The sequence below is a fragment of the Chryseobacterium luteum genome, from assembly GCF_000737785.1.
Lineage (GTDB): Bacteria > Bacteroidota > Bacteroidia > Flavobacteriales > Weeksellaceae > Chryseobacterium > Chryseobacterium luteum.
The window spans coordinates 1-89,663 of sequence record NZ_JPRO01000024.1 but is presented as its reverse complement, the minus strand read 5'-3'; the positions used below and the strand labels follow the sequence as shown (position 1 = coordinate 89,663).

Below are 89,663 nucleotides of genomic sequence, written 5' to 3'. Positions count from 1 at the left end.
TTTAAGGAGTTCGGCATCATTTAACATTCAACAAAATTATCACTTTTTATTTTTCTCCCCAACTTTTGAGATTGATCCTCAAGGGAACAATGTAAGTAAAATAACAGATTTGTAAATACTATTGTGAAAGATTGAAACTTCCTGTTCAAACGATAAAATTGAATGAATATAATAATAGAAAATTAAAATAACCAGGGATATTGATTATCCTGCGAAAAAACCGCAGCCTGTTTTAAAAATACAGCGTATATATTGTAAAGCGGGCATTTTATCAATGGGCTACTCCGCTTTCCTAGTTGTACCCTGGATACTTTTATCAAACTTACTTTATAGAAGTCGTTAATTGATTTTCACAGACTGCATTTAAAATAACTTCCTATGAATGATTTCGGCCTTTAAAGTCTTTTGCACTGCATACTTTTCACTCTTTTGTATGTATTTATGTTGGTCCCTTTGGATTTCATCACATAGCCTTTGTGGTGTAGTACTTGTCAATAGCTTCGGAATATCAATATAGATGTTGCCTGTCCAATTTTGAATGCATCTATAGAATTAAATTATGAAAGGAATCCTGGACAGTTTTTGACACTATAGTGAACAACAGCCTTATTGCCCTCCCGGAGATCCGAGATGTAATGATCGACCGTACTAAAAGATAAACCCCACCGCAATTGTGATGGGATCTATTTATTATTGATACAAAATTAATTTTTGCTCAACTGGATTCATTCTTTTTAAAAATCTTTCTATATAATGAATAAGTTTTGACTAATATATTTTGAAATTTTAGGTTTTTTATATAAGATGTGTTGTAAAAGCAAGTATTAATTCTTTTCCTTTTTGATAATTATTTTAATTCAGGAAAGGCGTTTGTACTTGATTCGACTGTTTTTATCCAACATTTACTTTTATCAAAATCTATGTGGTAGCTATAGGGTTCGAAGATATATTTCCCATTATGGGTATATGCTAAAATATAATCTGCATCATTTAAATCATAATGTGTTTTTAATATATTTACCGCACAATGTTCACTTTCAGGCTCATGTACTACGGCTTGATAAACTCTTCCTAAATATTCCATAACCGAATACTCATCATACCAATTTTTTCCTGCCCACCATTTTGTATTTAATGTTTCTATAAAATTTTTATATACGGATGAGTTTGTACCATCATATTGTCCTTCCTGCTCTACAACATTCCGATAGGTGTCTCCGAAAAATTTTTTTCCAATTTTCTTTCTATTATCTATTGAAGCCGAGATAATATATAACTCATAAATTGACGCTACAATAATTTTATCTTTCTGCTTTGCTTCTTTCTCTTTTTTATTCTCTATAATTTCTGCTTTTTCAGTTTTAAAATTACTTTCTGCTATAACCATTCTGAATTTATATCCAATATCTGAATCCAAATCAATACTATCTTCCCATATATTTTTATATTTAAATTTAATAAAATTATATTTTTCATCGGCAATTACTAAATAATTCCCTAAATAAATCTGGTTTTTAAATTTATCTTTATCTACTTTACCATCAAAGTAATTATATTTACCCATATCGTCTTTATACCAACCATCTTTAATACCTTTTTCTCCCTTAGAATTATTTTCTTTTTTCTCCTCTTTCTCAAATTCCAATTTAAAACTATTCGTTTCTGCCTGTATCTCATCACAATATAAAACTACTTTTGCTTTTTTTACTGTTGAAAATAAATCAAGTTTTGGAAACTTTAATTGTGTGCTAAAGCCAGTGTCATTAAATTGCAAAGGTATTGTTGCAATAGTATTTTGGGTAACCGTATCCATTAAATTCACAAACCCATTTCTACTTTTAAGGTATTTATGGTAAACAGAAACTGTTATTAGATAAAGTGCATCTTCTATTTTTGAAGAATTATATTTTATTGCCAATTCTTTTTTAGCTTCTACCACCGCCGCATTATCATAAAAATCATCAAACACAAAGTCTTGTTCCCGCCATTGTGCGAGTTGTTCTTTTGTAAACATTTATTTTTTTGTTTATTTAGTCCATATTAATCCTCTCTTGCTATCTGATAAAGCAAGAGAGAAATTAATTTGGATTGATTATTATTTTGTGGGTAATATAACTCCCATTTTATTATCATTAGCCTTCAGTGTATTGCTTGTATGTTCAACACAATCATTGCTGCATGGTAAACCTTCTCCAGCTACGGCAACCCCTTTTTCTTGAATTGCAATAAGACTTGTAGGCAATACAGTTTCCCATGTTTCTTCTACTACATATTCCTGTTCTTTCAGCTCTTCAACTATAGAAATGTATAACGGGTTTCCTAATACAGGCATTTGCCCGCCATTCCATATTTGTTTAAAAGCCATATAATGCATCACCGCATCTTCAAAGCCCGGTTTTACCGTAACCACTACTCTCGCCATTCCTGCCTGCATAAAGCTTCGGTAAATAGGATCATTGCTGTCATACTGATACAGATCTTTCCACTCCTCACGATTACCCCAATAAAATGGATAAAAATTATAGCTCATCAGGTTCCATTCAAAAGCCTGCTCCATAAATTTGGCAAAACTGGTATAATCATCCATATCCTGGCTCATTTTTACCTGATGATCTTTAAACGTAGCATCTTTGTTATACATCAATTGTCCAAATCTTGCTGAAAAATCCGGGTTTGCATCATCAATAAGATATGAAATACAGTTCTTTTTCAGTATCAGTTGTTCCGTCTGACGATAAAAGCCCGGGTTGCTTTCTAACATTGTGCCTGCTTTTTCTTTTATTGTTACTACACTTTCGTTATATAACCTTAACTGTTCTTCATAGCCTCTGATAATGGCATCATAAGCATTCTTTTTCCAGTTATTAATTGTCTCATCTGTTGGTACTGCTTTAACTGAAAAGGCAATATTAAAAGTAAGATAGTTGACCGATGAATAGCTGATTTCCATTTTTTCAGTATATCCATCCAGTGAATAAGCTGCAGGTGTTCCTGAAGGTTGAATATTAAAATTAGCTTCAGTGAAATCACCATTCCCCGTTCCCGGTTTCATCATTAGATTATAAGAACCAAAAGTAACTCCTATTGAATGCCCTCCACTATCACCATCAGATTTTGCATTGCATTTCAATGTTGCACTGTAAGTTTTATATCCTTTTGGAATAGCAATTTCTTTTGATCCTGCCTGCATTTCCGTGGTTGCATTCTCTATCGCACAAGAAAATGTTTTGTTTATGTAAATAGATTCCTCCGGGTAAACTTCTACCGTTGCTCCATATTGAGCTGCAAGATCATGATAAGTATGCTTCTCAATACTCAAAAAGTCATGATAATTGGTTGTCCTTGGATCTACCGGTTTTTGGATAGCGCTCATATTTTCAGTTCTTTCACCCACTTCCATTAGCCCTAATCGATGGAGTTTACTTGGCTGTGGCACCATAAACTCGTACATCAATCGTTTGCCGTAATTATATATCTGGTTTTTATAAGTAGCATTGATAAAGCGGTATACTCCTGAAATATGTTCGGCACTTCCTCTGTTGTCAAATATATGCGAATTAGTTTCAGTAAAGCTTTCGGTTGTTTTTTGTACAGTTTCCTGTCTTATTTTAGAAACAATTCGTTCCATTGCACGCTGTGTTAATTCCTTAGCCTGTGTTACGGCCTGTCTGTTGCTTTCTTCTTTAGATACATTTGTTGCATACGCAGCACCTGCATCCAATGTTGTATTTCCCCATGAAGAATGGACATCCACATGTGCATTGAATTCTTTCTGCTCCTTCAGCAGTTTTGCAATTTCAGTCTGCATCTCAAAACGTTCTGTTGTGGAAGTATCTGTCAGATTTTCGGTTTCCTGTTGGGTTTCCTGGGTAACCGTGTTTTCTTCAACCCTCTTCCTTTCAGTAGTTTTATTTCTAAACTCAGATGCCATTACATTTTCAATATGCGCCACTTCTCCTGCATCATAACAACAGATTTCTGATACTACTTTTTTATAATCAGCAATTCCTAACTGGCGGTAGCCAAAACCTTTTGTAATAGCATCATTAGTACCGTTTCCTGTGTTTTTTTCTACTAATGCCCCCGTTGAGCACGATGTGCTTTTAGAAAGTGTAAAGCCATCTACATCCAATATATAATAAACATTATTAGATGTTTTTATTTCTGCAGAAAAATCCACAACCGGATTCGCTGGATTTTGGGTATATCCGTTGTCATCAAAAAGCTTTATTGTCACAATACCATTGATTATTGACGATGTAAAAGCTGTATTGGTAACAAAAGTTCCGTCCTGTAATTTTAATTTATATAAAATTCCGGCAACATTCAGAGAAGGGTCTAAAATGTATAATCTAATTGCATATCTGTTTCCTGTAATTCCGTCTGAGCAAATTCTAAAGATATAATTATCTTCTGCGGAAGCATCTTTATTTACCGGGAAAACCATATCGCCAAAAGAAGCATACTGTTCTGAAAATTTTGTACTGCTTACAATGGTCTTATTGGCTGTTTTTATATTATCATTAATAGCTTCATAAATTTCTTCAAAAGTTTGTGCCTCTCTCAGATCAATTATTTCATCCAATACCGTTCTGCTATTTTCAGAAAGCTTTCCTTTTATAACATCCTGTTCTATTTCAATTGGATTGTCATATTGAAATTCTGGCAATTTCGGATACGGAACATCTATTAATTTCAAATTAGCCGGTGTATCCTTTTCAGCTGCAATTAATGCCCTTTTCGCATTATTATAGTCTCTCTGATAATCATCTAAAAGTGGTTTTATTTCAATCTGATAATTTCTTTGCGCAGTTTCATAATGATTTTGATTAACAGTACGTTGCTTTTTTTCTATTTTCAGTAATTCAGCTTTTGCATTTTCTAATCTTTCAAGATCAAATTTTGATTTTACAATATTCTGCACATCCTGTAATATTTTCGGATCCGAAAAATCATCTGATGCCACTCTTTGCATTGCTCCGGCTCCTGCCGTGGCCTGCTGAGATTCTTCAAAAACAGCTGCAGGCAATACTACTTTGGCATTAGCAAGTGTACAGATAACAGCTAATATATTTTGTTCTCCTGTTATCTTTTTGATTTGCTTTAAAAGATTTTGAAAGATTAGCATTTGTATTAGCCCATCTTTTACATAAAAGTTGTCGTTAGTTATAATTTTATAGAAAAGATTATCCCATAAATTTAATTCAACAGGGGGCGTTAATTCAATATATTCTTTCGCTTTTGTATAAATTTCACTGGCACTTGCCGTTGTTCTGTTTCTTGCAAGCCAGTCTGAAGCTGTAAAAAATGAAAGGTTACTTTTTTCTAAATCATTTTCAGTAGCAAATCCTGTAAATGATACGGCTTTTAACGCCTGCCATTTTGTTTGTGCTGCAGTTTTATTTTTTACGGCATCAAAAAATTTCCCGCTGTTTGTTTCTGCTATTTTTTTATTATCCTCGGGATGGAAAACAAACGAATGTTCTTGTTTCTCTTTTTTTGAACGTTCAGGGTTTCGTAAACTTACAAATCTGTAAAGTGTATTTTGATTTTTAATATCAGTCATTTTTTTAAGGTATTTAGTGATTTTGGTTATCTATTCATGGTATGAATGTTGTTCCAATTCATTTTGAGTATAGGGTCACCGGTTAAGATTTAAAGTCTCTTTTTATTAGATTTACTTCAGGTGGTAGTCATATTTTTTTAGGTGGTTTCCGGCAATTGATATCCACCTCGAGTTTTAATATCGAGTTTCATTTTCTGTGTTTTTCTGTAATGCAAATATCAATGCCGAAAGCGACAGAACTTGACGTGTTAAATTGAATTTTTATTTAATTACAAAATCTTTATATTATGAGTAAAGCAAGATTGAGCATACAAGTTTTTTTGACAAAATTTATTTATTCTATACTATTTTAAATTGATTTAAAATTAATCATGATATTCCCTTATTGTTAAATTTTCTAAAATTGAAATTGAAGATTCGAAGAAATCAATGGAAGATTAATTGGTTGTAATCCTGTAAAAGATGATCAAGCCACATTTATAATAGCAAAACTGATGTGTTGAGCTTTCATTATTTCATTTAGTGACTACCCCAAAACAATCCGTTTATAGAAAAACAAAAGCTGAAGTTTGTACTTCAGCTCTACTTTTACCTTAAATACGTTGTTAATTGCAGGGATAAATTCTGCTTTTGTATTTCCGCTTTGCATTAGAAAATTTGTTATCGCGGAAATATTGACTGCATTCATGCCGGAATAATCTCTTCCTTTGTTTTTGAGTTGCCAAAATATGTCCGGATCGCAATGCAACCTTATACATTAATTAAATATTTTGCATGAAAAGTCTAAAAATTAGTAATCTCATTCCTTTTGTTTTTTGTATTTAAGCATCGGAAAAGTGGAAATACTTAAAGTCCCTTTATCCCAAACAGGCCATTCTTTATAGTTTCTGATCTCTTAATAGTTTTCTTCATCATAAAATAAAACGCTCCAAAGTGGCAATGAGATTTCCTGTAATATGCATCGCGATTGGCGTATAGATTGATTTTGTATAATATTTCGCATAGCCAAATAATGATGCGTCCACAACGCTTTGCACAATGCATATGTTTGAAGACTGTGTATTTTGATAGGCAAAATTGTGAAGCAAAACAAAAAAGCAGGCCTGGAGTAAAATTGCAAGATGCAGATTAATGTTTTTCTTTAGCAATTTATTCAAAAGTAATCCTATAAATATAAATTCTTCGGCAATGGGCAGTAACCGTTGTGATGCCAAATTCTTTCCCCCGTTACCCGAACATTGCAAAACACGATTGACGTTTTGCTAGATAAAACGACACTTGACCACAATTTTATAAACGGCAAAATGGTTGTGTTAAAAAAAAGAAACACCCCAACAAATAGCACTAATAAATATAAGCGGTACAGTGCTAGATGAAAATAATGCACCCTTACCTGGCATTACCGTAACCATTAAAGATACAGACAGGGGCACGGCTACCAATAGCAGCGGAAAGTTCTATTTTAACGATGTTTCACATAATACCACCATTATGTTTCAGGGAGTTGGTTTCCCCAGCCAGGAAATGCAAGCGCAAAAGATTATGAATGTTAAGCTGGTGCAGCAAATATCTAACTTAGATGAAGTACAGGTAATAGCCTACGGAATATCCGTAAAAGCTCTAAGCGGTTTTAACACCGAAACAGGAAAATATAATTGGAGGTCAATATACTCCAGAATATCCAGTCATCATAAAATAGATTAATATTCTTCCAATGTTTTATTTAATTTTTTAATATAATCAGATGGTGTCATTTTAATCCTATCCCTAAATGCTTTAATGAATGTTGTAGAGCTTTTATATCCAATTTCTTCAGATATTGTCTGAATAGTAAATTTACGAAATATTCGATTTTTTTCTAGCTCCTTTAATAAGTAATTTATCCTAAGATCATTTACATACTCAGAAAAAGATATTCCTTTATGTTCATTTATTATTTTAGATAAGTAAGAAGTATTAGTATTAAGTTGTTTGGCAATACTGATAAGTTTAAAGTTATTAGAAAGGAATTCTTCTCTTGCTTCCAACAGTTCAAGACTTTTGAGGATACGATTAACCAATTCATTCTCTATTATGGCTAAATTTTTATTTTTTTCAAGAGTTAGGTGATTAATAGGTAAATTTTTTTTTTCCTCAATTTTCTTCTGAAATTCTAAAAAAATCTTCTTTTTTCTATTATTATAATAGTATTTGATATAAAAAATTGCACCGCCAAAGGTCAACGCTATAACAATTATTAATAGAAGGGTATTCCGTCTGTTCTTTCTTAACATTTCTTCAGAAATAGCTTTTATTTCTAGCTGTTCATGCACACCAAGAAAGCTATTTCCTGAAGTATCTTGAATATGTTTTTTACCTATTTCAGAGAGGCTTAATTTGGCAAATTTATATGCATTACTATTATCATTTATGCTTTCATAATTCATGCTCAACAAATGATATATTTTTAATTTGTTTTCGTATGTGCATTTTGAAGAAGTTTTTTCATTGTAAAGCTTATTAATATAATAGAACGCAGAATCATTTTTTTTAATGTAAGTATATATTTCTGCTTTTCCCAACCAAACAGTTTCTCGTGAGAAATTTTTATTCATAAATACTGAATCTCTTTCACATTTATTATAAAGCGATAATGAGCTTTTATATTGTTTCTTTAATAACTTGATATCTGCTTGTCTGCCTATAAATAAAGCCTTAGAGTATGATGAGAAGTTTGAAAGCACTTTCATTATTTTATAAGCATTTTCATAACTATGTTGTGCTGAATCTAATAATTGTTTATCCCCAATATCTTTGTACCATTTTATAAATGTATCTCCTTTCGTATTAAAAGTTGCCGCAATTTCTTCTTTTTTAACAAAGCTTCTGTATAAAGTATTTTTTGTATCAAATCGAATATCCTTTAAATGGGTATTTAAGAGTTCAATCCCTTTTCTGTAATTTCCTAGCTCGGTATAAGCAACAGCAAAAAATATTATTTGCTTTTTTTTATAACTTAGGTTCATTCCTTGCGAAAAAAGATTTAAATATTGTAACCCTTGTGAAATGTTACCTAATCTTTTTTCAATATAAAATAACCTTGTTATAGCAATATGCTTTAGTCCTTGATAATGCTCAGGGAGTTCATTTTTGTTACTTTGTATTTGACTTAGTGTAGATAAAACAGCCTTTTTTGCATCAATATATTTCCCTTCTTTGTATAGTACAGAGGCAGAATCCAATTTAATCAAAAAATGATAATGTAATTTATACTTGGAAATTCTTTTGAATTTTAAATTTTCATTATTCAGTTTGAAATGCACCAAATCCCATTGATCTTTTTTAATTAAGCTATCTATTTCTATTGACTCTTTTTTATTAAATGAATTTTGAGAAAATATTTTTATAGATATAAAAAAATAGATAATTAGTATCTTTTTTACTGGGATCATTTGCGTTTGTTAAGATTTCACAAATTTAATTTAAAATTAAAGAGATAAAGAGAAAAAATACTGATAAAAAAATAGATGTTCAAATTCAATGGATATAGTATTTTTCAATATAAATTGATCTTCAGATTTATAAATCTGAAGAGTCTTTTCTATTATGAAACTTTATATTTAAGTGATTCTTCATCAATAGTTTAAACAAAATAGACAGAAATGTCTCTTTTGCTTTTACTCTCCTTAAATTGATTTCAACAATTGTGTTCTATAAATAAATTTAATCCTCAAACCGGACACTTAACAGTAACATACGAGTAGTGGTAGACAAATCCAAAGGTGTCTTGAAAAATATAAAACCAATACAGTCTATCTGCCGCCTGATGTTATCAATTCTTATATAGGAAAGAACTTTTCTACTTAATTAACATGTAACAATCTGCTTAATAAATTTTTAATGAATCAACATTTATAAATTTATACCAACAGATTTATAAATCTGTAATACCTTTTCTTTTTTTATGATTTAGACTTGTTCATATTTGCTACAACAAAAACACAGATGTTTATTTCATTTAAAGAATCTAGTGTCCCATATGTTAGGCAAATTCTAGTATTAAATTTATTTGTAATTGATTTAAATATCTATACAAACAACATACAATGAAAACAATATTATTACTAATCATTATTTTACTTAAATCCTTTTTCTGTTTATCTCAGAATAAAAGATTTTTATAAATATTTATATGGCAAAATGACTCTAAAAATCTAATGAACAAAGAAACACATTTAATGATTCTTGATATTGAAAAACCAGTTGAGCTTCCCAAAAAAAAGACAATGGATTTCGTCTCAATATTATGACATCAATGATAATCTAATTTTTGACGATGAGTATATTAAAGATAGAAAAAAAAGGAGAAAGCCGAAAATCCTTAAAAGAGTAGGTAAAATTAAATAAATTTCAACTAATGAAAACAATGAATTTAAAATCAATTCAAGAGTGTCTATCTCGAAATGAACTGAAAAGTATTAAGGGAGGAATTGAAGGAGGCAAATGCAAGAAAATTGGAAGCTCGTGTGATTCTGGTGGACAGTGTTGCTCTGGCTCATGCGGAGGAGGAGAAAACCCTGTTTGTTGTCAGAAGACTCCAGCATAGGCTGGTTAACTTAAAATTTATGTAAACAAGATTACCATTGTAATTTTGTTTACATTTTTAGCAATACTGATTGTTGAGGGAGAGATGAAATTTGTAAAAAAGACAATATTTAAATAAAAATAATGAAGCATTATAAAATATTAATTCTAATTCTGTTGTTGATGCCATTTTTATTGATTTCACAAACAAAAAAAAACATATATGAAATATATGGGCATATAAATTTAGATAGCGGACAAATTTATTTAATTCATTATAATAATTCTGAAAAACGTATTGTAGATAGTTCAAAAATTACAAATAATACATTTCATTTCAAGGGAAATGTAAGCGGTTACAGTAAGCGTTTTTATATAAAACTAAATCCTAAAGAAAAGCAAAATGGTGATAGTCTAAATGCGGTTCAAATTGAGACAGACCCTTCTAAAATTCAACTTTATTTGACATTAGGTAGTTTTTCCAATTATAAAATTACAAATTGTAAATCATGCGATGAACTTAAAATCTTTAATAAGAAAATAAAACTGGCTGAGTATAATCTTCTGTTTAACAGCCAGCAAAAAACATCAGATACATTACAAAAAATAAAACTTGAAAAAGAATTACAAAAATATAAAGCTTCTTTTGTTAAAGAAAAAATAAAGTATATAAAATCATATCCCAATTCTAATATTAGTTCGTATTTATTATTTAGCATTGAAGATGAATTTTCAATAAATGAATTAAGTAAATACCGTGATTTATACAAGCGTCTATCTGAAATACAAAAAAATAGTTATTATGGAAAACTAGTCAAGCAAATAGTTGATGATAATGACAACACTAATAATACGATTGGGACTAAAGGATATGATTTTGTATCAATAGATAAATCGGGTAATAAAATGTCATTAAAAGATTTGACATCAAATTCATACATCTTGCTAGACATGTGGGCAAGTTGGTGTATCCCTTGTAGAGAGGAAATACCATTTTTAAACACCTTGTTAAATACATATCATTCCAAAGGTTTCAACATTGTGGGTATTTCTGACGATCATAATATTAACGCTTGGGAAAAAGCAATTAAAAAAGATAAAACCCAAGATTGGATACATATTGACTTTGACTCAAAATTAATTGATGGTAATACTTACGATCGCAAAATAATTACATCTGAATATAGTGTAAGTAGTTTCCCAACATCCATACTTATTGATAAATCAGGAATTATAATTGGAAGGTACGATGCAGGTATGGAAGAAGAATTAGAAAACAAATTAAAATCAATTTTTAAATAAAAATGAGAAAATTAAAATGTATTTCACAAGAATATCAAGTATGGGGGATAAATAAATTTTGGACTAAAGATATATGTGATTTTGTTGTAAAAGAATTTGAAACACAATATAATACTACAAATTTATCTAATGAAGAAAAAATAGATTATGATGATGCTCTTTTAAAAAACCTTGCTGAAAGAAATAGTAAAAGATTAAATCTTGAAAGTACAGAACTATCAGATTTAATTTGGAGTAATTTAGATTTTTCAGTGTTAAAACTTGAAGGACATTTACCAATAGGGATAAATAAATCATTTAGACTTTATAAATATTTTATAAATGATGAGTTTATAGAACATATTGATATGAGTACCATCATATCTGATGATGTTAGGACTTTTTACTCAATACTAATCTATCTAAATGATGATTTTACAGGTGGTAATACAAAATTTAATGATTTTGAAATAAAGCCAACATTAGGTAGTATAGTTACATTCCCTCATAATCAACTTCATTCTGGTGAAAAAATTACATCAGGTATAAAGTATGTTCTTAGAGGCGATGTGATATTTAAAAAGAACCCCTAAAAATTCAATTCTATGATCGAAAAAAATAATTTAAATGCTGTTTTTCAGTATCTTAAAAACATAACTATTGCTGTTGACAAAGCAGAATTTGAGTATCAGTTTTCATCACATCCTGATTATCCCAGTTTATTGGCGGTAAGCGATACTTTGCGCTTTTTTAAAGTCAATAATATGGCCTTTAAAATTAGCAATGAACAAATACAAGAGTTGCCTACTAATTTTATTGCTTTAGTGAAAAATGAAAAAAATGGAGAGCAATTTTCTTTCGTACAAAAAACAAAAGCATCTTTAGAAGTTGATAATAAGAATGAAACTTTGGAGAATTTCACAAAGAATTTTCAAAACATTGTATTATTAGCAGAAAAAGAAGAAGATTTTAAAGAGACTAGTTCAAAAAATTATTTGTTAAAATATGCGTTATTAGCAATTTCTGCCACATTATTATTTATTACAGTCTGTAGCTACTCCCTCTCTTTTGGAAAGAGCTGGGGTGAGGTTTCATTGCTTTTAATTACAACTTTGATAGGACTTTATTTTTCCATCGAAACTTTTCGACAAATACTGGGTTTAAAAGAAGGACTTGCATCCAAATTTTGTAATGTAAGCCATGGAACAAGTTGTGAAAATGTACTTACTTCTAAAAAATGGAAACTTTTTGAGAAAGTAAATTTAAGTGATATAAGCATTGTATTTTTTGCCTCGCAAACTGCATTACTTATCGTTTTTGCATTGCTCAACCAATTTTCTAATTTCCTGTTTTTTGCTTCTTTTTTCTTGCTTCCTATCATTCCTATCAGCTTTTTATCTATTTACTATCAATGGAAAGTAGAAAAAAATTGGTGTCCGTTGTGTTTAGCTATAATTGCAGTTTTATATTTAGAAATGTTTGTAGTTTACGGTAATTTGCTTTACAACTATAAATTAATTGACGCAGGGGCATTTAACTCTTTAAAAGTATTGGTATCCGATGGTCGTGGTGGTTTATATCTATTATTAATCTCTGTTATTCTACTTTTTACATCTTTTTGGGTGTTAATAAAGTCCATATTCCTTAAAAACAAAGAATTAAAAAAGCAGAATGTGGAAAATTTACGTTTTAAAAGAAATTACAAACTTTTTAAATCTCAATTATTAGAAAGTAAAAAAATAGATTTTCCTATCACTAACTACTCAATTATCTTAGGAAATAAAGAAGCAGACACTACTATTCAAATCATCACAAGTCCATTTTGCGGACATTGTAAAGAAGCACATAAAATTTTACAATCTATATACTCACAACATCATAAAAACAGTAAAATCCAAATAATTTTCGCTGTAAACAAAAATGATATAAATCTAAATCTGTATAGAAACCTGCACACTATTTACCTTGAAAAAGGAGATTATGAATTTGAAAAAGAAATGAATCTCTTGTTTGAAGATAAAACCTATGCTCAAAATTTTATAAAAAATTATAGATCTACCAAACAGGAAACAGCAATTGATGAAACCTTACAAACTCAAAATGAATTTTGTGATATATACGATTTTAATTTTACCCCTAATATTTTTATAAACGGTTATCAATATCCTGAATTATATGAACGTCAGGAATTAGAATTTTTTATTTCTGAAGTAATAGAAGAAGCATAATTTAATCAAAGAATTCCTCGAGTGCTCTGCCTCGGGGTTAAAAGAGGAAAAGTTTGAAAAACGCATGGTTTTTCAAAATAATAAAAACTGTAGCTTTGGTTTTATGGACGATCATATTCTGAAAAGACATAATAAAACCTTACTGCTTTACCATATTGTTTTTTCTGTGAAATACATTAATTTGGGTATTACTGAGGAAGTTGAGGCTGGATTAAAAGAAATATGTACTAAATTATCTCATCGCTATTAAATTCATTTTTTAGAAATTGATTATGAAGAGAACCATGTTCATTTTTTGATACAAAGTGTACCGGTAAACTCCCTGTTTTTCAGACAAATTAAAATTATTAAATTTAGTTTGTTAAACATTATACAAAATGTTTTAATACTAATAATTCCCATGTAGTTTATAAAGAGGCTGCCCGTATAATTCATGAAAAGCTATTAGATTTAATACTATGAAAAGGATATGATGAAGCGACAGGAACGCATTTCAATAGGATCTTTGATAATGGATCTTAATTTATTACTGTTTTTTTTAAGTTTGGCATTGAAATCCCTTATCAGGTGTACCATTTCTCTTGTAAACATTGAACCTATTTAAGGGTTTGTTAGATTAAGCTAGTTTGTCTAAAAAAGTTAAAATAGATATGAGGTGTTCGACTGTGATACCTTCAAACCCGCTGGTAGGGTCTTCACTAAGAAGACTCTCTTTTTTTTCGTATATCAACAAATCCCTTCTCTTGGATCAATCTCAAAACTTGCGAGCATTGTGTTTTCTAAATCAATGGCTTCCCAACGATTTTGTATCCTGATTTCCTGCAATGCTTCTATGGCGAGTTTTTGAATGTGAAATCTATCCACAACCTGTGTCGCATTGGGGAAACATCTTTTGGCAATCAACTTCATAGAACCTACCATGTCGAGTGTCATTTCTTTTTACTTTCAGTCTGGATTTTCTAGCGATTTTTAAAAGGTTTTCTATCACCGTATCGCTCTTGGTTCCTTTAATGATAGCAACCATACTTCCTTTTGCATTTTTGGAAGTGAGCACGGTGTACAATTCGTCATCAGAAAGGGCAACTTCATCCAAAAAAAGCTGGGTTGAGAGGTTTTCAGGATAGAGAATCCAATCTTCAGCATGCGGTTTTTGCCTCCAATCTCTAAAATTGCTAATGTTTTGTTTGTACTGTTTTTGGAGTTTTTGGCACTAAAGTTCAATGAAATTTCTAATACGGAACTTTGTACAAATATTTCATAAAAGTACTTAAGCTTTTTAAGCTCATACTGCGGAAGCATTTACACCAAACTCTTTCTTGAAAACCTTGATAGCAAATATATTGCGTGTTATTTAACCAAGAATTACTAATCTTATTCTTGTGTTCCACAAACGAATGTGAAAATGGATTTATTATTGATGGAAAAATCCATATTTGAAATAACTTTAGCTTCTATCTTCTCGTATCGGTAAATAATTTCATCCGAGTGATAATCAAATTTCAATCTGTTTTCAGCCCCAGGTTCATATCTTTTGCTTCCTTTTAATTGTAACACTCCTTCTTCTTTAGTGCCGATTTCTTTGTAATTACTGATGTTAATTCCAGTTTCTTCGAATATGTTATACGCAGGATTGCAATAATAATATTTTCCCTCTGGGTAAGCTCTTTCATACATAGACATTACCATATCTTTTGTCTGCAATATTTTTTTTGTAAGTGGTTTCTTTGCGATTTTTTCACCATTGGCAGCGAATGAAATCGAGTTAAAATCATCAGCTACTTTTGCTACAATTGGTTCGTATAAAATTGGATTATCTTCAAAATCAAATCGGAATGCCACGAAATCTCTAACACCTTTTGGAAGTTCAAATTTGTATAATTGAGGGTCATTTTTATCTGCGAAATAAATTTCTTTACAATCCTCTCCGTTATCATAAAAACTGGGCCAATCCACACAATTTGCGTCTGCATTAAATACTCTGCGCATCACTTTTGGCGGATTATTGTTTTCTGATAAATTTACCAGACCATTGTCTTCAAATCCTTGAAACATAATAGTATTACCGTACAATCTCGTACCCACTTGTCTGCCATATAAAGCAAATTTTTGTTTTGGATGATGTTTAATCAGCGTAATAATATTCCCATTTACTTCAACAGTGCCGAATACAACAGCGTTTACTCCTCCTGCCATAAAAGTATTGTCGTCAAAAATGTAAAGACCATTATCGTATTCTCCAGCAATATTTTTTGTATTCTGTCCATTACTACAGTTTGAAAAGAGAGTACATTGCACAACACATAAAATGTAAAATATAAATCTAATTTTTCTAGTCATTTTTTTATTTAATATTTTTTTTTCAAAATATGTCTACTAACGTTTTGGTGGTTAGGTTAAAGCACAAAGTTGACAGTACTACTATTGTTTAATTGAAAAATTTCCGTTGAGTTTCGCACTTCAGCCCGTCTGATGTAATACCTTTTTGTATGCTATTCTTTTTCAGATCATTAGTAATCCGCCATCAACAACATACTGACTCCCTGTTACATAACTTGCTTCGTCAGATAATAAAAATACTGCTACTGCCGCGGCTTCTTCCGGATTTCCAACACGTTTTAATAATACAACTTCAGCAAGTTCTTCTTCAAATTGTTGGCGTAAATCATTAGGAAGTGCTGAACGAAGATTACTCGAAATTGGTCCTGGTACCAAGGAATTTACTCTGATTTTTCGTGGTGCGAGTTCCGTAGCCCAACAACGGGCAGCTGCTAAAATCGCCGCTTTACTTGCTGAATATAATGACACAGAAGATTGCCCTTCGTAAACGGCACTTGATGAAGTTACCAAAACAGAACCTCCGTCTTTAATATGTTTGGATAAAACACCCATTTGTAACATTGGCGAAACGACATTTACACGAAACATTTTCTCTATTGTTTCTTTGTTCATTTCATCTAAATTTCCTCCAATTGCATAAGCTGCATTTAACCAAAGTCCGTCAAGTTTTCCAATTTTTTCCACGGCAGAAGTAAGTCGGTTTGGCGATTCTTCATCTTCGGCATTATCGTCTATGATTATTGCATTTTTGCCTAATTTTTCGGCAGCAATTTTTAGGTGTTTTTCCGTCCGTCCTGTTATTAAAACTTTTGCACCTTCTTTTATCAGTCTTTCTGCTCCTGCCAATCCAATTCCACTTGTTCCTCCTGTAATTAGGATTGTTTTATTTTCAAATCTATTCATTTTATTTTTATTATGAAGGTGTTCTAAATAAGCACATAACGTTTTGGGGCTCAGTCTGGCCCCACTATTGCCAAACCCTTGTTATGTATTCGTTTTTTTAATTCGGGTCAAAATCGTAGAGCCATTTATTCAAATCACTTTTTATGTCGACTTCACTTTTTTGAGAAAGAATAAAATACCAATCCGTTATTGCTTCTCTGTCTTCTGTATCAAGTTCTGCTTTTTTTAGTTTTTTCAAACTTGATAGTAGTTGTGCTTTTATTTGTGTTTTGTCTGTGTTTTTTTCACAAAACTCAACATCTTGAATAATTGTTTTAGTATAATTCTCAAAATTTTGTTGCGTAATCATATCCTCTGTTAGCAACATTTTGAACCTACTTGAAACCTGTTGTTTAATTTCAGAATAACTTAGTTCTTTCGGTTTTGTGCATTTCTTTTGATAAATGTCGGAAAGTTGTTTGTCTATTCCGAGTTTTTTAATTCTGTCAATTCCGCCATAAATATTAAGGATTGCAAGATTACTTTCATTGCTTTTGTTGCAATATTTCAACATTCCTTCTGTCAATATTTTCTTTAGTTCGTCGTCGGAAATTGCCGTATCATTTTTAATACTATTAACTGTCGAAATAATATCGTCATATTCAGATGAAGAAATATCTGAATAAATTTTAGTTTGTTTTTGTTTGTTGATTTGCGAAATTAGGTCTGCTATTTTTTCGCTATCATTTTGATAGTTATCAAACCAATTATTCATTACATTATTTAGTTGCGTTTGTATCGCATAGTCTTCTTGTTTCATAGGGAACTGGCGCATTGCAATTTGGCTTGTAATATTACCATAAGTAGACATAATCATTAAAAATATAGATTGATTAACCTTGATATTCTCGAAACTCTTGGTGGTTTCAAAGAACATTTTTTCCAATCCTGCAAAATCAATATCCTGATGTTTTAAATAATAATCTAAATCCGAATTGAGCCTTTCGTGGATTTGTTTAGATTCACTTTGAGTGATTGTTTTTTCGTTTTCTAACTTTTTCAAATCTTCATTAAGCTTTGTTCTGTTTAGATTAATGATTTCTTCTGTTTGATTTTTCATATATGTACAAGAATTAAAAAAGGTAAGTAGAAAAAAGAAAATGGGTTTTAGTATAGATTTTACTGGAAATATTTTCATTTAAATTTGTCAGGATTTTGTTTCTTGAGTGCTGTTTTTGTAAAATGATGCACAACTTTTGGATTAGCGTAACTTTTTCGTTTGTAGTTACTTGTAAATATTTATATCTTTTTGTGCTTTTTAAGAGCTTAGAAATAATTTGGAATAAGTAAGTGTTCTCAAGACTTTGTGTTTTTAGTTAGTATTTGTTGTTGGCGTTGTTTTAGTAAAAGTTAAGTTATTTATTAACTACACACTTATATATCTATAGCATCAATAAATATAGCAATCTTTCCAAATAAAAAAAGTAATTTCGTGAAAATCATATCTTCTCAAGTAAAATCACCAGCGACACACATGCATACCAGTTCTTTCCTCAAATGTTTCAGTGCTTTGGTAATATTTCCTCCACTCTTTTTATCGATATCCCCATTTCGTAAGCAATATCTTAACTGCTCTGTTGAATTGCCCGCTCAATATAAATACTGACCATGCTAATTTTAATTTAGCCAAATTCATTGATATATGTGAGATATTCAAAGCACCTCTGAAATACACACAACAATGAACGAATTTAGCTTCCCACAATCTTCTTACGGTGTACAATTCCCCAATCTGTAAGGTTGCTGATAATGGTTTGTAGCGTATCGCCATGTTCTGTAAGTTCATACTGAACGCTGATGGGCTGTGTATCCAAAACCGTTCGTTTAATTAACTGGTTTATCTCCAATTCCTTTAATTCTTTGCTCAGCATTCTGTTGGAAATCCCTTCTATGTCATTCAGTATATCAGAAAACCGTCTTTTTCCATAACAGCAAATGGAGGTAATAATAGCAATCTTCCATTTCCCGTTCAGCACGTCCATTGAATCCTGGACGGCTCTCATTCTCTTCTTTTGTTCCTGTTTAAACTCTTCAATTTTACATCCCATTGTTACTTAGTTATCTCTATGTTACTGTTATTTTTCAGCATAAAGTTACTAAAAGTAACTTACACCATCTAACTTTGTCGCTCAATCTTAAAAAAAAGAAATAATGAGTAAATTGAAAAACAAGGTTGCCGTGATTACAGGTGGTAATAGCGGTATCGGATTTGGTATTGCCCAGGAATTTAAAAGTGAAGGTGCTAAAGGAGCTATTGTCGGCAGAAATCCGGAAACTCTAGCCAATGCTGTGGCTCAACTTGGAGATGATTTTATAGCCATAAATGCAGATGTAACCAACCCCGCCGATCTTGAAAGAGTGTTTAAGGAAACAGCCGAAAAATTTGGCAAAATAGACGTGATTGTAGCCAATGCGGGTGGTGGAACCGTAGGAACTGTGGCAACTATTGGTGAAGCAGAATATGACAAGACAATGGATTTAAACCTTAAAAGTGTTTACTTCACGGTTCATAAAGCACTGCCCCATATGAATGATGGCGGCTCTATTATTCTTATCGGCTCAAATGCAGCACATCGGGCATATTCGTCATTTACGTTGTATGGTGCTGCAAAAGCAGCGGTTATCTTTTTTGCAAAAGCATTTTCAAGCGATCTTTTAGATCGAAAAATCAGAGCAAATGTAATAACACCAGGTACAACAGATACACCAGCTTTTGACAAGTTTGTACCTGCAGAACAAATTGAAGCTGTAAAAACACACTATGCAGGAGTAATGCCGACAGGCAGAATTGGGCAGCCTTCTGATATTGGTAAAACAGCGGTTTTCTTAGCTTCTGATGATTCTTCGTTTATGCTTGGTGCTGAACTTCTTGTTGATGGTGGTATGACTTATTTAGCTAAATAAGTGTAGTTAAAGAGATAACGCAAAACGGTATAAATTTCTAATATATCCCTATTTCTTTTTGGAAACAGGGATTTTAATATCAAGGAAAGAATGTGAGCAAATAACAGATTTGCAAATACTATTCTGACATTGAAACTTCCTGTTCAAACGATAATTGAATGAACATATCCCGCGAAAAAAATACAGTGGTAGTTATTTAATATTTCTTGGATTTGTCACATTCTTACTCTTCTGTGAAGTTAAACTGAAAACTTGTTTTTCTACCAAGAAAATCAAGCTGTTAGTTTGTGAACTTTGCAGTTTCGCCCAACTAACGCAAAACCCGTGTTAGTAGCTGTTTACCTTTTTAAATTCTCGTCAAAAAAATGGTACAATCTCAAATATTTTTTTGCTTTAAAAATGTCTTTGTTTGTTACAAAAAGTCTTAAAACACGTCATCTTTAGTTTTGTAATGTGGTATATCATTTTGAATTGTTCTAACACCACATTTTTCTAATTCATTCTTATATGAATTTAATATTTCAAAGGAGCGTGTAAACGCAACTATATGCCAATGTTCAATTTTCATTACATGGTCATAATAAAATTTGATGGCATCGTCTTTGTCAACATTAGACAACATTTGTTGGCTTTTTTGTCAACGTTCAATGTAGTAAACTTCCCATTTCCCGCTATTTGTTCCTAAACACTCAACATCGTCTGATTGTGGTCCACCCATTCCATCTATATAAAATCTATTGCAACCTTCCGCAATAAATATGTCGTATAATTCTCTTAGCTCCATGTTCTCTTAATTGCTGCTACTGGTTTACGGCTTGGCAATGTGGAGAATTTTTAGCACTGAAGTTCAATAGAATTCCCAATGTTGAACCTTGCACGAATGTTTCATAGAAGCACTTCAGCCCCACTATCGGAAAACCCTTGTTAGCGGTTCTTTGTTTTTGTCACTCAACTTGTTTTAATATTTTTTCAGCAATTTGTTCGCAATGAATTTTATTGCCATTCATTCCCATATTTACTGTTTCAATTTCATAAAGATACTTTGCGATTTTTATTTTGTCCGCACCTTGAATTGTCAAACTGAAAATATGTGATGTGTAACCTTGATATTCATCTCTAACTTCTTCAATGTCATTTAGTCCAATTGGGTCCCAATCTTTCCATAGAATTTCATCAATTGCTCTATACAATATCTTTTCCTTTTCTGTCATTTTTTGTTGTTACAATTCCAAATTTTTCAATTGATTTTTTTGTCCTCCCAAATTTGTCGCATTAGTGGTGAGATTTTCCAGCAGTCTTCAATATTGTCGTTGTCAAAGCAGGCCCAATAATGAATAGTGTATTCTTGAAGCTTAAAGTCAGCATGTAAAATTGGTTTGATGTTCTCACAATATTTTAAAAACAGTTCTTCGGTGTTTTGGTATTCTGTCGCCTGAATGATAAATTCCATTAAAATAAATCTCTTATCATCATCTTTTGTCAAGCTGTAATGTGAAATATACTTTTCAATATCGTCAGGATTTCCTTCCGTATAAGACCAGTCCTGCATAGAAGAATCGTGAGGAATATTTAGTTCTTCCGATAACTCATCAATTGCTTTTCTTGTTCCACATCTAAAGTTTGGTTCCATTCCTACTTTTTTCTCTGTTAATGTTTAATTGAAAAACCGCTGTTGAATTTTGCACTTCAGCCCGCCTGACACAAAATCCTTGTTAGTTACAGTATTTTTAATTCTTTTGCTATTTCTATTCTCCAATTTTCTATGTTTTCTGCTTTTGAATTATAATCATCTATAGACAAATTTCGTAACTGAAACAACTCTTTTGATTTTTCAAATCCAATTCTTTCTCCAATAGAAATATATTTCCCCAAAACAATCTCATCGTCAATATGGTCGTCAAAATAATTAATCATTATGTCCATTAACATTAAATCTATATTTCTCCCATAATCTTTGTAGACTTGATCATTCTCAAGCTCAAAATAAATTATTTTTTCAGTTTCGTTGTCCAAAATAAGAACCATAAAACTTTCCCCACAACTGAATATAGGTACAATCCGTTTCCCATTTAATATTTCATAATCCAATATGGTTGGCAAATAAAAATATGCATTGTCTACATCTTCAACTCTGTATTTTAATTCTTCCAGGTTTCCAATATTTTCTATAAATATTTTTGGCAGTCCAAAATTCAGTAATTCTTTTATACGGTTTTCCTTAGGTATAATGTAAGTCATGATATTGTAGTTAACAGGTTCGGGGCTTTCCGATGGTGGAGTAATCGAAACATAAATCTTCAATTTTGCACAAAAGTTCAATCGAAGAAATACCATTGAACTTTGCAGTTTCGCCCCACTATTGCCAAACCCTTGTTGGCTGCTGCCAATCTTACTTAATTCTTTTTTTTAATCCGATTTCCAGGCATCAAACCTCCAAAAATCGTTTAAGTAAAAACTCACTATCATTTGATTTGTTTTTTTGTCTAAGTTAAATTCTACTCTCACGTTTTCGTTTGGAACAAAGAAAGTATTCTCCGCCTGAGGCTGTGCTAATACAGTCGAAATGCCATCTGAGTAAGTAATTTTAATTCCATTTTGGTCTGGTTCGATTTTTACTTTTCCTGTAAAATCATTATTATAAGTACCGAAGTATTTATCCTTTATATTTTCCGTCAATTCTATTCGTGTCGGTTTAGCTGATTGATGCAATGGCCGGTCTTCAATAAGTGATTTTAAGTCATTAAAAGTATAAGATTTACGTCCTTTAGATAGAAGACCAGCGATGTTAGTCTTAACTGTTCCTTGAGGGTCATGCTTTGATAGAAACCAGATGTCTCCAGTAGTGAGGTTTTGAATATTTGAGTATAGCGTACTTTCACCTTGTTTTGTTTCCCGACAGATAGACATCATAGTCTTTAGGTTCGGCTCATTTTCATTTAACAGAGCTATTGCTTTTGGATATCTCCAGCAATATGAGCCATCCTCTTTTCCGCAAATATCAAAATTAGTTGAAACAAGAAATTTCCCTTTCTCAGCTAACTGAATGCCAGATGCACTAATAATAGCAAACCTGCCCTGTCTGTCGGCTACATGCATTTGAGCACTAGTAAAACCTTTTTGAAACCAGTATATTTTGAAGAATTCAATAACTTCCTGAACAGATTTCATTGTACCAAGAATATGAGGCAGAATTTGCTGATCACCCTGAGGAAACGCCTTTTTGCTTTTAGGGTCAAACCCCGTCACTTGATGAATGGTATTAAAATCAAACGTTAATCCAACCTCATTCATACCGCCTTGTATACTACTACCCTCACCAAAGGTCGGTGAGAAATATGAAAGTGTAAAATATCCGTACTTCATTTCCCCAGACTTTGGGAAGACATTAATGAAATTAGCTACGCCAATTTCACCATCCTCATTATTACAAGTCCAAACTTGTCCATTTGAGGCCACAGCACTTACCGTCGTGCATGCATGGATTTTAGTCCAAGATAAAATTGAAAAAGAAAGAGATAAGATAATATAGACAGGGAAGTTAAATTTTCTAGTTGTCGTTCTTCTCATAGAGTTATATTTATTTATGATTTTAGTATGATTTTTTCGAGACGGTTGCAGCCAACGTTTTGGGGCTTGGCGAAGGTGGCGGATTAGAAACACAAATCTTCAATTTTATACAAAAGTTGAATCGAAGTACTGCTATTGAATTTAGCACTAAACCCTCCATTTTGCCAAACTGCTGTTATGTGCCGTATTTTGTCTTTCTGTTTAAGTTTTTTTCTTGATAAAATGTTATTTCATATTCGTCAAATGCTGTCAGCTTTTCGTTGCCGTTAAAATCAAAAATGAATTTCTTTTCAGGGAATTCGTGTTGAAGTTTTGTTGAATAAATCTCACAAAGCTTGTTTCCTAAAAACAAAATTTGTTCATAAGTCACTTCGTCTTTTTTTTCGTCAGACCCAAATAAATCCAAAATATGAATATGATTTAAAACTGATTCAATTTATGCATAACTTTTAATGTACTCTAAATTTTTCCAATTTTCAAAGTTGGTCTTATCAAAATGATTTTTAAATATAATGCAGTCATCATATTCTAAGAATTCAGGCCAAAAAATAAAAGTATAGGCAATGGCAAAATTTACATTTCCTTCACCTACAATCCAATCTTCAACTGAAAAGTCTTTACCATTATATTTTCTCCAATTTGATAAATCAGAGATTAATTTTTCGTCATCCATTTTTTTGCTTCATAAAGTTTAAACGGTCTGGAATATGTTGCTGTGTATGACTGTAAAAAGTCAATTCAAAAAAACCAAAGTCCATCCGCCAAACTGTTATTTTCAATTCTCCATTTGATTTCCAATAAGTCTGCAATGATGTCAGAAAGGTCATCAATTGCGTCACGGATTGCATTGTCTGTTAAGATGTCAATGTCGGAAGTTATGATTTGTCAGAATCTGGAAAGTTCGTTTCGTCAAATTTATATTCTATGTCAAAATACAGATCGTAAATTTTCACGAGGTGTCGTTCCAACAATTTTTCTTTGTCAATTACTGTCAAGTTTGGTTGAAGGCTATACTTGACAATTTCGTTTATTGTCGGAATTAACTCTTTCATTGTAGTGTCATTCTAATATGGCACATAACGTCTTGGGCTTTGCGTTCGGGCGGATTTCGGAGCACAAAAGCTGATATTATTACTAAAGTTCATAAGAAGTACTAAGCTCCAAGTTTGCACTTCAGCCCGCCTGACGCAAAACCCTTGTTAGTGGCAGCCTTTTTATAAGTCGCTTTTTATTTCTTGTTCATTTTGTTTGTCTATTTTCCAATTATTTTGTCTTTTTGATAAATCGAATGATTTTAGAATTGTTTTATTTAAGTTTCTAAAATTAATCACTACGGTTAAATTTAAACTATCCAATGTTTTAGGTGAGTCATCAAAACTTAGAAATGCCTTTTCTGCAATTAGACGCTTTTCAAGATTTTTATTTTTATGTAAAATACTGTCTTCAAGTTGAAAAAGTTCCCCTTCATTTCCTCTTTCTATCCATAAAATTTTCACATTATTGTTTTTTGCAAATACATTTAAAAAGTCTGAATTGTCTAAAATAGTCCCATATTTTTCATAGAACTTAATTAATCCGTTCTTATTCAATTCATCTTCATACATGACATATGCTGTGCCACAACCGAATATTTTTGTACGGTTTTGTACAAGAATAGTGTCGGTTAATTTATTTATTTTAAGTTGATTAAAGAATATTTCATAAGGTGAATTTTTAACAAATTTCTCTTTAGGTGTACTATTTTCACAAGAGCAAACAAAAATAAAAAAAAGCAATTTTAGAATTATAAGTTTATAATCTTTTAATATTTTATATCTTAAATTCATTGGATTAAATTATTTCAAATTTTGTTTTATTATGGGTGTTCTGTTAAGGTTGCCACTAACGTTCCGCCGCTTGGCGAAGTGGCGGATTTAGAAGCACTTATTTTCAATTTAGCACTAAAGTTCATTTGAAAACCTAATGTTTAATATAGCACTGAACCCGCCATTTTGCCAAACTGCTGTTAGCTGATGTGTTTTTTGATGTTTTATTTTAAAAATCGTAGACAATTTTTGTTAACTTTTCTATATGGTACAATAGTAGATTCTGATGCATTACCTTTTACTGTTGCATTTTCATACCCTGAACCATTGTATTCTTTATATAGCACATCTGAGCGATACCAAACTTCATCTCCTTTTTTACAGACAATGAAAGCAATATATTCTTTTCTTAAAATTACACCATATTCGTTTTTAATAATTTTCATTCCATTTTGCTCTAATATTATTTTAAAAGAATATGGGTCGCCATCTTTATAAAAATCCTTAACAGCTTTTAAAGTTTCAGCTTCAAGTTTTGAGTTTAATATATTAGTTTTGGGGAAGCAATCACTTTCTATAACTTTAATATCTTTTGGGACAATTAGGTCGATTTCTCCAACCGCAATAGCTTTATATTTAATATTTTCAAAGTCCATACCCTTTTTTACAGGAACCATTTCAATTTTTAACTTATGTGTACCTGGCGTTAATAAGTTTTGTTCTTTCAAAAGGTCATTGTACATAGTTTCGCCATAAAATTCTTCATTTGTACCATCATTAATATCTGCTCTATAAGTTGGTAATGTAGCCAATTCTTCATTACCAAAACCAGCAGTACTTGTTTCGGTAATTTCTTTCCCATCTAAATACATTTTAAAATATACGGTTGATTGGTAAGAGAAGGATTCTCTAAGATTTTTAATTTCTTTCGGTTTTATTCCATTTTGTTCTGCCTGCAACAACATACTGTTTGCTGGCGAATGTGCTGTAAAAGCTATTATAAAGAGTTTATCACCAAGAGTATATGATTTTATATATTTTGATTCAGGGAGATTTCGTTCAAAATCTTCATTTGAAAATAATACCTCTCCAATGTGGTTTTTGTATTGAATTAAATCAAGTTTTTCTTCTTCAAATAATTTTACGTTTGTTTGTGCTTGGCTACTTAATGAAAGGATAGTAAAAACTCCTATAATAATTTTCTTCATTTTCTGTTATTTATTTATTGTTTTTCTGTTTTATATTCTCGGTAATTTTAACATATCAGCTAACATTTAGATTAGCGAAATTTTTCCGTTTGTAATTACTTGTAAATATTTATATCTCTTTGTGCTTTAAGAGCTTAAAAAATAGTGTGAAATAAGTGAGTGTTCTCATGGTGTGGCTTTAGTTAGTATTTGTTTTTGGTGCTATTAGTTACTTGTTAACTATATATCTAAATAGCATCAATAAATGTAGTAAACTTTCAAAATAAAAAAAAGCGATTTTATAAAAATCACATCTTATCAAGCAAAATCATCAGCAACATCCCTGCATACTTCAGTTCTTTACTTAAATGTTTCAGTGCTTTGGTAATAGGTGCCTCCACCCCTTTTATTGAAAGGCCCATTTCGTAAGCAATATCTTTATTGCTCATATTCAATTGGCGGCTTAGTATTAATACCAGGCGTTGCTGGTTATAGAACTCCATAATTTTAAACTTCAATACTTTCTTCAAGTAAAATGTAGGATTGTTATCTATCTTTTCTTTTTTGGTGTAAAAAGTAATATTTAGCAAAATATACTCCATTTAGTTATCTACATTTATTATTGCGCCTGCTTCAGCCTAAAGTAAATCTTTTTTTGGTTCTCCTCATTATGATGCTCATTATGTAGGCGAAAAAATCAGGTTGCTCGCAATCAAATTTTTCAAACTAGCTTTTAATTTCCTTGCGTATTATTATCGGTGCTTATAAACATTTCATTCGACTCTTCAGCAATTATTTTCAGAAAACGGTCATAGTGCTTAAGTACATCACTGATTAATTCATTTTTGGTAAAATACTGCACATCGTACCCTTCGCGTGAATCACCAAAATAGGTCTTAGGAAAATAAGTCACCTTGCTATCCAGATCAGGTAAATTGTCATCATCCACCATATATTCAGAGACAATCCTTTTGTGCGCTATAACTCCATAGACAAAATTGTTGACAATGTCATGATGGATTTCTAAATTAACCTTTAAAGTGTCCGGTATATAATTGATCTCAACAGTAATTCCGTTTAGTGCAAATTCGTCCTTTAATTCAGTGAAAGCAGGCAGTACCTGGTCTTCCATGAAGGTTTTTACGGACTGTTCCGTCTTAAAAGAAATAATTTTTTTCAGCCGTTCTTTCCAGAATTCGCCTGACCAGGGTATTGTTGAAACAGATAATCCTTTTTCGTAGTAACGGTAGTCGATGACAAGAGCCTTCATCAATGACACCACAAATAAGACCATAATGACAGCAAACGGCAGAGCAGTGATAAGAGTCATTGTTTGCAGCGCTTCCAGCCCACCTGCATTCAGTAACATTAATGACAGTACGGCTAAAAGTATGCCCCAGAATACAATCTGAAGTTTAGGAGATTTACTGGAATTTTTGGAAGATATACTGTCCATCACCAGCATTCCCGAATCCGCAGAGGTCACAAAAAATATCATAATAATTGAAATGACAATAAAACTTAAAATATTGGAAAGTGGCAGATATTCCAGAAATCTAAACATCAGAGCATCAGGATCAGAAACCAAGGCACTTAGTGCACCGTTTGCGAAATTAAAGTCAATCCAGATTGCACTGTTGCCAAAAACCGACATCCAGATAAAATTGAATAATGTTGGGATAATCAAAACTGCTGCAATAAACTCACGGATACTGCGTCCTTTTGAGATTTTTGCAATAAAAAGCCCCACAAAAGGTGACCAGGAAATCCACCATGCCCAATAAAGGATAGTCCAGTTATAAAACCAAGGAAGCGTTTTATCCTCGTACACATGGGTATTAAAAGTAAGATCAAAAAAATTGTTGATATAATTGCCCAGTCCATTGGTAAAACTTCCGATAAGATAAACTGTCGGTCCTAAAATTAAAACAAATAACAGGAGGATAATAACGGCAACGACATTGATATTACTTAAGATCTTAATTCCTTTATTAACACCTGAAACAGCTGATAAAACGGCAAAAGATACCAAAACAATAACGATTAATATCTGATAGATGAACCCTGTTTGCGGCAAAATTTTCAGCGTTTCCAGTCCTGAATTTATTTGAACAACTCCAAACCCCAGCGTTGTTGTAATACCGAAAAATGTACTGCATAAAGCAAATATATCAATAACATTTCCCCATTTGCCTTTGATCCGGTCTTTCAATAAGGGATATAAACAGCTGCGAAGCGATAATGGAAGCCGGTACCGGTACGTAAAGTAGGCTAAACAGAGCCCCACAAGACCGTAAATTGCCCAGGCATGAATTCCCCAGTGGAAAAATGTGTAAAGCTGTGCATTTTTTGCCCTGCTTATCACATGACTTTCAGAAAAAGCATCCGTAGAATAATGCTGCATAGGTTCTGCCACACTAAAATACATCAAACCTATTCCCATACCGGCAGCAAAAAGCATAGAAATCCATGAAAAAAAAGAATGTTCGGGTCTGCTGTCATTTGTGCCCAGTCTAATTTTTCCATACTTACTAAACATCAGAAATACAAGAAAAATCACGAACACGGTAACACACCATACGTATACCCAGTTGAGATTAACAAAAATAAAATTCTTAATTTCATCCAAGACAGCCTTGATCTCAACAGGAAACAGCACCGAGAAAAGACATATTCCTATTATAAATATCAGGCTGGGTATGGTGACACCTTTATCGAACGTAAATTTGAGCTTTGTTTGTTTGGGTGAATTCATAAAAAAGAGAATTGTTAGAATACTTTCAAATATACAGTTTTTACAACAGGCAGTATTATAATTTACGATTCGAAGAGTAAAAAAACGCCTGAATAACATGTTCTTTTAACGATCTGGAATTTCCTATCAATACTTATCCATTTTACATCGTTATCACTGATAACTGTATAAAAAATATTGGCTGATTCTATGATTTTTGTAATATCAAACCATTAATAGTTTCATTATTTATAGACTATCCTATCATTCCCCTCAATACTGTTTCGTAGTTATTTAATCCTGCTTGAAAAGCATTTTTGTACTTTAGTGTTTACTAATCTTTCAAGCATCGTACGGAAAAGCCGTGATATTTTCCACCGTGGTTTCTACCTAAAGCTTCGCTGTCGAATCGCAAATACCAAGCCCAGGCATCTATATCGTCAAAGGCTGTGCTGCTCCAAAATAATAGCGTGCCATTGCTTGAAGGAATAAATCCGCTTTTACCACGAAAACTGCTGTATAAAGCGACGAATCCACTTGAATTTGTTGCACCGGTGTTTGGGACTGACCAAAATTCCGTGCCAGTTGCTTTCATTTTTCCACCCGCTACCATTTCGCCACCAAGAAATTCTGCCAATATCGACCATTCTTTATCTGTTGGTATGTGCCAACCTTTAGGGGATAGTTTACCGGTATTTAATGCGTGCCAATTATACAAAGCGCCTGTAGTTTCCTTATTAAACTTATCATCATTATACCAGCAATATCCTGGTGAATTTAGCTCATACCAAGCCTCAGCCGTATCAACTATCAATGGAATTTCAGTACCATCGTTGTATTTGGTGGTTTTTAAATTTTCCACCATCCATACTTGTGTTCCAATAGATATTGTGTGATAAATATTGCCATCAATATCAGTAACTATGTCTGTGTTCATGTCTATTATTTTTTTGATTGCTGTATGCAAATATATCTCTAAAACTGGTGTACTTTTGATACCAATATCCTAAAGGATACCAAAACGGTTTGTTATGAAAGGAATGACAGAAGAACAGGCATTGAAATATTTACAAGACACCCTGTTTGTCGTAGGCGGAAAGTGGAAGCTCCCAATACTCAGAGCAATACACAGTGGCAATTATCGCTTTCGTGATATACAGCGAAGTATGCCTTTAATTACAACCAGGGTTTTGTCAAAAGAATTAAAACACCTTGAAGAGAATAAGTTAGTAATCAGGACGGTTTATCAATCACCGCTTGCAGTTGAATACAAAGTGTCCCACTACATGCATTCCCTATTGCCTGTTATTAAAGAAATGATTTTATGGGGTAAAAACCACAGAAAGAAAATTAGTGAGGAATGATCCCCGGTTGCATCAATTAAATGATCCCCTAAATTTCAATGGTGAAAGCCTGGTCTTTGTCTTAAACAACTTGCTGAACGACTGCGAATGTTCAAAGCCCAATTCGTAGGCAATTTCATTAACGGACAAATCCGTAGTCGATAATTTTTCCTTGGCCTTTTCAATCAACTTGTCATGTATGTGTTGCTGTGTGCTTTGTCCCGTCAATACTTTAAGTAAACCGCTTAGATATTTTGTCGATATATTTAGGCTACCGGCAATGAATTCAACGGTCGGTAAGCCTTTGCAAACAAGGTCATCACTATTAAAGTAGTCCGTCAATACGTTTTCCAAACGTACTAAGATCTGATGATTGGACTTTTCTCTGGTGATAAACTGACGGTGGTAAAAACGTTCCGAATAACTCAGCAAACACTCAACCTGAGATACAATGATCTGCCTGCTGAACTTATCGATATTTGAAAGGCATTCTTGGCGGATATTATGAATTATGTTGTTGATTGATGCTTTCACTTCCTAAATTGTGCAAACTTGGGCTCGTAAGCGAAAGCACCTGCACGTCTATACCTGTTTCGTCCATCAGTTGAAGGCGTGAACCTTCAATATCTTCCAAACGATTTTCAATTTCACCAAAGTGAAGCTTATGGGTCAGGTCATCTTTACCGGCATTTTTTTGCCATTCATCTTTGACTTCTTTTGTCAGAAAATGTTCTTCTATCGCGATCAGTTTCATTATAGCTGTTGATTTATTAATGCAAAGTTCAGCACAATTAAAAAAACGGCTGTAGTCTAATGTCAGATAATTGTAGTCAAAAGGGATTGATAATTCTATTTCGTGTTAAGGCCCTGCGAAGTTTAGAAAATAAGGTTTAATCATCCCATATCATTACTTTCAATCCTTAAGACTCAGAGATCCATCCCGTTTTGATTCTCCATGACAGGTAGTCTGCATCTTTTCCGTCGATTTCCGGAATATTTTCTACACCGGAAATTCTGCTGATCTCTTCCCGGGAAAGAAGTGGCAAATGTACTTTCAGGCGTTCTTCATTGAGATGGTTTTTATCTTCTACAGGGAATATAGTTCCTTCCCCGGTCAGCTGTGTACCATACCGTTGAGGCTGGCTCTGAAAAACCTGGATCCTGTCGTAGAGATAAGCTATATTTAAAGGATTGATATCATTTTTATTTTCAATCATCATTGTATAACATTCTTTCATAAATTCAGGTTCACCAATAGAATGCTGAATAACCAGCCATGCAGCGTCACCGGCTTTCTCCCCTACTTTTGAAACCGTCGGAAATCCTATACTTTTGATGATTTCCCGAAGCCTTGCTGCGTTTTGCCTGTGAATCAGCTCCATTTCAGGATGATATCCGCCGGAAAGCTTACCCTCAGAAGCCAGTCTTTCTCTGACGGACAGATCTTTTTCAGCCAGCTGAATTAATTCCTTTGAAAATTCTGCATTCATATTTTAAGGTTCACGGATTTCATGATTATTCAATAACGGGTACAGCTTTTCCTTTTCCGGTACGGCTATAATTAAGAGTAAAAATAATAATTAAACCTGAGTAAAAAATATTTTGGAGTATTGTCTTTCAGGAGATTTGAAATTTATCTTTTTGCCACGAATGCACGAATCACAATTAAATTTTAGCTTATTTAAATACAGACTTTTATGGGTGAAATAAAATCACTTCTGTTTCACTTTTCTTTTCAACTCCTTTACCCGTAAAGTCAGCTGTTTTCGCAGATCGCTGTGATATTGTCTGTAATTTTTTATGCTTCTTTCCAATTGTCTCTTTTGAGCCAGATAATCTTCGTACAGTCCACTTAATTCTGAAATCTTAGAAATCATATCAGAAGGCTGGATATCAGGATCACCGGCTGCCTTTTTCAGCAGACCTCGGTAATATTCCATACGGTCTGTTAGGCTGCTGTGAAATTTAGGTTCTATTCCCTGCATGGCTGTTGGTTTATGTATTAAAAAATGGTCACTTTCCGATGGCTGCAGAAGGCGTATCACTTTGAAATAAAATTTTAACACTTTGGTCCAAAGCATTTTTGCCTGCCGATTTTGAATAAATATTGTTCAAGGCGGACGAAATTAAGGTTTCTTCTGAATCTCCCAACGGAAGCAGTGGCAGAGAAGCATATTCACCGGCTGCAATCTGTGGGGAAATTCCGTTGCTGTAAGCTCCTTCTCCATTCGCATTGAAAACTTTATAAATAACGGGATGAAGCTGCCATGAGATTTTTTTTGGTTTTCTTTTGTCTTCTACCATAAATCCGGCCATATCTTTACCCAACGTCACATCTCCTACCTGGATGACCTGCATATAAGGTTTAAGATTATTGATCACGATCTCCGAGGCTGAAGCTGTACTGTTGGATGTAAGAACATATACTTTATTCAGATTCAAAGCATTAGAACGAATACTATTGAAATCAAGGGCATTAGGATCGTAGGCTATCTGCTCGGCAAATGTTCTTTTTACTTCGCCCCCGTTTTTGTTTCCTTTATAGATAATGAATGGAGATGATGGTGAAATTGCCTGAGGAATCAGTGAACAAAGGGCAGCAGCAGAGGATACCGAGCCTCCGTAATTGTACCGCAGATCCAGAATCAGTTCCTGTACTCCCGCTGTTTTGAACGCAGCAAATTTTTGGTTCAGAGCCGGAGTCATTCCATCCGGGAAGTCATAAATATAAAGGTAGCCTGTTTTTTTACCGTTTTTTTCAAATATTTTAGACTCCAGGGGCTGCTCAAAAGAATAGCCGTAATACACCGTAATGTTCTTTTCACCGGCAACAGCGTTATTTTTCCACTGGCCTACTCTCAATTCTATAACGGTCTGGTCTTTAATGGCTGAGGTTAATTCTTCTGCATTAGCTGCGGTGATAGCTTTACCGTTGATCTTTGTGATCATCATCCCTCTTTCCAAACCTGAATTGAATGCCGGAGAATTTTTCATGACAAGTTTTACCGTCGTCGCTACATTTCCATTGGGCAGCTGTACAACGGCATAATCAAAACCATACATATTCCTTACAGAACGCGGATAGGAAGAAGGATCCTGGGTATCTACAGCAAAAGAAAAACGGTCCTGAGAAGACAACAGGCTTTTAAAAAAATCTTTCACCGGAAGATGATAATCGGGTTTAGCCGGCATTTGGTCTGCCCAGTAATAATACCTTTTCATGCTGTCCTGCACCCAAAGATTCACAGATTCTGTACTTCCTTCCGGAAAATCAGGACCGTCATCGTTATTATTGCATGATAATATAAAGACGGAAGCCAGAACGAGCAGTATTAACTGAAATTTAAAATATTTTTTCATAGAACGGCTGTCATTACAGATAATCAGCTACATCAATATCTCCTTTAACGGTCAGTACCCCGTTTTCTATTTTTTCCTGAAGAACGATCAGGTTGGCTCCCATATCCTGTTTTATTTTTACTTTAATGGTCTCAGATCCGGTATAGGGAACGGAAGTCCCGGGCTGATACAGTTCCAGGTAAACCGGAGCCGTATTGCTGAAAAAGCCATATATTTTTACTGCCGTGAAACTATCTTTTCCAATAGTCTCAAATTCTGCAAGCACTGCCCCATTCTCTCTTTTCAGAATTCCTTTTACATTGGTGAGCGTAGTGCCGGAATATTCACCCAGGTTGGGGAAAATGAGTTCAAAACCGACTTTCCCAAGATTAACCTGTGGTTTTACGGCTGAAGCCTGGAGAAAGATGCCCGGAAGATTGAAGAAATTCAAAGTCTTGTAGTCATTGATATTGTCATAAGTAATATTATAATGGGCAACCTCGAGGCCTGTTTCATTGTTGTAGATTCCCAGCCTGTCTGTTTCGCCTTCATCCAGGACAAAATCAAGTCGGGTTTCTATTTTATTGGTGTAGGAAGTGCTTCCGTTGATGGATACCGGAGTTCCGTTAAGCCTCAGCTGAATCACATCCGGCTTTGAGTATCCTTTGATATTGACCTCAGCTGGTTTCTGCGATTTGTCAAACGGCTGCATAACGTTATTGTCCGAGCAGGAAGCGCATAGTATAAAAAACAGCAGTGCAATGAATTTATTCATTTATATTATTTTAAATTATAAAATCTACCTTAGAAATATTGTCCCGCCCGGTGAATGTGCGGGACAATAGGATAATTATAAAAAAACTAAGAGGATATATTGATGATCAAAAATTCTCTGCGGGGAAGCTTCAAATCTGTTTTGATCAATTAAAGTTTTCATGGTTATTTCCTGCAGGATCTTCTACAGGCTGGTGGATAATGATTATTTTTTGATAAACTTCAGTCTTTCCGTGGTTTTTCCGTCAGAAACTTCTGCTATATACATTCCTGTATTCAATGATGCTACATTGAGAGATCTGCTATATGGAACTGAAAGTACCTTTTGTCCGGCTACATTGTAAATGGTAACTGAAGTAGTGTTTTCTTTAAAGTCAGGATTAAGTTTAAGCTGAAGTAATTCCTTTACAGGGTTTTCTTCTATTTTCGTTAAATTGTCTTTTTTCTTTACGTCTTTTGTGCTCAGGAATGATGAAGCATAAATGGCCATTTCATCGATATTAATATTCTGCAGGTTATTACCGCTCGGCTTTCTGTTGGACCATAATCCTATATAGATTTTTTTGCCTGCAAATGCTGAAATATCAACAAGGTCTTCTGTAAACTGGGTAAGATCACTGGAGAAAGGATTATCTGTAGTTCCTGCTATGATCCGGTACGGACTTGGAATATCGTTTCCTCCTGAATCCACCGTCATTGCCTGAAAATCTGCCAGATCAGGAACCGGCTTTTGTGGTGTGCTTACAAAAATAAAAAGATCACGGCCCAGGTTAAGATGTGACGTTCTCTGTCTTCCGATATAAGCTGCCAGGCTGATTGTTCCTGATGCTCCTTCCAGATTGATCTGCGGAGAAATGATCCAGTCGTTTTCGGCACCGAAACCGGCAGCATTTCCTGTTGGAACCAGACTTACAGAATAACGGAGAACACCGGATGTGCCATAAGTCAAAGCAGTACCGTTATGATAGATATTCTGTCCCTGAACCCATCCGTTTCCGTTGTTGTTAAGGTCATGGGCAGTCCATCCCTGAAGGTCAGCCGGATTGTCAAAAGAATTGCTCCATACCTGAAACTGCGCAGCCGCAGCCTGTGATACCAATACAATAGATAATAAAAATAGTTTTTTCATAATACTGATTTATTAGAGTTTTTTTGAATAATAAAAAAAGCAGGGGAAGACATGGGAAGCTTCCCCTGCATTTAAAGTTTTATTCCTGAATAGAGAAGTTATATTTCGTCCATGCACCCTGGAAGTTTCCACAGTTTCTAGGAGATACGTTCCATGGTCCGTCGTTGAAGAACGGCTGGCTCATACCCCATGCTGAAGCTGTAGTTCCTGTCAATAGGTTTGCAGCAGGGATTGATGCTGTTCCTGTACCTGTAACAGAAGTTGTAAATCCGTGTACCTTGATCGTGCTGAAAGTGGAAGCTGAAGAAAGTTCAGAACCTGTACCTTCTACTTTGATTCCTACAGGATATCCTGTTACAAAAGCGTTGTTTAACGTCAGTTTACCACTTCTTCTGATGTGGATCCCGTTTTCGTAAGCTGAACCTTGTCCTGCTATTCCGTTTTTAGCCCCAATGATTGTAAGATTGTTGATCACTGGATTTGTAATAAGCGGTGTAGAAGTACCTTCTGCGTTGTTATCAAGCTCGATACCGTTAGAGTCCGGGCTGGATCCGCTAAGACTGTGTGTAGAATTGTAATCTGCCAAAGCAAGAGCACAAGTAATGGTTCCAGTATATCCGTTGTCGAAATCAAAGTTATCATCATCCGCAGCAAAAGAAACCAGGCTAGAAGCATTAACAGTTCCTCCGAAGAATTCGAAAGAATCATCTTTACCGTAAGATACCTGGATGTGGTCCAATGTAGTTCCGTTTCCTACTCCTCCTAAAGTAAGACCGTTGATCTCGTTTCCTGAGTTTGGAGCGAAAAGATCGAATCCTGCAAATTCAATACGGACATATTTCAAAGTTCCTGCATTATGAGATGCATTGGTACCTCCGTAAAAGAAATCCGAACCGCTTAATCCTTCAATAGTTTTAGTAGAAGGTGTATTGGTAGGAGCATCCCCTAAAATAATAACACCACCAAAGTCACCGGGAGCAGCCGTTGTATCTTCGTTTCCATCTAACAGTTTATGACTTGTAAAAATAATAGGCTGAGATTCTGTACCGGTAGCATTGATCTTACCTGTTTTAGAGATTACCAAAACTCCTGTAGCTGTATTGGTTGAGTTGGGTTTTGCTTTAATGAAAGTTCCAGGCTGGATCGTCAATGTAGCACCGCCTTTAACAGTTACGATACCGTCAAGCTCTACAACACCGCTCCAAGTTGTATTGGAAGTGATAGCACCGCTTACTGGGGTTACAGGAAGTGCAGATGCCGTAATATATTCAGCAGACGCAGACTTCATTTCGAAAGGAGTGGAAGAATCTGCCAAATGGTCATTCTGACAAGCTGTAAGAGATAATGCTGCAAAAGCAATTAAAGTTAATCTTTTCATTGTTATAATTTTTAATAAATCCGGGTTATGGTTTTTCAGTCCGGAAATTTTTAATATTTAGGAACATCCGCCTCTATATTCCTGCGATTTGGTTTTATGTTTACCAGGCATTCCAGGAGGGGCTGTCCTGCCGGGTTTCCCTGCTTATCCGCTGCTATCCGGGAACAATAACAGCGATCGGTTTTTATCTGATCCGGTACTGCTGTGCGCATCATCAGTATCGTTCCGGGTCGTCCTCAGGTTTCCGAAACCTGTACATTGCCATTATTAAGAGCTCTTTTTATCTTATTATTTTTAAGCAGGTAGCATAGTTGCTTGGTTGGTCTGCTTTTAAAGTTTTTATTCTAAAATTGAAAAGTCATATTTGGTCCAAATTCCCTGGAAGTTTCCACAGTTTCCAGGCGATACGTTCCATGATCCGTTGTTGAAGAACGGCTGGCTCATCCCCCAGGCTGAAGCTGTAGTTGCTGTCAACAGGTTTGCAGCGGGAATTGATGCTGTTCCTGTACCTGTAGCAGAAGTTGTAAATCCGTGTACCTTAATCGTGCTGAAAGCTGAAGCAGAAGAAAGTTGAGAACCTGTCCCTTCTACTTTGATTCCTATAGGATATCCTGTCACTACAGCATTACTTAATGTTAATTTACCGTTTCTTCTGATGTGGATACCATTTTCATAGGCTCCCCCCTGCGATGAAACTCCGCTTTTGGCTCCTATAATTACAATATTGCTGATCACAGGATTTGTAATGAGGGTTGTAGCAGTACCGGTATAGTTGTTATCAAGTTCAATCCCGTTAGAATCAGAAACAGGACCGCTCATATTCCAGGAATGTGAAGAATGGTAATCCGCCAGTGAAAGTGCACAGCTAATAGTTCCTGTGTATCCGTTATCAAAATCGAAATTATCATCTTGTGCAGCAAAAGAAATTAAATTTGAAGCATTTACTGTACCTCCATAGAATTCGAAAGAATCGTCCTTACTGTATGATACCTGGATGTGATCTAATGTAGTTCCGCTTCCTACTCCTGCTATTGATAAAGCATTAATTTCATTACCGGAGTTCGGTCCTAAAAGATCATAACCAGCAAACTCAATACGTATATATTTCATTATTCCTGCGTTATGACCTGGATTTGCTCCTCCGAAATAATAATCGCTAAAACCAAAACTCAAACCTTCAACAGATGTTGTAGAAGGAACATTGGTAGGAGCATCACCCAACAGGATCACCCCACCAAAATCTCCCGGAGCAGCAGTGGTATCTTCATCTCCATCCAACAGCCTGTAGCTTGTAAAAATAATAGGCTGCGATTCTGTACCTACAGCATTGATCTTCCCATTTTTTGAGATCACAAGAACTCCTGTAGGACCATTATCATTATTTGGTTTTGCTTTTATATAGGTTCCTGGAAGGATTGTTAATGTAGCCCCATTTTTAACCGTTACAATTCCATCGATCTCAATAATCCCACTCCACGTTGTGTTGGATGTGATATCACTACTGACCGAAGTTACAGGTAAGGATGAAGCTGTAATATATTCTGCTGAAGTCCGCTCCATTGCGAAGGAAGAAGAAGAATCTTCTAAATGCTCATTCTGACAGGCTATAGATAGTGTTGCTGCTGCAATCAAGATTAGTTTTTTCATTGTTGTAAGTTTTTTTAATGAATCCTTTATATGGTTATCCGTTTAAGCAGGTTTAAAAAGTATAATTCACACTTAGGCCGAATGTTCTTCCGCTGTACGCACGAAACATGATCTTATCAATATTTTTGTCATATTTATTGGTGGCACCGGGTAACAGTTCCCAGGCTTCCCTTTCTGTTGATATAGTACTTCCTGCGGGTCCTTTCGGTACAGAATAGGAATTGAAATTATTATAGAATTCTTTCACCCTGTTAAAAAGATTTTTCACATTCAATTTCAGCTCAAGATTTCGGTTTCTCAGGAATTTATAGGAAAGCTGGGCATCGGCTACAGCATAAGAACGCTGTATCTCTTCGCCGTTGTAAGCATACCCTACCGTGATGTACTGGTCTCCTTTGGCATTGTATAAAAAACTGGCTCCCAAACGGTTTCCGTCGTAGGTCATTCCTAAATTGTAGGCATAAGGAGTCTGTCCGTACAAGGGTCTCTCCACTTCATAGGTTGCATCGTCATCGCCTGTTTCATACTGATCTTTGAAAGCAATTACTTTGGTACTGTTATAGGTGAAATTTCCATTTATAAAAAGTTTTTCCAGCAGTGCTCCTCCAATAAAACCAAGACTTTTTCTTACCTCTACTTCAACTCCTTTCAGCTTTGCATTTTTAGAATTTCCATTATAAAGGTAAAGGTTGCCCTCACTGGACAAATGCCCTTCACGCTCAATGGGTTTATCAATATCCTTGTAATACAGTCCCATAGAGAATATTTCGCCAAGTCCCGGAAACCATTCAAATTTGAAATCATAATTATTGACTACCGATGAGGTCATTTCTGTGTTATAGATCAGACCGTTGGCTATCGGATCAAAATAAGGCAGTCCGGTTCTTTCATTGAACTGGGGACGGATCACTGTTTTATTATAGGCAAGCCTTACGTTTATTTTGTTCGTTGGGCTGTAGGTAAAATTGGCCGAAGGCATCCATTGCCATGGTTTGTCTTCTACAGCAGCTTTATTTATATTCTGGTTATCCGAAATATCTATCTGCTGAGAAATAAGATCGTATTTAAAGTATTCTGCACGAAGTCCCCAAACCAGCCTTAATTTATTACTCCATCTATTGTCAAACATCACATAAAATGCATTCTGGGTTACTTTCCCTTCATATTTATCATTTTTGTACATGGGCCTGGTCTGCCATCCAATGCCTCCCGGAATATATTGAGAGCCGTCAAACCAGCCTGCAAGAGACCCATACATTCTCAGATGGTTCTTTTCACTGTTCGGAACATCCCTGTTTTCATCTACTCTTAAAAAAAACTTCTGTTGCTGATTGGTATTATTTTTTATAACCCCTGCATAGCCTGCCTTAATATCAGTTTTAAAATTTCCTGTATCTATATTCCATTTCAGGGAAGCACCATAGTTGTAATCCGTTTCTTTGTTGGCAATGTAACCTCTGTAAAAATTGGATCCGGTGTTATAGATCTCGTGATAGTTAAGGATATCCATACCAATAAAGTCATAGTGGCTTAGGTATTGTGTGTAATCTTTTGTATCAGATTTCACGCCTGTTCTGGCTGCAAACCAGTTGATATCCACATTTTTTATTTTGTGATTTCCTTCCAGCTTATTCTGCAGAAGGGTCTGGTAGATAGGATAATTGGTATTGTCGGTATAGGGTTTATCCAGACTTTTGATCTGTGCAGGATCATTATTGGGAATGACTCCGTTATAAAAATAGTTATAGGATGCTTCTGCGTTCACTGCCATTCCACTGCCACTGGTATACTGGTTCCAGCCTGTCACTCTTGTCAGCGTATTATCATAAATATGGGTATATGAATTACGGAATGAAATTCTGTTTTTTCCCAGCTGCAGTCCAAGATTAAACATTCCGGCTACTGTAGAGTTGTAATTGTAGGAAGCCCCTTTATTTTTAAAATTGTAAAATGTAATGGGATCAATTCCTTTCTCCTGCCATTTTGGGTCGTATGGTGACGTAGTATCCAGCCAGTTTCCTCTTCCGGTATGATCTATGTCCAGCTTATTCTGCTCATTTCTTACCGTGAAAGCACCTGCAAAACCCCATTTATTATTATTTTTAAGGTCAAATGTTCTTCCTAAAGCCACCTGCAGATTAGATCCCATGTCTCCTGTGGTACTGAAGGTAGAAAAATTATCATTCGTGAATCTCCTGGACTGTTCAAAAAACAGCGGGTTATTCCAGTCTGTTGCTTCAAGGCCTTTCGGAAAATCTCTGGTTCCGTCATCATAGCCGAAATAATCATATTTTCCGCGTTTATGGGTCAGAAATTCTTTAAATGCCGACTGATCGTTATAGGAAGTTCCCATGCTGACGGTCGTAAAGTTTTCATTGGGAATATCTTTGGTTCTTACTTCTACATAACCTCCGGCAAAGCTTGCATTCATATCCGGAGTTGCCGTTTTGCTCACCACTATGCTTTCTACCATAGCGGTAGGAATAATATCAAATGAGAAGTTCTGGTTATAGGCTTCCGTGCTCGGAAGGTTGATTCCATCCATAGCGGCTGTATTCCAGCGTTCTCCCATCGACCGTACCACTACGTATTTGTTGTCTATGGTCGTTATTCCTGTTACTCTTTTAAGGGTTCCGCCCACATCATTATCCGGTGTTTTGGCGATCTGTTCGGCGGAAATACCATCACTCATCTGGGCTGCTTTTTTCTGCTGGGCGAGAAGCCCGGCCTGGGTGTCTGCTTTTCTGGTTCCGGTAATCACTACTTCCCTGATGTCCGTGATCTTATCTGATGCCTGCTTCATGGCAAATGAGACCGTATTGGTTTCATTATTGCTGACCGAAAGCTTTTCTACCCGCAGCGGACTGTATTTTGAAGCTTTTACCGTTAAAGTATATATTCCGGAAGGGAGATTTACTACAAAATCACCGTTATTATCTGTAAGGACAGTCTTTTTAGCAACCGTCACCTCAGCTCCGGCAACAGGATTTCCTACTTCATCCACGATCTTTCCGGTGATCCGCCCGTCTCCGGTTACAGAGATGCCTGTTCCTTCATATTTTATTGAAATAAGATCTCCACGAAGGCGGAATGCCACCGGAAGCCCGTCTGTAATGTCTTTAAGACAGTTATTAACAGAAGCATTTTCACATTTTACGCCTTTTACCTTCAGCTCTTTAATATCCATTTTAGAATAGGCCAGCCTCATTCCTGTTTTTCCGGCAAAATCTTCCAGAACCTCAATCAGAGGCCTGCTTGCCGGGACAGAAAATGACACTTTCTGAACCAGTTCCTGAGCTTCTGCTGCTACCGTAAAAAATACTGCTGCAACGGTAAGACCGTATTTCAATCTTTTCATATGTTCCAATTCTCTTTGATTAAAAGTTTTTATTTTCTTTTTTAGTGTTAGTTTTCCAGGGTGGTTTTATTTCTTCAGGGTGTAGATATGATCTTCTCTATGTACATCAAGTCCCAGGATGAAGGCCAGCGCTTCCATATTTTCATCGGCTGTTCCTCCTGTGAAGTCTGCCGTGATCCTCTTGTCAGCTGTTTCTTTCGGATACAGGATCCTGATCTTATAGTTAGTCTGCATCACATCTGCCACTTCTTTGAAGGAGACATCATTAAAGCTTAATGACAGTAGCTCAGCTTTCTGTTTTCCGGATTTCTTTTCTGTTGCAAGTGAAATCACTGCAGCGGTATGAGCGATCCCGAAATTCGTCCATTTCTGGTTGGGCTTCAGATAAGAAACAGGGGTCCCGGCATAGGATACTGCCACTTTTCCTTCGTAAAGCTGTACGGATTTATCTTTCCCGGACTGTGAAATTTTAAAAACGGTTCCCAATACTTTGGTACTGAAACCATCTGCATGGACAATGAAAGGGTGTTTTTTTGATTTTGCCACAGAAAATATAGCATCCCCTTTCAGATCCACCATCCTCGTAGAAGCTGGAAAAGACTGGTCTACCGTAAGTTCTGCACCTTTCAATAAGGTCACTACGGAACCGTCTGCCAGATAGACTTTCCTGATTCCGGAATCGGCAGTATATGTAGCAGGTTTAAAGAAAGTATTATAGGTAAGAATTCCTCCTAATGACAACAATATTATGATTGCAGCGGCAGCTGTATAAGCGTATTTTTTTAATGGATATATTGGAGCGGTTTTTACCGGTTTGATAAAGTAAAGTTCCAGCGCCGACAAAACTCTGTCTTTAGATTCTTCCATGTGGATCTTATCAAGATCTTTTTCTGTAAGGATTTTCCATTGGTTTAAAATTTCAGCTTCTTTTTCTGAGATCTTCTCTCCGGAAACTTCCCTCTGCCAGAGCTTAAAAACAAATGCTTCCGTATTCCTGTATTTTTGGTTTTTCATAAAATATTTCATGGTATTCACAGATACTTCTACCTATAAGACTGTGAAAATGGAAAACTTCCCCAGGCGGCTCTTAATATTGTATTCACATTACAACCAGCTTGCTAACAATTTTAATCTGTTTTGATATTTTCTCAACATTTGATTCACATTTCGGGGATATTTTTCAGAAATAATTAATTTTGGAGTACCTAAAGTTCATAAAAAGTTAATTTTCCTTTAGGTAATTTTGCATCAACGATATGAAGCCTACAGACTATACGATACTAAAGGAAATAAAATCAGGCGACCGTCCTGCATTCATGCTGCTTTATGAGCGGTATTGGGACAGTCTTTACCGTTTTGTTTTTATGAGGACGAGGGATAAGGAGATGTCTGAAGAACTGCTGCAGAACCTCTGGATAAAAATACTGGAAGACACCGCTTCCATACAGACGGATGAGTCAGAAAGCGCAAAAGGCTACCTGCTCCGCTATCTTCATTACCGGATCATCGATCATTACAACAGCTCTAAAAAGATACCATCCACCATTAGTATTGATGAGTTTGATCCTACCGGGGAAATGGATATATCGGATACGGAATATTTTGAAATTATTGAGGAAAATGAGATCTCTGCTTTATTAACTATGATTGATGAGGTTGTTTCAAGGCTTCCTTCTACCGAGCAAAGTGTGTACGATATGAGGATCAGGAGAAATATGTCTGTTCATGAAACGGCAGAAGCATTGGGAATCAGCAGTAAAACGGTAAGTAATAAGCTAAGTAAAGCTTTAGGGGAAATAAGGGATCAACTGAACCCGGAATACCAGTCTTCTAAGAAACTGATATCTATACTGATGCTGATGGAAATACTGACGAAGTACTGAAACTGATACCGGAAAGGAACTGGATCCGATCATTTAGATTTTGGCTAAAGCCAGAGCTTTGCGGATATTTTGAAAGCGGGCTGAAGCCCGCCCTAACAACAGAAACTTTATAAGGAATCACCCACTAATTTTATATACACACCGCTGACCGCCGGACAGAATGTGGCTTACCCTTTCTACCTGATAATTTTTGCCGATGAGGTTACGGAAATTGGACAGTTCGGCACGGCAGAATCCCTGGCATTCGGCAGCGGCGGCACAGATCGGGCAGTGATTTTCTATGAGGAAATAATCATTGCCTTCTTTTGTCCATTCTGCCATGTAGCCTTCTTCGCTGCGGACCTGCACCAGCACTTCTAAACGTTCCTCGAGAGATTCTGCTTTTATCAGGGCTTTTTCATATCTCCCGTAAGTATTTTTTTCCCTGTCATTAATCAGCAGATCCAGTGCATTTTCTCCTAAAAGGTTTTTTACAGACCGGAGAATCTGGACCGTTACATCAGCATGGGAATCGGGAAACTGTGACAATCCTTTTTCTGTAAGGGTATAATAGGTAGATGGCCTCCCCACTCCTTCACTTTTTGCGACAGATCGGATGAGTCCTTCTTCAGCAAGGTTCAGTAAATGCTTGCGCGCCCCTTCTTTTGTTATGGAGAGTTCTTTAGAAATCAAAAGCGATGTGGCCTCGCCTCTCATTTTTAAGAACATAAGGATACGGTCGACTGCCGGTTTCTTCATTTGACAATATTTAAGTTGTTTTATTTTGCAACAACAAATATAGTCATTTTCTATAATCTTCAATTTTAAACATTAAATAAATCATAATCAAATAATTACACTAAAATCAACAAAGTTAATAAAACAACAATAAAGTTGTTTTATTAAAATATATGATTACCTTTGAAACACATTAATCAAAAAAATAAAACAATGAGCACATTTACACTTCCCCAGCTTCCTTATGCTTACGATGCACTGGAACCGTTTATAGATAAAGAAACCATGACCATTCACCACCAGCGCCACCATCAGGCTTATGTGGACAACCTGAATGCAGCATTGAAGACCTCTGACGAAACTTCTGATGACCTGGATTCAATCCTTCAAAGGATCAGCGAATACAGCCCTGCGGTAAGAAATAATGGAGGCGGACATTTTAACCACTCTCTGTTTTGGGAGATCCTTTCCCCACAGCCCAGACTAAATCCTGAAGGAAAGCTGGCAGAAGCCATCAACACTACTTTTGGAAACCTTGAAACTTTTAAAGCTGAAATGAAAAAAGCAGGTCTCGGACAGTTCGGATCCGGATGGGTATGGCTATTTGTAAAATTCAGCGGTTCACTGGCTGTCGCTTCCACTCCAAACCAGGATAATCCGATGATGGATATCCAGTCCGTGAACAGAGGGTTTCCGATTCTTGGGATTGATGTGTGGGAACATGCCTATTATTTAGCTTACCAGAACAAAAGAGCAGATTATCTTGATTCTTTCTGGTCTGTTTTAGATTGGTCAGCCGTAGAAAAGAAATACGAAGAAGCTTTGTCAAAGATCAAATAAAACACGTCTAACAGGTTAATTATGGATCAGAAAATTCTTATCAACAAAGCAGAAACTTCCGGAATCATTGCCTTTGATCTTTTAAAATATAAACCGACGGTAGAAATTGTGGAGCTGGATATCAAAGACCATCTTTTCATGGGAATGATCGTAAAGGAGAAGGAATTTAAAGAGTCAATTACTGCTGTAGATTTTTCTGTATACAACGAAAAAGCTGTAGCGATCGTTTGTTCTACGGATGCCATTATTCCCCCGTGGGCACTGATGATGTTAATGGAAAAATTGTCTCCGTATACTGTTTATGCAGATTTAAACAATGCAGAAACCATCCTGCTGGACCTCTGGAAACGCCGCCTTATGTATGCCGACCTGAAATCCTACAGAAATCAGAAAGTTGTGGTACGGGCAGGGACAGATTATGATCCTTCCCTGTATTTATTAGCAGCCGGACTTCTGAAACCTTTTGTCAAAACCCTGATGTATGGTGAAATAGGCCTGCCGAAAGTAATTTTTAAAAATTAACAATGAAAGCAATTATATTTAACGGCTCTCTGGAAAGAGGGTCCGAATCCACTTCCGGACGGATTTCCCAATATTTCTTGGAAAGACTGGAAAAATCAGGTTTGCAGACGGAGATTTTTACACTGGCAGATTCAGGAATTCCGCTTTTTGATTTATCACTGACTAAAAAACCATTGGCTGTAGAACGTATGACACAGCTGTTTTTGGAAGCTGATGTCCATTTCTGGCTCGCCCCGCTTTATCACGGGAGCATTCCGGGAGTAATGAAAAACTGCCTGGACTGGCTTGAAGTTACAGCCAGTCATTATCAGCCTTATCTTACGGATAAAACGGTGGGGCTGGTTTGCTGGGCAGATGGTCTGCAGGCTATGCAGGGCATCAATACGATGGACGCAGTTGCCAAATCTCTGCGGGCATGGCCTCTTCCTTTCAGCATACCGATTGTCAGGCCGGCATTATTTGATCAGGAGGATCCAACAAATATATCAGCTCTCTATTCTGATAAATTTGACAAACTGATCAGCATTGCTACCACAAAAAGGATAGAAAGAATATAATAACAAACAAGAAGAACGAAATTAGAATCAAGTAAAAGGTACGGACGGAAATAACCACGAACTGACCTGATCAATGCTTGCAGCCAATTGTTTTTTTCATTTAAGTTATGTTTAGACAGAGGGATTTCCGAAACTAAATGTGAAGGAAATCCTTTTTTTTAAAGCAATTTTGTAAAATCTGAATTTATTATGGCTATTACAATAACCGACGACTGCATCAACTGCGGAGCCTGCGAACCTGAATGTCCTAATTCAGCCATCTATGAAGGTGCTGCTGACTGGCGGTGGCAGGATAAAACAAAACTTTCGGGAAAGGTAATTTTCCCGGATGGTACGGAAACCAATGCGGAGGCCTACCAACAGGCTTATGCGGATGACATTTATTATATTGTACCGGGAAAATGTACGGAATGTAAGGGATTCCATGATGAACCGCAGTGTAAAACGGTCTGCCCGGTAGATTGCTGCGTAGATGATCCTGAGCATCGTGAAAGTGATGAAACCTTATTCAAACGGCAAGAGTTCCTGCATCACTAGAGTCTTAGCTTAAACACGGATAACACCAATTTTTCACACCAATAATCACAAACTGTGATTTGAATAATGAGTAAGTCCGCGAGAGTTTTACCAGTCATGGATGAAAATCAAAAGAGGCGGGTTTTAACCCGCCCTGCCTGTAAAATTTTTCCGCCGGCTTTAGCCAAAATCTATATTGCTTTTACCTCGCTATAAATCTTCCGGGTAAAAGGAGTTTCTATATCCATTTCTTTCCCGAAATTTAGAACGGCGCCTGCCAATAATTCGAGTTCGTTATTTTCTTTTCCGGAATTGATGTCAAGCTGCAAAGATGTTGGAGTTTCAAAAGGAAATGTAGCCGCTTTTTCAAATGTTTTCTGAATAATGTCTTCATCCAGAATAATTCTTTTTTTGTCGGCAATCCTTTTAATTTCCTGCATGATTTCAGAAGCTTCTGTTCTCTGGTTTTCATCCGTACATACTGCTCCGATGGAAGAATTATATTTAGCCGTCACCAGCCCGAAACTGGCAATGAAAATATATTTCGTCCAGATATCTGCCAGTGAATCATCTTTAAAATCGAAGTCAATTTTACTTTCTTTTAATACATCCACGATCCAGTCCACATCAGCAGAAAAATGTTCAGGATCCCTTCCAACAATCATCTTTCCGGCTTTTCCTTTATGCTCCACCATCCCTTTCTCTTTGATGTGGGAAGCAACATAAATGCAGGTCGGAAGAATGATATTCCCGGGAATTATTTTCCTTATTCTTTCATATATATCGGCTCCGTTCATCATAGGAAGTAATACTGTGTCTTTGCTGATGATTTCCTTCAGCTGCCTGCAAACATTTTCAAGATCGTATTCTTTTACACAGATCAGGACAAGATCCGGATTTTTCACATCACTGATATGCTGTTCAACAGCATCGGGAAAGGTTTGGTTTACAGAATGTTCGGGCGAGAGAAGAACTAATCCGTTTTCTTTTATCTTTTGATAGGTTTCTCCTCTTGCCACAAAACTAATCTTATATTTTTTGGAGATTTCATTTTCCCGGTTTATTTTAAATCCGAAATAGCCGCCTACTCCACCAAGTCCAAGTACCACAATATGTTTCTTGCTCATCTATTTATTTTTAACAAAGATGAGTCCCAAATTTTGAAATACCACTTGACAAATGAAAAGAAATTATATTTTATTGATTCCTCTCCTGATGCGGCTCAATGAACTGTCTTTAATTCCCAGGTAAGACGCAATGATCTTTAGAGGAACGAACCGGAAAATATCAGGATCTTTTTTCATCAGGTTAAAATACCGTGTAGAAGCCTTCTGGCTGGCCATTTCTATCAGTCTGTCATGAATGCTGTAATAATTAAGGACAAAAAGAAGCCTGCTGAATTCTCTGAATTCCGGGATATTATGAAAGTTATGCTGTACATTTTCTAACCCGGTTTCCCAAAAAGAACAGGCGGTAATGGTCTGGTAGGTTTCCTTTGCAGGCTGCTGTCTGAAGAAGGATAGAAAGTCATTGACAAAGCAGGGCGCTGCATAAATATTGGTGGTGATCTCTTCATTGTCCTCATTCAGAATAAAAGAGCGTACATACCCTTTTTCCAGGAAAAACGTCTTGGTACTAACCTCATCTTTATTCAGCAAAACCTCATTTGCCTTTAGGTCAAAGTGACTGAATGTCTCTGTGATTTTTTCAACCACTTCTTCTTTGATGTCAAATAAAGAATGGAAATAATTATTAATCGGGGACTTATTCATTATAGTAAACACTTCAGTAAGAATTCAAAATTAAGCAAAATCCGGAATAGTTCCTTTATTAATCGGTTTCATCAATAACCCGCATCGACACAATGTTTGCAATAACTTAAAAAAATTAAAGAGATTTGTATTTTCAAATTATTCATCATTTCAAAAATTATCTGTATTGAAAACTCAGCCCGTCATTGCCGTTCTGTTCCCGGGAGATATGGGAACCCAAATAGCAAAAGCCCTTATAAACCATGATTTTAAAGTGATCACTGCAGGAGAAGGAAGATCGGAGCGGACATTACGGAATATAAAAGATTCGGGAATTATTGATACCCGCGCGCTCCAGGACACGGTTGAGCAGGCCGATGTTATCCTTTCTCTTACCAGCCCGGAAGGCAGCCTTAAAATGGCGGAAAGTATTATTTCCTGTCTGAAAAAAACGTCAAACCGACCTCTGTATGTAGATTTAAATTCCAATACTCCTGCCCTTGCCTCCACTATTGAGAAACTATTTTCATCCATAAATAGCCCGTTCGTCAACGGAGCGGTGATGGGAGCCTCCGGAGATGTTCCTGATCATGCTGTTATTGTGGTGAGCGGTATTTACAGACATCTGTTTATTAATCTGCTGGCTTCCGTTTTTAAAATAAAAGATGCCGGTGAAAAAACAGAGGCTGCATCGGCTTACAAACTGTTATTTTCTATGGTGAATAAAGGAATGAATGCTTTATTTTTTGAAACCATGACCGCAGCTGCTCATTTCGGAATCCTGGATGAACTGAATGAAAGCCTTGAGGAGTTTCTTCCCGGCACCTATCAGGACCTTGCGAAAACCACTCCTACCTATCCACAGCATATTCTGAGACGAATCGATGAAATGAAAGGCCTGTCCGAAATGCTGAAAAGTGAAAATCTCCCTAATATCATCGCTTGCGGAACCGCTACAACATTTGAAAGAGTTTCAAAGTCCGGTATTTTTGAAAATGAAAAACCTGAAGGGGTAATAGAAACGTTACAGTATTTTAAAAAACTGCAGTAAATATATCTTTTACTTAAGGCTAAAATTCTTCCCAGCCGTCGTTTTGCGGATCATATTTTGCAAACTCTCTGGTATCGGTGAATTCGGAAGCGGTCATTCCCACTTCAAAAACAGAGCTTTCACTCAGCCCTGCATTGAAATACAGTCCCTTTCCGGTAAGTAAGGCTGTGCCAAAATCTTCATCGGGATGACTGAAATGAAGTCCGGCATCATCTTCTCTTACCAGCTCGTATTCATACTTTGAAAGACGCTCTTTTAATCCCGTAATCTGCTCCTCCGTTAATGGAACAAGATTTTCTTCGCGGTCAAAAAAGCTGTCATCATCGGCCGACTGCTGCTTTTCTTTTGTTTTAATGCTGAATAACTGGATAGTATAGCTCATGAGATTTTGCTGATTATTAATTGACCAATATAATACTTTTACAGGGATCATCCGACCGGAATTTCATAATTGTGATTGATAATAAATCATTCGTTATTTGGATATTTTTTCACCATTTTAAATCCAAATTATTCACATGGTAAAGGTTACATAAGATTAAATTAAAATGGATCACTTAATTTCAATTTTTGTAATTTAATTTTTTCAAATAAAATCATAGCAAAAGTACATTTCTATGGACAACGACTTCTACTGTAAATTTATCAAGCCAGATCAATCATTGGACAGCTTCGTAGAAAACATCGGCATGTTTCATAATCCGGCAGATGAAGCAAAAGAAGCTGTTATTCTGCCTGACGGAAGGGTGGATTTATTTTTTATGAGATCCGGATCCGGCCCCTTCCAGGTTTTTCTTATCGGATTGGAGACAGAACCGGAACAGAGAAGTATTCCGCCTGAAACCATCGCTTTTGCAGTCAGTTTTCGGCCCCTTGCCGTTGAATATATCCTCCATACTTCCATCGCAGATCTGCTCAACAGCGGAAAGAATCTTGCTGACGACTTTTGGGATCTGACTGATCATGACCTTAAAAATCTTGAGATATTTACTGAAAAGGTAACGGAAAAAATAACAAAATTGTTACCAGGATCTGTTGATGAAAGGAAACGTAAACTTTTCGACCTCATCTACTCCTCAAATGGCGAAATGAGCGTGAAAGAGCTGTCAGAAAAAACAGGCTGGAGCAGCAGGCAGATCAACCGCTATTTCAATCAGCAGTTCGGACTTTCTTTAAAAGCCTATTGCAATATTCTGCGCTTCAGGGCTTCTTTAGGACATATTGCGGAAGGCAAGCTGTTTCCGGAACTCAATTTTGCAGATCAGACGCATTTCATCAAAGAAATCAAAAAATTTTCAGGGGTAGCCCCAAAGGAGCTATCCAAAAACAAAAATGACCGATTTATACTATTATCCGTATTGAAACAAAAATAATTTTGCATCAGTAAAATTAATTAAAATGTTAATAGAAAATAAATCAATCGCCATTGTAGGCGGAGGTCCTGGAGGACTGACGCTGGCAAGACTTTTACAGCTTAAAAATGCTCAGGTAAAAGTATATGAAAGAGATCTTAATAAAAATGCACGGGTTCAGGGTTCTCCGCTTGACATGCACGAAGGATCCGGAATGGATGCTCTTAGAAATGCTGATCTTCTGGATGAATTTAAAAAGAATTACCGTCCCGGAGCAGATAAAATGCTGATCGTGAATGAACACGCAGAAATACTATTCACCGACCACGAAACAAAACGTGATGAAGATTTCGGGAATGAAGATTTCCGCCCGGAAATAGACCGTGGTCCGTTAAGAAATATGCTTCTGGATTCTTTAAAACCTGAAACGGTTGTTTGGGACCGTCATTTTATTTCAATGGAAGCCCAAAATGAAGGCTGGCTGCTGCATTTTAAAAATGGACTTTCTGCTTATGCAGATCTTGTGATTGCTGCTGACGGGGCCAATTCCAGGATCCGGCCTTATCTTACAGATCTGAAACCGGTTTATTCAGGTATTTTAATGCTGGAAGGCAATGTATATCATGCAGAGAAAACGGCTCCCCACATCAAAGCGCTGATAAAAGACGGTAAAATAATGGCTTTCGGAAACAATAAAAATCTGCTTTTGGGCCAGAAAGGAAACGGTGATCTTGGATTTTATGCCAGCTTCAGGGCTAATGAAAACTGGGCAGCAGAAAGCGGTCTTGATTTTTCTGATCAAAAAGAAATGCTGAAATGGTTCAAAAAAGAATATGCTGAATGGGGCAGCATCTGGTACGAACTTTTTGAAAATGCTTCCGTGCCTTTCATTCCACGTCCTATTTATTCCATGCCTTTGGATCAGTCATGGGAAACGAAGCCCAATCTCATCCTGCTTGGCGATGCTGCCCATGTCATGCCGCCGTTTGCGGGAGAAGGAGCCAATATGGCAATGCTGGACGCTTTGGAACTGAGTGAATGTCTGACATCGGACCGCTTCACTACTCTGAAGGAAGCCATCAGCCACTATGAAATTCAGATGCGCAAAAGAGCTGCTGAAGCCACAAAAGAATCCCTGGAAAACGGTGACAAGATGCATTCCGAAAAGGCACTGGATAACATGCTGGAATTTTTCACCAGCCATTAAAATCAAATAAAAAATAAATCCTTTTTTCCGGGCATTTCTAAAAATTGGAGACTTCCAGCTCATCAAAGTCTTTGATCTCTGAAAGAGTCATCAGCTTTGTTGTTTTTAATTTTTTCCAGGTATCTTTAAATACTTCGTCACCACTTTCTGCATCTTCATTGACGTTTGTTCTATCCAGCTGTTTTCGGGTTAAAAAATTAATGCTGGTTGTACTGTTCACCCTCGGGCCGGTATTGGAACTGTCATCATAACCAATAAGTTCAAAATCCGATTTTCCATATCTGAAGGTGTAGATCCAGTAGCCATATCTGCCATGGGCATAATGTATGTATAACTTTTCCTTTTCAGCATAAACCTCCAGCTCGGGGGCATAGTAAGCACCGCCCTCTTCGTTTTCTGAGGAGAAGCATCTGTAGTTTTTGGAGGCCAGCTCATACCCGTCATTTTTCTTAAAGAGAATGATCAGGCCACGGCGGTTACGGTCCAGTTTTCCACGGGATTCATCGGTGATGATATTACCGGGATCTACTTTTTTGATGATAAGAATACAGTCCTCTACCCCATCCTTATTCAAATCTCCGGAAGATTGGCTGAAAATTTTATAGCTTTCCGGGATAAAGTCAGAAGGTTTTTTTTTAGTTTCAACTTCCGGTTCGGTCTTTTCAGATCCGGTGACTGAGGTAACATTCGTGGTACTCTTTTCAGTGGGTTCCTGCTTTTTTTCTTCTTTTGAACATCCGGTAATCATAAGAAGGGGAAGGAAAAACAACCATTTCAAATTCAGTATACGGTTTATATTTCTCATAGGACTGATAGGTTAAAACTCAAATGTAAGAAATTCCCTCTATTATTTTTTGTTTCTTTTTCTGAGACATTTTGTTTTTGCTATTCAGTCAGCGAGTAAGCACCTTATCCATTTTAAATCAAAAGAATATTCCGGTAAAAAGTTTTGCATATATTTGAAATCATGGAAAGCATCAATGAGCTTTCCGGCCAGACTCAACATTTTAACGATTAAAAAACAGACATGAAAAAAGTAACAGGAATCGGAGGTATCCTTTTCAAATCAAAAGATCCGGACGCTATGAACGATTGGTACAAAACTCATCTCGGCCTTGAAACAAGCCCTTACGGAACCAGTTTTGAATGGCGTGACAGTGAAGATACGACCAAAAAAGGAATTACCCAGTGGGCTCCTTTTTCGGAAACCACAAACTATTTTGAACCTTCTGCAAAAGATTTTATGATCAATTACAGAGTGGAAAATCTGGAAGCGCTGGCAGAGGAATTGAAAAAGGAAAACGTTACGATTCTGGACACTATTGAAACCTATGATTACGGAAAATTCCTGCATATCCTGGATCTTGAAGGAAACAAGATTCAACTGTGGGAGCCAATTGATTAGCCTTCATTTATGTTTCAATCTGGGAAATCGATCCTACAGAAAATACAAAAAGTCCGGAGTTCCGGACTTTTCTTTTTTTGAATCTTTTGTGGATTTTCTTAATGTAAAGGCTCAATTTGTTTAAATTTCTTTGTTGGAAAATCGCAAAGGCGCAAAGTTTTTTAAACGTATGGATGTTTTAAGGCGCAGGGAAATCAAAGATTTCCAGCAAAAACGCTATAATAAAAAGTGAGAAATTTTATCTCAGATAAAATCTTTGCGCCTGAAAATGTCTTTTATACTATAATTTGCTCCTTTTTGATTGGCCAACTGTATAAAATATAAGTTTAAACAGATTTAATTTATACGAAGGATGCAAAGAAGGAATCAATCTGATCCATTTTCGCTTTTCGATATTTCCTTATTAAAAAAATACCTATTGGGTTACTTTAATCATTGCCCTGGTGATCTGGTCTTCCTTCTCTTTTGAATAGGTGGAATCGAAAGGCTGCATCACATCAAATAAATATTGATAGAAAGGGGCAATTTTCTGTACATTTTCAGACTCCTTTATGGCTTTTTCTTTCCCCATCTGCTGAAGCTCTTTAATGAAAGCGTTGAACTTTTTATCAATCGGCTCTATAGATTTTACAAGGTAAGCATAGGCTTTATCATCCTGACCTAATTTCTTATAAGCGTCTGTAACAGCGGATACCACAAGTGAATATTCCATTGGCTTCACCCTCATCTGCCTGGTTGCCTGCTTTTGAAATGAAGGGGAAAGGCTCATATAATAATCATACTCTTCAAAGATTCCCTTTTTAAGTATTTCTGCCAGCTGAAGTCCTTTTTTCTCCTGTCCTGCAATGATATACCCGGTTACCATAGCGCTTAGTGAACGTGGATCATTGTATTTTTCAGCAGGAATTTCTTTGGAAGCAATATCCAGTATTTCCATGGCTTTAGCTTGCTGTCCGCTTAATGCCAGTGCCGAAGCTGCCCTGCCGGCAGTCATTCTGTAACCCATAATATTGGAGGTCGCTGCTTCATCATAATGGATACTCAGGTCTTTAAAATTCCCCCATCTGAAGTTTTTCACTACATTATATAAAGAATGGGTATCTACTCTTCCCATATCTCCATCTGCGTTCTGAACGGTATGGATAGGAACCAATTTGTAGCTGAACCCTTCAAACTGAAGGTATTCATTAAGATAAAAGATGTTTTCGCTGTCGTAGATCCCTCCTGATGAGAAATTAATAGGTCTCTTCCAGTCGAAATTCGCAAGCATATCCATCATCATCAGGTTGTTTTTATAAAGCGTGTTTCCTTTGTAGGTGATCATGATCTGATTAACTACATTAGGAAGGTCTGACTGGGTAATAATTCCTGCTTTTAAAGCATTTTCTTTGTTTACCGGAAGAATGAATTTGTTTACCGGAAGGATATTGTATTCAGCATATTTTTCTTCTCCAAAATACATTTTCAGAAGCTCATCTTTTTCAGGAGATTTGAACTTCAGAAAACTTACGGCTTCCTTCAGCGTCAGCGAATCCTGTGTAAGGTATTTTCTAAATGCCCCAAAATGGGTGTCAGGAACACCCTGTTCTTTCAACATAGAGAAAACGCCTTGCCAGTCTTCCTTTTTCATCATATAGATCTGATCATTCACTCCATCCCTGTAATCTTCATGGGTCAATTGAGTGGGAATTCCAGTTGCATTGTATGTTTTTCTCTTTACCTGATCAATATACCACGGTGTAGCCAACAGGGTGAAATTGACGGTTTTTACATCATCACGGAACCTCTCAGTCTCCTGGATCGCCCATACAGGGAAAGTATCGTTGTCACCATAAATAAAAATAATATCATCTTTAGACAGTGATTTCAGGAATGAATAGGCATAGTCGCGCGCTGCTGATTTTTTGCTGCGGTCGTGCGGAGTATAATTCTGGAAGCCCATCATAAAAGGTACTCCCAATAAAACCACCCCTAAAGCAATATTAGCTCCATTGGATTTTATTTTAGACTGCACGAACCATAAAATAGCCCCGGCTCCCATTCCTATCCAGATTGCAAATGCATAGAAGGAACCTACCATAGCATAGTCTCTTTCTCTCGGCTCAAAAGGTTTCACCCCTGTATAGAAGATAATTCCGACACCTGTTAAAACAAATAATGAAAGCAGTGCATAGAATCTTCCAAAATCCCTGTTCAACTGGAAAAAGAAACCGATTAGTCCTAAAATCAATGGTAAAAAGAAGAATTTTACCGTACTTTCATTCTTGAATTTCGCCGGCATTTTATCCTGGTTTCCAAGTAAAGCATTGTCTATAAAAGGAATCCCGGAGATCCAGTTTCCTTTTGTGTTTTCCATGTTTCCTTCAAGGTCGTTCTGTCTTCCCACGAAGTTCCACATCAGGTATCTTACGAAATAATATCCATTCTGAAACGTAATGAAATAATCCATATTCTGGGCCAGAGAAGGCTTCTGAACATTGATCAGGTTGTAGGGTTTCACTTTCAGGTAGTCTGCTGCCGTGATGGTTTTGTCTTCATACTTCCCTCTCAGTTCATCAAAAATCTGTTTTGCCTGGGGATTGTCTGCCACATCTTCGTTAGCATAATTGAAGGTAAAATCAGGAGCGCCGTACATGGAGATATAGTTCGCCATGACATCCTTATCCTGGTTGAACATCCTTGGCATCAGGCTGATTTGAGACTTATTGAAAACATAATTGAACCTGTCCCCGGTTTTTCTGTACGTTCCGGTTTTTTCATCCTTTTCGTAGATCTCACCTGTTTTTTTGGTCTTGAAACTTCCGTCTTCATTCTTCTCAATTCCGTTCGCATCAAGGAAGGCGGTATAGTTTTGGCCGTAAATGGTTGGCCAGTCACCGTATTGTTCTCTGTTATAGTAATCCAGCATACCAATAGCTGTGTCAGGATCGTTCAGGTTCATCGGAGGATTAGCATTTGCTCTGACAGGAATCACCATCCAGCATGAAAAACCTATGATCATATATACAACAGATAAGGCTACAGTCTGAAAAACGTTCTTTTTGGCTTTCCTTGCATATTTAATCATGAAATAAGACATTGCAGCCATGAGAATAAATGCAGCAATCGTTCCTGAGTGGAAAGGAAGTCCAAGTCCGTTTACAAAGAATATTTCCAGTCTTCCGAACATTGTCATGATCAATGGGAAAATAATTTTGAAAACAATGATCAGGATTCCCAGTGTAATCGCGTTGGCCCAGATAAAGCTTTTCCAGGTAAATTTGTAATTTTTTGCATAATATACCAGACATACGGCCGGTACTGCAAGCATACACATCATATGAACTCCAATGGAAAGTCCTAATATGAAGAAAATAAGGATGATCCACCTTTCGCTGTCTTTCGCCAGGTATTCGTTTTCCCATTTGGTGATGAGCCAGACAAGCAGTGCCGTAAACATGGAAGCCATGGCATACACCTCTCCTTCTACCGCAGAAAACCAGAATGTGTCCGAGAATGTAAAGCATAGTGCTCCTACAGCTCCTGCAAAAAGAATGGAGATTTCCTGGTGCTTTGTAATTTCATCAAAGTCTTTATTCAAAAGTCTTCTGACAAAATGGGTAATTGTCCAGAACAGAAATAAAATGGTAAATGCGCTGAAGAGTGAAGACATCGCATTGATCACGATGGCATAATTCTGTTCATTTCCCAACGCAAATATACTGGCCACAGCTCCTACAATCTGAAACAAGGCGGCTCCGGGAGCATGCGTTACTTCAAGTTTTACCGCTGAGGAAATATACTCGCCACAATCCCAGAAACTCAGGGAATGTTCCATGGTAGAGAAATAGGTAATCAGTGCGATAGTGAAGATCACCCATCCTAAAACGGTGTTCCATCTTTTAAAAGACCAGTTTTTCATATACTATGTAATTTCAATACATAGTAAGACAACCCACACCGGGGAATTATTACATGGTTATTAAAAAAATTATTAATTCCAATCAGAATAAATACCTAGATTACGGTCCAGACGATTATTCCACTTTGAATTTTTTGTTTTTACAGTCTAAAATAAGCTTATGGTTCAGGAAAAGTTTATTTCCTGTCATTCCCTGCATTCCTGAGCTTTTCATCAAGAGGTTCTGCATCTTTGAAGTTCCTTCTATATAAGTGACTTCCGAAAGCTTAAGGCCGCGGCTTCCAATTCTGATGGTACGATCCGCCGGGGCAGAAATAACAGTTAAAATATTTCCCCAGGAATTTCCTTTTTCTTTTTTAATATTACCGTTTGAAGTTCTGTATTTTTCCCATTCTTCCTTATTGGTAATGAGTTCGTAGCCACTCGTTCCTGAATCGTAAAGCAGCTTCAGCTTTTGATTTTCCACTTCTGAAGGTAACAGTATTTTACGTTTTTTGAATTCAAATGCTTCAAAATCTTTTTCATCCGTATTTTCGATGAATGAACATACTCCGTTTTTAAAATCCAGAACTATAATCCGCTTTTCCAAAAGATCTGTTCCGATGGTTCCAATGATATTATTTGTTTCAGCAGTGTGAAAATTTATGCTGCTGCCATAATCGAGCAATTCAAAACGGTCAGAAGCTATATTCATATTTCCTGTGCTGAACTGCACTGAGATCTGCTTTTCCTGTTTATTAAATTTAATCTGATCCCGAAATTTTTCCTGTATGGATTCCATTGATTTCTTGTAGAACAAAGTGGTTGGTGAGCCGGAATCCAGCTGCATATAGAAGGTCCTGTGAATACCTTTGAGCCTGACAGGAAGAAGAACTGCCGCATGGGAATTTCCTGCGGCAGAATCCCATCGTATCTCTATATTTTGCGCAATACCCAAAACAGCAAGACTGTTTTCCGGCGGTGTAAATTTTTTATCAAAATATAAGTAGCCGCCCAGTAATAAAAGTACAATACATACCGCTACCGATAATGCAATTTTCTTAAAGATTTTCATGCTGACATTTTTCTGCAAGGTTCAGCATTATCATTTGATTTTTCTTCAAAAACCATATGACATCTTTACGACATTTTTACGACAGCATTTATAAAAAACTGTCTTTCAATTTAATACACAAATCACCTCTTGAGTTTAAACAGCTTCCGTTCCTGATGATTACGAACAGTTTAACACAGAGAAAAGCTATTAAAAAGACAAGAAAAAGCGGAATTTTTACAGGTATTGCTTTTTGAATGAACGGACTCATGATCATTAGAATTGAGACAGCAACTGCCAGAATAATCTGAATGCTCACTATATTTTTCCCAAGCTCTTTATTCACCGGATCTTTGGTTTTATAAGTTAAAATCAAGGGGAATATAACTCCCCCAAATGGTATAATGAGCCCCAGCAAGGCAGAAAGATTAATTAATTTTGCCCTGTCAACGGAGGATTTTTCTTCATCTGCAGAGATCAGGTTTCCGGGTTCTGTTTCCAGAATACCGGCAATAGCTTTTAGGGTAAATCCTTTGGGAACAGTTCCTGCTTCAATGCGCTGGACTGTCCGCAACGAAAGGCCGGATCTTTCGGCAAGTTCGGCCTGGGTCATATTCTTCCTCTCTCTTAAAATTTTAACCTTGCTTTTCATTCTGGCTATTAATTTTAATCTTTTTTAGCGGATTTTCACTTTAGTTACTTCTTAATTCGGCCATCTCTTTTACCAGCTTCGGATACATTTTCTGTAACTCTACCCCTCCTTCCGGTTCCCGGTTCATGCTGCGCTCCACACTGTCGTAATCATTTTCGGGATACAATTCGTAGACTGTATCTTTGATGATGGATTCTTCATCTTCATGATTTTGGGCATATGCCTCGTCAGCAACGTAAAGCAGGCCCTCTGCCCAGCAGTCACCAATATTAAAACTGTATTTCCCGTTTACGAACGACTGAATATCAGCTTTTATATCTTCAAAAAACTCTTTTCCTTTCAGCAGAAGCCAGCATCTGAAATAGAGGAATCCGTCATCAGAAAGATAATCATCAAAAACATACACCTCATCTTCCTTCTTAAAATCACATTCAAGAATGAACGAAAGCTCGGCAATTTCAGCTGTATACAGATCACTTAGCTTTTCCTGAAGTGTTTTTTCAAAAAGCACCATTCTCTCTTTTCCAAATTTTGACAAATAATCAGTGAGGTTTTCAATGTGCTCCTCAACATCATATTCGCTCCAGTGGGCTTTTTTATATTTGTTGGATTTTTCAATGGCTTCCCAAAAATAAATATCTGCTTTTTCGGTATCCGAAAGTTCGATCTTTTGAGGAACTTCATCATTTTCATGAATTTCCGTATAGCCTTTTTTGATTTTTTGAGCGATCAGCTTTTCAGATTCCCGAATACACTCTTTTTCGTCTTCATATTCTTTAACTGTTTCCCGGCCTTTAGTTCCGGTTTTGCCAAAAGATATTTTCTGTATGTTCCCGGTTTTTTATTCAATATTCCAGAATTTATCCGACAATTCTTTCTGGTTGATAAAGTTTCTTTTCATAAGAAATTGTGATGGTATTTTTATTAAAGGAAGTGAAACTACAAAAAAAACGCGGAATTTAAAAGCAGAATGTCCTGATGATACAGGTTTTCAATGAATTTTAACTTCATTAATACGATACAAAATGTATGTTTTAAAACGCAAAGTTATATTAGCTGTATATAATTCAGGGACTGCAAAGGCGGAACAATTAAATTTGCCTCCAAATTTTTATAATAATATTCCCAGAATTAATAAGTATTATTCAGCCCTCCATCCAGAGGAATACTGGCTCCTGTAAGATAAGCCGAATATTCTGATGCCAGAAAAGCAGCCAGATGGCCATACTCCTCAGTTTTGCCCAGTCTTTTCATTGGAATTTTATTTTCTCTGGCTCTTTTTATTTCTTCCTGAGATCTGCCTGTCTGCTGGGCTTCATGGCTGATGAGATTCTGAATGCGTTCCGTATCAAAATATCCTGTAAGAATATTATTGACTGTAATCTGATGCTGTGCCACTTCATTGGATAATGTCTTTGCCCAGGCAATTACTGCCGACCGGATGGAATTTGAAAGTGATAAATTATTGATCGGTTCTTTTACAGACAGCGAAGAAACATTGATAATACGCCCGCTTTTCTGCTTTATCATGTGGGGTAAGGCCAGTAATGTTGTTTCACAAACCGTTTTAAAAAGCAGATCAAATGCTTTCTGGTAATCATCGACATTTTTATCCAGTGCCAGTCCCGGTTCCGGCCCATTGGTATTGTTAATCAGAATATCAATGGAGTTATTCCGGAAATATCCGGAAATAATGGTTCTGTATTCTTCAAAGTTAGAAAAATCGGCCACCAGATACTTATGCTTCTGATCAGGATTAATTACGGGTAATGAAGAAACTGCCTTTTTAAGTTTCGCCTCATTTCGGGCTATTATCGTAACGTTGGCTCCGCATTTTGCCAGTTCCAAAGCTATTCCTAATCCTATTCCCTGGGTAGCGGCTCCTACCAAAGCGTTTTTTGAGAAAAGTTGAATATTCATATCTAAATAATTATGCTGATTGATTATAGATAAATGTAACAAAAAAGCTTTACATTCAGGATAATGAATCTTTAATAATTCAGGATTTATGCCTTATTTTACTGAGGAAGTGCGGGAGGCAGCACTCTTTCCGGTTTTGCAGACAAGGTGCGTAAAAATGCTTCCAGCTGAGCAATTTCTTCATCCGTAAGGTCCAGCAGCCTTACAAAACCTGATTTTTCGGAAGTAAGTGTAATACCTTTATGAACGGTTGACCGTTTTTGGGAATATTCAGGATTTCCTTTGCTGTAAAAACTGATCACTTCTGTGAGGGTTGTCATAGACCCGTTATGCATCCAGGGGCCTGTTCTTGCTGCTTCACGAAGTCCGGGCACCCGGAATTTCCCGGCATCTTCCGGATTTTCAGTCACCAGATACCGGCCCAGATCTTCTTCTTTTGATCCTAATAAAGAGGTTCCTACATTTTCAAACTGATTGTTGGAAAAATATCCTGAACTGTGGCAGTTCATACACTGGGCTTTGGTCCGGAAAAGATGCAGCCCCATCAGTTCATCATCGGAATAAACGTCTGCTTTCCCATCAATGAACTGATCGAATTCAGAAGTTCCGCTTCTGACTGTTCTCTCAAAAGCGGCTATTGCTTTGGAAATCCTGTCCTTTGAGACCGCTTTATCTCCAAAAGCTTTTTCAAACAGCAATTCGTATCCTTTGATCTTTGCAATTTTTCCTGCCGCCAGATCAATATGGCCGTTCATTTCCCTTTCATCCCGGATCGGCATTTCCGACTGTTCTTCAAGGGAAGCAGCGCGTCCGTCCCAGAATAAAGACTTCGCATAAGCTACATTCAGGATGCTCATTGCATTTCTGGTGCCAAGCTGCCTGTCGTGTCCGAAAGAGAAGGTCCGGTTATCGCACCAGCCCAATTCGGGATCATGACAGGAAGCGCATGCAATCTGATTGGATTTGGAAAGCCGGGGATCGAAAAAAAGTATTTTCCCCAGCAATGCTTTATCTTCGGAATAAGGATTATCACGCGGGAACTGAATTTCCGGCAGGTGCCCTATTTCGGAAAAGTGAAGTACAGCTTGCGGGTCCAGAATGGGTTTCGGCCATTTTGAAGGGTCCCCGGAAGAATACAATTTCCTCAATTCGGCAAGGAATGAGGATTTCTCCCTGATCTCCTTCTGAACACTATTACTGAAACAGTTATTCAAAAGAGAAACGGTAAGAAATGCAATTAATATCCAGCTCAGGACGTTCTTCATGAATAACAGATTTTGACAAAAATAGGAAATCTGCTAAATAGATTTCAAAATTGATGGAAAAGATTCTGTTTATTTCTGCGGCAAGTATGAGGATCTTCCAAGATTATTTCTGAATTTCCTTATAAAACCGTTCATAAGATTCAACAAGGTCATCTAAGCTGAATCCCCGGTTCAAACCGCTGGTGTTGGGCAGAACCCAGACCCGGCAGCCACAAAAATCTTCAGGCTGCGATCCCCATTGAATTTCTTTTTTTCCTGAAAAGGACCTGTATGCCGCTTTACCGAGAAATACAATATACTCCGGCTGAAATTTCGTCATTTTTGTTTTAAAAAGCTCCAGGGAACCGTCGAATTCTTCTTTTGCAAGCTCATCAGCACGCGATGTTGCTCTTGCTACAGCTGTTGTAAGCCCGTACCCGAAATCCAGAATGTCTGTATCGTTTACAGCTTCTATCTGGTAAGGGGTAAGACCGGATTTATGAAGTACTTTCCAGAAACGGTTACTCTTTCCGGAAAAATGATGCCCTTCTTCAGCAGATTTTAAACCCGGATTAATTCCACAAAAAACAGCGGTAAGGTGTTTGGAGATAATATCTTTTAACATGGATACTGAAATAATTTGATAAGTTCGGTTTAAAGTTTTAGAGCCTGTTTAAATTTTATTCAATAAAATTATGCAGAAATAATTACTAAAGAAACAGATTTCTCTCGCAGATTTCGCGGATGACGCAGATTTATTTCAATTATAAAAACATGCGTAATCTGCCCACTCAGCGAGATTTTAAAAATTTAAGCAGTTTCTTACAGTTTATATCAGCAGCAATATAATATTTATTTTAAATATCCAATGTCCATACCGCTTCTGCCTGACTGTCCATAAAAAAATCAACAAAAAATTAAGTATGGCATGAATATTATTGTATAAGATATAAATACCCCACGATGGAAAATATGTTAAAAAATATGGATCTGATACACCGGTATCTGTCTTTCAGTATAGCAGATCAGTTTTGCCTGGACATTAATCTGGAGGGAGAATATATCTTTACACAGAATATTGTGTCTAAAAAGACCATTATTGCCACTACATATACCCATAAGATTCTGTCTTGCCCTGAGCTGAAAATATTTTTATCGGCACTGATCGCTGAGATTAATAGTGGGAAATGCACTGTTGATCTTATCCGTGAAAGGATCAGGCATTTGGGGGAATTAAGGCAGCAGCCGGCCAGAAGGATTGGTTAGGTACAAACAACCCCTGCACATGATGCAAGGATTGTTTTGTTTACTTTAATATCAGATTTTCGGTTTTCGCAGGAAAAACGATTGATTTAGTTCTGCTCTTTCAAATATTTAGCCACTTTTTCTTCCAAATCGTCCAGATTGAATGGTTTTGCCACGTAATCATCAGCCTGAGCTTCTTCCGCCAGTCTAACGATATCATTATTGGCTGTTACATAAATAACAGGAATTGATCTGAATTCTTCATGGCTTTTCAAAAGCTGCGTTGCCTGCACTCCTCCGATTTTCGGAATCCAGTTATCCATAAGAATAACATCGGGCTGAAACTTGGCAACTTTTTCCAAAATATCGTGAGATGTTTCTGAAATTTCGACCTGATACCCATTCTCTTCAAAAATGATGGTGATTACCTCTAAAATAGCTGTGTCATCATCAAAAATCAAAATTTTCTTTGTATTCATATTTGTTCTGTTAAAATCTTAGGGTTTGTTATATGTATTTTTATAATTCATTGATATAGCCTGCCAGATTATCCGGCTTAATGATTAAATCACAGGCCACCTTCTGCAGAGCGTGTTTAGGCATATAGTCTACCTCTGCGGTCTCCGGTTCCTGGATCCAGACTTTTCCTTTATTTTTCTTGATCAGTTCCAAACCTTCCACTCCATCTGCATTGGCCCCTGAAAGCAGAACGCCCACCAGGTTTTCTCCATATACTTCCGCAGCAGATTTGAAAGTGACATCAATGGATGGCCGTGAATAATTCATCTTCTCCGAAAAATCCAGTGACATCATATGTTTGTTTTCGAACAGCATGTGATAGTCTGCAGGGACAACATACACTTTATTGTTTTGAATTTCTGTCTTATCATCAATTTCCACAACTTCCATGGAAATAAACTGCTGCAGCAAGGTTTGCAGGATATTGGTTGAATAGGCCTTGCGATGGAGTACCAGAACAATAGGAAAATTCAGATCTTCCTTTAATTTTTTCAGCATTCCAAGAATGACCTGCAGGCTTCCTGCAGAACCTCCTATAACGACTAATTCTGTTTTTGTGTTTATTATTTTCATATCAGTGTATTACATATGCTCTGTTTTTTTCCAGATGCGCTGGTCTTCTACCTGATGGTAATTTCTGTCCAGTTTAGAAAATCTAAGGGTTTCTTTTGATCCGAGTGCTAGATAGCCCAGGTTTTCAAGACTGTTATCAAAAAGTCTAAAAACGCGTTCCTGTAATCCTCTGTCGAAATAGATAAGCACATTTCTGCAGATGATCAGCTGAAAACTGTTAAAAGAACTGTCGGAAACCAGGTTATGAGTGGACAAAATCAGTTTTTCCTTCAAACTTTTATCAAATCTTACACTGTCGTAGTTGGCGGTATAATAATCGGAAAAGTCTTTTTTGCCACCGGATAACATGTAATTTTCCGAATAGGTTTTCATCTGCTGCAATGGAAAAACCCCAGACCGCGCAGTTTCCAGAACGGATGGATTGAGATCTGTACCGTAAATAAGTGATTTATGATACAGATTGGCTTCTTTAAGCAGTATGGCCATTGAATAAGCTTCTTCACCCGTAGAGCAGCCTGCCACCCAGATCCTGATGAGGGGATAGGTCCCAAGCTGGGGCAAAATCTTTTCTCTGAGTGCTTTAAAGAAATAGGGATCGCGGAACATTTCTGTCACGTTCACCGTTATTTCTTCTACAAAGCGTTTCAGGTATTCCGGATTATTGAGGATGGTGTACCGCAGCTCTGCAAAGCTGGTAAACCTGTCAATCAGACAGATACGGTTTACCCGGCGTTTAAAAGAAGCCCGGCTGTACTCTGAAAAGTCATAACCGTACATCTCATAAACATCTTTTATCAGGTATTCTACTTCTTCATCTTTTACAATGCTCGGCTCCAGCATTTATAGCAGTTTTTCTATGGCTGTAATCAACTGATCCACATCAATCGGTTTGGATACGTAGTCCTGAGCTCCTGCATCGAGACATTTCTGGCGGTCTTCAGGCATGGCCTGTGCTGTAACGGCGATTATGGGAATACGGCTGACAGCCGGTGTGTTTCTAATGATCTTTACCGCTTCATAACCGTCCATCTCAGGCATCATCATATCCATAAGGATAATGTCTATTTCACTGTCTTTTAATATCTGAAAAGCTAACTGAGCATTCATGGAACTTTCAACCTGGTATCCACGGGATTTCAGGGTTAGTTTGAGTGCAAATATATTGCGTGGATCATCGTCCACAATTAAAACTTTCTTGTTCATCATTTTAACTTTCATATAACCAGACACGCAGCAGGGACAACAGCTGATCGATATCTACGGGTTTGGAGATGTAATCTGAAGCTCCTGCCACGATGCATTTCTCGCGGTCTCCAATCATAGATTTTGCTGTAATGGCAATTATTGGAAGCTTTGTAAAGGCGTGCATCTTTCTGATCTCTTTTATGGTTTCGTAGCCATCCATTTCGGGCATCATCATATCCATTAAAATAACGTCTATATCTTTATGCTCTTTGATCTGCTGGAGGGCATGTTTCCCGTCCATGGCAACAACGACCTCAACTTTATACTTTTCCAGGGCTTTAGTCAAAGAGAAAATATTACGGACATCATCATCGGTAATCAATATTTTTTTACCGCTCAGAACTTCGGTTAATGATCCTAACACTTTGTTTCTTGCTGTTTCAACAGAATTGTTTTTTTCTTCCACCAAATGTAGGAATAAACCTACTTCATCTAAAATTCTTTCGTAGGAATGGGCTGTTTTTACTACAATAGAATCTGCATACTGCTTGATCTTAAGTTCTTCGGATTTGGATAAACTGTGTTCTGTAAAGATAATGATCGGCAGGTTTTCCAGTCCTTCATAACTTTTGATGGATTCAATGATCTGGTATTCATTGCCTTTTGAAGCTTCTACATCCAGGATGACACAATCTACATGGTCTGCAGTTAAAGCTTTAACGCTGTCTTCAACGTTATTTTCTACCGATAAGGAAATATTGAAATTCCCCAGGAAATAGGCCAGCGCACTGGCATGTTTAGCATTGTTTTCTACAATTAAAACCTTTTGGGGAGATTTTTGAAGGGCTTCTTCAATTTTTTTGAAAACATCGGTCATTTTATCGAGGGCCATCGGCTTACTGATGAAATCAATGGCGCCTTTCATTAAGCTTTCTTTTTCAAGCTGCAACACGGACATCATATGAACAGGAATATGTCTGGTCACAGCATTCGATTTAAGTTCACTCATTACCTGCCAACCATCTTTCACAGGAAGCTGAACATCGAGTAAAACAGCCTGCGGATGGTACTGAACGGCTGCGGACAATGCATGATCGCCTCGTACAACCACTACTCCTTTATACTGATTGATGCGGGCATATTTGAGCAAGGCTTTTGCAAAATGAATATCGTCTTCAACAATTAAAATCACCTTATCCTGTGCGGTTATTGTGTCCCGGTCGTCCTCTATAGCTTCCGGAATGGGCAACATTTGTGCAGATAATGCCGGCTGGGTTTCTGTGGCTTCCAAAATATTCTGGATCTTTTCAGCGTCTTCCCGGATGATTTCCACCAAATGCTGGTCTGTTTCAGGCTGAGCTGTTTCAGATACAGCTTTTACAGGAATAACGAGACTGAATTCACTGCCTTCGTCCACTGTGCTTTTCAGGCTCAATTCGCCTCCGAGTAGTCTTGCAATTTCACGGCTTATGGACAGTCCTAATCCTGTACCGCCAAATTTACGGCGCGTGGAACCGTCGGCCTGCTGGAATGCCTCAAAAATGATTGCCTGCTTTTCTTTTGGGATTCCTATTCCGGTATCTTTTACCGTGAAAACAATGAAGTCTTTATTTTTAGTGTCTTTTGATATGTTTAAAGTAATGCTTCCTTCTGTGGTAAATTTCGAAGCATTGGACAAGAGATTACGCAGTACCTGGTCTACTCTAAGCCTGTCAGTCTGGATGCTTTTTTCAACATCACTGTCTATTTGGATATCAAATCTGATTTTCTTTTCCTGAATAACCGGATTAAACATATTTTTCAGATCTTTCACCACATCATCAATCACCACATCCTGGTATTCAAGTGACATTTTACCTGATTCTATTTTGGCAAGATCTAAAATCTCATCAATCAGTGTAAGGAGACTGCTTCCGGAACTCTGAATAACTTTTGCCGATTCTATCTGGTCTTCATTCAGGTTTTCGTCTGGGTTTTCCGCCATCAATCTTGAAAGAAGAAGAATTGAATTCAGCGGTGTCCTCAATTCATGGGACATATTGGCCAGGAATTCGGATTTGTATTTTGTGCTTAAAGCGAGTTCTTCCACTTTTTTCTGGATTTCGCTGTTTCTTTCTGCAATGAGGTGATTTTTCTCTTCGAGCATTCTTGAACGTTCTTCCAGCTCGGCATTAGCCTGCATCAGCTCTTCCTGCTGTACTTTGAGCTCTTCTTCGGATGCCTGTAATTTTTGGGTCTGGGCTTCTAATTCGGTATTGAGGTTTTCCAATTCGGAATGCTGTACCTGCAGCTCTTCTGACTGAGCCTGTGTTTCTTCCAGCAGGTGCTGCTCTTTTTCACGGCTTTTAGCTGCGTTTAAAGCAATTCCGATGTTACGGCTGCATTCAGCGAAATAATTAATCCTGCCTTCATCAAAGTCTGACGTAGAGCCCAGTTCGAGTATACCGATATAGTGACCGTCTGCCTGAATCGGCGACAGTAATATTCCGTTGATTTTAACTTTGCTGCTGGCAAAACTTACAGCAAAATCGTCTTCATTCAGGTTATTGTAAACCTGTATTTTTTCATTGCTAAAAGCCTGGCCAACCATTCCTTCTCCCGGCTCGAAAGTCTTTTTCATAGCACTTTCAAGGCCGAAAGCGGTATTAAGCTTAAGTGTTCCCTCATCATACAGATATAAGGCACCATTGATGCATTTTCCGTATTCTATAAGCTGATTCAGTGACGCATCGGAGATTTCTTTCACGGTTTTATTACCTACCAGAGATTCATTGAGTAAGGCAAGACCTTTCTGGTGCCAGTCATTTTTACTGATACTGTCAAAAGATTTTTTCAGAGAATCGGTCATATGATTCAGAGAATCTACCAGATCTCCGAGATCATCCTGTGAGTTATCTACCGCTTTCTGGCTGTAATCTCCGTTGGCCACCCTGTTTGCTATCTGCCGGATAGCACTTACACGTCTGCTTATTTCAAGATCTTTTGCCAATAATTCTTTTTCAAGTTTCTCTCTCCGGATCAGATCCGCCTTCAGCTTTACATAAAAAAAGATGGTAACTATTATTGCTGTTATTGCCGAGACAATGATAAATATAACGGTAGTACCGGATGAACGGTTGAGATCTTTATTTTTAATTTCGAGCTGGCTTTCTTCGTACTGTACGAAATCACGGACAATCTCACGGCATCTGTCCATGTAGCTTTTGCTCATCAGAATCTGCTGCTGCGTCATGACAATACCGTTCCTTCTGTTTTTAACAAACAGCTTTAAATTGCTCATGTTGCTGTCAACATTTTTTTCCAGATCTTTTAAACGCTGCAACTGGTTTTTATCTGAAATACCAAGAGATTTTGCCCGTTCTATCGCTTTAGAAAATTCGGTTAAGCTTCGGTTGTAAGGTTCCAGGAAGTTTTCTCTTCCGGTAAGCTGATAGCCTCTGCTTCCTGTTTCTGCATCCAGTAAAGCAACGAGAACATCTTTTACAGCAGTGATAGAGCGTCTGCTTTTGGACAGGCTTTCCCGGTGCTCCATCTGGTTCTGTATACTCAGGTAGGAAGCCACCGAACTTGCAATCAGGATCAGTAAAGATAATCCGACCCCAAACTGAAGATTTCTGATTATTTTTTTCGGCATGGGATTAATTTAAAGGTAAGGTGAAATAGAAGGTAGAACCTTCTTCTATTTTGCTGGAAACTCCAATGGTTCCGTGGTGCTGTTTGATGATTTCCGAACAGATAAACAGACCGATTCCCATCCCCTGAAACTGAAGCGAAGATTCTTCTACACGGTAAAATTTGCGAAAAACAGCATCCTGTTTAAAATCGGGAATTCCTATTCCGAAGTCAGTGACACTTACTTTTACTTCCTGCTTTTCTTCGTCTACAAAGGTGGTGACGATAATCTGGTTGTTTTTCGGAGAATATTTAATAGCGTTGGTCAGGAAATTAATCAGAACCTGCTCTATGCGTATTTCATCCAACGGAATCAGGACATCCGGCTTTATACCGTGCCGCTTTATCTTGACATTATTCTCATCATGTGTCTGGATGATGGTTTCAACGGCATTGCTGATCACGTTTTCAAGACTGGTTGGCTTTCTGTTGATTTTAAGCTTACCGTTTTCTATTTTCGAAACGTCCAGCAGATCGGTAATCAGGGTATTGAGTTTTTCTATCTGATCCTGAACCTTGCCCATAAAGCCTGCTTCGGCACTTTGCTTATCTAGTTTCAGCTTACGGTCCAGCAGCTGGACATAAGCTTTTATACTTGTTAAAGGCGTCTTCAGTTCGTGGCTGGCGATACTCAGGAATTCGTCTTTTTCTTTTTCTACTTTTTTCTGGTCGTCGATATCGGTAAAGGTTCCTACCCAGTTTTTCACTACATTTCCGTCGGTCACCGGAGTTATCCGTAAGAGGTGATATCTGTAATCTCCGGAATCCACTTTCTTTATTCTTACTTCCAGTTCCAGCGCTTTATTTCTTTTTCTGCAGCGTTCAAATTCTTCTCTGATATTAAAATCATCGGGATGAACTTCGGGAAAATCCGCATCTGTATCTGAATACTGATACCATTTGCAGTTGACAAATTCTATATTTCCGTCTTCATTGAGTGTAAATGCAATCTGCGGCAGCGATTCGAGCATCAATTGGAAATGGTCGATCTGTGACTTCATGGTCACCTGCGATTCCCGTCTGCCTTTCACCTCCAGCTCCAAACTCTGCTGGGTCTTCTTCATGGCAAGATTCTTCTCCTGAAGACTGTAAAATGTTTTGACTTTCAGCAAAAGAATTTCAGGATCTACGGGTTTTGTGACATAGTCTTTTCCTCCTGAGGCATATCCGCGGGTTATAAATTTCTTTTCGGTATTTACTGCGGATAAAAATATAATGGGTACTTCTTTTGTTTTGCTGTAATCCGCTAATGTTTCTGCTACCTCGAATCCGTCCATTCCCGGCATTTGCACATCTAAAATAATCAGTGCATAATTATTTTTTATTGCTTTTCCTAATGCTTCCTCTCCGGAATTGGCTGTATCTACCTGAAAATCTTTAGATTCCAGCAGTTTTTTTAATGAATAGAGATTGTTTTGGTTATCATCAACAATTAAGATCATAAGATGAATCAGTACTTGGGGTTTATTTTATATTTAAGTACCTCCAAAAATACTCACAAAATTTCGAAAAACATTTATTTTTTTCATCATTTTACGCCTACATACCACACATATATGCTTATAAATCAATTTTTAAAAAAAATATTACCGAAAATTTATTATACCGGGAAAAACGCACAACCTGTCAGTTAAATGACAGTGAATTCATATGTCATTGATTTTAAAAAAGTTCTAAGATTTTAAAAATACCAGCCATTCCTGTAATAAATCTCTGATATCCGCCAATGGAAACGTATCGGGCTGATCATCAATTATAAATTCCGGATAATGAATCTTCAGGTCCATATGCTCCAATACCATTGAATCATAAGGTGTATAATCGGGAGCCTTTGTATTGTGTATGTAATCATTTATTTCTTTTAAAAGGAACTCAGTAAGGGATATATTCAAATAACTTAAAAACTGGAGCAGGTTATTTTTATCAACAATTCCGTCTTTCCGGATGCAGTTATAACCGACATTTCCATCTGTAGTTAATTTTAGGAATTTCAGTCCGTATTTGTCTTTTTTACTCATATTTTACATTCTGTTTTTAGAATACAAACACCAGGTTTAAGCTAATTTCTTATCATGTTTTTAAGACGTTGGCAGGATTTATCTGCCGTCATTTTTTGATAGTTTCTTTGCTTTTTCCTTTTGTCGGCCTTCATATGACTTCTCCTAACCCACAATAAGTATTTGAATTCCTGTATATAACAAAACATTTAAACGGAAAACACCAATGGTTTTTATGAAATATGCATTAAACAGGACGAAATGGAAATGTGTGAGCCTGATTTTTCTTTCAGACAATTGATTAAAGACCGGGCCGTTAAAACTTTATTGACCTAATAACTTATTATTTCTTTAATAATATATCATATGCTGCTTTCATATATCCTGCATCTGAGAGGTCTTTCAGTTGAACCTGGGGAGAAAACCCCTGTCCTACTTCAGAATATTCTTTTTTAGTCCGGTCTACTATATTTCCGGTTGTTAAAACAAGAAATGCTCCGTCAGAAAGTTTATATTCCTGATTTCCGGAGGTTAGTCCCATCGTATTCCGGCCGATAACCGTTGTGTTTTTTTGGCCGGCAAATGCAACAGTACAAAATTCACCTGAACTTGACGTTTTCCTGCTAACCATCACTACAATAGGTTTCGTAATCCGCTGAGGAGCTTTTTTAACATTAAAATAATGAACAAGCTGCTTACCCTCAAAGAGGTTTCCATCCGAATCATATTTAAAAAACGAGTATTCACCTTCCGCATCTACAGTTCCAATAGCTTTTTGTCTGTCCAGCATTGGTGACATAGCTGCCAGCATCGGGTAAAACATTCCACCGCCATTATCTCTGAGGTCAAGTATCCAACCTTTGGGGTTATGAGAGTTCAGCTCTTCAATTTTCTGGTAAAAGGTGTTGACGAACTCATCCCATTCTGCGAAATGATAACAGGCAATGCCTGGAATATTGATATAAGCCAACTGATTTTCAGTCATTTTTGCTTCAATAACCGGAAATGCCTGGCCCGTAGCTCTATAACCAAGTGTATAGGCCTGAACCATTTCGGGTGGAAAGAAATTGGAATGTGCGTCCTTGAGGGTTCCTAGGATATTTTTAATTAACGGATAGGTATCTCTTACCGTATGAAGATTTTCAGCCTTTTTACGGGAATCTGTATACAGCGAATCCCAGTTGATACGGTGTTTATTGACAGATTTAGCTTTCATAAGATCAAGAGCACTGATTACATAGTTCTTTACACTGTCTGTCTGTGCCTGAGTATAGATGTGACTAAAGATAAGAAAACCAGTAATCAGAAAGCAAAATCGTTTCATTGTTATTCATTAAGGTGGTAAAGATAATCTTTTTTCCAGGTGAATAAATCCGAAATATTGGATCTGATGGAGATCTCCGGTAAAAAACATCTTATAGAGTTAACCCATTTATGAAATTCATCTCTTTTTAATTATATGGTTTAAATACAAAATTCCTTTCGAGCAAAGGAATTATTGGTTTCGGGTTTGGAAAGTTATATACGAAAAACAGCAGGTAACATTACTGTCCACCTGCTGCTTTTTTTAACATAGAGAAAGATTTGAGTCTTTCTTCTTAATTTATACTACACGTACATTAACTGCGTTAATGCCTTTTTTACCGTTTTCTAAATCGAATGTCACAGTGTCGTTTTCGCGAATATCATTGATTAAACCTGATGTATGTACGAAAACATCCTGACCGCCGTTTGATGGTGTAATAAAACCAAAACCTTTGGCGTCATTGAAGAATTTTACTGTTCCTTGTTGCATTGTATTATATTATAAAATTATTGTATTAAAATTTTTTTTGGCTTTTGCCATTACTATACTGACACAATCATCAGAATAATAATAAATCGATTTGTAAACAAAAATGATGTTGGAAATTTTTTAGGGTATTGAAAATATTCAATTTTAAAAAAGGTACTTCACCTGATATATTGGATAACAAAATTAGCGGCTGAAAAAGCGAAGACTGAGAAAGAAGAGTAAACTCAAAAGTTTCAGAAGAAGCATCGGCAGGAGCCTGATTATTTTACAAATGTAGACTTAATTTATTGAAATACAAAACTTTTTTACATTTATTATTTTTCCAGCCGTTATTTAGTCTTAAATAATAAAGCCGATAACCTATTTTATCTGTGTGTCAGCACTACTTTACGGTTGATCAACACATCTGTCATTTTTATTTCGTTTAATTCTTATAATTATTAAATTCTTCATAATTTTATAATTTATTTTCCGTTTTCCAACAGGTGGAAATTGTCTTTTATCCAATTATTTAACCTGAAAGGTTGTGTGAATTTAGACTAATATAAGGCAAAAATGATAATTATTAACAGTTTTGAAGAATACAAATCCTATGAAGGAAAAGTGATAGGAGTATCTAACTGGCACAGGATAGATCAGCTTCAGATAAATAAATTTGCAGCTGCAACATTGGATTACCAGTGGATCCATGTGGACGAAGAAAAAGCTTTAAAACAGGGGCCTTTTGAATCAACCATAGCACATGGCTACTTAACGTTATCCCTTATCCCCTACCTATGGAAACAGATTGCTGAAGTAAGAAATGTTAAGATGGAAATTAATTATGGAATTGAAAACTTCAGATTTGGACAAGCTGTTCCTGTAAACAGTGAGGTACAGCTTCAGGCCACCGTAAAGCTGATTACCAATCTCAGAGGAACGGTTAAGGCAGTAATAGAAGCTAAACTAATCATCAAAGGACAGGAAAAACCCGCTTATATTGGTGATGTCATCTTTCTTTACCATTTCCATTAGCAAACCTAAGCTTCATATAAAAAGTTCTTTTGTTTATTGTACTGCCATATTTTACATGCTGAGTTAAACATTAAATTACATAATAAACATCTTCTTCCATTTAGTCACCGAATTTCTGCTTAAATTGAAATGCTTTGCCAGTTGGGAATTGTTAAGTTTATACGCTTTCTGATAATCCAACATCTTTAAAATATCAGACTTCCCGTAGGAACGATGCTTCTGATTGAATGTCTCTGTTGATTTATCCGTATTCAAACCAAAAATCTTCCGGTTGAGTTCTATTATATCAAATACGGTTAAATTTGATTTATTTAATAAATCCTGAAATTCTTCTTTCTCATCAGGGCATTTTGTACTGATGATATCAGAATAAATACGCTTATAGTCAGGTTCCAATTTTTCCATTCTCTTTTAATTTTAATTTGCTTTTTCGTTATCAAGCCATTTCAAATAGATGTTATTGAATGAGTTGTTTTAATAGTTAATAGTTTTGTTGGGATAGATACTTATTGGTTTTCCAGGGTTACCCTATTTTCTATCCATTTATATAAGTTGTTTTGGGCATTTTATACCTGTTAATCACCTCGAGCTTTGGCATTTCTCCCTTATTTATTCAATAATATGTATGTTTTTTAATAAATAATATCGAATAAAATATTTTCGCCTTTTCGATTGGCCAACTATATAAAATATAAGTTTAAACAGATTTACCATGAAAATTCTTCAACCAGAGCAAATTAAAACAAAAATTATGAAAAGTGAATGACTAATCTACCCGGTTGAAGAAATAATTAATTCAAATGAAATATGACTATGCCTTGTCATTCGTAGACATTAGGAATACTTTTATTAGAAATCTTCTGTTTAAATATTATTGGTTAAACTCTATAACCAGCTGGTTCATAGCTCTTTGTTCAGCCGTTAAATTTCCCGGCCAGAAGCTGGTAACTGTACAGGGAGCATCATTCCAAAGACGTCTTAATGCAACAGGGAAACTGCTGTGGTTAGGCCAGATATGAGTACAGCCTTCATTATTCCCTAAGTTATTGGGCTCATTCTGAATACCTGTATTATTAGCAAAATTCTGTTGTACAGTGGTTGTATTGCTCCAGTTATATTTGGATTCTTCACCTGTAATCCATAAAAACTCGATGGGAATCCCTGGGGCCGGCTGGTTGGCCGGGGCAAAAGACATATTGATAGCTTTACTGTTTCCTATCCATATATTATTGCTGAAATTTCCGTATCCACCATTGGTACTGTTTAAAATATTGGTTGTAATGAAAGCCAGTTCCGCATTAGAAGTGATCGTTACCAGATAGCCTTTTAATTGCTTGCCTACATTGAAGGCAGTACCCCAATTAACACCTCCGGCAGTAGTAGCACCATTCGCACCGCTGGTATAAGCACAATACCAATGATTATTACCTCCTGCAGCTGTCCATCGTGTACATCCCCTGTTCGTAAACAGTACTCCATCTACTGTGGTCGTCGAGCCGGTTCCGGGGTGTATACCATCCGGGGTGTATCCAAGAATAGCAGGTATAACACCATCTGACACGATATTAGTTCTGGATCCAAGCCCTGTTGGCTGCCAGGTGGTACCGTCCCAGAAGTAATACCCGGGATCTAACAATGCATTATCTGTTGTATTGTACACCAACATTCCTTCTTCCGGCGCATTTATAGTTGAAGCATCTGCCAGAGAAGCCAAAGCTATCTGCGGGGCCAGAAAACCCTTATCAGAAGCTACCACATCTAATACAGTAGAAGGATCAGGGCTTGGTGTACCTATTCCAACCTGACCAAATGTTATATTTGTAGCACAGGCAAATGCCAGTATTGATATATATATTGATTTTTTCATAATGTTCTGTTTTTTTTAATAGGTATCTTGAAATTCAACAATCAGATCATTAGCACCTGAAATAGATGCACCATTATTGTCATTCCATTGTCTGGCTGCATTGGTTGCTGATGACATTATATAAGCACAACCGTTGGAAGCGACTATACTAGGTTCCCCCGTAGCAAAATTACTTTGCACTACCGCTCCGGCAGGGGCTTCCCAGTTTACCACCCATTTTTCTCCGGTAATCCATTTGTATCGATACGTTGCAAAAGGGGCATCATTATTATTTCCGGCCAGTGGAATGTAGCGGCTCTGGTATTTATTATAGCCCAGCCAGATGTTTGCGGCTAAAGATTTGGGAGTGATAACATTAGTCTGCAGCCAGTTTCTTTCCGCATCAGATGTGATGGTCACCAGATAACCTCCTCTTTCTTTAGCAAATGTGAAGGCATCCTCCCAAGTGGTAGAAGTAGCGCCACGTTTGTAGGTACAATAAGTATGGCCGTTACCTCCTGCGGTAACATCCCATTTAACACAACCCGCTTTATTCCAGGTTCCAACGCTGCTTCCAACACTTCCTGCTGAATTATCAAGCGTAATTCCTGTATTGTCCGGTACATATCCCAATACCTCCTGGTCTATCTTTTGCTGAAAAATGTAGATATCTGTAATCTTCCCCATAGGCTGCCAGGCATTATTATACCTGTAGTAATACCCTGGTTTTACATCAGCTGAAGTATTGGTATTATATACCAGTAAGCCTTCTTTTGGCGAGGTAACAGTTGTGTTGTCACCAGTGGACGTTAAGGCCACATTAGGTAGAGAAACTCCTTTAGTGGAAGAGTCTACCTGCAGTATCGCAGATGGTTTTTCCTGCCCCGGTGTCACATTCATATAAACCTGGGCATGTCCATGTATACTGAGAGCCAAAGCACATATAGCTAGATAAAAAATTTTCATAATTTGTAGTGTTTAATTTTGAAATTCTACGATGAGGAAAGACGCGGGTTTAGAAAAAATTGTAGTGCTCGTACACCCGGCATCATTCCATACTCTATTGGCGCTTTGCGATGTAGGAACCACATGCACGCACCCTTCTGCTCCACCCGCATCATCCGGCTGGTTGACATCAAAGTTAAATTCAAAGCTTGCATTGGCCAGATAAGGAGAAGCCGCTATGCCTGCCCGCTCCCAAGCTACCATAGACTTCTCTCCTGTGATCCAGGTAAACTGTTTGGGATTACCGGGATAGGTAACTTTATTAAATCCCAACCAAACATTATCTTGGTTTTGTGAAGCAAAAGTAGCAGGAAGAAGATTATCTTTTATAAAGGTCCATTCTGCGTTACTTGTAGCTGTAGCCAGATAACCATTTATACTTTTGGCAATCGCAAAAGACGTTGGCCAGTTTACACCTGTAGCAGTGTTTGTTGCATTATCCTTCAGATCATAGCCACAAAAAGAGTGATTATTGCCTGATGTAAATTTGTAGCATCCCACTTTGGTGCCTTTTATAGTTCCGTAAGTAAAGGTAGCCGGCGCAGTAGCTCCACTTCCCTGTGGCAGATACCCAAGTGTTGTTGTGCTAATTCCTAATGCCACAGAGCTTTGGATAGAATTTGAATCCTTTTTCCAGGGAAGCCATTGCACACCGTTCCAGTAGTAGTACCCTTTATCTAAATCTACATTATCTGTAGAATTATAGACCAAAAGCCCCGTTTTAAGATTGTTGCCAACTATGGTGGTAACCGGTGCGGCACTTGTAAGGGAAGTCAATGCAACTCTGGGTGCAAGAAAACCCTTATCTCCTGACCGAACATCCAAAATAGATGAAGGATCAGGAAAATTAGCCGGAGACACCGTACCTGCTTTTATAATCCCAACTCCTTTTCCAGATTGCCCGTATGAAAACATTGCAACAGCTAAAAGAGGAGCCGTTAATAGAATTTTTTGTATCATTTTTAAGTCATTTTAGTTAATAGTAGATGATAAACTGAGAATATTTAAAAGTGTATTTAATTGACATAAGCACCCGTAACCATGACTCTAAATTTTCTTAGAGATTTTAGCCTTAACAGAGAGGGAATATGTTTTTCATTCTGATTTAAGGGCTTTACTCTTTTAGGAATTATTTCCGTATCAGAATAAAATGATCTTAGCTTCTAACAATTACAAATACATCCTTCTAAATGAATTGGTAAATCACCGGAGGAGGGCGAATGTGCATTTCCCAATGAGTAATTTCATGAGTAAAAGACGGCATATATCTGGAAATGCATTTTTCTTGTGCAAGAATATAGACGTAAGAATGATATTCTACCTTTAATAACTCTATCCTGGGTTTCGGATTGGTAGTTGATATTGTTATAATTTTTCCATTACTTCCGGAAATATAGTCATCAGATTTAGAAGAAAGCGTTATGAACCGGGCATTAGCGGTATATTTTTTTTCTTCTGTTTTAAGCTTTACACGATTTCGTTTTACAGTCTTCCTTATACGTTTTGAGATTTTTACAATCTCTGATTTTGCAGGTTTTTCTTTTTGTATGAATTCTATATTTCCTTTGAGTTCATGAACATTATAAAAAACAGTACCTCCTGATATATAAATTTTTGTCGTTCCATGATCAGAATGTTGGGAAATAGAATCCGGAAGAGATTTTGAAGTTTTATTTTCTGCATCATCTTTTTTAATCTTAACCGGATAAGCAGATGCAGATACAGCAAAACCGAAGAAAAGCAGAAGCAAAATTGTCTTTACATAAAAGACATTATTGGCTACACTGTTAAATCGGTTGTTTTTCTTCACGTGTGCGTTTTTATATTTTGAAGAATATATCCACAATACTTGTCCTGAAACTACAACATATTGTTATCGTTTAATTTAATAACAGAAAGGAACAAGTGAGATTTTCGGAATATATTACAATGGATTCATATTGAAATAATTACTCCTGCACGATATCTACCACAATTATATATTAAATTTACATAGGATGTTATGTGAAGTAAGATCAACAGAGATGTAATAACAGATAATTAAGAAGTATAGTACAATCTTACAGGCATTTAGCGCGATTTAACGCTTTTTTTTGCAGTTAAAATGAACTGCTTTTGCATTTGAAAAAATAATGCAATTCTCTATTTTTGGCTAATATTTTGCCGCGAATTCACTAATTTTTATGACAAAATCAAGGGTGAACTTAATTTAAAAAGGCATCAACGATTCAAATTCGTGCATTCGTGGCAATTTTTTTCATTAATCAAATACGGACAAATATTTTTTTTTGCCGTGAATGCACGAATATTTTCATCACAAAATCAAGGGTGAATTTAATAAAAAGCATCAACAATTTAAATTCGTGTATTCGTGTCCATTCTTTCATTAGACAAATATATTTTTGCCCGAATGCACGAATATTTTAATGACAAAATTAAGGGTGAATTTAATAAAAAGCGTCAACAATTTAAATTTGTGTATTCGTGTCCATTCTTTCATTAGACAAATATATTTTTGCCACGAATGCACGAATATTTTAATGACAAAATCAAGGGTGAACTTAATAAAAGGCATCAACAATTTAAATTCGTGCATTCGTGGCAATTTCTTCATTGGTGCTTCAAATACAAATTAGCAAGTTTAGAGTCTTAGCCATATTTAAAGTGTCATACATTTTCGTTTTTAATCATATGATCCATATAAGTGTAACAACTGAACTAAAAATAATTCCATTGATTTTTAGCTCCTTATTAAGACCTGTTAAAATTTCTAACAGAAAAGTTTTGCAGAAATGTAAAATCGTTTTATATTTGCACCACTGAAAACGACGGTATAGCCGTTATTCAGGAGAGATGGCAGAGTGGTCGATTGCGATAGTCTTGAAAACTATTGACTGTAACAGGTCCGGGGGTTCGAATCCCTCTCTCTCCGCTGGTAGAGATACTAAAATAAGCTAAAACGCTGTAAACATCAATGTTTACAGCGTTTTTTGTTTTGCGCTAGAATCAAAAAAAATCAAAATAGGTCACGATTTATATGACCTATTCCGTGACCCATCCTGAAAATTGGAAAATAGGTCACGAAAAATTCAGGGAAACCCGACTAATAGGCAGTCTAACGATTGTACATCTTGCAGAAAGTGGTAACAAAAAGTAAATTATTAACAATTAAAGTTACCACACTATGAACAAAACATTCAACCTGTTATTCTTTATAAAAAAGAATAAAATCAGAACAAACGGAACTGCTCCCATCTACTTAAGAATCACGATAGATGGCAAGGCAGCGGACATTGCCGCTAAAAGGTATATCGACCCACAGAAATGGGATGTTAAAGCACATAAAGCAGTTGGCAACTCTCAGGAGGCGAAAACGCTTAATGTCTATCTTAAAACTTTGGAACAACAAGTTTACGATTCTCATTACCTGATGCTGAAAGAGGAACATGATGTGACATCAGAAAGTTTAAAATCTAAACTGCTTGGAACCGATGTTTCCACCCGAATGCTCATTCCTATTTTTCAGGATCATAATAATAAAGTAGAAGCACTGGTAGGTCAGGATTTTGCCCCCGGAACATTGGAGCGTTATAAAACATCGTTAAAGCATACGCAGGAATTCCTAATCTGGAAATATAACACTTCCGATATTGACATTACAAAGATCGACCATGCTTTCATAATGGATTATGATTTTTGGCTTCGTAGTGTTCGTAAATGTGCAAACAATACTGCAGTAAAATACATCAAAAATTTCAAAAAGATCATTCGGTTATGCCTGGCGAATGGCTGGCTCTCCAAAGATCCTTTTCTAGGCTACAAAGCAAAGCTTAAAGCTATTGAACGACCATATCTTACTAAAGAAGAAATTCAGACGATTTATGAAAAGGAATTTGCGTCAGACAGATTAAACCAAGTACGTGATATTTTTCTTTTTAGTTGTTATACAGGTTTCGCATATATTGATGTAAAGAAATTGTCTAAATCTAACGTCAATATTGGAATAGATGGTGACAAATGGATATTCACGCATCGTCAGAAAACGGATACCTCAACCAGAGTTCCGTTATTACCTTTAGCACAGGAGCTGATTTTAAAATATGAAGACCACCCAGAATGTGTAAATTCAAATGTCTTGTTTCCCGTACTCAGTAATCAAAAAATGAATTCCTATCTCAAAGAAATTGTGAACGTCTGTGGGATTAATAAAGAGTTGACATTTCACATCGCAAGGCATACATTCGCCACTACTATCACACTGTCCAATGGAGTACCCATTGAAAGTGTAAGCAAAATGCTCGGTCACACGAATATAAAAACCACACAGCACTATGCGAAGATTTTGGATAAGAAAGTGAGTGATGATATGGTGGCTTTGAAGGATATATTTAATAGTAAAAGATAGCTTAAATGACCGGCAATTAAGATATTCAGAACTCCAAAATCTCCATTCTGACCAAACCACACGAAAAAAGTAAAATATGTATGAATATAGTGTTTTTTATTTAGTATTTTTGATTAAATAATTAGTATACAGTTGATAATCTCTTTTCAAAATAAAAAAATACGTGAAATTTGTGAGGATGATGAATCTGGTATTAATTATTTGGAGCCAGAGATTATTCAAAGTTTAAAAAACAGATTATCAGATTTTGAGGCAGCCAAGAACATGTCCGAAATTCCACTTGGAAATCCAACAGAATTTTCGGTAGACAAAAAAGTATATTTTACAATAGAACTCAGTAAAAAATATAAACTTATTTTTGTCATTAATAATTTAAATCTTCAAACTTCTGAAGTATTAGATTGGACTAAAATTACTAGAATTAAAATAACAGAGATTCATAATGAACAAAACACTTCCATTTTCACCTAATTGGGCAACTCCTCCAGGAAGTACGATTAAAGATGTATTATCCGAGAAAAAGGTAAGTAATAATGATTTTGCGCACAAAATGAATATTGATTTAGATACTATTGAATTATTACTTAATGGGAAATTATCAATAGATGAAAATCTTGCTTCTAAATTAGAAAATGTATTAGGTTCAACAAAGAGTTTTTGGCTAAAGAGAGAAGAGCAGTATAAAAAGGGACTTGAAAATATAAATGAGATTGATGTTTGGTTAAAGCAGGTGCCTTACAAAGATATGTTAAAGTTTGGATGGCTAGAAAATAAGAATAACATTTACAAATCTTGTTTAGACTTTTTCAATGTCGATAATTTTCAGGATTTTAAAGTTAAATATGATTTCTTATTAAACACCGTTTCATTTAGAAAATCAAGTGCATTTATTTCTGAAAACCTATCTACAATTTCATGGATTAGAAGAGCTGAAATATTAGCAGGAAATTATAAATGTAGAAAATGGGATAAGGAATTATTTATTGAGACACTAGAAGATAGAATAAAACCTCTGACCAGAAAAAAAAGTCCAAAACAATTCTTGCCAGAACTAATACGTTATTGTGAAGATTGTGGTGTTGCTGTTGTGATTGTTCCAACACCCCAAAAATGTACTGCAAGCGGAGCAACAAAATTTATAGATGAAGATAAAGCTTTGCTTATACTTAGCTTTAGATATCTTTCTGATGATCAGTTTTGGTTTACATTTTTTCATGAAGCTGGTCATTTGATTTTACATAGTCATAAATCGTTAAGAATTGAATCAGAGAATAATTTGGAATTTGTTGCTGATGAAGAATTAGAAGCGAACTTATTTGCGGCTGAAATGCTAATTCATATTAATTTACGAAAGGAATTGTATACGTTAAAAAGTGATAAAAGAAAAATCTTAGAACTGGCTATGAGAGCTGGTGTTTCCCCAGGAATAATTGTAGGTCAAATGCAACATTATAAAATAATAAGCCCAAGTTATCTTAATGGTTATAAAAAAAGATATACTTGGGAAGAAATTAATGAAGCTTTAATTCATATTAACCATTGAAATAGATATACTGACTAGGTTTTTTTTGCCAATTACATAATGCATCTTCTAAGACTTGCATTCCAAAACTTAGCTGTAAATGTTCTCCAAGATTAACTAAATAACTTTCTAAAGTGGAAGCATCCGCTTGTTGTCGATTTAAATCATAAAGCATCTGAGTTCCCGTTAATGGTCCTGAGGATCCTTTCAAATAAGGTATGTCTGGTTCAATGTTTAAGATTCCTGATTTTCCTAGCATACATAGAAAATCAAAGGTTCCCAATCTACTAAATCCTTTAATATTTTCCTTATAAATCCTGTACAATCTATTGAAAAGTACTTTTGGAGAGGGAGAATCTTGAATAATATTAGAGAAAAAACTAGAATGAGAATTTCCTACTAAATTTATATAGCTCGATATCGTAGCACCTGTTCCAGCATTACTAGTTGCAGATATACTTTGATATCGTCTATGATTTCCAAATTTCGCATCTCCCTTAACTTGTAATGAGTTAATATCTAGCCAATTGAAAAATGTGCTTGGATTACTTGTAACCTCCCTCCATGACCATCTATTATTCCCATCCTCTCCCAACTTTCCGTATAAATTTTTTGTTATTTTCCATCCATTTATCGGGTCAATTCCAAAATGACTTGATAAAAATATTAACCAGTTAGCTTCGTCAAAGTTTCCTTGTTGAAATAAATAGCAAGCTCCTTTAATAGGGTCAAATAAATCACTATGAGGGTTAGCTCTTTCCGGGGATATTGTTCTGCTGCTTACTGTTTCAACATACTTAACTCTCCTAATACTATCTATTAACTGTCTAATAAATACATCTTTTTTAATAGGGTCAAGTATTCCAGATAAAATATTATTATTCTGTGAATTATATGTATTGATTTTATTTTCTAGTGATCGATAAAGTGCTGTATTTTTCATAATTACTATTTGATTTGTGTATTAATCCAATTCTTAATATTTAGCATTACATCCTTTGTGATACCAAAACTACTTTGAATATTGTGATTAAACCCTATGAGCTTAATTTCTCTATTTAATTCCACATTTCCTATTTTATTGAATGCTCCGGTAAATGAATATCCTAAGACATGGGAGTCATTAATTCTGTTTAGTTGCCAAGTTTCTTGTAAGTTTTTGTCCAATGATATATTAGATACCTTTTCAAAAGTTGAGATTACTGTTGTACCGTTTAATATTATATATTCAAGTTTTGATTCGTTTATAATATCTCCTAATATATCTGCACATTTATTTAGAAGATTCTTTTGATTCTTTATAGAAAGGTTTGACCATTTTTTTAGTGTTGCAAATGGGATTAAATCCAAATGGCATACATTACTCAATGGAAAGTAATAGGAATAAGAAGTATCAGATAGTAGAAATTCTAATTTGTTAAACCATTGACTGTAAGGGTTGTTTTCAAAATATTGATTACAAGCATCCAATATTTTTGATAAATGATTTTCACTGATTTCTTTCCAGTTATTTAAGTTTAGTGATTCTAATGTATGAAACCTATTATTTTTTAGAACCTCATTATTACTGTCAGTAAATTCTCTATTACTAGGATTAATACCTACTGTGGCAATTTTCGCATTATTGAAATTGCCAAAATAAGGTATGGGTGTACTCCATTCTATAATACCTAAATCAATGACATCATCATCTTCTAATATTTTAAATATCTCTTCTAATATCTTAATCATCTGTATTTAGATTAAATTTCTCTTCAATATACTGTTTAAATAAACTATTTTTTAATAAAGATTTTATATTATTAATCTCTGACTTATTTTTGTTCTTATCTAAAGAATAAATTTTTAATAAAGTAATCATGTCCTTCCAATAATCATCCACTTCAGGCAAATTCATAATGTCAAAATTTGGATTTGTTCGTATTTCTTTTTCATACTCTAATAATAGCTTAATACTATTAAAAGTGTTTTGTGAAGGCATTTCGGGCATGACATATTTTGTTGACTGCAATCCTTCTGAAATATAATTTCTCGCTGATTCTAGACTTTTAGTATATAGATGCAAGCTAGAAACAAAATGGTTGTATTCTCCCAATCCAACATTTAGCTCACAAGCAATAATTTCTTGTAACATTGTAAAGCAAAAAATATCATGTGGAAGTCCTAAAAAAATATCATTGGATCTCATTGAGGCAAAAAGATGTAATTTTTTCTCTCTAATTAAAAATTGTAATGATATAGTACAAGGAATATCTTTTGAATCAATATTAATTAAGTCTTTCGCATCAAAGATCTGTATCACAGCTCTTCTAGTATTAGGTCTTTCCTTTAATAACTTAATAACATTTTCAATTTGATTTATGTAACCATGCATAGAAATTAATCTAGGTCCATAAGCTCCATTTACAGTTGTTCCATCATCTGAAGATTTTGAATAAATATTAAGGTAGTATTTAATAAACTCTAGCTCATTACTACCAGAGAGATACCATAGTAATTCACCAATAGGGCTTATAGCAATATTTTTAGTTTGAGTAGCGCTTACCCTTGCTCTCGGATTTATTAGCTTTATATAAACTCCTAGCCTTTCATAATTATCTCCTTTGGTATTATTAATTGAATTTTCTATATCTAGAAATTTAGGTAGCAGTTCATGTAATATATCATCAAGCGTATTTTCTTCTATGTACATTATGAATTATGATTAATTAGTTTTAATAAAATTAAAAAAAAATGTGAAATGATAAATTAGATTTTAAAAATTTAGTTACATATTGTGCATTCGTTATAAATTAAACAGATAATATTCTGGTTTAAAAATTTAATAGATTACTATCTAGTCTACCAATGCTTTTTTGTTATTCATCATTTTTCTCAAACCCTGAGATTAGCATATTTTCTAGTGTAGTTTTTGCCCTATTATATAACCAATCAAAACCAACTATTCTAAGTACTCCTTGCGTTGATTCATTTTCTTGGCGGAGCCTCCGAGCTTGTAATTCATTTAAATCACTTTCTCTTCCAATAACAACAAGACAATAAGGTCTGTATATTCCTTTAAATTGTTGATCTGCGTATAAGCGATTATCGATTGCCCAACTCCTGAAATCTAAAGCTTGTCTTTTCGCATGGGTAGTCTGTGCAGATAGCTCTCCTGCCCTCGTCATAATAGAGAAACCAGGCTGTTCTATTTCTATTACTGTATAGTTATTGTCCATACTTTGTACGAGAAAATCAGGAACTAGAGCCTCGCCAAATCGGGGTTTTGACCATATTTTTGCGTGGAAAGGTTCGAGTAGAAATGGATTTTTTTTTATAAAATTGTGGAATGTCGCTTCATTATTTATATCTGGAGAATTTATTAAATCATAAAATTGAGAGAGACCTGAGCGGCTAAATTTAAACCATCTTGAGATTAATGCAATAAATATATGTTCTTGTGCTTCTGCACAATAGTAAGATTGTAGCGCTGTAATAAATTCAATGGGAAGAATATCACCTTTGTGTGTTGTTATGATTTCTATCATAACTTTCCTAGATTCTAAAACTAAATCGCTGCTTTTGTGTGTGTCATTAAAGACATTTACGAATTTTACACAATCTAATCTCGATTGAATTAATATTGATTGATCAAGACTTTTGCTGGAAATATGTGCTAAAAAAACAACTGTATTCTTCTTTACTGAAAAATAAGGACTACTCATCACAACAATTCCTAGTTTTTGTATACCTACTACTCCCCAATGTAATATAGCTGCTAAGGCAGTATACTGTAATTCTGATTTGTAAGTTTCACCACCATAATTAGATGTTGCAAGTTGTATAATAATATCTATGGCTTCTATGTCATTTTTAGAATAGAGTTCAAATATAAAATCATTTAGATCATCAAAAGATCCGTGATTTTCGATGTAATCAGCCTTTTCTCTGAGGTTCATAATTATTTATTATATGTTTTAAGGATACGTGTCTAACTAATAAAATTGCTGGTATAAATAGTGATAAATTTATATTTTTTACATGAAAGCCATAGATTTTTGAGAATTGTGGTAGGTTCAATTAAATATGTTGTTAGCTTTGTTAAAGCTATATAAAAATTTGTTTTTTTTGGCAAACAATCAGTTGCTCGAGAACTTAAATAGTAGACAAATGAAAATCAAATTCGTAGATTCTCCTTTTTTTATAATGAAAAATTTATAAGGTTTTATGAAAAAGCAGTTTTTGGAAATACTAAACAGGCGCGAGCTATATTCATCTTATTTCTGATTACGGTTTAGCATAATACATAAGAAACTTTCTAAATGCTTGCATCATTTGCGAGTATCTAACTTGACTGCGTTCTTAAAACATCTTATCGAGATACTTTTCGTATTCAGATTGATTATACACATTTACAAAATACTTTACAAAGCCTTTTATTGCTCTTTTAAATTCAGAGATATTATCAACCAAGAGCTCTTGTCTTGTTTTTCCTGTGTTTGTGTAGATATTGTCTAAATCAACAATTTTATAATTAAGACACGAAATATCTGCATCTTTTCTGGTTCCAAAAAAATATGAATCAAATTCAATTAAAACATCTTTTTCCGTTGCAATAGACAGATCATTTTTTACCGCTATTATAAATTTTTCAAAATTTGTGATTTCTTTCAACTTGTTTCTATATCTGAACTCTTCATATTCTGGAGATTTTTTGTTTTTATCTATTTTAATAAAGTTTTGACTCAAAGTATCTACCATCTTTTTGGAGTCACTGTAAAGACTGTTGTGTGTAATATATATAAACTCTTTTTGGTAGTTCAAATCTTCTGTTTTTATTCCTTTACGATTCCCAAAGTCAAACTCTTCGACAGTATTTAACGTTGGAAGACCTATATTCTTTATTATTTCATAATTATTAATGTAGAATTTTGTTCTGGTTCCACCAAGATTCATTTTGGGTAATCGAACAATAAAAGCTTCAGATGTTTCACTATTGATCATTCTATAAATTTCCCAATTCCCAGTATTGTTAGATATTAATTCCAATATATTTTATGTTACGATTACTAAATGATTATTATTTAAAATTTTTCTAAAAAAATGCGTCACTTGTGTTTACATTAAAATGGCACTCAAAATAGAATCTCACTATCAAATTATTGATTTCGATTACTTATTCATTATTTTGATCTTTCGACCTTAATTTCAAAAGTTTAAGTCTCAATTTATCTCTCTCGTCCGGGTTTTCAATATCCTTTGAAATAAAATCAGCCATAAAAACATTGAAATATTCATCAAATCTTTCTACATAATCTTCCGCAATCTCTGCCAATCTAGAGTCTGTATAATTTGTCATGGTTCTTAACGCGAGATATATCCGGTAAAGTAAATTGATATTGTTCTCTTCAAATCCTCTTTCATACAGCCGTTTTATCTCTTCGGGTATGGAAAGAAAACATTTTTGAATAGACTGAACAATAGGCTCTATAATGCCTTCATGTCCGCTAATTAAATGTCCTACGCCTTCCCAATCAAAACTTTCTAATGGTTTCATATTCTGCAAGGAACGGACATCCGCCCTGCGAAGAAATTCCTTGTTGGAACCAACTTCATACATTAGATAAAGATGAAAGGCATATACTGAGTATTCTTCATTGTCCAATAATTCCAAAGGGTAGGCGGCAATCTGTGACAGTATTGCATACGGAAGAAAATCAGCAATAAAACCACCCTCGTCGATATCATCTTCAAAATTGATCTGGATATGTCCTGCACCTTCGGAATACATTAGGACTTTGGTTCCACCTTCTACTTTTTCAAAGCGTGGAGGAATTTTTAGAAGCTGTTGCACTAGTTCTGAAAAAAGATTTACTTCATTTTTTCGGGCTATTTCCATTAAAACACCGGTGGCAACAATATCGCAATACGGAATTGGGGTTACAATATCAATCAGGAGGGTACACAATTCTTCTATCCGTTTGCTCTGGCTGTTTTCCTGAATGATAAGTTTGCTAATTATCGGAATAGAATGTTTGGCGATCAGCTCTTGAAATTTAGGATAAATAATGGTCATTCCATTCCTGATTTCCCGAAATACGACTACAGATGACTTGACCAATGTTCCAAAATCATCAGGGAAGAATTTCTTGAAACTATTTGTCGTTATAGCTCCGCTTCCTGATGCCATTATGCTTAAATCGGCATCTTTTTTACGTAGTTCTTTTTCGGCAAAAAAACAGAAGGTAATTTTCTGGTATAGGTCGTGTATTT

General features: G+C 35.8%; 81 protein-coding genes, 1 tRNA gene and 2 pseudogenes. 21 read left to right on the top strand and 63 right to left on the bottom strand.

The genetic code is table 11. The features are described from left to right. Nucleotides 1-847: 847 nt before the first annotated feature. The 3 genes from IX38_RS19465 to IX38_RS23535 all read right to left on the bottom strand — a co-directional run bounded on the left by IX38_RS19465 (nucleotide 848) and on the right by IX38_RS23535 (nucleotide 6,780). A complete protein-coding gene (locus IX38_RS19465) occupies nucleotides 848-2,014 on the bottom strand; it encodes a hypothetical protein (protein WP_034707617.1) in 1,167 nt (388 codons plus the stop codon). An 81-nt stretch (nucleotides 2,015-2,095) separates the two neighbouring features. After that, nucleotides 2,096-5,566 (bottom strand): hypothetical protein, encoded by a 3,471-nt coding sequence (locus IX38_RS22155; RefSeq protein WP_051884928.1) that lies wholly within the window; start codon nucleotides 5,564-5,566, stop codon nucleotides 2,096-2,098. A gap of 911 nt (nucleotides 5,567-6,477) precedes the next feature. Then, on the bottom strand, nucleotides 6,478-6,780 hold the full coding sequence (locus IX38_RS23535) for a CPBP family intramembrane glutamic endopeptidase (protein WP_034707615.1): 303 nt from the start codon (nucleotides 6,778-6,780) through the stop codon (nucleotides 6,478-6,480). 151 nt (nucleotides 6,781-6,931) lie between these two features. Here IX38_RS23535 and IX38_RS22475 point away from each other — a divergent pair, with 151 nt between their 5' ends. Continuing rightward, on the top strand, nucleotides 6,932-7,270 hold the full coding sequence (locus IX38_RS22475; RefSeq protein WP_165570752.1) for a carboxypeptidase-like regulatory domain-containing protein: 339 nt from the start codon (nucleotides 6,932-6,934) through the stop codon (nucleotides 7,268-7,270). On the opposite strand, the gene IX38_RS19440 is transcribed toward IX38_RS22475, so the two are convergent. Then, nucleotides 7,267-8,997: a helix-turn-helix domain-containing protein gene (locus tag IX38_RS19440; RefSeq protein ID WP_034707613.1), complete on the bottom strand. Its 1,731-nt coding sequence runs from the start codon at nucleotides 8,995-8,997 to the stop codon at nucleotides 7,267-7,269. The genes IX38_RS22475 and IX38_RS19440 overlap by 4 nt on opposite strands. Before the next feature lie 1,276 nt (nucleotides 8,998-10,273). Here IX38_RS19440 and IX38_RS19435 point away from each other — a divergent pair. The 3 genes from IX38_RS19435 to IX38_RS19425 are packed head-to-tail and all read left to right on the top strand — an operon-like array spanning nucleotide 10,274 to nucleotide 13,638. Then, on the top strand, nucleotides 10,274-11,431 hold the full coding sequence (locus IX38_RS19435; protein ID WP_034707612.1) for a TlpA disulfide reductase family protein: 1,158 nt from the start codon (nucleotides 10,274-10,276) through the stop codon (nucleotides 11,429-11,431). Between the two features lie 2 nt (nucleotides 11,432-11,433). Next, entirely contained in the window at nucleotides 11,434-12,003 is a 570-nt protein-coding gene (locus tag IX38_RS22150) for a 2OG-Fe(II) oxygenase (RefSeq protein WP_051884926.1), read from the top strand. A gap of 12 nt (nucleotides 12,004-12,015) precedes the next feature. Beyond that, nucleotides 12,016-13,638, top strand: a complete 1,623-nt coding sequence (locus IX38_RS19425) for a vitamin K epoxide reductase family protein (RefSeq protein WP_034707611.1) — start codon at nucleotides 12,016-12,018, stop codon at nucleotides 13,636-13,638. A gap of 726 nt (nucleotides 13,639-14,364) precedes the next feature. Here the strand turns inward: IX38_RS19425 and IX38_RS23270 are convergent. The 5 genes from IX38_RS23270 to IX38_RS19395 all read right to left on the bottom strand — a co-directional run bounded on the left by IX38_RS23270 (nucleotide 14,365) and on the right by IX38_RS19395 (nucleotide 18,965). Then, nucleotides 14,365-14,571, bottom strand: coding sequence for a transposase (locus IX38_RS23270; RefSeq protein WP_051884922.1), 207 nt, complete (start codon nucleotides 14,569-14,571; stop codon nucleotides 14,365-14,367). 438 nt (nucleotides 14,572-15,009) lie between these two features. Continuing rightward, on the bottom strand, nucleotides 15,010-15,975 hold the full coding sequence (locus IX38_RS19410; RefSeq protein WP_034707610.1) for a hypothetical protein: 966 nt from the start codon (nucleotides 15,973-15,975) through the stop codon (nucleotides 15,010-15,012). A 162-nt stretch (nucleotides 15,976-16,137) separates the two neighbouring features. Beyond that, a complete protein-coding gene (locus IX38_RS19405) occupies nucleotides 16,138-16,878 on the bottom strand; it encodes an SDR family NAD(P)-dependent oxidoreductase (protein ID WP_034707609.1) in 741 nt (246 codons plus the stop codon). Nucleotides 16,879-16,975: 97 nt separating this feature from the next. Beyond that, on the bottom strand, nucleotides 16,976-17,977 hold the full coding sequence (locus IX38_RS19400) for a DUF4844 domain-containing protein (protein ID WP_034707608.1): 1,002 nt from the start codon (nucleotides 17,975-17,977) through the stop codon (nucleotides 16,976-16,978). A 631-nt stretch (nucleotides 17,978-18,608) separates the two neighbouring features. Continuing rightward, entirely contained in the window at nucleotides 18,609-18,965 is a 357-nt protein-coding gene (locus IX38_RS19395) for a winged helix-turn-helix transcriptional regulator (protein ID WP_034707607.1), read from the bottom strand. A gap of 103 nt (nucleotides 18,966-19,068) precedes the next feature. Between IX38_RS19395 and IX38_RS19390 the strand changes: the two genes are divergently transcribed. Then, entirely contained in the window at nucleotides 19,069-19,821 is a 753-nt protein-coding gene (locus tag IX38_RS19390; protein WP_034707606.1) for an SDR family NAD(P)-dependent oxidoreductase, read from the top strand. Nucleotides 19,822-20,765: 944 nt separating this feature from the next. Here the strand turns inward: IX38_RS19390 and IX38_RS19380 are convergent. The 10 genes from IX38_RS19380 to IX38_RS19330 all read right to left on the bottom strand — a co-directional run bounded on the left by IX38_RS19380 (nucleotide 20,766) and on the right by IX38_RS19330 (nucleotide 30,051). Next, a complete protein-coding gene (locus tag IX38_RS19380; RefSeq protein ID WP_034707604.1) occupies nucleotides 20,766-21,032 on the bottom strand; it encodes a hypothetical protein in 267 nt (88 codons plus the stop codon). 26 nt (nucleotides 21,033-21,058) lie between these two features. After that, entirely contained in the window at nucleotides 21,059-21,451 is a 393-nt protein-coding gene (locus tag IX38_RS19375; protein ID WP_034707603.1) for a hypothetical protein, read from the bottom strand. Between the two features lie 86 nt (nucleotides 21,452-21,537). Continuing rightward, entirely contained in the window at nucleotides 21,538-22,122 is a 585-nt protein-coding gene (locus tag IX38_RS19370; protein WP_228378009.1) for a hypothetical protein, read from the bottom strand. Between the two features lie 105 nt (nucleotides 22,123-22,227). Further along, entirely contained in the window at nucleotides 22,228-23,388 is a 1,161-nt protein-coding gene (locus tag IX38_RS19365; RefSeq protein WP_131368720.1) for an Ntn hydrolase family protein, read from the bottom strand. A 436-nt stretch (nucleotides 23,389-23,824) separates the two neighbouring features. Then, nucleotides 23,825-24,061, bottom strand: coding sequence for a hypothetical protein (locus IX38_RS19355; RefSeq protein WP_034707599.1), 237 nt, complete (start codon nucleotides 24,059-24,061; stop codon nucleotides 23,825-23,827). 541 nt (nucleotides 24,062-24,602) lie between these two features. Continuing rightward, a complete protein-coding gene (locus tag IX38_RS19345) occupies nucleotides 24,603-25,214 on the bottom strand; it encodes a hypothetical protein (RefSeq protein ID WP_034707597.1) in 612 nt (203 codons plus the stop codon). Between the two features lie 203 nt (nucleotides 25,215-25,417). Continuing rightward, entirely contained in the window at nucleotides 25,418-26,401 is a 984-nt protein-coding gene (locus IX38_RS19340) for a hypothetical protein (protein ID WP_034707596.1), read from the bottom strand. A gap of 287 nt (nucleotides 26,402-26,688) precedes the next feature. Then, nucleotides 26,689-26,883 (bottom strand): sigma factor-like helix-turn-helix DNA-binding protein, encoded by a 195-nt coding sequence (locus IX38_RS22465; protein ID WP_228378008.1) that lies wholly within the window; start codon nucleotides 26,881-26,883, stop codon nucleotides 26,689-26,691. A 230-nt stretch (nucleotides 26,884-27,113) separates the two neighbouring features. Next, on the bottom strand, nucleotides 27,114-29,135 hold the full coding sequence (locus IX38_RS19335; RefSeq protein WP_034707595.1) for a BCCT family transporter: 2,022 nt from the start codon (nucleotides 29,133-29,135) through the stop codon (nucleotides 27,114-27,116). Between the two features lie 313 nt (nucleotides 29,136-29,448). After that, nucleotides 29,449-30,051 carry a fibrobacter succinogenes major paralogous domain-containing protein gene (locus IX38_RS19330; RefSeq protein ID WP_051884918.1) on the bottom strand — a complete coding sequence of 201 codons (603 nt, stop codon included), beginning with the start codon at nucleotides 30,049-30,051 and terminating at the stop codon, nucleotides 29,449-29,451. Between the two features lie 94 nt (nucleotides 30,052-30,145). On the opposite strand from IX38_RS19330, the gene IX38_RS19325 reads away from it, so the two are divergent. Further along, nucleotides 30,146-30,478, top strand: coding sequence for a winged helix-turn-helix transcriptional regulator (locus tag IX38_RS19325; protein ID WP_228378007.1), 333 nt, complete (start codon nucleotides 30,146-30,148; stop codon nucleotides 30,476-30,478). A gap of 12 nt (nucleotides 30,479-30,490) precedes the next feature. Here the strand turns inward: IX38_RS19325 and IX38_RS19320 are convergent. From IX38_RS19320 to IX38_RS19270, 11 genes and pseudogenes are all read right to left on the bottom strand, one after another. Then, a pseudogene (locus IX38_RS19320) lies at nucleotides 30,491-30,979 on the bottom strand (helix-turn-helix domain-containing protein); the annotation flags it as partial. Continuing rightward, the gene (locus tag IX38_RS19315; RefSeq protein WP_034707594.1) at nucleotides 30,960-31,211 is read right to left on the bottom strand and encodes a hypothetical protein; all 252 of its coding nucleotides are present in this window, start codon (nucleotides 31,209-31,211) and stop codon (nucleotides 30,960-30,962) included. The gene IX38_RS19315 and the pseudogene IX38_RS19320, both read right to left, overlap by 20 nt. A 166-nt stretch (nucleotides 31,212-31,377) precedes the next feature. Further along, nucleotides 31,378-31,947 carry a DUF6624 domain-containing protein gene (locus tag IX38_RS19310; protein ID WP_034707593.1) on the bottom strand — a complete coding sequence of 190 codons (570 nt, stop codon included), beginning with the start codon at nucleotides 31,945-31,947 and terminating at the stop codon, nucleotides 31,378-31,380. Nucleotides 31,948-32,169: 222 nt separating this feature from the next. Continuing rightward, nucleotides 32,170-32,442 (bottom strand): hypothetical protein, encoded by a 273-nt coding sequence (locus tag IX38_RS19305; protein ID WP_034707592.1) that lies wholly within the window; start codon nucleotides 32,440-32,442, stop codon nucleotides 32,170-32,172. Between the two features lie 28 nt (nucleotides 32,443-32,470). Continuing rightward, nucleotides 32,471-33,817, bottom strand: coding sequence for a S41 family peptidase (locus IX38_RS19300; RefSeq protein ID WP_034707591.1), 1,347 nt, complete (start codon nucleotides 33,815-33,817; stop codon nucleotides 32,471-32,473). 13 nt (nucleotides 33,818-33,830) lie between these two features. After that, nucleotides 33,831-34,571: a hypothetical protein gene (locus IX38_RS19295; RefSeq protein WP_228378006.1), complete on the bottom strand. Its 741-nt coding sequence runs from the start codon at nucleotides 34,569-34,571 to the stop codon at nucleotides 33,831-33,833. Between the two features lie 204 nt (nucleotides 34,572-34,775). Continuing rightward, nucleotides 34,776-35,699 carry a T9SS-dependent choice-of-anchor J family protein gene (locus IX38_RS19290; RefSeq protein ID WP_034707590.1) on the bottom strand — a complete coding sequence of 308 codons (924 nt, stop codon included), beginning with the start codon at nucleotides 35,697-35,699 and terminating at the stop codon, nucleotides 34,776-34,778. Between the two features lie 79 nt (nucleotides 35,700-35,778). Beyond that, on the bottom strand, nucleotides 35,779-37,077 hold the full coding sequence (locus IX38_RS19285; protein WP_034707589.1) for a hypothetical protein: 1,299 nt from the start codon (nucleotides 37,075-37,077) through the stop codon (nucleotides 35,779-35,781). 339 nt (nucleotides 37,078-37,416) lie between these two features. Continuing rightward, nucleotides 37,417-38,724, bottom strand: coding sequence for a hypothetical protein (locus tag IX38_RS19280; RefSeq protein WP_034707588.1), 1,308 nt, complete (start codon nucleotides 38,722-38,724; stop codon nucleotides 37,417-37,419). Nucleotides 38,725-38,776: 52 nt separating this feature from the next. Further along, the gene (locus IX38_RS19275; RefSeq protein WP_034707587.1) at nucleotides 38,777-42,082 is read right to left on the bottom strand and encodes a TonB-dependent receptor; all 3,306 of its coding nucleotides are present in this window, start codon (nucleotides 42,080-42,082) and stop codon (nucleotides 38,777-38,779) included. 66 nt (nucleotides 42,083-42,148) lie between these two features. After that, nucleotides 42,149-43,096, bottom strand: a complete 948-nt coding sequence (locus IX38_RS19270) for a FecR family protein (RefSeq protein WP_228378005.1) — start codon at nucleotides 43,094-43,096, stop codon at nucleotides 42,149-42,151. 242 nt (nucleotides 43,097-43,338) lie between these two features. Here IX38_RS19270 and IX38_RS19265 point away from each other — a divergent pair, with 242 nt between their 5' ends. Next, the gene (locus IX38_RS19265; protein ID WP_034707585.1) at nucleotides 43,339-43,965 is read left to right on the top strand and encodes an RNA polymerase sigma factor; all 627 of its coding nucleotides are present in this window, start codon (nucleotides 43,339-43,341) and stop codon (nucleotides 43,963-43,965) included. Between the two features lie 117 nt (nucleotides 43,966-44,082). Here IX38_RS19265 and IX38_RS19260 read toward each other — a convergent pair whose 3' ends face one another. Next, nucleotides 44,083-44,703 carry a helix-turn-helix transcriptional regulator gene (locus IX38_RS19260; protein ID WP_034707584.1) on the bottom strand — a complete coding sequence of 207 codons (621 nt, stop codon included), beginning with the start codon at nucleotides 44,701-44,703 and terminating at the stop codon, nucleotides 44,083-44,085. A 192-nt stretch (nucleotides 44,704-44,895) separates the two neighbouring features. On the opposite strand from IX38_RS19260, the gene IX38_RS19255 reads away from it, so the two are divergent. The 4 genes from IX38_RS19255 to IX38_RS19240 all read left to right on the top strand — a co-directional run bounded on the left by IX38_RS19255 (nucleotide 44,896) and on the right by IX38_RS19240 (nucleotide 47,138). After that, nucleotides 44,896-45,522, top strand: coding sequence for a superoxide dismutase (locus tag IX38_RS19255; protein WP_034707583.1), 627 nt, complete (start codon nucleotides 44,896-44,898; stop codon nucleotides 45,520-45,522). A 21-nt stretch (nucleotides 45,523-45,543) separates the two neighbouring features. Beyond that, nucleotides 45,544-46,044 carry a DUF2480 family protein gene (locus tag IX38_RS19250; RefSeq protein WP_034707582.1) on the top strand — a complete coding sequence of 167 codons (501 nt, stop codon included), beginning with the start codon at nucleotides 45,544-45,546 and terminating at the stop codon, nucleotides 46,042-46,044. 2 nt (nucleotides 46,045-46,046) lie between these two features. Next, a complete protein-coding gene (locus tag IX38_RS19245) occupies nucleotides 46,047-46,601 on the top strand; it encodes an NADPH-dependent FMN reductase (protein WP_034707581.1) in 555 nt (184 codons plus the stop codon). Between the two features lie 189 nt (nucleotides 46,602-46,790). Continuing rightward, on the top strand, nucleotides 46,791-47,138 hold the full coding sequence (locus tag IX38_RS19240) for a 4Fe-4S dicluster domain-containing protein (RefSeq protein ID WP_034707580.1): 348 nt from the start codon (nucleotides 46,791-46,793) through the stop codon (nucleotides 47,136-47,138). 170 nt (nucleotides 47,139-47,308) lie between these two features. Here IX38_RS19240 and IX38_RS19235 read toward each other — a convergent pair whose 3' ends face one another. Beyond that, the gene (locus IX38_RS19235; protein WP_034707579.1) at nucleotides 47,309-48,244 is read right to left on the bottom strand and encodes a ketopantoate reductase family protein; all 936 of its coding nucleotides are present in this window, start codon (nucleotides 48,242-48,244) and stop codon (nucleotides 47,309-47,311) included. Nucleotides 48,245-48,307: 63 nt separating this feature from the next. After that, nucleotides 48,308-48,889: a Crp/Fnr family transcriptional regulator gene (locus IX38_RS19230; protein WP_034707577.1), complete on the bottom strand. Its 582-nt coding sequence runs from the start codon at nucleotides 48,887-48,889 to the stop codon at nucleotides 48,308-48,310. A gap of 166 nt (nucleotides 48,890-49,055) precedes the next feature. On the opposite strand from IX38_RS19230, the gene IX38_RS19225 reads away from it, so the two are divergent. Continuing rightward, a complete protein-coding gene (locus tag IX38_RS19225) occupies nucleotides 49,056-49,919 on the top strand; it encodes a DUF1932 domain-containing protein (RefSeq protein ID WP_034707575.1) in 864 nt (287 codons plus the stop codon). A 19-nt stretch (nucleotides 49,920-49,938) separates the two neighbouring features. Here the strand turns inward: IX38_RS19225 and IX38_RS19220 are convergent, their stop codons facing one another. Beyond that, nucleotides 49,939-50,301 (bottom strand): hypothetical protein, encoded by a 363-nt coding sequence (locus IX38_RS19220; protein ID WP_034707624.1) that lies wholly within the window; start codon nucleotides 50,299-50,301, stop codon nucleotides 49,939-49,941. A 235-nt stretch (nucleotides 50,302-50,536) separates the two neighbouring features. Here IX38_RS19220 and IX38_RS19215 point away from each other — a divergent pair, with 235 nt between their 5' ends. Then, the gene (locus IX38_RS19215; RefSeq protein WP_034707573.1) at nucleotides 50,537-51,292 is read left to right on the top strand and encodes a helix-turn-helix domain-containing protein; all 756 of its coding nucleotides are present in this window, start codon (nucleotides 50,537-50,539) and stop codon (nucleotides 51,290-51,292) included. Nucleotides 51,293-51,317: 25 nt separating this feature from the next. After that, nucleotides 51,318-52,478 carry an FAD-dependent oxidoreductase gene (locus IX38_RS19210; protein WP_034707572.1) on the top strand — a complete coding sequence of 387 codons (1,161 nt, stop codon included), beginning with the start codon at nucleotides 51,318-51,320 and terminating at the stop codon, nucleotides 52,476-52,478. 37 nt (nucleotides 52,479-52,515) lie between these two features. On the opposite strand, the gene IX38_RS19205 is transcribed toward IX38_RS19210, so the two are convergent. After that, complete coding sequence (locus IX38_RS19205) at nucleotides 52,516-53,283, bottom strand: hypothetical protein (protein ID WP_034707569.1); 768 nt, start codon at nucleotides 53,281-53,283, stop codon at nucleotides 52,516-52,518. 222 nt (nucleotides 53,284-53,505) lie between these two features. Between IX38_RS19205 and IX38_RS19200 the strand changes: the two genes are divergently transcribed. Further along, entirely contained in the window at nucleotides 53,506-53,883 is a 378-nt protein-coding gene (locus IX38_RS19200) for a VOC family protein (RefSeq protein WP_034707568.1), read from the top strand. Nucleotides 53,884-54,298: 415 nt separating this feature from the next. Here the strand turns inward: IX38_RS19200 and IX38_RS19195 are convergent, their stop codons facing one another. From IX38_RS19195 to mug, 8 genes and pseudogenes are all read right to left on the bottom strand, one after another. Next, on the bottom strand, nucleotides 54,299-57,784 hold the full coding sequence (locus IX38_RS19195; protein ID WP_034707566.1) for a glycosyltransferase family 117 protein: 3,486 nt from the start codon (nucleotides 57,782-57,784) through the stop codon (nucleotides 54,299-54,301). Nucleotides 57,785-57,899: 115 nt separating this feature from the next. After that, complete coding sequence (locus IX38_RS19190; RefSeq protein ID WP_034707623.1) at nucleotides 57,900-58,838, bottom strand: hypothetical protein; 939 nt, start codon at nucleotides 58,836-58,838, stop codon at nucleotides 57,900-57,902. An 88-nt stretch (nucleotides 58,839-58,926) separates the two neighbouring features. Next, nucleotides 58,927-59,469 carry a helix-turn-helix domain-containing protein gene (locus IX38_RS19185; RefSeq protein WP_034707564.1) on the bottom strand — a complete coding sequence of 181 codons (543 nt, stop codon included), beginning with the start codon at nucleotides 59,467-59,469 and terminating at the stop codon, nucleotides 58,927-58,929. Between the two features lie 40 nt (nucleotides 59,470-59,509). Beyond that, complete coding sequence (locus IX38_RS19180) at nucleotides 59,510-60,088, bottom strand: DUF4240 domain-containing protein (RefSeq protein WP_228378010.1); 579 nt, start codon at nucleotides 60,086-60,088, stop codon at nucleotides 59,510-59,512. Nucleotides 60,089-60,169: 81 nt separating this feature from the next. Then, nucleotides 60,170-60,289, bottom strand: a pseudogene (locus tag IX38_RS23265) (WGR domain-containing protein); the annotation flags it as partial. A gap of 311 nt (nucleotides 60,290-60,600) precedes the next feature. Further along, complete coding sequence (locus IX38_RS19175; RefSeq protein WP_034707562.1) at nucleotides 60,601-61,389, bottom strand: SDR family oxidoreductase; 789 nt, start codon at nucleotides 61,387-61,389, stop codon at nucleotides 60,601-60,603. A gap of 98 nt (nucleotides 61,390-61,487) precedes the next feature. Then, on the bottom strand, nucleotides 61,488-62,654 hold the full coding sequence (locus IX38_RS19170) for a cytochrome-c peroxidase (protein ID WP_034707560.1): 1,167 nt from the start codon (nucleotides 62,652-62,654) through the stop codon (nucleotides 61,488-61,490). 103 nt (nucleotides 62,655-62,757) lie between these two features. Next, entirely contained in the window at nucleotides 62,758-63,258 is a 501-nt protein-coding gene (gene mug, locus IX38_RS19165) for a G/U mismatch-specific DNA glycosylase (protein WP_034707559.1), read from the bottom strand. Nucleotides 63,259-63,596: 338 nt separating this feature from the next. Here mug and IX38_RS19160 point away from each other — a divergent pair, with 338 nt between their 5' ends. After that, the gene (locus tag IX38_RS19160; protein WP_034707557.1) at nucleotides 63,597-63,899 is read left to right on the top strand and encodes a hypothetical protein; all 303 of its coding nucleotides are present in this window, start codon (nucleotides 63,597-63,599) and stop codon (nucleotides 63,897-63,899) included. A gap of 86 nt (nucleotides 63,900-63,985) precedes the next feature. Here the strand turns inward: IX38_RS19160 and IX38_RS19155 are convergent, their stop codons facing one another. The 9 genes from IX38_RS19155 to IX38_RS19115 form a co-directional block, all read right to left on the bottom strand. Beyond that, nucleotides 63,986-64,357, bottom strand: a complete 372-nt coding sequence (locus IX38_RS19155) for a response regulator (RefSeq protein ID WP_034707556.1) — start codon at nucleotides 64,355-64,357, stop codon at nucleotides 63,986-63,988. Between the two features lie 40 nt (nucleotides 64,358-64,397). After that, nucleotides 64,398-64,970 (bottom strand): chemotaxis protein CheB, encoded by a 573-nt coding sequence (locus IX38_RS19150; protein WP_034707555.1) that lies wholly within the window; start codon nucleotides 64,968-64,970, stop codon nucleotides 64,398-64,400. 9 nt (nucleotides 64,971-64,979) lie between these two features. Then, nucleotides 64,980-65,810, bottom strand: a complete 831-nt coding sequence (locus IX38_RS19145) for a CheR family methyltransferase (protein WP_034707554.1) — start codon at nucleotides 65,808-65,810, stop codon at nucleotides 64,980-64,982. Beyond that, nucleotides 65,811-66,176: a response regulator gene (locus IX38_RS19140; RefSeq protein WP_034707622.1), complete on the bottom strand. Its 366-nt coding sequence runs from the start codon at nucleotides 66,174-66,176 to the stop codon at nucleotides 65,811-65,813. It abuts the gene before it with no gap. A gap of 1 nt (nucleotide 66,177) precedes the next feature. After that, nucleotides 66,178-69,789, bottom strand: a complete 3,612-nt coding sequence (locus tag IX38_RS19135) for a response regulator (protein WP_034707553.1) — start codon at nucleotides 69,787-69,789, stop codon at nucleotides 66,178-66,180. A 4-nt stretch (nucleotides 69,790-69,793) separates the two neighbouring features. Then, nucleotides 69,794-71,269, bottom strand: a complete 1,476-nt coding sequence (locus IX38_RS19130; RefSeq protein ID WP_034707552.1) for a hybrid sensor histidine kinase/response regulator — start codon at nucleotides 71,267-71,269, stop codon at nucleotides 69,794-69,796. Nucleotides 71,270-71,500: 231 nt separating this feature from the next. Beyond that, nucleotides 71,501-71,845: a hypothetical protein gene (locus IX38_RS19125; RefSeq protein ID WP_034707551.1), complete on the bottom strand. Its 345-nt coding sequence runs from the start codon at nucleotides 71,843-71,845 to the stop codon at nucleotides 71,501-71,503. Nucleotides 71,846-72,167: 322 nt separating this feature from the next. After that, nucleotides 72,168-73,148 (bottom strand): S41 family peptidase, encoded by a 981-nt coding sequence (locus tag IX38_RS19120; protein WP_034707550.1) that lies wholly within the window; start codon nucleotides 73,146-73,148, stop codon nucleotides 72,168-72,170. Nucleotides 73,149-73,427: 279 nt separating this feature from the next. Beyond that, nucleotides 73,428-73,619, bottom strand: a complete 192-nt coding sequence (locus IX38_RS19115; protein ID WP_034707549.1) for a cold-shock protein — start codon at nucleotides 73,617-73,619, stop codon at nucleotides 73,428-73,430. Between the two features lie 555 nt (nucleotides 73,620-74,174). Between IX38_RS19115 and IX38_RS19110 the strand changes: the two genes are divergently transcribed. After that, complete coding sequence (locus tag IX38_RS19110) at nucleotides 74,175-74,633, top strand: MaoC family dehydratase (RefSeq protein WP_034707548.1); 459 nt, start codon at nucleotides 74,175-74,177, stop codon at nucleotides 74,631-74,633. 75 nt (nucleotides 74,634-74,708) lie between these two features. Here the strand turns inward: IX38_RS19110 and IX38_RS19105 are convergent, their stop codons facing one another. The 5 genes from IX38_RS19105 to IX38_RS19085 all read right to left on the bottom strand — a co-directional run bounded on the left by IX38_RS19105 (nucleotide 74,709) and on the right by IX38_RS19085 (nucleotide 79,294). Next, nucleotides 74,709-75,038, bottom strand: a complete 330-nt coding sequence (locus IX38_RS19105; RefSeq protein ID WP_034707547.1) for a hypothetical protein — start codon at nucleotides 75,036-75,038, stop codon at nucleotides 74,709-74,711. A gap of 466 nt (nucleotides 75,039-75,504) precedes the next feature. Next, complete coding sequence (locus tag IX38_RS22130) at nucleotides 75,505-76,500, bottom strand: C-type lectin domain-containing protein (protein ID WP_051884915.1); 996 nt, start codon at nucleotides 76,498-76,500, stop codon at nucleotides 75,505-75,507. A 15-nt stretch (nucleotides 76,501-76,515) separates the two neighbouring features. Beyond that, on the bottom strand, nucleotides 76,516-77,445 hold the full coding sequence (locus IX38_RS22125; protein WP_131368719.1) for a C-type lectin-like domain-containing protein: 930 nt from the start codon (nucleotides 77,443-77,445) through the stop codon (nucleotides 76,516-76,518). Nucleotides 77,446-77,457: 12 nt separating this feature from the next. Beyond that, nucleotides 77,458-78,444 carry a C-type lectin domain-containing protein gene (locus tag IX38_RS19090; protein ID WP_034707546.1) on the bottom strand — a complete coding sequence of 329 codons (987 nt, stop codon included), beginning with the start codon at nucleotides 78,442-78,444 and terminating at the stop codon, nucleotides 77,458-77,460. A gap of 226 nt (nucleotides 78,445-78,670) precedes the next feature. Continuing rightward, nucleotides 78,671-79,294, bottom strand: coding sequence for a hypothetical protein (locus IX38_RS19085; protein WP_131368718.1), 624 nt, complete (start codon nucleotides 79,292-79,294; stop codon nucleotides 78,671-78,673). A gap of 1,037 nt (nucleotides 79,295-80,331) precedes the next feature. Between IX38_RS19085 and IX38_RS19075 the strand changes: the two genes are divergently transcribed. The 4 genes from IX38_RS19075 (at nucleotide 80,332) to IX38_RS19060 (ending at nucleotide 83,432) form a co-directional block, all read left to right on the top strand. Further along, a tRNA-Ser gene (locus IX38_RS19075) sits at nucleotides 80,332-80,416 on the top strand. Between the two features lie 252 nt (nucleotides 80,417-80,668). Beyond that, nucleotides 80,669-81,889, top strand: coding sequence for a site-specific integrase (locus tag IX38_RS19070; RefSeq protein WP_034707543.1), 1,221 nt, complete (start codon nucleotides 80,669-80,671; stop codon nucleotides 81,887-81,889). 132 nt (nucleotides 81,890-82,021) lie between these two features. Further along, nucleotides 82,022-82,360 (top strand): hypothetical protein, encoded by a 339-nt coding sequence (locus IX38_RS19065; RefSeq protein WP_034707542.1) that lies wholly within the window; start codon nucleotides 82,022-82,024, stop codon nucleotides 82,358-82,360. Beyond that, nucleotides 82,332-83,432, top strand: coding sequence for an ImmA/IrrE family metallo-endopeptidase (locus IX38_RS19060; RefSeq protein ID WP_051884911.1), 1,101 nt, complete (start codon nucleotides 82,332-82,334; stop codon nucleotides 83,430-83,432). Before IX38_RS19065 ends, IX38_RS19060 begins: the two co-directional genes overlap by 29 nt. Here IX38_RS19060 and IX38_RS19055 read toward each other — a convergent pair. The 6 genes from IX38_RS19055 to IX38_RS23060 all read right to left on the bottom strand — a co-directional run. Next, a complete protein-coding gene (locus tag IX38_RS19055) occupies nucleotides 83,422-84,354 on the bottom strand; it encodes an alpha-glutamyl/putrescinyl thymine pyrophosphorylase clade 3 protein (RefSeq protein WP_034707541.1) in 933 nt (310 codons plus the stop codon). The genes IX38_RS19060 and IX38_RS19055 overlap by 11 nt on opposite strands. A gap of 5 nt (nucleotides 84,355-84,359) precedes the next feature. Next, on the bottom strand, nucleotides 84,360-85,142 hold the full coding sequence (locus tag IX38_RS19050) for a hypothetical protein (protein ID WP_084680337.1): 783 nt from the start codon (nucleotides 85,140-85,142) through the stop codon (nucleotides 84,360-84,362). Further along, nucleotides 85,135-86,103: a thymidylate synthase gene (locus IX38_RS19045; RefSeq protein ID WP_034707540.1), complete on the bottom strand. Its 969-nt coding sequence runs from the start codon at nucleotides 86,101-86,103 to the stop codon at nucleotides 85,135-85,137. The genes IX38_RS19050 and IX38_RS19045 overlap by 8 nt, the downstream gene beginning before the upstream one ends. 166 nt (nucleotides 86,104-86,269) lie before the next feature. Then, entirely contained in the window at nucleotides 86,270-87,349 is a 1,080-nt protein-coding gene (locus IX38_RS19040; RefSeq protein ID WP_034707539.1) for a Shedu anti-phage system protein SduA domain-containing protein, read from the bottom strand. Nucleotides 87,350-87,752: 403 nt separating this feature from the next. After that, nucleotides 87,753-88,394, bottom strand: coding sequence for a hypothetical protein (locus IX38_RS19035; protein ID WP_034707538.1), 642 nt, complete (start codon nucleotides 88,392-88,394; stop codon nucleotides 87,753-87,755). 172 nt (nucleotides 88,395-88,566) lie between these two features. Further along, the coding region (locus IX38_RS23060) for a hypothetical protein (RefSeq protein WP_034707537.1) at nucleotides 88,567-89,663 on the bottom strand (1,097 nt) is incomplete at its 5' end.

Bases quoted from the DNA above. Each gene is read 5' to 3' on its own strand.
- IX38_RS19465 (WP_034707617.1), bottom strand. From the start codon at position 2,014: ATGTTTACAAAAGAACAACTCGCACAATGGCGGGAACAAGACTTTGTG.
- IX38_RS22155 (WP_051884928.1), bottom strand. From the start codon at position 5,566: ATGACTGATATTAAAAATCAAAATACACTTTACAGATTTGTAAGTTTA.
- IX38_RS19440 (WP_034707613.1), bottom strand. From the start codon at position 8,997: ATGATCCCAGTAAAAAAGATACTAATTATCTATTTTTTTATATCTATA.
- IX38_RS19435 (WP_034707612.1), top strand. From the start codon at position 10,274: ATGAAGCATTATAAAATATTAATTCTAATTCTGTTGTTGATGCCATTT.
- IX38_RS22150 (WP_051884926.1), top strand. From the start codon at position 11,434: ATGAGAAAATTAAAATGTATTTCACAAGAATATCAAGTATGGGGGATA.
- IX38_RS19425 (WP_034707611.1), top strand. From the start codon at position 12,016: ATGATCGAAAAAAATAATTTAAATGCTGTTTTTCAGTATCTTAAAAAC.
- IX38_RS23270 (WP_051884922.1), bottom strand. From the start codon at position 14,571: ATGACACTCGACATGGTAGGTTCTATGAAGTTGATTGCCAAAAGATGT.
- IX38_RS19410 (WP_034707610.1), bottom strand. From the start codon at position 15,975: ATGACTAGAAAAATTAGATTTATATTTTACATTTTATGTGTTGTGCAA.
- IX38_RS19405 (WP_034707609.1), bottom strand. From the start codon at position 16,878: ATGAATAGATTTGAAAATAAAACAATCCTAATTACAGGAGGAACAAGT.
- IX38_RS19400 (WP_034707608.1), bottom strand. From the start codon at position 17,977: ATGAAAAATCAAACAGAAGAAATCATTAATCTAAACAGAACAAAGCTT.
- IX38_RS19395 (WP_034707607.1), bottom strand. From the start codon at position 18,965: ATGGGATGTAAAATTGAAGAGTTTAAACAGGAACAAAAGAAGAGAATG.
- IX38_RS19390 (WP_034707606.1), top strand. From the start codon at position 19,069: ATGAGTAAATTGAAAAACAAGGTTGCCGTGATTACAGGTGGTAATAGC.
- IX38_RS19380 (WP_034707604.1), bottom strand. From the start codon at position 21,032: ATGACAGAAAAGGAAAAGATATTGTATAGAGCAATTGATGAAATTCTA.
- IX38_RS19375 (WP_034707603.1), bottom strand. From the start codon at position 21,451: ATGGAACCAAACTTTAGATGTGGAACAAGAAAAGCAATTGATGAGTTA.
- IX38_RS19365 (WP_131368720.1), bottom strand. From the start codon at position 23,388: ATGAGAAGAACGACAACTAGAAAATTTAACTTCCCTGTCTATATTATC.
- IX38_RS19355 (WP_034707599.1), bottom strand. From the start codon at position 24,061: ATGGATGACGAAAAATTAATCTCTGATTTATCAAATTGGAGAAAATAT.
- IX38_RS19345 (WP_034707597.1), bottom strand. From the start codon at position 25,214: ATGAATTTAAGATATAAAATATTAAAAGATTATAAACTTATAATTCTA.
- IX38_RS19340 (WP_034707596.1), bottom strand. From the start codon at position 26,401: ATGAAGAAAATTATTATAGGAGTTTTTACTATCCTTTCATTAAGTAGC.
- IX38_RS22465 (WP_228378008.1), bottom strand. From the start codon at position 26,883: ATGGAGTTCTATAACCAGCAACGCCTGGTATTAATACTAAGCCGCCAA.
- IX38_RS19335 (WP_034707595.1), bottom strand. From the start codon at position 29,135: ATGAATTCACCCAAACAAACAAAGCTCAAATTTACGTTCGATAAAGGT.
- IX38_RS19330 (WP_051884918.1), bottom strand. From the start codon at position 30,051: ATGAACACAGACATAGTTACTGATATTGATGGCAATATTTATCACACA.
- IX38_RS19325 (WP_228378007.1), top strand. From the start codon at position 30,146: ATGAAAGGAATGACAGAAGAACAGGCATTGAAATATTTACAAGACACC.
- IX38_RS19315 (WP_034707594.1), bottom strand. From the start codon at position 31,211: ATGAAACTGATCGCGATAGAAGAACATTTTCTGACAAAAGAAGTCAAA.
- IX38_RS19310 (WP_034707593.1), bottom strand. From the start codon at position 31,947: ATGAATGCAGAATTTTCAAAGGAATTAATTCAGCTGGCTGAAAAAGAT.
- IX38_RS19305 (WP_034707592.1), bottom strand. From the start codon at position 32,442: ATGCAGGGAATAGAACCTAAATTTCACAGCAGCCTAACAGACCGTATG.
- IX38_RS19300 (WP_034707591.1), bottom strand. From the start codon at position 33,817: ATGAAAAAATATTTTAAATTTCAGTTAATACTGCTCGTTCTGGCTTCC.
- IX38_RS19295 (WP_228378006.1), bottom strand. From the start codon at position 34,571: ATGAATAAATTCATTGCACTGCTGTTTTTTATACTATGCGCTTCCTGC.
- IX38_RS19290 (WP_034707590.1), bottom strand. From the start codon at position 35,699: ATGAAAAAACTATTTTTATTATCTATTGTATTGGTATCACAGGCTGCG.
- IX38_RS19285 (WP_034707589.1), bottom strand. From the start codon at position 37,077: ATGAAAAGATTAACTTTAATTGCTTTTGCAGCATTATCTCTTACAGCT.
- IX38_RS19280 (WP_034707588.1), bottom strand. From the start codon at position 38,724: ATGAAAAAACTAATCTTGATTGCAGCAGCAACACTATCTATAGCCTGT.
- IX38_RS19275 (WP_034707587.1), bottom strand. From the start codon at position 42,082: ATGAAAAGATTGAAATACGGTCTTACCGTTGCAGCAGTATTTTTTACG.
- IX38_RS19270 (WP_228378005.1), bottom strand. From the start codon at position 43,096: ATGAAAAACCAAAAATACAGGAATACGGAAGCATTTGTTTTTAAGCTC.
- IX38_RS19265 (WP_034707585.1), top strand. From the start codon at position 43,339: ATGAAGCCTACAGACTATACGATACTAAAGGAAATAAAATCAGGCGAC.
- IX38_RS19260 (WP_034707584.1), bottom strand. From the start codon at position 44,703: ATGAAGAAACCGGCAGTCGACCGTATCCTTATGTTCTTAAAAATGAGA.
- IX38_RS19255 (WP_034707583.1), top strand. From the start codon at position 44,896: ATGAGCACATTTACACTTCCCCAGCTTCCTTATGCTTACGATGCACTG.
- IX38_RS19250 (WP_034707582.1), top strand. From the start codon at position 45,544: ATGGATCAGAAAATTCTTATCAACAAAGCAGAAACTTCCGGAATCATT.
- IX38_RS19245 (WP_034707581.1), top strand. From the start codon at position 46,047: ATGAAAGCAATTATATTTAACGGCTCTCTGGAAAGAGGGTCCGAATCC.
- IX38_RS19240 (WP_034707580.1), top strand. From the start codon at position 46,791: ATGGCTATTACAATAACCGACGACTGCATCAACTGCGGAGCCTGCGAA.
- IX38_RS19235 (WP_034707579.1), bottom strand. From the start codon at position 48,244: ATGAGCAAGAAACATATTGTGGTACTTGGACTTGGTGGAGTAGGCGGC.
- IX38_RS19230 (WP_034707577.1), bottom strand. From the start codon at position 48,889: ATGAATAAGTCCCCGATTAATAATTATTTCCATTCTTTATTTGACATC.
- IX38_RS19220 (WP_034707624.1), bottom strand. From the start codon at position 50,301: ATGAGCTATACTATCCAGTTATTCAGCATTAAAACAAAAGAAAAGCAG.
- IX38_RS19215 (WP_034707573.1), top strand. From the start codon at position 50,537: ATGGACAACGACTTCTACTGTAAATTTATCAAGCCAGATCAATCATTG.
- IX38_RS19210 (WP_034707572.1), top strand. From the start codon at position 51,318: ATGTTAATAGAAAATAAATCAATCGCCATTGTAGGCGGAGGTCCTGGA.
- IX38_RS19205 (WP_034707569.1), bottom strand. From the start codon at position 53,283: ATGAGAAATATAAACCGTATACTGAATTTGAAATGGTTGTTTTTCCTT.
- IX38_RS19200 (WP_034707568.1), top strand. From the start codon at position 53,506: ATGAAAAAAGTAACAGGAATCGGAGGTATCCTTTTCAAATCAAAAGAT.
- IX38_RS19195 (WP_034707566.1), bottom strand. From the start codon at position 57,784: ATGAAAAACTGGTCTTTTAAAAGATGGAACACCGTTTTAGGATGGGTG.
- IX38_RS19190 (WP_034707623.1), bottom strand. From the start codon at position 58,838: ATGAAAATCTTTAAGAAAATTGCATTATCGGTAGCGGTATGTATTGTA.
- IX38_RS19185 (WP_034707564.1), bottom strand. From the start codon at position 59,469: ATGAAAAGCAAGGTTAAAATTTTAAGAGAGAGGAAGAATATGACCCAG.
- IX38_RS19175 (WP_034707562.1), bottom strand. From the start codon at position 61,389: ATGAATATTCAACTTTTCTCAAAAAACGCTTTGGTAGGAGCCGCTACC.
- IX38_RS19170 (WP_034707560.1), bottom strand. From the start codon at position 62,654: ATGAAGAACGTCCTGAGCTGGATATTAATTGCATTTCTTACCGTTTCT.
- mug (WP_034707559.1), bottom strand. From the start codon at position 63,258: ATGTTAAAAGATATTATCTCCAAACACCTTACCGCTGTTTTTTGTGGA.
- IX38_RS19160 (WP_034707557.1), top strand. From the start codon at position 63,597: ATGGAAAATATGTTAAAAAATATGGATCTGATACACCGGTATCTGTCT.
- IX38_RS19155 (WP_034707556.1), bottom strand. From the start codon at position 64,357: ATGAATACAAAGAAAATTTTGATTTTTGATGATGACACAGCTATTTTA.
- IX38_RS19150 (WP_034707555.1), bottom strand. From the start codon at position 64,970: ATGAAAATAATAAACACAAAAACAGAATTAGTCGTTATAGGAGGTTCT.
- IX38_RS19145 (WP_034707554.1), bottom strand. From the start codon at position 65,810: ATGCTGGAGCCGAGCATTGTAAAAGATGAAGAAGTAGAATACCTGATA.
- IX38_RS19140 (WP_034707622.1), bottom strand. From the start codon at position 66,176: ATGATGAACAAGAAAGTTTTAATTGTGGACGATGATCCACGCAATATA.
- IX38_RS19135 (WP_034707553.1), bottom strand. From the start codon at position 69,789: ATGCCGAAAAAAATAATCAGAAATCTTCAGTTTGGGGTCGGATTATCT.
- IX38_RS19130 (WP_034707552.1), bottom strand. From the start codon at position 71,269: ATGATCTTAATTGTTGATGATAACCAAAACAATCTCTATTCATTAAAA.
- IX38_RS19125 (WP_034707551.1), bottom strand. From the start codon at position 71,845: ATGAGTAAAAAAGACAAATACGGACTGAAATTCCTAAAATTAACTACA.
- IX38_RS19120 (WP_034707550.1), bottom strand. From the start codon at position 73,148: ATGAAACGATTTTGCTTTCTGATTACTGGTTTTCTTATCTTTAGTCAC.
- IX38_RS19115 (WP_034707549.1), bottom strand. From the start codon at position 73,619: ATGCAACAAGGAACAGTAAAATTCTTCAATGACGCCAAAGGTTTTGGT.
- IX38_RS19110 (WP_034707548.1), top strand. From the start codon at position 74,175: ATGATAATTATTAACAGTTTTGAAGAATACAAATCCTATGAAGGAAAA.
- IX38_RS19105 (WP_034707547.1), bottom strand. From the start codon at position 75,038: ATGGAAAAATTGGAACCTGACTATAAGCGTATTTATTCTGATATCATC.
- IX38_RS22130 (WP_051884915.1), bottom strand. From the start codon at position 76,500: ATGAAAAAATCAATATATATATCAATACTGGCATTTGCCTGTGCTACA.
- IX38_RS22125 (WP_131368719.1), bottom strand. From the start codon at position 77,445: ATGAAAATTTTTTATCTAGCTATATGTGCTTTGGCTCTCAGTATACAT.
- IX38_RS19090 (WP_034707546.1), bottom strand. From the start codon at position 78,444: ATGATACAAAAAATTCTATTAACGGCTCCTCTTTTAGCTGTTGCAATG.
- IX38_RS19070 (WP_034707543.1), top strand. From the start codon at position 80,669: ATGAACAAAACATTCAACCTGTTATTCTTTATAAAAAAGAATAAAATC.
- IX38_RS19060 (WP_051884911.1), top strand. From the start codon at position 82,332: ATGAACAAAACACTTCCATTTTCACCTAATTGGGCAACTCCTCCAGGA.
- IX38_RS19055 (WP_034707541.1), bottom strand. From the start codon at position 84,354: ATGAAAAATACAGCACTTTATCGATCACTAGAAAATAAAATCAATACA.
- IX38_RS19050 (WP_084680337.1), bottom strand. From the start codon at position 85,142: ATGATTAAGATATTAGAAGAGATATTTAAAATATTAGAAGATGATGAT.
- IX38_RS19045 (WP_034707540.1), bottom strand. From the start codon at position 86,103: ATGTACATAGAAGAAAATACGCTTGATGATATATTACATGAACTGCTA.
- IX38_RS19040 (WP_034707539.1), bottom strand. From the start codon at position 87,349: ATGAACCTCAGAGAAAAGGCTGATTACATCGAAAATCACGGATCTTTT.
- IX38_RS19035 (WP_034707538.1), bottom strand. From the start codon at position 88,394: ATGATCAATAGTGAAACATCTGAAGCTTTTATTGTTCGATTACCCAAA.